Origin of the sequence: Methanolobus sp. WCC4, assembly GCF_038022665.1 — an archaeon.
In the GTDB taxonomy this organism is placed as follows: Archaea; Halobacteriota; Methanosarcinia; order Methanosarcinales; family Methanosarcinaceae; genus Methanolobus.
On sequence record NZ_CP150629.1, the window covers coordinates 2,767,113 to 2,851,899 of the forward strand.

Genomic DNA, 84,787 nt, shown 5'->3' on the forward strand with positions numbered 1-84,787 from the left:
CTTTGCCAGCTGTCATTTCGCCATATGTCCATACAGCATAACAATTGTCAGTGGCGGCAAACCCATATGGAAGAGTTGGCTGGCAATCGTTTTCGCTGAACACCGCATCGGCATTAGGCAAAGGTGTCTTAGCGTTTCCAATTCCGGCCACACACATAAATACAACTAATAGATAGATGAGAAGAACATGCTGTAAGCTCTTAGATGTGTTACTCATATTTTGCCCCCCACACGGACAAATATTGTATAATAATATCATTCCACCTGATCTTAATTAAAAATAACCCCGATCATTTGCAGAAAATAATGGAAAGGGATGTGGCAATGATCCCTGAACAGATCTAGGCCTTCCCGGATCATAGCTGAAACCAGGTGATCAGGTTTGAACTTGAATATTCTGTTTTATGGAGCCTGTGGGTGCACTCACTGATAGTCAGATAACCCCAAGCAGCCTTGAGACCTTTAGACCAATGTTTGCCACAAAGAAAGTAATGTTATTAACAAAGCCCACAGGTTCTATCACAATGTCTCCAGTTTCATAGGCATCCAGGAATGTATCGGCAGGCTGTTTCGATCCCATTATACCCCTAATGGTATCTTCATCTGAGTATACAATGACCGTCGGATCGATCTCAGAGCTCAGGCCCACCACTGACTGGAGAATTATCCTTGCATCCAGGGACGTGATAGCTCCGTTATCGTCAACATCGACATTTGAATCCTCTGCCATCTTTCCGGTAGACATCTGCAGGGCACACAGGGAATCCACAGCGCTCAGGTAACCATCACCGTTACAGTCTCCTTTTTCGGCTTTTATCTCGATCGCCAGCTTCTGGAATACCACGACCGTAGAATCCTCTGTCACTACTTTCAGTTCCAGCACATCCCCGTCATTCAGTTCTATTATACCGTAGATCTCCTCATTTCCAAGAAGACTGTTCACAATACCAGGGACCTTATCCACGTTCTGATTGTAAGCTGTAACCTTCTTGTTCATATCAGTGAACAGGCCTGCAGATGCTGTGTTTGCCAGAAGGATAAAAAGTAGAAATGAGAGCAGTATCATCTTCTTCATTTCCACCCCACCTTATCTTCTTTTGACAAATAACAGGGCTACGGCGATCGCACCAATTGTCATCAGCAGCATGCCTGCGTAACCTGCGCTTTCCGAAGCTTCCTCGGTAACACTGAGAGTTCCGTCAATGGTGGGAGAGATAACCTCTACAAGGTCGGTATTGTGTACTGCCACATCACCCAGTGTCAGAGTACTGGATGAACCTACATCACCAAGAACCTTGAATGATACGACTGCAACAGAACCATCACCGTTTATGCCGGAAGAGTCAGCCAATGCGATCATAACCTTCCCCTCACTGGCCGTATTGGACTCAATGTAAGCATTTCCGCCAAGTTCACCAGCTTCCACTCCCACAGCCTGCAGGACTGCCGGATCATACATAAGGGAAATATCCATACTTCCCACATCTTCAGCTCCCTCAAGGTTGATAGGAACCTCCACTATACTTTCGGCTGCGCCTGTGGTATCACTTACACTTATGACCATATCCTGTGCCGATGCAAGAGATACAAGACACAACAGACTAACTAACAACATCATTCTTTTCATATTATAACCCCCATTTCACTCCAATTTAGCAGAACTTCTCAGTATTTGTCTTGCATCGATCGATGTTACACTTCCATCTCCATTCATATCCATAGCCAGGTCCTCCGGTATCTTTCCCACAGCCATCTGGAGTGCATACAGGGCATCCAGAGCAGTAAGTTCACCACCGTCACCCTCTGCATCCCCCCTGCTTTCATCCAGACCTACCACCGTGAACACTCCATCCTTAGTAGCAATACTCACTGACGTCAGGTCTGCTCTGTTGGCAGAAAGGGATACGATGTCAAGGTCAGAGGATGAACCTTCAGCTCCTATCACGTCAAATCTCACCTGGACAACAGAACCATCACCTGAGAATCCAGCCTTATCAGCTAAACTGACCTTGATCGTACCATCAATGATATTGTAATCATAGAGTGAATCGCCTGTAAGGCTGCCTTTTACAACTTCAGTGGCTTCAAGGACGGAAGAATCATATCTCAGGGTCATATCCATATTCCCGATATTCTCCCGTACCCCGTACAATGTCAGAGGGATCTGTACACTGCTTCCCGTTGCCTTGCTGCGGGATTCAAAGGTCAGCCCGGTGAACTTGTCAGCAACAGGGTCTTGAGTAGTAGGTGTTTGAGTTGGAACTGCTGCTCCCTGACGAATTGCGTTGATCTCGCTTTGTGAAAGAGCAACACTGTAGATCCTCACCTCATCAATGACACCATCAAAATTGCCCCCATAGGAAGGATTGGAACCAATGTTGGTGTAATCCCATCCACCACTGAGTACTCCTTTTTCAGTATACACCTTATCGTTCACGTACAATGTTATTGTCTGGGTATCCTGATCATAGACCGTCGCTATGAAAGTCCATTCCCCTATCGTGGCAGGATGGAAACCCAGTACTCCGCCAGAACCGGTAAATGCGGACCATCCAAGTCCTCCTCCACGATTATCGATGGCTATCGTTCGGTCGTAACCCCCATTATCATGTGAGATGACGGTTCTCGATTCAAGGTCGGACTTGACCCAGGCAACTATGGTCAGTTGTGGAAGAGTGTCCGGATTGATATTGACCGGAGAACGTACATAATCGTCAGTTCCATCAAAACTCAATGCCTGACCCTTTGTTCCGGAAACAAAGGTAGCACCATTGTTTGTTCCATGGTTGTTGTTACCGGAATAGTCTCTGGCATCACCATCAAATGGATAGTAAGCAACAAGACCATTCTTAGAGACGGAGGTTGTACCTGTGGTCGGAGTAGATGTCGGAGTGGATGTTGGGACCGATGCACCCTGATAGATAGCACTTATCTCACTTTGTGAAAGGGCAATATTGTAGATCCGAAGATCATCCATCGAGCCTTTGAAGTATTCGGTGACTCCCGGGGGATCGATGCCTATGAGAAGCTTAGTATCTGATCTCGGGATAGAAACTGCTGTTGTTTTAGTGTCCTTGAGTTCCCCATTGATATAGAACTTCAGCTCACTTCCATCTTTTGTGACGGCAACGAAATACCACTCGTTGAAATCCGTTTCAGCATTTGACACGATATTCTGGCCGGCAATACGAACGCCAGAGTTCACTCCATTGGAACTGTGGAACAGAGCATATGGGCTACTTGAACCAAGTTGAGAGGACGTATCACCCTTTGAGAACACGACAGCCCATCCCCCTACACCTGCATCTTCCTTATTGAGCCATCCGGTGAAAGTGAAATCCTCTGTCAGGTCAAGAGAATCACTATCTTGAACCTCAATATGGCTCTTCCCATCAAAAGTCGCTGCAGAACTTCCTACTACACCAGAGCTGAAAACCATATTTCCCATAGGGGTTCCATGATTGTCATTGCCTGAATAGTCCTTTACATCACCATCAAAAGGATAGTAGGCAACAAGACCACTAACCGGAGCAGAGGTTGTACCCACTGCAGATGGGTCCATGAGGGCGAAGAAAAAGATGGTCACATGATCGCTGCCACCCGGACCATCGATCCCCATGCTCTCCACCCTTATGGTGTGGGTCTCTTTATCCAGACCGGATACTTCCAGATACTTTACAAATGCCCCTCCAGGATAGGTCGCATCACTTCCATAAGTATCCCCTGACCATACCTCCACGCCATCAACAAGAACACGTGCCCAGCCATCATTGGTATCACCCCAGAACTGGATACCTACCGTAGTTGTTGCTACGGTTGTCTCTGCTTCGACCCAATTACCTTCACTCATCAATGCGATCCACTGATTATAGCGCCAGATGGTCCCGTCTGTCGTGATCTGGAACTCGGACGGTGGTATGACATATACTGTATTTGCATATGCCACAACATCCAGAGGACTTGAGAATTCAAGGGCATTTCCGTCATACAATATAACATTCGCTTCTGCAGAAGCAACTGTTACGGACAAAATTAAAACTAACATAGATAATAAAAGAGCATGCAGTAAGCTCTTCGATATGAGATTCATACTTAATTCCCCCATTTGTTCCCCACGAACAAATTAGTTTACAATAGATATATCTGCTGTTAATATTAGTTAAGAATATCCCCCTTCATTTAAAGAAAAATACTATGCTGCTACCGAATATTCCATCTGTATATCCGAATCTGGCAATTGGGTCCTTCTTTGAATTTTCACTTACCTTGTTCGCAAATCCAATCAAAAATAAGTCGCATTTGAAGGAATAATATGTAAACTCATAAAAGCAATTTACCGATCATTCAGCCCATCGCTTTGAACATCGTAAGAGCCACATTCCGTTCCATCGAATGGTCCACCACTGGATGTGGATAATCAACTCTCTGAAGCTCCTGTCCTTTTTCAAGGGAATGGATTGCCTTTGGATCGATATCTGCAAGTTCAGGTATCCACTCCCTGACATACAGGCAGTCTGAGTCAAACCTCTTCTGTTGAGTCCAGGGATTGAAGATACGGAAATATGGTTGTGAGTCTGCACCTGTTGATGCGGACCATTGCCAGTTACCGTTGTTGACGCAGGGGTCGTAGTCCACAAGCTTACTGGCAAAGTAGCGTTCACCCCATTTCCAGTCAATATGCAGGTCCTTCACAAGGAAGGATGCGACTATCATCCTCACACGGTTGTGCATGTATCCGGTAGTGTTCAGTTCCCTCATCCCTGCATCGACGATAGGGAAGCCCGTCCTTCCTGAACACCATGCCTCAAAAAGGCGTTTGTCATTCATCCATGGAAGGTCCTCGAACTTCTTTTTGAAAGCATGTTCGAACACATCAGGAAAAGCAACAGCAAGATGAGTGAAGAAATCACGCCAGTGGAGTTCATTTATCAGTGTGTGTCCGGCACCAAGCTCATCCTTTACATAATAATAGAACTCCCGTATGGAGATGGTACCCAGTTTGTTATGAGCGGAAAGTCCTGTTGTCCCATTGATCGAGGGAAAGTCACGTTCATTGTCATAGTTCACGAAACTGCCAATATCCTGCAGGGTCTCCAGAGCATGGGTTCTGCCACCTTTTGTGAATAGATGATCGTTCCTTTCGAAAGACCAGATATCAGTGATCCCACAAAGTTCGATTCTGGAACCGTGGTCGATATCGCCTGAAAAGAATCTGCCTTCACCCTTCATTTCCGGAAGTGGGAACTCCATCTGTGAAGCCTTCCTGAAGAACTGGGAGAATACCTTATAGGGCTTCCCTTCGTTGGTCAGCACAGTTCCCGGTTCATGAAGGAGCGCATCATGATAGCTGAATACCTTGATGCCAGCATCATTACATACATTTTCTATTACTTCATCCCGCTTCCTGCTGAAAGGTGTGTAATCCCGGTTGAAGAAGACGGCATCTATTTCGTGATTTTTGGCAAGTTCCTTGATTATATCATCAGGCATGCCGGAGAAAAGGAAAAGTTCACCATCCCTTGATCGTAATTGTTCTTTCAGGTCCTCAAGGGATCCCAGCAGGAACTGGAACGCATTGTGATTGAAATGTTCTCGTTCCCTGTCCGCAAGTCTCGGGTCGAAGATAAAACATGGGACCACCTCATCGGACAGTTCCAGTGCCCGGTTCAAGGCTGTATTGTCATCAAGGCGAAGGTCACGCCTGAATATGAACAGGGATGTTCTGTATTCCTTTGTCATTCATTCCACCTCGATAGCGACCTCGTTGTGCATAAGGGCAGGCGGCACCCACGGAGGATCATAACGCATCAGGAAATAGTCTCCCTTTGTGGAGACATCACTGGCAGCAAGTCTTTGATCGAGGATAGAACGATACTTCTCAATGACATCATCATTTGCGTAGCCTGAGAATCCGATAACTGCAAGCTTTCTGGCAGGGATCGCATGAACCGAGACCCCGGAGTCATCAGGGATTGGGGCATTGTCCAGACCATAAGCATCAGGAAGTACGAAGGACATATTGACAAAGTCCCCTTCCTCTGAAGAGAGAACAGGAGCTGTCATATCGATCTTTGCATCCTTATCATTTCCTCCATAAATATAAGATGCAAGTGAAGAGAACGCATCACCGGAGTCTTTTGCAACTGTTGAGATGACTGTCATTTCCCCATACTGCCTGATCTCAACACCATCCCCTATATCATCAAGGACCTCATAAGCAACCCGTTCCGTTGTCATTGATACATACACCCCCGCAAAGAACCATGAGCCTGCTGTTACGGCTGCCACTGTCAATAAAGCGAAGATCACCCCTGCTTTATCCATAATTATAGATTACTTTGAAAATTAAAAGAGCCTTGTGGTCTGAGAATATCAGGCTTTTAGACCTTCCATCATACCTATATAGATAGTATAGTCCTATGTTATATTCCCAGATCAATTAGATATATTAACCAGACAAGTTCCTTAATGTGATAGAAGCTCTGATATTTGATATGGACGGCGTGCTCATCGACTCGATGCATCTGCATTCAAAAGCCTGGAAGACTGCTTTCATGGAAGTCGGGATAGATATCGATGAAAGAGATATATTCAGTCTTGAAGGGGAGAATGACCCGGGAATCGTGAAGATGGTACTGGACAGTAGCGGAAGTGATGCTGGCAGGTTCGATGAACTCATGAATTTGGTCCCGCATAGGAAGCATGAACTCTTTGACAGGGATGCTGTTACCATGTTCAGCGGTATCGATGAATGCCTGAAAGCATTGAAGGACAGATTCAGACTTGCTGTTGTTTCAGGTTCTGACAGAACTGTGGTCAAGGTGATGATGGACAGGTTCTTCCCCGGAGTTTTCGATGCCATTGTCAGCGGAGATGACACTGAGAAAGGAAAGCCAGAGCCAGACCCCTATAACAAAGCTGTGGAATTGCTGGGAGTTGAGAAGCAGAACTGCATCGTCGTGGAAAATGCAAGACTTGGGGTCATGTCTGCGAAGAATGCAGGGATATTCACAGTTGGAATACCAACCTACCTTGAAAGGAAAGAGCTTGAACATGCAGACATAGTACTGCATGACCACGAAGAGCTATTCAGGTTCTCAGGACTATTGCTTCGTACATGAGAAAGCATATTTCTCAATTCTTTTTCTTATATATGCAGGTCCATCCAGGACCTGTGCCTGTTCTTTAAGTTCGGATGTCCTTGACCTGAATGACTCATCGTCTATCAATTGACGGATGGAATCAAGCAACTCCCCAGGGGTGGCAGAGTAAGTGAAGAAAAATCCGTACCCGTTCTTTTCCAGAAGGCGGGCATTGTTCTCCTGTTCATTATGACCCTGATCAGGGAAGGAGATGACAGGCAGACCGAAGCTTAATGACTCTGTGAGAGTACCGTGGCCTCCGGTACATATCACAAGGTCACTGGACCGATAGTAAGGAAATGGGTCAGGGATGAGTTTCTTTATGTCCACATTATCAGGTACGTTATCCAGCAGGCCATAGTCAAGGTCAGGGCCTCCTATCAAAGTATAATTGATGTTCAGGTCCATTTCCGCTGCCTTGAGGATCATCCTGAATATCTGGAGCCGGTATCCGAATCCCCCTATACTGCAGAGTACATGAGGTCTTTTGACATCGTCCTTCGGGACAACTTCATCGAACCTTTTCCTGAGGACAGGACCTGTGAACTCCACTTTGTGCTCCACTCCTTTTGGAAATGACAGATTGGAGCCACATATGGTGGATGGTGGTTTGAAGTCCGGGACGAATATGATATCTATATTATTATAGATCCATGTGTAGAACATCCTCACGGCCGAACCTGCAAGAGCCACAGCTGGTCCTTTGCCTTTGAAGAACTCCTCCATGCTGGACTGGTTGACTATCATACCCCGGTTTATGCCCCTCCTTTTAGCTGCGAGAATGCCGAGATAATAACCATCCGATATCACAAAATGCGGGTTTACCTTTTTGACAAGGTCTGTGACATTTTTGATATTTCCGATAGAGATGGCGCCTGCTGTTGCCATTATGGAATTCCTGAGGTCCAGTGAACCGTTCTTTCCGTTGAGTTTCAGTTCCTGCGGGACCTCCATTACACTGAGACCTGACCTTTCGATGAGTTCCTTTGAGTATCCATAGGCTCCGATGGTCACATCATGACCTGCAGAGATCAGTTCATTTGCAAGGGAGATGCAGCGTCCGGTATGACCCAGACCTTCACCACAGACGAAGATAAGGAACCTCATGATATCACCATAAGATCACATGGACCACATGGATCACATAAATCATAAAAAGAAGCGTCATTCAGGGCTGCAGCAGATAAAGAAGAGAGCATAAGAACAATTGCAGGTATTTTGTATATAGAAGTTACTAATATAGAGTACAGTGATATATAGAGATATCAGATACGAATATAGATAATAGTGATAAAGTATTTATTTTAAACTTCCGACCTGCATATATAAAGAAAAAAATCAATGCGGGTGTGAGAAGTTGTTCTGTAATAAGATTAATTCGAAGCATAGGATACTTCCTTCAGAAAAGGCAGCAGAACTTATCGGGAAAGGATGGAATAAAGCAGACCTGCACGTACATACATCCTGCTCTTACGACGTACCCGCCAGCAAGTTCACCAGACCGGCCAACCTTATGCAAAAAGGGCTCAATGAAGGACTTGATCACATAACTTTTACAGATCATGATACAGTGAAGGCCTATGATATCATGGGATGGGACAGGGAAAGACTCACAACAGGGGTGGAGATATCCATCACGGACATGGAGAATGTGGGTCACACTATACACATCAATGCATTTGACTTCGACAGGAGACACTATGCAGAGATAGAACCTATAGTTCAGAAGGAACAGGACATCTACAGTCTGCTGGACTACTTTAGAAGCAATGACATACTTCACATGTATAACCACCCATTCTGGTTCAAACCGGGTGAAAAACCCAACCTTTTTGCAGTGCCGGAACTTGCGAAACAGTTCCCTGTGATAGAGTATAATATGCAGGACCTGACGCAGAAGAACTTCTTCTCAATGGTGCTGGCACAGCGTTACAGGAAAGGGCTGGCTGTGACCACCGACAGCCACACAGGAAGGATCGGGAGGGTCTACACTGTGGCAAAAGGTGACACTTTCAGAGAGTATTTCAGGAACATCGAGAGGGGCAGGTCCTTCATGATGATAGACGAACCTATCTGGAAGCATATCAGCCATGAACTGAATGCATGGGTGGAGCTTATCTTCAATATGGAGAAACGCATGACAGAAGAGGGTGGCTACTCTACGGGTGTGGAGGTATTCGATAGGGTTGTCAGCCTCTTTGTCGATGAGAACAGGAAGAAACACCCGCACATCAGCAATGCAACCATGCATCTAGCACAGCATTTCTTCGGCTCCGGGCTGCCTTTCCTGTTATACAGGATATCGAAACAGCCACAGGTTTCCAGGATCGGTCGTGTCGTGAAAAATTGAATATAGGAACTGGCCGGAACTGAGTGAAAGTATTTTTAAGAGATGCATACATATTTGCACCGTTGGTTCTTAGAGCCGGATGTTTTTTGGTGTTAAGATGAAAGTTATGATCTTTGTTTGTGGTGAAGGGTTAGGACACACCAGCAGATGCATCTCTATTGGCAGGGAACTTGTGAATGCAGGCCATGATGTCCATTTTGGTGCTTACGGTTATTCCAGGGAACTTATCGAACGTAAGGGATTCATCACCCATGAAGTACCCTCGGAGATCACACTTGTAGGCAAGGCCGGTTCCCTGAATATGAAGAGGTCCATTCTTGCAACATTCAAGAGAGGGCAGTTCCTCAGCCTGATAAAGATCCGCAGGTTGCTCAAGAGGAACAGACCCGATGTTGTTATATCTGACAGTTATTTCATGGGAATGATAAGCGCCAGAACACGCAACATCCCCTGCCACATGATAGTCAACCAGTCTAACATGGAGGAGTTCTTCAAGGGCAAGGGCGTGTCCAGCAAGATACTGGCAGAGATCGTGAAGAAGTCATACACCGGCATGTTCAAAGTGCCCGATAAGGTGATCATCCCGGATTATCCCCTGCCGCATACGGTGTGCAGGAAGAATCTGGAATTTAAGAAAAAGACATGGAAAAAGGTATTCTTCAGTGGTCCGCTCATCGGAAAGACATATGATGAGACTACTGCACAGGAACTGGGACGCCCGCATGTACTCTGCACTGTTGGTGGTTTCGGTTACAGGGAACCTATCTTCAGGAAGGTGATAGAGGCGGCAGGCATGGATAGTTCCATCAATTATACCCTGCTCTCAGGTCCAAGCGTTGATCCCGAAAGTCTCGGGACCCTGCCGGAGAATGTGACCATCCTGAAGTTCATCGATGACCAGTTCCCATACATGAAGGCCTCGGATGTGGTTATCGCACCCGGAGGCCACAGTACCATGATGGAAGCCCTGAGCTTCGGAGTTCCCATGATAAGCATCCCGGACCAGAAACACAGCGAGCAGCAGAACAATGCCCTTGTTATCGAAGAGGACGGCCTCGGGAAGAGACTGGACTATTCCGCATCTCCCGAAGATATACTCCGAAATGTCAGGCTGCTGATCGATGATGAGAAATACGGGAACAAGCTTGCTGAGATGCGGGATATGGCCTCGGAGCTGAACGGACCGAAGGCTGTGAGATTGATGCTGGAAAGCTGCATCAGAACGTAAATAATAAAGAAATCACTAAATCTTTTTACTCCTTTGTTTGGTAATTTATATAATAATCATATAATATATTTTTTTAAATAGAAATCCATATAAATAGTGAACAATATACATTGTCTGCTTAGTGTAGAAATTAGCAGCTATACTAACTGTTCACTTTACTTTTGTGAAAAACATCATACAATGGGCAGATCAATACCAAATGGTGGCCTGAATGATATATGGAGAAATGGAATTTTTAGGGATCATTGATATTCCACGCATCAATACGATGTTCTATATAGATACCTCACGGTGGGATCAATGGAAAGTAACCCTTTACGATGACAACCTGGAGATCCAGACCTCATGTAGTGTGCTATCTATTAATTTTAAAGATATATTGATCGTCGATCGGCCTTTACCGCAGGCTATTGTCAGTAAGATCCAGAACTCCAGCAGGCATGGTTCTGTGATGGCTATTGACTATAAGAAAAATGCAACCTTTGGTACTGGTGAAGTGGTAAATTCAATGATGCTTGCCGGTAAAAAGTCGGACATTTCCAATCTTAAATACATGCTGATGAGCCTTTTAGGATTGAAAGCTGACCCGCTGATCGGAGAGATGAAACCACAGGAGATCCATTTGTTGTTCCTTCTGGCTTCCGGAGTAAATAGTTCGGACATGCTGCTACCTATTTTTGATGGCGATGAAGAACTGATCAGAAGAACTTTTGTGTCTCTTAAAACAAAGAAACTTGTTGACGAATATGCAAGTATCACCCCCCAGGGAGCCGAGTTAATAGAACGGATGAAAGAATTACAAGTTGATCCGCTAATTGAGAACCTTGGTCCAAAAGATGCGCGCTTGCTGTTTCTTTTAGCTTCGGGAGTAAAAAGCAAAGAAATGCTGCTACCTATTTTTGACGGAGACGAAGAGCTGATAAGCAAGATATACACATCCCTCAAAGCAAAGAAGTTAGTTGATGAATATGCCAATATCACTCCTCATGGAGCCGAAATTATAGCGAAGATGAAAGGTATCGATAAAAAGAAGCTTGGTTCCAGTGCCCAGAGAGAATTTGAAAAATTGTCTACTACATGGAACTATCTGGATACAATGGCTGCAGGCAGTGAAGACCTGATCAGGATAATATGGAAATGTGGCGATTCATCATTGTGTGGAAACCTGGTGGTAACTGAAATTAAAAGGTTTATTAGTAGCAGCAACATCAGACAGATCAAAATTGAAAATCCTGAAAATACGCATTATATAGATATCATTGTGAATGCTACAGATGATTCTAAAATGTTAATGAGGTCAAGGGACTACTCAACCCTTATTGCACTTTATGGGATGCTTAACAGAGAGGAAGATGCCCAGATCCGTATTCTCTTCTGCTTTTATCTTGGTTATACGATGGAACCGGATATACTGAAAATTCTGAATATACCCCGTTCCCACTATGAAAGACATTTCGCCATACTTGTATCAAGTAGCCTGGTCGACATGGATAGTAAAGAACTGACAAACGCAGGTGTAAAACTTATTTCAAGGAAGATCATTGGCGATGTTTCTGTCCTCTTTGAATGGAACTCTTCTGACCTTAAAGATGAGAACTTTAAAAGAATGGAGGACAGTAAAAAGGCATGTGCAAAAAAGAAGGTTCTTGATATACTGCAAAGTAAATACGATAAAAGAAATAATCCCGAGGCAGAAGCCCGGGTTTCAAGATAGACAGTTCCTACAAATGTCTGTCTGATCTGTCGGTCAGATCTGTTTTTCAATGTATTACAAGCATCCGATGCTCTTTTTCGACCCCATAACCGCATAATAAAAGAAAAGGAGCCACCGGCATCTACCGGCGGCTTGTGGTGGTTGGTTGGTATATAGATAAAGAACCTACAGACCGATATCAAATGGCCTGTAATTCCCCATCTTCTTCATCTTCAATTCCCGGATGTTATGCCAGATAGCCTTATCCAATGTAGTAGGTGACCTGCACTGACATCGAGACAGTGGACTCTCCCGGCTGGATAGGTGTGGAGACTCCTGCTTCCTCCATCTCCATTGCAGCATCCATTGCATAGTAGACCCTGTTGTTCCCGCCTTCGTTTATGGATGCGGTCTGCACGCCTTTTATCTTAAGACCAAGGCTGTCGGCAAGTATCTCGGCCTTTGAGGATGCATCGGCTACTGCTTCATCCATGAGATCCTCACGAAGCTCTTCCTGCTGCTCGTCGGATACGGAGAAGGAGATGCTTCCTATCTGGTTTGCTCCGGCTGCGGCTGACCTGTCGATCACATCACTGAGGATGTCGAGGTCGGTGGTTGTGACCTCCACGCTGTTGGATGCGGAGTAACCTGTGATGGTCCTGCCTTCATCATAGTTGTAGATAGGATACACGGACACATAGGAGGTCTGTATCTCTTTGTCCTCAAGCCCGAGTGCCTTCAGTTCTTCTATGACCGCGCTCATGATTGCCGCGTTCTCACTGGCAGCCTCTTCCGAGGTGTCAGCCTGTACCACGGCACCTATGCTTATCTGCGCCGTGTCAGGAGTTACCTTCTGTTCTGCATACCCGCTCATGCTTATGGTGTCTGCTGTTCCTGTACCTGTTCCCGTTCCGCTCTGCGAGATGCCGTATATCGTCAACGACATCACCACCAGTACGACCGATAGTGCAATTATAGCGAAATAGGATCTATCGCTTTTGTTATCAGATGACATATTCACTTCCTCTTGTTCTTTGATCTCTAACCGGGGATTCTGACCGGTTATTGTGTAATATATAGAAGGCGTTGTACATATTAAAGAATTGTCTAAACTGCGAGTTGAGTTGTAGTTATAGATGGAAGGAGAGGGAGGGAGATGTTAGAAAGAATTAGATAATAAGGTTAGTTAATGAGAAAAAAATTGTTGGTAAACGAATTAACATATAAACTAAAAATATACTCATAAATATCAGACCCTGTTGCAAGAGAAACACCAGAATGAAGTTGTGACACAAAATAAACCATAGAATAATTTAATTCAGGCATCAATTGTTTCCTTTATCAGGAAAGTGGTTCTTTTGCTGTAAGTTAGAACATCAAACTTTAATGCATAATATCCTACATTCATTTCTGTACTGTTTATGTAAAATTCATATTCCCCATTTCCAAGGTAAATACCACGCAAAATATTGTTTTCTACTGTATCATATTCTTCTTTGCTACCAAATTTTAGACTTGAAACCGGCACAAAAGATGGTTCGTTCTCTTTATACAAATACACAGTTAGATTGCCATTTAACCCATTAATTTTAACGTTTATGGGAATAGGAGATTCATCCAATTCGTAAACGGACTTCATATCCAAGTCAATACTTGATACTGGGATATTAAAATTTAAAAGTATAAACAATGAAAAAAGAAGAATTAGGTTAATCAGCGATATGGTAACTTTTTTATTATTTACATCATCACTGTTTTCATTGCTATCAATGTAAGCTTTTGAAAGAAATTCAACTAATAACAGAATAGATAAAGATAATAGTGAGGAAATTATTGCGATGGTGATGATTCTATCAGGAGTACATGTGATACTACCATACACAACAAATAAAAAAACAGTGGAAAAAATAAATGTTAATAGATGAAATATTTGGTCAAACTCCTCATTCATAGAGTCAAGTCGAAGTTTGAATTCAATCCTAGCACTAGAAATAATAACTAAAGATATTGTCAAAAGCATAGAAAATATAGAAAAATCATCATCATTTAGTAAAGAAAGACAATAAACAAACAATACCATAATTAATGCTACATAAATAAAAAAGAAAGATGCATCATATAATGAAGAGCAAAACAAATTCATTTTCCTTTTGAGAGGAGATCCCATTTGATAAGAAAGTGCATACCCTTGAAGAAGAATAAACACTAGCAATGTGAAAATAATGACATATATACAAAGGTGAAGATAATATAAAACTAACCAAGTAGAACCTACTTTTTCAACAAAAAATTTAGGAATTACTGTATATAAAATTACAACAAATAGTCCTATTAAACTAATTGCAAAAGATAATCTTTCCTTGTATTCGCCTGAACTAGGGGAATTGACATTATTTGAAGAATCTAATTCATCCATTCACTTACATTCCTTATTAACACAAAACAATCCAAATTATTTATGATAATCATTAAAGGGTTCATCTAATATTAGTATTATTCTTTTGCATAATAGAGCCTCACACCCCTTTACTTATGGAAAACAGCAGAAAAATCATAAGAGTTTTAACTCTTTATCACAAAATTAAGCAAAAGAAAAGTTAAGTGCGCCGACCGGGATGTGATGTCTGAGAATCATCATAATGACTCCCAGAAATCCCGCGCACCTTTCCGATTATAGCAATCTTGGAACCGTCCTGGTTCGATAGAAAAGACGGTTCATTTTTCATCCTGTTGGCGCAGGCTTGCCACATTAGAAGGTATTTGCTAATATCTATTGTGTCTATATATAAGTTTCATTCGTGTTTTTTTGGTACTATATACAACTGATTTGTTTTTTATATAGTGTTGCTGAAATCCAAATGTTTAAATATAGGTCATTCTAATTTTTTTCTATTCAGGGTGTGGCAACTCTGATATAAACTTAAATGGTTCGATTGAAATGAAATTCATCAATATTGTTAGCATTAGCTTTAGCTGTGCGCGCGCTTCCATGAAGGAGGCCTGACACTTGGCTAGAACACATTATTCTGTACGTCAGAATGATAGAGGTTTGTCTGTCTGCATTCCCAAAGAGGCAGCTGTTGCTTTAGGTATTGTCGGCCTTGATGGTACTTTATTGCAGTCTGTTGTTAAAGTTGATCTCTCTCCTGATAGGTCATCTCTGACAATCAAGCCCTATTCATGCTGACATATGCAGCCCGAATTAAGGTCTCCTACTCCTGATTGGGAAAATATCAATCAGGACAGAGCAAAACAAACAAAACGACATAATCGAAAGATCTCTAAACTGCACTATCCTGCAGAGTCCATAGAGGACTTTGAACCCCCTGAAGAGCGATTCGATCCTCTTACTACTCCCATGAATAAAGGTAACTTTACAATACCTGGTGAGGGGCAAAAGCCTTGTTATTGTCATACAAGGTCGTTAACCCACATGCATAAATCTGGTAACGGTGCCGCTTCAACCTTCAAGACATGTAAACTATTGCGCTGTCCTTGTTGTGGTCAATTCAAAACCGATTCTCTCACTTTTAAAAACTCTGTTCTTGTAGAATGTTATGCCCTGGTAACTGGTGACCGTCCATTTCGTTACATCGGTTCGATGCACACTGATGTTCAGGATAACGTCACCTTAAAAGATATCCGCAATTTCAAACGTAACGTAAAAGATCGTGTAAAACGCCAGGGTGTAACAGCTGGTATCCAAATATTCCACCCATTCAGGTTAAAAAAGCATGTACAAGATGCAATACGTGTTCTCAATGGCGAAAATACAACATCCGGAGGCTTCTGGAGCTATGTCAGGAACCCTTCTAATATTGAAAAAATAAATGCTTATCTTGGTACTGAATATCGAAACTGGCGTGATTGTTCCAACCTTTCAATACATGTTCATGGTCTTGGATTTCCCTCTCATCAAAAGATCACCGGTGACAAAAAAGTAGTCATTCGCAAACTGCAGAAAAAAGACGGTACTTACACACTTGAAACAACAACTGACCTTGTAAAACATATCCGTTATCTGATGACCCATGCCGGCGCGTTAACAAATGTTGATGATGAATCCCGGATGCAGGCATGTACACCCTTTGGTGATCTCCACAACTGGAAACCTGAAGAATATCTTACACAAGAAGAGATCCAGGGAATACAGGCCGACGTCTTGCAGGTCCTGAACGAGAACAGGACAAAACCCTATACATTCAATGCAAAAGGCGAACTCTGTTATCTTGGAGATGAGGCCACATCTGACGAAAAACTAAAAGATCAGGGATATTATCCCTTACATGAATTATTTGATGCTTATGATGAATTCACTGCAGAGTGTCGACAAGGCTGGTTAAGCTCGATAACCAATGAGGCTAATCTTGAATATGTGCTGTATCTGATGAGCGAACGCTCTCGAATTCTGGATGATAAAACAATACCGCAAAAACTGCGGTGTCTTTTCCTGCAGGATCTTAAAGATCCCCCTGATAGTTTTGAGATCATCGAATTAGATTGGTGAGGCTGGCATATGATAGAAGAAAATAAGATATGTGAATGTGGAGCACCTGCTCGACATACAAGTAAGTCCTGGGATAGGACCGTGTATAGATGTGACGAATGTTATGAGAAATATCTATCTAAACATGGGGTAAAGTGGCATTGAGTTAATCCTAATAAAAATATTAACTTTTGAGCAGGCATGTTTCTTCTTACTACTTGGCAATCAATGATTTTTTCAGACATATCATCTTTTTCCATAGGTTCAAAATCACAATTTTTCTTTTGATATTTCCTTGTACTTGCCATATGCCTGTAATGCTTCTTCCTTTCTACCAAGTTCATCAAGAACAAGACCTTTATTGTACCAGGCTAAAGCAAAATCAGGATTTGCAGTTGTTGCTTTCTCATATGCCATTAATGCCTCTTCCTTTCTGTTAAGGTCCTCAAGAACAAGACCTTTATTGTACCAGGCTGAAGCATTATTAGGATCAATTGTTGTTGCTTTTTCATATGCCTGCAGTGCTTCTTCCTTTCTGCCAAGGCCCTCAAGAACAAGACCTTTATTGTACCAGGCTAAAGCAAAATCAGGATTTGCAGTTGTTGCTTTCTCATATGCCATTAATGCCTCTTCCTTTCTGTTAAGGTCTTCAAGAACAAGACCTTTATTGTACCAGGCTGAAGCATTATTAGGATCAATTGTTGTTGCTTTTTCATATGCCTGCAGCGCTTCTTCCTTTCTGCCAAGATCCTCAAAAACAACACCTTTATTGTGCCAAGCTGAAGCTCCATTAGGATCGATAGTTATTGCTTTGTCATATGCTTGCAGTGCTTCTTCCTTTCTGCCAAGGTCATTGAGAACATTGCCTTTATAGTGCCAGGCTGAAACATAATCCGGGTCGATGGTTATTGCTTTGTCATATGCTTGCAGTGCTTCTTCCTTTCTGCCAAGGTCATCAAGAACAAGACCTTTATTGTACCAGGCTAAAACATAATCCGGGTCGATAGTTATTGCTTTGTCATATGCCTGCAGTGCTTCTTCCTTTCTGCCAAGTTCAGCAAGAACAAGACCTTTATTGTGCCAGGCTGAAACACCATTAGGATCAATCGTTATTGCTTTTTCATATGCCTGCAGTGCTTCTTCTTTTCTATCAAGGTCATCAAGAACAATACCTTTATTGTGCCAAGCTGAAGCATCATTAGGATCAATCGTTATTGCTTTATCATATGCCTGCAGTGCTTCTTCCTTTCTGCCAAGTTCATTGAGAATATTGCCTTTATTGTACCAAGCTTTGCCAAAATAAGGGTCAATAGATATTGCTTTGTTATTTGCTTTTAATGATTCCTCTATTCTTCCAAGAGCACTAAGGACAACACTTTTACTGGACCAAACTGCAGCATTGGCATCATTAATTTTTAAAGCCTCTTCTATACAATAGAGTGCATCTTCAAAATTGTTTTTATAAAATTTACTTGAAGCAAGATTTAGGTAATCTGTAAAATCGAGTTCATGTCCAAATGTTTTTAACAAATCCAGTGCAGGTATTGCCGAATCAAATTTATCAATTTTAGATATTATTTCTTTAGATGGCTTATCTTCAAGGGGAATCAGACCAACTACAGATTTTATTTTTTCAATGTAATCATCTGCAAAATTTAACTTGCTTTCTAATAATTCAGATAGTTTTTCAGTTTTTGTTTCTAGTTTTTTCCATTTCCTGTATTCAAAACCAAGAATAGCTCCACCGATAGTGAATAATATTGCAATTAATGCTATCAAAGCTGTTATTGCAGTAAGGATTGCGTTCAGTATTGACAAAGAACGATCCAGGTTTTGATTTGCTAATAACAAATATTGATTTTCATTAGTACTTTGTAGCCCTATATTATCTGAAGATGAAAATGAAATATTGCTGATATTTGAAGATAGATTTTCCTTATACGATGAATTATTATATGCTAGTGCAGAATTCATGATAATTGATATAATTAAACATAAGATTACTGTCTTACATAAGGAAAATCTCATACCGACTAATAAACTTTGTATAATATATAAGTTATGAACTCTTATACTATCGAATACATCAATCCAAGTATTTCCAAAGTATCTAAAATCCTGTGGCTAGAAGCAGCTCATCATGTACCAATACATTAGCCACCTATCCCGTAACAATAGCAAGGGTGTGAGCGGAGAGGGGCCGACTGGCCGAGCCCCTCGGGAGCGGAACCCTGCCCGAAGTTTTTGCTAGCCCTGACCTTGCTTTAAACTAAAATTCCTATTCAAAATTTAATCGTATATCCGTTCAGTTCATCATCCTTACAGTCCTTACTTTAATCGAACTCCCTTTACGCTTCTGTTTCTCATTCCTTCTAAACTCGTTTTGTGTGTGTAACTATACTCACATAAAAATTCATGTTTAAATATCCCTTCTCTCAAACTCGTGATTACCCGAAGGAGGGTGACATGATGAAAGACAAAGAAGTTAAAACACTAGTTTTCATGGGCGGTTCCATTGACATAAAAGCCCAGGGTGAGTTCACCAACGATAAAAATGAGGTCGTTAAATATGCTCCAAAAATAGACGTGAGCACCATTGTAGACCATAAAGGCATAATCAAGCCTGAGATCTTCAACAACATGCTCGATGCATTGAGCAAGGATACCGATGCAAAACAGGCCATAAAAGAGCTTGCTTCCTGGAAACCCAACTAACTCCACCGATGAGAGGGCCACCGTATGCCAACCATCAAACCTATACTCTTTTTTCTGGCCCTCTTACTCTTCATAGTTCCTGCATCTGCCAACGTTTTCCATAATGCTGATTTTAGTGCCGGAACATTGACTAATTGGTCTTCTTCAAGCTCAGGTTACACTGGGGGTTCTGTTGGTGTTATTTCTGGTTCAGCATACATTAACCACTATGCTGAAAGAACAGGAAGTTCTTCTAAATCAGGATATCATGAAATATACCAACCTGTTGATTTTTCCAAAGTGACCGGAGATACATTAAGTTTTGATTTTAAATGTTCTGAGATCACATATGGCGGATACGGTAAATTCTATGTTTATGTTGGTACCACTTTAGTTTACTCTTATAGTTCTACTGTTTCGTGGACTCATGTAGATGTTGATCTAAGTCCTTATTCTTTCACAGGAACACAAAACATTAGATTCCAGTCTTATGGTTATTCTTCCTCATTATATGAGTCAGGAGGCATGAACAGTAATGTTGATAATGTTAATTTAGAAGGTACTCCATACGATGAGGAAGTACCTAATAACAACCTTGTAGAATTCGCCTATGATGAAGAACAGCCTGATACCTGGATAGATGTATCCTATTACATCGATGACCTGCAGGAAAGTACATCAGAATTTGATGGTTATGTAACTCTTGATCACGACTATTCCTATTATCTTGAATTCGACTATGACACCGAGCCTGTTCAGGTAACTTTACCTTTTACCCTTAACTCTGCATCCGGTACGAAGCAGTTCCTGACCCCTGCATTTCCATCTTACCCTGACACAGTCGAGGTATCCCTGGTAGAGCTATACAGAGTAACACAAACATGGTCCGGCCTCTCAACTGTCATAGAGGAAACTGAAACTACCCTGGCAACCGATACCCTGACCGTTACAACATCGGCAAACAACACGAACAACGAGACATTACCCGAAGAACCTGAAGAACCAGAGGAACCTGAAGACCCTATACTTGATCCTCCGGAAATGCCTGATGATCCTTTCCAGGACGGAACAGAAGAGAACAACGAAACAGGGTCCTACAACTCCACATTCCTGAGCGGATATTATGGTTCTGTAGATTCCGTTGCTAACTACCTGTTCCAACCTACCGAGAACGGATTCACCTTTCTTATGTATCCGGTGAATGCCATTAACGATTCCATCAATAGTGCAAACACATACCTTCTATCCTCAACTGCTGAAATGCAGGGATACAACCCTATTGTAGCCACCATATTTGCACCTGTAGTTAATTCAATGCCTCCAAAGGTTCAGGCTTTGATAACTTATAATCTGGTCTGGCTGATGGTTCTGATGATCTTCAAGAGGAAATGACCATGAGCTTACTTGATATTGACTTTGAACAGTTCCTCAGTGAACTTCTGTATGCTCTCCTTTATCCCCTTAAGGTCATATTCAGCCATTTGACAAACATAATTCAGATCATAATAGGTTCTTTCGTTGGCCTCATAGATTCCCTCTTCACCTTCTTTGATTCCCTGTACTCTCTGGTCAGTACCTTTGTCAGTCTCTGGATGCCTTCTCCCTGGATCCTTCTAATCCTGTTAATGCTCACTATTGTCTTTTTATTGCGTATCTACTGGTTCTTTAAGGACGTTGAGATACTGGGGAACAAGATATGAGCGACTTTCTGCTAGCATTTGGATTTTTCCTCAATGTTATTGTAATGCTCTTCCAGATGCTTGACAATGTCATCATCTTTGATACTCATACAGTCCTTGACCTCTTACTCGCTTTTGAATTTGTAGGTGTCACCCTGTGGGGTATCTTTGAACTTATCGATGACAACTCGAAACATTCGGAGGACTCTTAATGACCTTTCAACTCGCTGACAATCTCTTCAATTCAACTATTGCAACCTCATCCTATCCATGGGGTCAGGATGTGATCATCGCTTTACTGTTAGTGATAGCATTCTGTGAATTATTACAAACCTTCTACATGCTCTACAGGAGGACTTCTAACAATGACTAGTAACGTAATGCCGCTTATCTATGATTTCCTTGGTACTCCTACATCAGATGTGACTTACATCATCTGCATGCTTGTAGCTGGCTGCTTCCTTGTTCTCGTCTTTGTAGGCGTAATTGATCTTTTCAAGCTCATTGGTTCACACATAGGAAATGGGGGGAGGTGAGAAAGTAGAATGGGAACCCAAGAAATGCTCGATAACCTGTCAATAGTGATCATCTGGTTCATCGGTATTGCAACCGATGTAATGATGCTATTCCTTGAAATGCCTCTTGTCATTTTCACAGCTGCTGCAGTTGTTGGTATGGCATTTGCTCTTGTGCGTAAGTTCTTCAGAGCTAAGAAATAACGTCGGGTCATGTGGAACTCTTGAACCTTACTGATCATTTGGTTCTCGGGGTCTGCATGACCGACGTCAAAAGTCCAGGGCAATGTAAGCATTGCCCTAGACGTACTTAATATCCAATTTTAGGTGATGTTATGATCTATATTTATTGGGCTCCTCCCAGGAAAGGTAAGACCTTTACCTGTACTGCAGAAGCACTGCAGAGAATGGAAGAGGTCCACAAGAAGAGATTGAAAGACCCTGATTTTAAAGGTAGGGTATTCTCCAATTATCCCATTGAGCACTCTAAACTCGGCTTCTGTGATGTCTGGAAGCCTGAATATGTATATCTCCCTATCTATGATAGCTACATTTTCATAGACGAAGCATACAGGGACTTTAACAGCAGGAAACATAAGAGTTTCACAGATGATGAACACCTGTTCTTTTCCACCAATGGCCATAACGGAAATGACATAAACCTGATAGCTCAGAATCCTGCAAGGATCGATCTGGTCATACGTGAAATGACTGATACCTTCTTCTATGTAAAAAAGACCGAGATCCCCTTAATTGGTCGTCCTCTCTGGTTCACTATCGATGCATACCTTACAGAAGATGACTTCAAACGCAGACACCAGGATAAAGAGGCCATGTATAACAGGTCTCGTTTAAGGTTCTCCGTCAAGGTTGCAAGGGCATATGATACTCACTATTTCCGTAAAGAGTGCGATGAAGAACCAACCTTCCTTAATTGGTCTGAAGAATTGGGAATCGATCCAGGTAACAGGAAACCTGAAAGACCATTTTTGCAAAATGCTATCGGCAGAATAAAAGACAGGTTCTCTTCTCCGGAGCTGGTGACAGATGAATGAGGATCTTATGTTCTTACAAGGCCTCTGGCATCTCCTGTCTTTGACCTTTTCCGAGATATCGTTTAAAATTCGTTCTTACTGGAAGCGATGAAATGTATAATGCTACACTGAACACTACACTCGTACAATATGGGAATGATTTCCTGATATCAAATGATCAGGTCTTTCTTTCCCATGCTTTTACTATGGAATACCTGAAGGTAATAATCTTCATGTTCCTGGTAGGTTTTGTCATGGGGTTAGGCCTGACTTCTATACTCCTGATCTATTCAGATGAGATAAAAGGAAAGATCAGTCATGTTAGAATGAAGTATGTTAATGTGTAATTGTCCTTGTTGCACAGCTACACCATTTAATCATGAAGCTCTAGAACAGATTGATAAATATGTGATTCTTTGGCTAGGTGAAAATGTAAATAAATGAATTACAGTAGATTATATGATACTATAACAAATAGTTATATATTAACAGCAACTTTTTTTATGAAAATAGATAGGGATCATCAATGGAATCGGATATCAAAAATGCACTTAGTAATCATTTTCAACAACTACCATCCTCTCCTTTTTTGTTTGTAGGTTCTGGTTTTTCCAGACGATATATAGGTTTAGAAGGATGGGAAGAGCTTTTGAGGCTTTTTTGTAAAAAACTAGATAAGCCTTATAAATATTACGTTTCAATTTCTGATGGTACATTACAAGATGTTGCGACACAAATGTCCCCAGACTTTAATAATATGTGGTGGTCATCTCCTGATTTTAAAGAGGAAAGAGAACTATATACGAATCATATTTCTGGTCAATCTTCTGCTCTCAAAATCTCAATTGCAAACTATATTAAAACGCTTACTGTGGATGAGATATCAGATTCTATGCTAAAAACTGAGATTGATTTACTGACAAACTCTAACATAGATGGTATTATAACTACAAATTGGGATATCTTTCTAGAGCATCTCTTCCCAGAATATAAGGTTTATGTTGGACAAGAGGAACTCATAAGTTCATCTCCCCTTTCAATAGCTGAAATATATAAAATCCATGGATGTGTTTCTAGTCCTAATAGCTTGGTTTTGAATAGTTCAGATTACGAAGAGTTTAACAAAAAAAATGCATATCTTGCAGCTAAATTAATCACATTATTTATTGAACATCCAATTATTTTCATAGGCTATTCATTAAGTGATTCTAATATTGTTGACTTATTAAACTCTATAGTAAATTGTCTTACAGAAAGTGGGCTTGAAAAACTTAAAAATAACCTAATATTTGTTCAACGTCTAAAACCAGGAAGAGTTGAAGGTATTTCAGATACTATAATGGCATTAGATGGTGTCAATCTTCCAATAAAGAGTGTAACTACAAGCAGTTTTGTTCCTGTGTACGAAGCAATTGGAACTATTGAAAGAAAAATACCTGCAAATATTTTGCGTCATTGTAAAGACCAATTTTATACTTTGATAAAAGATAATGATCCTAATGGACAATTATCTGTTATTGACTATGACAATATTGAAAATTATGATGATATTCAGTTTTTTGCAGGAATTGGTGTTTCAGATATAGTCTCTAACTTGGGTTATAGATCTATAAAAGCAGATGATATGTTCTTTGATTGGTTTGATGGTTCTGGTAATTTTGATTCCGACCAAATAATTGCAAATACTATTCCACAATTAAAGCCCGGTAGGTCATACCTACCAATCTATAAGTATTTGCATGATAGTGGTATTTGTTCTTATTCCGATTATGTGGCTTCAGATTTAGATTTTGAAAGTCTCCTAGCTCAAAATCATGAAAAATATCAAACTTCCCAAAAGAAGAGAAGTTATGAATTACATGCTCAAAATAAAACATTAGCACAAATCATTGATGAATTCGACGCAGATAAAGCATGTACCTATATTCCATTCTTGCCTACAGATCAGATTAATATTGATGTTCTTGTAGAATTCCTTGATGCAAACAGGCATCTAATAGAGCATAACACTCATAAAACTTATTATAGAAAGATGATCTGCTTGGCAGATTACCTTAAATATGGGTGGCCAACAACTGCAGCATGAATTTACTATAAAAGTAACATATTTTTATTTTTTATAATGTTGTCGCAAGAAAAATAGTTCAGTGCTCATGAGGGAGCCAGGCTTCAGCCTGGCTCCCCTATGCTCCTTATACCGAAGGATAATGCGACGTATAGATGATTGGTTATTTCAATTAAATAACAAGTTTTTTATTTGTTGTGTATGTTGATTTAAATATAGAAGTTTTTAAAACGTTATGGCATAGAAAATGATTAAATGGTTTTGTTCTTTTAGGAAAATAATAGCTATTTTGACTATACTATTAATTTTTACTTTGTTTTGTTTTTCTGCAAATGCAAATAATTCTACGCCTATTAATGAATCAAAAACTGTGAGTGGAGTATTAAATGAATCCATAGTTGATTCAATAGATAATAATACTGATTCTGCAAATAATTCTTCAATTTTACAACCTGATACATCTGAATCTCAGGGCAATATTGAAAATAGCAATTTTTGGACAGAAAATACTATTAATATGGCTACTTTTCTAACATCTATTGTTTCTCTTTTTACTTTGTATGAATTAAGAAAACAACGCAACTTATCAAGTACTCCAAATATTCATGCTATATCAGAAAAAATGGTTGTTGAAGCAACATCTACTCCGCTAGGATCTTTTGATGGAGAACTCGTTCTTGATTTAAAATGCAATTTATTCAAAATTCCTGAATATGAATTCATACCTATTTACAAAATTCCACTGAAAATAATCAATACTGGTTCAAGTCCTGCCATAGATGTAAAAATAACCTGGAACTATGATTATGAAACTTTAAAGAAAACAGCATCTGACTTCAATAAATTAAGACCTAATTTTAAATGTAGACTTGCAAGGAAATTTATAGATATTAGTTCAATTGATGGAAAATATAATTCAACTTACTTGACAGAATATAATTTTTCAGAACTTGGATATTTACTTCCTTTTTCAAGCGAGCATGAGGAAATTACAGTAAACATGCCTAGAATTATTTCTGTATATCTTATTTTGAACTTAAATGCGATAACAAAATCAAATCTTGATCAGGATATTATTATTCACCCTTTGGACATAGTTATTGAATATTACGATAATCTAAACATATTCCATAAAGAAAACTATATTATGAAATTTAATCCCATGTTAGTAACTTCTAATATTATAAAAGGTAAAAATGGGGAAAATATTGAAAATTTTAATAATATTAAATTCCTTATAGAATTGCAGAAAGTTAAAAAAAGCAAAATTTGGAAGAAAAAGATTGAACAAGTATTTAACATAAATTGATATAATCATTGATTAACATGTCAGCAATTACATATTGCTATCTTGTTAATTCCGGAACACAAGACAGATATTCTTTCCTCACAAGTTCCGGGTCAAATTCCAGGTAATTATTAGCCCAGGTCTTTTTCTTTAATGAATCTCCCCTGAGCCATTTGATATAAACTTCCTGCATCCCTGCTCTCTGCATCTGAGTGGTGAAAAAACCACGCAGACAATGAGAAGTTAAACGAGTGTGTAAAGGTCCGTGATGATCGTGTAAGCCTAAAGGTTTAGCATAGTGTTGGATAACTGCATTAACGTAGTCCTTGTGTATCCTGTAACCTGTTGTTGAGATCCACAAATAATCTGATCTTGGTTTCTGTTCTTCTCTCCAGATCAAGTACTGTTCGAGCAGATCATGTAATTCTTGATCAATAAAACCTATCCTTACCTTACGTTTCTTTTTAGATGGCCAGTATATCATATCTTTTCTAAGATCGATATCATCCTTCTTGAGTGCCAGGAACTCACCCTTTCGACCTGCAGTTTTAGCCAGGAACGTTACAATAGTTCTTTCTAATACGGATTCGTGTTCTATACTCGCTATCAATTGCCTCATTTCACGTAGTTCTGGTATTTGCCTGGACTCTGGCATTTCAGGCTGATTAAGATATCTTTTCCTGATCTGGCCTACTGGGTTCACTCGTATCTTTTCGCAGAACAGCAAATAATCAAATAAGCCCGATATAGCTGCAAAATCACGTTTGATAGTACCTACTGTAATATCCTTAGTTTGCAGATGGCCTAAATAATCAAGTATCTCGTGTTTCGTGCATTTTGTCGGGTCTGGATACTCATCAAGGAACCTTTTTACACTGCCTCTGTAAGTTTGAACTGTGCGCAACTCTAGTCCTCTGAGCTCACAATCCCTTACAAATTCATTAATTAGATCAATTTGCACCATCTAAATGAAAATTAAAAAGAATTAACATATAAAAATTGACTTTCTATAGATTCTATATAGGTAAATAAAGTACTTTCAACTACATAAAATTATAAAAAGTGTAAACTGCTTAGATTAACAGTGTAAGAAAAAAAGGAAAGATGCGCCGACCGGGATTCGAACCCGGGTTTAAGGCTTGGAAGGCCTCAGTCATAGCCACTAAACCACCAGCGCACGATGGACAATCCAATACACTGCTTTTACAAATATAATCTTTTCGCTTGATAATGAATCTTGCAAGGCATCCTATATAAATCGGGACGACATTCAACAATATCTAATGAGCCAGGGAACAGATATTGCCATACGGACAGAGAGCATCAACAAGACTTTCGAGCAGGTAACTGCCGTGAAGGATATCAGCATCACGGTTGAGAAAGGCGAGCTTTTCGGGTTGCTCGGACCCAATGGAGCAGGGAAATCCACACTCATAGGCATGCTGTCCACCATGATAAGACCCACCGGCGGGAATGCGGAGGTCTGGGGATATGACATACGTTCGCAGTCCACAGAGGTGCGCATGTCCATCGGGGTCGTGTTCCAGGGCACCACCCTTGACCAGAAGCTTACAGGGCGCGAGAACCTTGACATCCATGGAAGACTCTACGGACTCGGGAAAAAAGAACGCCATGAGCGCATCCATGAAGTGCTGGAACTCGTGGAGCTCAGCGACTGGGCTGACGAGATCGTACAGAAGTACTCAGGCGGAATGATGCGCAGGCTTGAGATCGCAAGGGGACTCATGCATCATCCTGACGTGCTCTTCCTTGACGAACCCACACTGGGACTCGACCCCCAGACAAGGAACCACATCTGGGAATACATCAAAAAGCTCAATCAGGAAAAGAACATCACAATGGTGCTCACCACACACTACATGGAAGAGGCCGACATGCTCTGCAACCGAATCGCCATCATCGACCACGGCATGATAATCGCAGAAGGCACCCCCGCAGAGCTCAAGGCCGAACTCGGCGGGGACATCATCACCCTGAACTTCAAGAGCGAGAACGAGGCTGCAAAGATGCTGGAACACTACAGCGACCGCGACTCTAGCACAAAGGAGATAACGACCGATGGCACATCAATCCGCATAACCGCCACCGACGGCGAGCGGACCATACCCGAGCTCATAAGGATTAGCACCGAACTCGACCTTCACATCGAATCCGTCAACCTGAGAAAACCAACCCTCGATGACGTATTCCTTCACCACACCGGCAAGAACATAAGATACTCCGGCCCCGAGGACCGGAAAAGAAAACGTGGTATCCGGCGCATGGGCCGCCACCCTAGAAAATAAAGCTGATTCAAAGAGAATACTGTTCCCGGAGTTCCTTTATCCTGTCACGAAGCTCCGCCGCCCTCTCGAATTCAAGATTCTTCGCCGCAAGGTGCATATCAGCCTCAAGGTCGATGATGATATCCGCAACCTCACGCACCGATGCATCCTCGGCAATGGCCATGACACCTGAAGCAGCCTGATACTTCTCACCCTCGATAAGTTCCTTCTGCAAAGCCTTTTGGATGGTGGTCGGCGTGATTCCGTGCTCCTCGTTGAACTCCATCTGAAGCTTCCTACGCCTCTCTGTCTCACCGATGGCTCGCTCCATGGAACCCGTCATATTATCCGCATACAGGATGACACGCCCCTCTGAATTTCTCGAGGCACGCCCGATGGTCTGGATGAGCGACCTCTCCGAACGCAGGAAACCCTCCTTGTCCGCATCCAGTATAGCCACGAAGGCAACCTCCGGGATATCAAGTCCCTCTCGCAGCAGGTTGATACCCACAAGCACATCGAAATCCCCCTTCCTCAGACCCCTGACAATCTGCGCCCTTTCAAGCGTATCGATATCCGAGTGCATATACCGTACCTTGATACCGAGTTCCAGCAGATAGTCCGTAAGGTCCTCTGCCATCCTCTTGGTCAGCGTGGTCACAAGCGTCCTGAAACCCTCAGCCGTCACCTTGCGTATCTCACCCATAAGGTCATCCACCTGATTCTCTACAGGCCTGATCTGCACCTCAGGATCCACAAGACCTGTAGGACGAATGATCTGCTCCACCACAGCCCTGCTTTTCTCAAGCTCATACTCCGCAGGAGTCGCCGATACATAGATCACATCATTTATCCGGCGCTCGAACTCATCATAGCGAAGCGGCCTGTTGTCCAGTGCTGAAGGCAACCTGAAACCATACTCCACCAGCGACTGTTTCCTTGCCCTGTCACCATTGTGCATTCCCCTGACCTGTGGGATCGTCACATGGGACTCATCTATAACAAGTAAATAATCATCAGGGAAGAAATCCAGCAGTGACGAAGGAGGCTCGCCGGGACGGCGGCCGTCAAAATGTCTGGAATAGTTCTCGATACCACTGCAATAACCAAGCTCCCTTACCATTTCCATATCGAACTTGACCCTCTGTTCAAGCCTCTGTGCCTCCAGAAGCCTGTTCTCAGACCTCAGTTCAGCCAGCCTGTCAACAAGCTCTGCCTCAATGGTCTTGAGCGCACCCTCGATATACTCATCAGGCATGACGAAATGCTTTGCAGGATATATACCGATACTCTCACCCGCAAGCACCTCTTCCAGCACCTTACCAGTCACCGGGTCGAAGTACGCGATCCTGTCAACCTCATCCCCGAACAGCTCGATACGAATCCCGTTGTTCTCCTGCGCCGGGAAGATCTCTATGGTATCCCCACGCAAGCGGAACGTACCCTGTGTGAAATCAATGTCGTTCCTCTCATACTGTATGTTGATAAGTGACTCAAGGAACTCCGACCGGTCGATCTCCATGCCCGGTGTCAGCATAACTGACATAGCCCTCCACTCATCAGGTGAACCCAGGTTGTAGATACATGATACACTGGAGACCACAATGACATCCTTGCGTTCCAGCAGGGATTTTGTAGCCGAAAGCCTCAGACGGTCGATCTCCTCATTGACGGATGCATCCTTCTCAATGTAAGTGTCCGTTGTCGGCAGGTATGCCTCAGGCTGATAGTAATCATAATAACTGACGAAATATTCCACCGCATTGTCAGGGAAGAACTCACGGAACTCCGAGAAGAGCTGTGCTGCAAGAGTCTTATTGTGAGCTATCACAAGGGTCGGCTTCTGCACGTTCTGTATCACATTGGCTATGGTGAACGTCTTCCCCGAACCTGTCACACCAAGCAATGTCTGGTGTTTCTTCCCCGCCAGCATGCCTTCGGTAAGTTGGGCGATCGCCTTGGGCTGGTCACCCTTCGGACTGTATTCAGAGACTAGTTTGAACGGACGCATCAATACCTTATTGGACCAAACGTGTATAAACGTATTCACAACCCCGATGCATGCGTATTACAGTCTTCGCGACAGCCATGCACATAGTCACAGGATCACAGCTTAACCACAGTGTTTCAGACGATATGAAAAGCTCATGACATCAGAACAGCAGGAAATACAACAACATAAGGATAATAGCCAGAATGATAAGGGTCTGAGCACTCTTGTTGTCCGACCCAATGATAATAGGGATCGGACCAAGCATTATGATGCCACCACCCCTGACATCCGTCCTGTTGTTCATCTGATTGGGTTCTGCCCCGGGGCCCGCAGCCTGCGAAGAGACACCAGAACCCTCAGATGATGAACGATATCCACGACCATCACGATCTTCCGAGCCGCCTGTTCCGAAGAAACCGGATGCAAATATCAGCAAAATACCTGTGAATATCATGAGTATGCCGACGGTAACAAGAAAAATACCGACCATCAGAGCCGCCTCCTTACAAGAAGATATATCACAGCAATAAGTGCACCTGCCCAGAACATCGATGATGTGATCTCAGGAGACGAACCGAAAGCTATCGGGATAGGACCTATGAGAATAACCCCTCCAAAGTCGCCACTACCGGAGAAGGACGAGCTGACCATCCCCATAATAACAAAGATGAATCCCAGAAATATAAGGATAAAACCTGATTTGAGGAAATCCTGCTGGCGCATAGGGAATGGTATAGAAAAGATAGGTAAAAAGCCTGTTCACCTGTTCAGTACTGGAGCCTGTGATAAACAGGTGCTTCAGAAGCCTCTTCCATTCTGTATGTTGACTCAGGCTCATCAGCTATGTAGCGGTATTCACGCTGGGTCCTGTTACCCCTGCGCTCAAGAAGGTTCTTGCGATACATACGGGACAGGTAGGTTGATACCGTGCTCTGTTTAATAGTGCCGTAAACCCTTTCATAGTGCTGCTGGACATCCTGGGAAGAGAACCACACACGAGGATACTCATACCTGAGGAATAGCTCCAGTCTCTCGTTTATAGTGAGAGACTCGTTCATCCTTTCCTGCAGTCTTGGCGTCCTGCGCTGCATCGGCTGCTCAGGATAGGAGGCAGCCGGCTGGGTTTGCATGTTAGGATTTACAGGTTGGTGGACCGTAGATGGAGTTTGTTGTACCGGCTGCCCATATCCATATTGTTGCTGTCCTACTGGAGGTAGGTTTGGTTGCACTAATTGTGATTGTTGATAATTCTGTTGTACAGGCTGCGGAACATAGTTCTGCGGATATTGCAGCATTTGTTGTTGCTGCAATGGTGCCTGCTGGAACTGCTGTTGCTGATACACTGGTTGGACCTGTTGCTGCGGCGGTTGTACAGGCTGGACCTGTTGTACCGGAGCGGTCTGCTGAACCGGTTGTTGTATATCCTGTTGAATAGATGGTACCGGCTGCTGAACGACCGGAACTTGATGTCCACTCTGTTCAGCTATCGGAACCTCAGAATTAGATGAAATGGACGAAGGTTCGGTCATGGTTGCGTTCTCGTCCTCGACATCGTCCAGAACTCCCAGAAGGCGCTTTTTCCAGTGCCTGCCGGAGAATTCGGAACTTTCAATGATCTTGCCATCGTCATCGATGATCTCAAGCCGAACCTTCATCCTTTTTGCCTCTTTGCGGATCCATTTACATCCCCTCAGATATTGATGGATTCACAAAACCATTCAATCCCCTCAGATCTATGGTGTTGCTCTGTTTAATCGTGATCCGTTGTTTTGTGAACACATCTGGAACACAATGTTTCTGTGTGCTTCACAATTACATACATGTTTTTAATATTATATAAATATTTGCTCTAATAATAGTCTGCAAATGTAGGAACCAGAATCTAAACCTTCTAAGAGCTTATTTTCCAGTATTAACACATAGATACAGACCATGTATGTTGTGATATGTTGCTGGAACACACCTGCAATGTAAGAATTGTAATTATGGTTAATAAATATTTCGTTATTTGACGATTTTTACAGATTTTAAACTGCAATTGTCGAATAAATACAGAATTTAAGCCTACTATATACAAAATAAGACTTAAAAACAGTTATTTTTTAATTTAAAGGATTTATAATACAGAAAATTACAGTTTTCAGTGATCAGGGCAAAAATGTAAAAACACCCACATTCAGGTAAACGAGTGAAGAAAAAAGACATGCAGCAAACAAATACGTCACCTGTCAACGCAGTGGGTTTTATATCCAATGATAGCCATACTAAGTCCCTATGTCAAATAGCAGTGCTGAATCACCAATTGACACAATTAGTTCAAAGATCAAGACGCAGATCGAGTCTGACAGTCTTGACGAAAAAGATGTAGAATCATTACTTCACGAGATAGAATTACTTAAAGTCAATAACGAGAACATGCGCGCCAAGCTGCTTGAAGCTAGCATGCTGGCGAACAATTACCTTGAAGAGACGAGCAAGCTCAAGAGACAGATAGAGCAACTTACCACCCCACCACTATTCATCGCCACGGTCATGGAAGTAGACAATGGCCAGGCACTTATCAGACAGCATGGAAACAACCAGGAGGTTGTGACGAAGATACCCACCAACATCAATGTTGAGGCAGGAATGAGGGTCTGCGTGAATGCCGCATTCTCTATTATATCTATAATATCCAGAGCTGCGGACGTGCGCGCGCAGATCATGGAACTCATCAACTCCCCGGGAGTGGACTATGATATGATAGGCGGCCTTGACGATGTGCTGAAAGAGGTCATCGAATCCGTGGAACTACCACTTATCGAGCCCGAGCTCTTTGAGAAGATAGGCATCGAACCACCTACTGGCGTACTGATGTACGGCGCGCCGGGAACTGGTAAGACACTTATCGCAAAGGCTGTTGCCTCAAGGGCGAATGCCACGTTCATCAGGATGTCCGGTTCCGACCTTGTGCAGAAGTTCGTAGGAGAGGGCGCGCGCCTTGTGAAGGACGTGTTCCAGATGGCCCGCGACAAGTCACCATCCATCCTTTTCATAGATGAGATAGATGCAGTGGGCGGCATGCGTACCCACGACGGCACCACAGGTTCCGCAGAAGTGAACCGTACCATGCTCCAGTTACTCGCCGAGATGGACGGTTTTGACGCAACCCAGAATGTGAAGGTCATTGCGGCAACCAACAGGATAGACCTGCTGGATCCTGCCCTTCTCCGTCCGGGACGTTTCGACCGTGTGATAGAGGTCCCACTCCCCGATGAGAAGGGACGCACGGAGATCTTCAAGATCCACACCCGCAAGATGAACCTTGCCGATGATGTTGACTTCGAGAAGCTGGCAACCATGACCAACGGCCTCAGTGGCGCAGATATCAAGGTCATCACAAAGGAAGCCGGTATGTTCGTCCTGAGAAGACGCGGCGAGCACATCACCATGAAGGACCTCATGGACGCCTACGACAAGGTAGTCTCAGAGGAAGAGGAAACAACTTTACCACATAGTATGTTTGTTTAAAACAACAAACATACACTTTTTCACCCGGACGAAAGCTTTATATTCTTTAAGTGACTTTCAAGGGTGCTGTTAGGCAATTCAGAATGCTCCGATAGTGTAGCACGGCCAATCATGCAGGACTCTCACTCCTGCGACTGGGGTTCGAATCCCCATCGGAGCATACGACCCTTTTCTTTTTACTCAATGCGAATATCATTTTGATACTACACAAGTTACCCCAGTCACGTCAATATATAAAATTTTATATAATATCATGACGGATTTTTATGTATGGGAATACTCAACGATCTTACTATCAAAATGGTGAACGACCCACTAAATGAATACTTCAGTGTACAAATCGCCGGAATAATAGCTACATTTTTACTGGCAATCTATATTCTTATTTTGTTGTATGAAAAAGCGGTCGAAGTACACGAAAAAGACAAAGCCAAGAAAGAAAACAATAATTAAAACATTTGTATATATAAGCAACATATACACACTTTTATACTATTGGATATATTTATACAAGTCATGAAGTGTCAGTATAGCAAAGAACAAAAAACTGTATTAGAAGAGTTCTGGCTAGACTGCGAATGTCGAGATTTCCACCAGCGTACTAGAGAAACTTACCGATCGAATGTCAGATACTTTCTTAATTTCACGAAGGTAGACATCAATTCTATTTTTGAAAATTTCTATATTGAAACAAATTTCGATGAACTGAAGAAGTTCCTGCTGCATCTGAGAAGAAGAAAACTTTCCCAAAGTACAATCAATGGTTATTTTGCTGCATTATCGACCTTCTTTGGATTCCTTCATGAATATGATAAAACGAACAAGAACATTATCCCGGATTTTCGAAAAAGATACGTGAGGATGAAGAAGAAGTTCAATCACCAGAGTGAAAGACAGATAATTGATGTCCCTACAATGGTACGTTTAATCGACGAACCATTGAGAACAAAAGCAGGACAAGTGATAAAAGATTATTGTCGAACGGTTCCAGAGAGGGACCGTGCTATAATGACCCTGCTTGCAAAGACAGGACTTAGAAGAGAAGAACTTCGACTTTTAGAGATCAATGATATTGACATAGAAAATGGGATTATCTACATCAACCCTGAATTCTCAAAGAGAACCAACTGTATGGGATTCTTTGACCAAGAAGCCAAGATGATACTTAAGGAATATCTCCGGTGGAGAAGCAGCATTGTGAGAAGTGATAACAGAAAACTGTTTGTGACTCACACAGGTGCAAAGCTAAGAAAGGATGATATCTACTACATTGTTACCTATTACGCTAAAAGAATTGGAATCCATGACCCACATGGACCTACGATGAAGAAATACACTCCAATATGCTTCAGACATTGGTTCACTACCTGGCTTAGAAGGAACGGGATGTCAAGGGAGTTCAGGAAATGGTTGCGTGGAGATGCACCTGAAGGAGCAGACGATTGGTATGACCATGTATTTGCTGAGAATGTCAAACCTGCATATCTTAAACTTATTCCAAAATTTGATGAGTTCAGGACTAAAGCATGTGAAACACCTGTTCAATGTTGCATATAAACAAAACGTCTATTGATATCGATTTTGTATTTATTGCTCATATGCGAAGAATTAAATATAGTTTTGTGAAAACGCTTATATAATAGTATTTTCATAAAAGAATTTACAACGTTGCTACTGATATCTTATAATAAAAATCTTATAAAAATACCCCATACGAACAAATATTTTTAAAAAAACGATATCCAGAGATACTGATTAAAAAAATGTAAAATACGAACAATCTCGGCAAACGGACATGTCTATTTTCAATGTCCCCATAGCGAAAAGCGTTGTTTTTAGCGCAAAAAAATGTCCATATTCAATCTTATCTACAAGATAGGGACATTTTTTGAACGCTCGGTCGTTCCTCCTCGCTCCGCCTGGTCGTCACTTCCCTCGCGAGCCATGGATGAAGACCGGGAAGCTAGCCACCTGCTACGTGAGCCGATCGTTCAGTTGTCGCCAGTACCGGATAGCTGCGCTACTTTCCCCGCACACCGTTTTTTGCTTAATCGCTTCGCTGACAAAAAACGATATGCAGGATAAAGCATCCGGCACAAACGACTGCCCTCTCTAAGCTGTTGAGGGAGTGCCTCTATGGGTGGGTGGTTCCCTGGATCGCACCGGCCAAGTTAGCCAAGTTAGCCAACTGCGCACATTAATTTATTTCAACAGTTATTTAATAAAAACGATATCAGTAGCCACACACACCTTTATATAGTAGTAGATACTAGTATATACTAGTAAGCAATTATAACTTACTAGGATGTTGGCACATCATGAAAGAAGATCTAATAACAATAGGAAGAAAGAACGAAGTTTATAGACCATGTTATATAAAAATAAATAACAAGGAATACCAAATCGAAAAAATACACATTTTCAATAAAGAAGGAATTCTTTATTCTACATATTCCGGCTGGTTTGAAAAGTACATCGGAATTTATCTATCTGAAGATATTACAGAATTCACACTTAATGATGTAGTACTTAAAAGAAAGATAAATTACAACCTAGAAACAAATTTCATTATTTCACTAGGTAAAGATGATTACAGTAATGAAAAACTATGTGAATTGTATATTCACGATGCAACAGTACAAACAATAAAAAAACAGGTTGTCAAACTGGAAACCAACACAACAACCACATACCACGATATTAAAAAAATAACATTGAATGAACTTGAATTTAATGTAAGTGATAATATCACAATACAAGATACTGACTTTGGTATCAAGGTTAAACAGTTTGAAAAGATGTTCAAAGATGATAATATTGATATCAATAGATACCATATTCAAAAAATATTGGAATTGTACAATATAGAAAAAAAAGAAGGTGGTAACTAATGCCACTTTCAACCGCTATTGAGATAATCAACGACCTTAAAGAGCACTTCAAAGCAATTGATAACAATTTTGTTAAGATCATCGATGAGAAAGAGACCGAGATGATCAGAACAGGCATGCATAAGACACAGATAGCTTATGCACTGGCCGACAGCAGCCTGCAGATAGTCAACGCAATGACCACAGATACAACTCACAGACTGCTTCTTGAAATGGGAATTCTTGATAATGTCGACATGACAGACGAAGAAACGGAAATATGGGGAGAAACTGTCACAAAGGCAGAAGAGACATTTAAAAAGTGGGAAATACTCCACTTAAAAAATGATGCTGAGAAGCTACTTTTCAAAACCTGTAAAGAATGGATGCATGATAATAATAAAAGATTGATCAAGGCCGGAAAAAGTAAGGATGAACTGGAATTGGTCAATAAGCTCTTTGACTCGATACACGAACATCCCAGGCACGTTAAGAGCCTTGTGAGCATTTGCATGAAAGTAGATATGTGCGAGGTGGAAAATTGAACACCTCCAACAAGCAACTTTTTAAAATTAATCAACTGGTATGGTACAAAAACCAAGTATGGAAAATAGCGGACCATTGGAAACCTGAAAACAGCGACATGCACCTTTATGCACTATGGTCTCAAGACGAAAAAACCGAGGTTGATGGATGGATACCACAGCCAGAATTAAAAAAATATCAAATACACGCATTAGGATTTAGCAGAGCAGATTATTAATTTTTCAGGTGATAAAATGACAGACGGAAATGATCTTTTATTGAATGGAACAGAGAAAACCGACATAATAAAAGAATGGAATGATACTGTAAATCTGCATGTAAATGATGTATGGATTGGATTAGTAGACCTTGAAACAACAAGAGAGAAAGGCAACTATGCTTTTTTTAAATATGTCAAGGAAATAAAGCAAACCAGCGGATCACTTGATATATTTATAGAGATACCCGAGTGGATAGCAGAGATGGACCAGGAAGAAAAGGACAAGGCAGGAGTGGGAAGATGATAACATTAGGCCAAACTCCCAGAATAACCCTTTTAAAACTTGTCTTTGAAATGCCTTCGGAAGAAATCAAACGATATCTTTTAGACTATCTCAGCCAGGAAGAACAAACCGAAATAAAAAGAATAGCAAGAGAAGCAAGAACCAATGAAAAAAACAAGCTATTCCAAGATATCAAAGGATTCCAGGACATACCTGAAGAAAGACAAATTGAATTTGTAAAGGCAGCTGTCAGTTATGCAATTGCTCAAGGTGGTGCAAGTGCTGCCAATCAGAAAATAATCAGTGTGGAACAATGCCAGGAAGATATTAGAAAATACGGTCCAACTGCATTAAGAATGCATTTGATGCATGGATTTACACCAGGATATCAATTAATCATCAATGGTAGATACGGATACTGATATATACCAGTGTGCAAAGGTGATACTATGGCATCATGGAAAGGATCCGTATCTCTACCCAAAGAACTGAGAGAAAGAGTAGACAAGTACAACAAAGAAAACCCTGCAAGGAAACTTAATTTAAGTGCGATACTTCAGGCAGGAGTTGAAGAAATCTTAACAGAAGAAGGTTATTGAAATATGGTTAATCGTCGTGTACAATGCCCGGATAGTTTTAAAAGCGGTACTTGCAGATTCATGAACACTGCATATATACAGAAAAGAAATGATGAAGGCAAGCTATCACTTATCAAAATAGGATATTATTGTACTGAATGTGGTAAGTTTACACCATTGTAATAGACTACAGATATCCACAGTCTTAGACCTCTCTGCAGGGAAGTAATAGACTAACCTGCAGATTTTTTCCTCGGTCCCATTCGGGAAACTGGGTCTACCTGAAGATAGACCGAATTACTTTTTTACCTTTAACACTTTGTTGGCATTGCTGCCTGCCGATGTGCCAACGTCCGAGACAGTTATTTTAATTAACTGTTGGCAGGTAGCCAATTATCCTTTTTGTTTTTCATCGGGATCAGTGGTGGAGTTCTTATCACCCCCTGTAACTTCACACAACCGCATAATTTCAACAAATTCATCAATCAGGCATCAATGTATGTCACGTTCTCTTTTGATGTCTCAACGACCGTCTGAGCAGCCACGGAGACAGTATCTATCGTACCGTCCAGGTCAGATACTGCGTTGTACAACATCTGGACCATGAAGAGTCTGCCATCGCCCAGGGTGTAAGCATATGCAATGTCTATAGCTGAGAGCAGACCAAGTATAATGATGACAGCAGCCAACAAAGTTGTGATATTTGACCGGATAGCCATCTCATACAGGGTCTTCATCTTCTCGGATATCGCCTGACACAGGTAAACTAATACGACATAGGTGTAGATCTTCCAAATTGACAACTGAATAACTGTGAGGTCAACAGATGTTCCCAGAACATCAACTAAAAAGGGAATCAGGTCATGCCTGACGATGACAGCCAGGACGACCCATGAAGCAAAGAATATCTGCCGGAAAGTGACCATATAATCATCTCTTGCTGGAAGCAAGGTTCTTCATGGTATTGTATGCACCCTGCTTGCTATAGCCTCTATTCATGAGTTTTGCCATACCAAGTCTGAAGCCACGGAGAGAAATTCTTTTACTGGATTTCTTACCGGAAGAACCGAAAAATTCGTTAATGCTGCGATTCTTGCCATATCCCGGCTTTTTGTTAGGTGCCTTCTTTTCTTTCTTTTTCAAATATTGCAACCGCCTGTGATAAGTGGCCTTAGTTATGTTACCTTCTTTCCAGTCCTCTTTTAGCTGGTTCATCTGAACACGATAATCGTCTTTTGAACCAGGAACAGGTCGATAGACCCTTTTACCTTTTACCATCAATATCAACTCACTTTATTTGCCGTGCTCCGGCAGTAACAATAATTCCACCAACGATGAGGACCGCAGGTCCTACGTCTTCAGGCAAGAAGGTCACAAGTCCCGTTGAAACCATAATCGCACCAAATACCATGACAGTATCTCTCATGACCTTCTTGCTGTTCTTTTCGATGTCAGTCCTATCAAGGTTCATTCCTTTTTCCTCCGGGCTAGCACAATACCCACGAGCAGGACCAACACGAGAGATATAACAGCCGAGCCGGTAAGAACGGCTGCGTTAAAGTCAATTTCATCGACAGGACTTTCGCTGTCATCAGGTTCATCGTAATCAGCAGGGTCGATAACCGTTATGGACAATTCAAAGGTGTTCGGGCTGTCACGGATGGAGTCATAACGTCCATCTGCTTCTTTGACCTCCATTGTTATCTCGACTTCGTACTGTTCACCGACATCACCATAGACAGTCAGAGGGAACGTTCCTTCGACAGTTTCATCGGCTGAGATGGAAAACGGTGTCAGGTATTTATCATCCCTGTCTCGCTGGGAACCGTCCCAGTCTATCGCGATCCTGGCACTGGTGTCTTCAGGTATGTAGGGTTCCCAGTAGTCATCATAGGTATATTTGTACGGTATCTGCACAGTTTCACCGGCAGGCAGTTCTACTGACTGATCACCGGTAAGCATGGTGAACTCTGTTGATGTGAGCAGCATGAACAGTGCCACAAGCAGAAAACCGACCATGACCGGATTGAATTTACTTGTCATCTTTCTCACCTTTCTTGTAGAATATCAACAGGACTATCAGTAAGAGTATCAGGAACAATGGCAGGCCGAAGGCAACAACAGCAACCAGACCAAGTGAAACTGCCAATTCAACCAGTAATTCTGCTATACTCTTACCATCCTCGTCATCACCATCAAGGATATCCTCAATGATATCTTCAGGATCAGGGACAGAAGGAATATCATTATCCGGGTCATCATAGCCACTGGAACCATCCTCTTTTGTTTCATCGGTGATACCATAGATAATGTAGTTGCAGGTATTGATGTCAGAATCAAGTTCTACCTCGCCGTCATCATAGTCATAGCCGAACTGTGCCGGATAAGCATCATTGAAAAATGTTTCATAGTCATCAGCAAGTACCTTTACAGAATATCGGCCAAATGGGAGGTTTTCAAAGGTCTTCGTACCGTCACTGCCGAGATAAACGGACTGTTGATACACCTGACCATCTTTGAGCAATTGAACGGAACAGGGTAAAGCCTTCAGGTTGTCAAGGACCGTTACGGTCAGGGTTGCAGTGGTAGCACCTGGATCAGGTATAGTGACATGAACAAAAGCCCTGTCAGTATCATAGAACACCTGATCGGTTGGTATCGGAGAATCTATACCGAGTGATTCCTGAACAGTATAATCATACGTGTTACCAGCCTCGATACCCCACCCACTTGGATAATATCTCAGTGTGGTGGTCCACGTTTCCCCATAGTCCCAGTTTCCAGAAACTGTCTGTTTCGTCTTGTAGGAATCAAGTAGACCGAAATCAGTATCATCGGATTCAGGCAGGCCATTGTACATCACAAGTCTTGCCTTTGTGACCTCCGGGTATTTGTTCCAAATACTATCAGGGAAATACAGGTCATTCTGCTGTTTGAAGGTTATTTCCTTATATTCAGATAGATAGTCAATGGTAAAACTGATGTCGTTGGATTGAGAGGAACCTTCTATACCATAGATGTTCATTGCAGAGCCGGTATCCTTGAAATAATACCATGGATAGTCAATGACGTGCATCCTGACACCCTGCTCATCCGTGACCATCTTGTGAATAGGACCAAAAAGGCCATCACGATAAACTATGTCTACCTCGGTATCGCCTGAAGGAACATAAGACTGTACAGAAAGAGAAGGCAGCACAATGGATGCCACTAAAAGGACAAGTAGTAATTTTACAATTCCCTGACGCTTTTTTGCATCCATGTTAATTCTCCAGTGCGAATTTACCGGCAATGAGCAATTCGACCGAATTAAGGACGGAATCACCAAGGAGATTAGCCATATCGCCCACAATTGGGACATTGGCAACTGTACTATCGGCAGCCAGTTCAAGCAGGACGGCTACAATGAAAACACCAAGCAAGAATTTTTCCTGCCGGTCTATCTTACCTTCACTTTTCTTCTTATCTGTCATCATATGACCCCCAGAATGGTAAGGGAACCAGCTATCACTACTACATTCCATGAAGTGTGAAGACCGGCTGAAGCAAGGGGATATCCTTTGTCCCAGATGTACTGCATGGCAAGTGCAAAGAAGAATGCAGTTATCAGGAAAGTTATGTTAAAATCGGAAACCCAGACATGGAACAGGGAAAAGGCAATTGCTGAGAACAATCGAGCGTTGCCTTCGGTCATCTTCATCTTGCCTGTCTGGAAGGCTTTAACGATGGCACCCCTGAAGGTGAGTTCTTCGTTCAGGCCGATGATCGTCTCAGCGATTATGAGAAGGCCAAGTGTACCAAAACCTGCAAGATTGCTTGACCCACTTATACCAAATTCGGAGAATATGAAAAGACCGGCAACGAAACCGACACCCCACTGTATCAGGCCATCTAAAAGGCTGATATCATAGAGTGGGTTCTTCTGGTCGAGTACGCTGAACGAGAATGACATCATCAGGAAGTAAACCATGAACATCATGGTTATAGAATCATCGTGCCAGAGATGGTCAGCAGAGACAAGGAAGAAGAGCATACCCACTACCAGAAAAGCGGCTATGCTTACCCTGTCAAGTCTCTTCAGGGAGAATACTTCACGATAGTAGGATGTGATACTCATGCAGCAAGACCCTCGATTACTATGCCGATGACCAGCCAGAGAATGAAACTCAAGACGACGAATTCGACGGGTTTGACATGCTCTTCTTTAAAACCAATTTCTAAGATCAGGTCTTCTACTGGATTCTTAGAGGTTTTATTTTTAGTAACAGTTCTTTTCTTACTCAACGACGATCGCCCCCGACCAATCTACTATGTCAAAACCGATCATATCAGATAATCCAAGGTGGATACCTGAAGCGATTGGAATACGGAGCCAGCCACGAGTTGCCATCTTGAAGATACCAGGAACATGTTCCGCTTCATAGGACTCTTCGACCCCATCGACAACCTTCTCGACATCCTCGGATATCTGCTCGAGGTCTTCGGTTATCTTCTCGACAAGCTCATCAATTGTATTGATAGGACCATCAGAAGGAGATGACGAATCATTATCGTCATCATCGTTTTCATCGGATGGAGATGAATAGGAACCACCTGAAGAACTATCGTCGCCACTATCAGAAGGTGGTATATAAGGATTGTAAATTGTTGATCCAAAAGGTGCTGCTTCGATTATTCCACCAGAATCAATACAAAGGAATCCACCACCCTTACATGTTGCATATACCAAACCATCGTCAGCAACCACAACGTCTAAAAACCAATTTCTATAATCATTATATGGTTCTGCACCGGCACCCGAATATGTCAATAAATTCGTGATAGAAGTAGTTGACGAATTACGATACTCAACTACACTTAAAGGGGATGAACTGAACGATTTTGCCATCTCATAAACATAATCACCATTAGTCAATTGAATAGCATGAGCGGTATCGTCTGGATAAGTAGATGTATATGTTTTCAAAGTATCAGCAACAGATGAAGATGTTAGATTATATTCAATTAAACTAATATCTGAATTAGAAGTAGAAAACATACCAGCAAGAATCAAACCATCTTGGTATAGTGACAAACGATAACTTGGCTCACTTGAATACAAAGCAGGCAAACCAGCAGTTATCTGAGAAGATGTATAATAAGGAGATGACAATTTGAATATTTTTTTATTAGAACCCGATGCATATATATTATCGTTGGCATCAACAACAATATCGACAACACCGGCATCAAGAGTATAAAGTGTTTCAAAGTATGAACTGTCGGTATAATAATCAAGTTCAGATGTGAAACGATCAACCATCGTAACATTACCATTAGAAAAACCCAAAACAATGTTACCATCCATCGTCAATCCAACGTCTACCAAACCGGTCATGTTAGTTATCAGCAATTCCTTCGTGGCATCTTCAACCGGTAACGCTGGATAAAAAGCCCATACCTCATCTGTGCCCTCATTTGTATAGATGATTCTAGAATCATCATAATCATAGACCATATCAACAGCAGCTTCCCCGCTAAAATATGTCAAATATGATACTCCACCGCCTGTCGAATAACCGGCTGATGCAACCGGAACAAGCATCGTCAACAAAACTAAAAACATGACATTCTTCAAATCACCAGCTCCTATCTTCCAGTAATTGAATCAACAAAAAAATGGAAGGGAGAGGGGATAATCCTCTCAGATAGCTTCTATCCTGATAAGGTTCACAGTGAACTTTTCTTCATCAGCACCTTCGACATTTACAGTGACCGGGATGCTGCTGAGGTCATCCATCTTGATGACACCACCAGTTGAAACATTCCAGGACACTTCTATGCTTCTGGTACCGGTTGAAGTTGTCCATTCGTACTTCTCACTGTCTTCCTCGCCATCGACATAGACCACCGGATTGTCGGTGTCGGTTGTCCTGACGACGATTGGATAGTATTCATCGCCGGATGCATCGGCAAGACCAGATGCAGCGGCTGTGATAAGTGAATGACCGACATCCTGGGTGGATGAGAAACTACCGTCGTCCTCGGCTGTGATGGTCATGACGAACTCAATGGATTCGTCGTCAGATGGTGTTGTCAGTACACCGGTATTGGTGAAGTTGAGAAGTTCGACAGAGTTACCTGCTGTATCCTTTGTCTTCAGGAGGAAGGTGGATGTTGAACCATCGTCGGATACTTCAGCATCGACAGGAATTGATATCACACCATCGTCCTTATCGAAGTTATTATCAGCATCCGCAAGGGTGTTATTATCTGCGACGACACTAACGAAAGCACTGTCAAGTGCCATATCTACGCTCATTACCGATCCCGCTTCGGTTGCCTTTGACAGGTCGATATGTCCTGTATAGACACCGGCAGCAAATAGACCAACAACGATTATTACCAGCCATGCCTTACCAGACAGGCCAAAATAAACTGTTTCTTCATCTTTGTTTCCTTTAGGTGACATAAGTACACTCCTTTTAGAGTTCTTACACCTAATTGAACATGAGATAATAAATACTAGAAGTGTGACAGAATGGTGCCAAACTGTCACAGCATAGCGATTTTAAGAAGAAGATTTAAACTGACTATCTATCAAAGGGAACAGTTCTTCGAACAGTCCTCGAGGTATCCTTGCACGTTCTACGGATCCTGGCAAACCCTGCGTACCAGTCTTGCTACCTCTTGGAGCACGTTCATGATGACAATCAGGATTGCCATTTCTACATGACTTTGAATTCCAGTCTCGTAGGTTGGTCCAGACCCATGTAGGTTTAGCTCGGGTATCCCCATACTGGCAATACCAGACATTGTGTCTGATGGCTTCGTAAGAGGAAAGGAACCACGAAAGGCGACCGTGTGGATTCTCAATGAAGTAGATAGCTTCTGGATGGTCAGCTATCACACGCTTGCAGACATCGACTATCTGCAAGGAGATATGAGCATCAAGGGTCTTAGGTCTGCGGTGGCAGTCCCAGTGAGTATTCCCTGAACCCATGCTGAAGCACCGGCATTCAGGAGACATCCATATGATATCGGCTTCGGCAAGTTTCCGTTCCAGAATATCAGGGAACGGCTTTGTGAGGTCGTGGACCAGATCGGGATGATGGATAGGGTCATTATCCACTGTGAACGTGGAATGACCAAGTATCCTGGCATATCCGAGAAGGATTCATCCCCGGAGAACAATTCAACGGTATTCATTATTCATCCACCAGTTCAAAATCTGATTCATTCTCAATAGGACAAACAAGGTCAGGATCATCCAATCTGACGAACTGCGTATAGCAACAATATTTAGACCTATCACCAGTATCACGATTCACATAAGTTGCAGTATGTCTGCAATGAGGACAATGTTTATTCATCTTTCACTACCCCAATTCCCGATATATTGACGTCTGGCAAAGGACAATGCGAAGGAATAACATGTGGCAAACAACAACCACTCGCTCCAAGTTCCCTATCATTTTTCGTACAATAAGGAACCCTCACTGACATATACCGTCCAAATGGACAAGAAACACAACTTCTAATCTCAAGAACTCTTACCATATTTCACACCTTTACCTTCATTTTGTTCTTCATGGAGATATCATCAAAGACCTTGATAGCGAGGTTAGGACCTATCAAGGCGGTGATGGTATCCATTCCGGCAGTTTCCACATCGTCGATGTTCTGGAAACCGGATTCGTAGAGGACACGGGCACGTGAGCGACCGATTCCCCGGATATCTACGAGGTCCTTGAGTTCTGGGCGTATTCCGTACTGTAGTCGCTTCTCAAGAAGTGGTGTGACATCTGGCCATTTGATGTCAGGGAGGGTCGAGAGGACTGATATAGCGTGCATGAGCCAGCAGGCTATTCCTGCAAAGACATGGACATCACCTTCGCCTACGTTGTATTTGCGAGTGATGTATTCGACCGAGCGTTCGTTTATCCAGTCAAGGACGAGCACGGCAGTCTTTACTTCGGCAAGGAAGAACTCATAGTCAGTGGCCTTGAAGGGACTGGGGATATCGACAAGCTCATCTTTGTGCTCGATCACAAAATCATTGAGTCCTTCATAGTCCTTTGAGCGCAGGTAGAGAAGTCTCATATCGGGCGTACGGCAGACAAGATGCAGTAATGTGAGGTCGGTGACGTATCGGGCTTTTTCAAGACCTTCGACGATGAGAGCAGCCGACAGAGGGTCGATATAGAGGGTAGTTACCATCTTACCGAGTGAGGTAGGAACAAATCCTTTATCGCCCTGGTCGTCGAGCATTCGGTGTTCTACAAGGAAATCAAGGCATTCATCAACTATTGCCTTCAGGTCATCAGTACCGTTCTGATGAGCGAAGAAGGTCGAACCCATGAAAGACATGAGTCCGTCACGAGTACCGGCTATACCGTGTACTATCGTGGATAACACATGAGTACGCAGGGCGTTCTCGGTGCCGAGCTTGGAGGTTATGTCTTCGGCATCTGCATGTATATAGTTGGCAAAGAGTGACTTGACCTCATCTTCTGACCTTGCCATGATCACGGATTCACCATAGGGGTCAAGATGAGGACGACCGGCACGGCCTGCCATCTGTTTATAATCGAGTACCGGTATGGGTTCCATACCGAAGTTAGGGTCATATCTTTTGTAGTTCCTGACAATAACCCTTCTGGCAGGCAGGTTAAGACCGGCTGCAAGGGTAGGGGTACTACATATGACCTTGATGAGGTTGTCCTTGAAACCGTTCTCGACTATCCGTCGATGTTTGACGTTAAGACCGGCATGATGGAAGGCTACGCCGTTCCTGACACACTCGGCAAGACTATATGTGATATCGGACTCGCCAAATTCTATTATCTGAAGTACAAGGTCCTCAAGTGCTTTACTGGTTTCAGGATCAAGGGTTTCAGCTACCACAGGTCCGGCTTTTTTAGCAAAGCCCACACAGTTACGACGGCTGCTTTCAAAGACAAGGCACTGACCATCGTCTGACAGAGTATCGAGCAGGACGTTGAGAGAGCTATCGTCTGTCCTGGCTTCTATTGCCTTGAAGGAGTTACGAAAATCGATACCACTGCCATAGAACACACCTTCGTGCAGTGTTGTGGGTCGCCATTCACTGATAACAAGGCCAGCATCGAGCCAGTCAGCTATATCACCGGCATTACCTACTGTTGCAGAGAGAGCTATTATCTGGCATTCAGGGTTAAGTTCCATGAGCTTTGTGAGTGTGATCTCAAGGGTAGGACCACGGTTAGCAGAATTGAGCAAATGGACCTCATCGACGACAATTGTTGTGATATCCGACATCCATGATGTCCGATTGCGTAGGAGAGAGTCGGTTTTTTCTGACGTAGCTACTATGATATCGTTGGAACCCAACCATTCATCACGATAATCGAAGTCACCTGTTGATATGCCTACCCGGATACCATTCTCTTTTATCCCTATAGAGGAAAATTCCCGGAACCTGTTATACTTCTCGCTTGCCAGTGCCCGAAGCGGTACTATGTAGAGAGCTTTGCCACCTTTTGAGATAGACTTGAGCATTGCCAGTTCTGCAAGCAAGGTCTTCCCGGATGCAGTGGGTATGGCTGCAAGTACGTTCCAGCCATTAAGAAGGCCGCTTTCTATGGCTTCAGACTGTGGAGGATAGAGTTCTTCTATACCAGAATCTATGTAGAAGTTCCTGACATCTGCAGGAAGGTCTAGAGACTTAATCAGCATTGGAATCACCACAATTGAAATATCCACGAATATCATCCAATATACGAGAAACCCTAGCAAGTTCATCTATACGTCTACGGAGATCCCCGGCACGTTCGAAATCACCGTCTTCACATGCAACAATTAATAGAAACAACAATCTTTTCCTTTCACGACCAACAGACTGCAGAACACTATTATAATCATCTAGAGTTACACTATCAAAGATAGAATCCGTTAGAGGAGAACCATCATAAACTATAGCAGATTCAGAATCATAATCACATTCCATGATAACCACCTAAAAGATATTCTGTTCCATGACGAGACATATTGTTCGAAGATTGCTGAAGGTTGCCAGCAGACCTATCATCATTACGGAGTTCTTTGTGAATCGCCAGTATCCAGGATAGTTCCTACACATCCGATAAACGATGTAGAACAATACCATGAACAGTGCTTTCAGGAATACCAATGCGATATACCCGAAATGGTCGAAGATGCAGCAAAGGACCGGATTGCCTTCATAGAACATACCTGTCCACAGGGCAGTGATTGTGGTTGCAGTATCACCGTAAATGAATAATACAAATATGAACCATATCTCACTGAGGAAATCACTGTTTTTGATTTGTGCCAGCAGGTACATCTTCACCACCATTACCGAATATCATTTTTTTGAACTCTTCCACTGCTTCAAGACCTAGGTCCCTCTTCTCACGGTGTCGGGGAGGTATTTCACCAAGCTCTACGAGATGATTAGTGTAGAATTCCACAGACCTGATTATTGCATCAGTACCGGTTATGTTCTTAGATACAGCTATCCTGTCAATATCCTCGTGTGTGCCGTCTGGAAGACGGACATGTTTTCTATCATTCGCCATCGTCAGACCACCCATCGAAATTTTCATCATATTTTGGATTATTAACTTGCTTAATTACCGGAGCAACTGACTCAATGCGCTTCAAAGATTCAACGGCAACATCGATCTTATTGTGCAGGCTGTTAAAACCGGCATGAGAGTGTACAAGGTCAACCATACGATTGAATCCGTTCTGATACGAATTCGAGAGTACTGTGTAATACTCGACCTGGGCAGAATTTATGGCAGACTCCTTATCAAGACCATTTTTAAAGCAGGAACTGACCTGATCACCGAGCAGCACGAGCTTAGTACCGGGTCTGAATATCATACCGTGTGGAATTGAACGTGGTTTGAACTCTGTACGAATCAAGCGGTCCTGACCGACCTCTACTACATGGTCCTTCGGACAGACAATTGCGATATTTCCTTCATAGACCAGACCATCATGATTACAGCCGTTCCCATAGTAGATATTGAAAGAAAGAACTCCGGCATGTGTGCTGTGGGTGATGCCTGACCAGGAGAAGGTACCTTTCTCGGTCAGTAGCTGGGGTGACATCCTTCTGCAATAGTCCTCTATATCCTCTTCATCCTCATGAAAATGAAGGAAGAGAAGCCAGAAGCATGAACCTATGGTAGCCCATGTGATGAGCTTGTCAGTGAGTATGAGAGGAAGGTCAGCACGGAACAGACCTATCAGACCCCAGTAGTAGGCAAGGACTGCTAATGAGATGTTCTTTCCACTGAACTCAGGTAGTTGCAGGGACATCCGGTATCACCACTCCGGTATCAAGTATGAGTTCGTCAGGAACGTTAGCAAAGATGACACAGCCTTTTGGCATCTTGAAAGGTACTGTCCTGGGCAACGGTATTACATCACCGATAACCCATCCGTAAAGTCCGGGTCGGAAGTGTCTGACATCAAGACAGTGTTCCAACTGGTAGGACATGAATATCTCAAGGGTATCGAGCTTGATACAGTCCTTTATCTCAATGAGGGATGTGATCTCACCGAAGACAAGGTCATCGACAGATACATCGAACCCGAGTTCGTACCTGAAATAATCATATTCGTCAGGATCAGGCTTACTAAGACTATTATACAAACCAAGATAACCACGGAAACCTGTAGGAGTGCTCCGCACTTCAATGGTTTTGTGATTACCATCGATGAGATAAGGCCATGGACGACGGACAGCGAGGATTTTCATTCAGAATCCTCCACTTCACGACCAGGACAATTAAACAATGAATCATAAAATGAACATGCGAAAAATCCAATTGAAAAACCAATCAGAAATATACCGACATAAGGATATCTAGCTGCATGAAAAACACCAAACATGAAAATACCCACATTAAAGAGCAAAACAATATCATAACGGTCCATAAAATCAGACACGCTCCGGGTAAGCATTAGCATATTCACTTTTCAACGATTCTAAATCGGAAATTATCAAATCGACTTTGCCATTGAAGCGACCTTTAGGAAGGTCCTTAGAATAAGAATGGTGGATATACCCAAGGTCATCCATATCATTCAATATCATGGTTATCTTAATCAATATCTGACTGTCAGATTCATCAATACCCCTCAACCGATATCTGATATTGAAATAAGTGTTCCTAACAGGTTCAACAAGAACAATGGCAAACAAAGCAGTAGCCACGACAAGGGCAACAAAACTAAGGTCTATCATGATATCAATCCCTCAAATCATCGTTCATGACAGGGATATCCATGCTAAGGTCGGATGGTCCCATTGGTGGATATGGTGAAGGAGGATGTTGTGGATAGTCACCGTCATCGTCTTTATCCTTGACAATACCCCAATCATACCTCTTATGATAAGCAACACCAAGACCAACTACAACCCAAATACCCCAGAAACGGATGTACCAAGGTTCTTCATCTTCTTCATCTTCTTCTTCGTCATCATCTGCTTTTTTATACACGACTTCTTCTTCAGGCTGCTCATTATCATCTGACTTCAGTTCAGACACTGCAACCTGAAGGTCTGTGACGGAATCTGTTAAAGTGTTGATATCTTCCTGTAATGCATCCACATCTGCGATACCTGGATCGGAGGAAACTTTCAGGCCGTTGAGTTCTGCGAACTCTACCAGATAGGCAGGCATTTCTTCAGGATCGGATGTTGTGTAGGTGGTGTCTTCTGATGCAAGAACCACTTCAAAGGTCAGGTCCTTTGAATCGATGACATCACGAGTATCCCAGTCGATAAGGTCTATGGTGACACGGTTTGTACCAAGCTGGAAGTAGACACCGCTTATCCACTGTTCGACCTCAGATGAGCGACCGGCTTTAACAAGGACATCATCATCGAAGTCAAGGACATTGTTAGATATTTCCCATCTGAATTTATGGGAAACGGTGTCATCGTTCTCTATATCAAATACAACCTTGACATCCTTATCAAGTTCGACCGTTTTAATGTTCATGACATCTGACGTAGTTTCTATGTGTACATCCTCCAGGCTGACATACCATGATATGTCTTCAGAATCGGATGTGTCATCATATTCAGGCTGAGTGAAGCCAAGATAAAGTATTTCAGAGGGATTGTTAGAATAGTCGAATGCACGAAACCCGGCAACGTGATAACCGGCTTCAAGGTCTGTTGCAGTGTAGTTAAAAGAAGTTGTTCCAGTGGCAGTTACCCATGACCTTTGGTCAATTTTGACCTCTACTCTGGATATCCCGGCTGATACATTGGCATCGTTGGAGGAATCCCACGCAGTACCGGAGAGCTTTGCAGTGTCATCATCAAAATTGTTGATGTTTCCGAGAATATTAGGTGACACTGTGTCGGATGCTGAAGCTACTGGAAGTGTAAGGGTCAGAAGCACAAAGAGACTTGTGTAGATGACAGCCAGAAAAACGATGTTTCTAGCGAAGGTATCACGTGAATTATTTGTGAGGTCTATCATGCTTCAACCTCACCGAGATTACATTCAGGAGCATAGTCGCTGCATCGGCAGGAGTTCTGCCAGAGACTGAGTGAGCCATCAGGTGATATCTTGCAATCATAGGCAGCACCACATTCACAGGTGACAGTTCCAGCCCGGAAGGGTACACTTAATTCCCCTTTGCAGATAACACATTCAAGAGTACGGATATCACCGAAGTAAGATATCTTCGATTCTGAAGATGGACGTTCTCGATGCCAGGGTGTTCTGCGAAGGGATACATTATCATCTTCACGAATGACGTTGTATTCAGCACCACAGTCACATTCTACTACTTCATCACCGGGGAAGACATCCACTGAGCGACGGCAATCATGACAGAGCAATTTAATGCTGATCAGGATACCAACCCCATAGCTGCAAGGGCTTTTTCATTTGTGCTCAATTGAGCGTTAATCTGTCGATACTCAATGAGATCATCAGCATCTTCAAGACGCTTGACAAGTCGGTCGTGCTCTTCTAAGAGGTTGACCTTGTATTGGGTCATGCCTGGAATCATGAGTCAGCGCCCCTTAGAATATTTCTTGAAACAGGAGAGATAATCCTCTTCATCCCTGACATCATCACCGATACCACAATGGAACTTTCCATTTACAAAGAGATTCCATCCGATGTGCTGGAATTTCATACCACCGTGTTCGAACTCATAAGTAACAGGAATCTCATCTAAAGAAGGACACCCGACATCCATATCAAAGTCATCAGGCATGTCGGCCTCACAGACATTAATTGAAAGAATATTTCTATTGAAACACTTCAAGCAAATATCATTAAAGTATTTACACATAACACCACCATCCGAGAAAAAAGGAGGAAATTAGGCTTAGTAGCCTACGTCCTCATCGAGTTCACGCTGCTCTATCTCCTTCTGAAGAGCTACGTAATAGCTGACGGCTGTCCTGTTGGCTTCGAGCACTTTCGTGATGTAATTGTTCAGCTTGATAAGCTGAAGGATATTGATAGAAATGCTCTTCTTCCAGTCATTTGGGTCGGTGAAGGTAATGTTTGCAGGAAGTGCTACATGTGGTTTGTAGATATCCTTACCCTCTTTATCCTTCTCACCGGTCTTGAAGTTACCAGCTCTCATGTTCAGGCCGATACCGAGCTTTGGTGGTGCATATGGGAAGAATGAACCATCGTTCTTCTCACTACCAAAAGAGTCGAGATTCCTGTCAATACTGCCGAGCATGACATCAAGTTTGTCTCGGGTAGCCTGTCCCATTAGGGCAAGGTTCTGAACTGCAGTGCTGTGAGCATCGAATGTTACTTCAGGTCCATCGACCTTTTCAGTCTCTTCGAGTTTCCTGTTGTTCACTGGCTGTTCTGTTGTCTTGTTTCCTGTCTTATCCACCGTTTCAGTTTCCTTATTTACCATTTTATTTACTCCTTAATTGTTGCATAGATCACACTATGATTGTAACAATTCGTCTGTGGTCGGTTTGCTGCTGCAAGCAAGCGACTGACGAGCTAAAAGATATGCAGGGACGGCATCATGTATGAGGCGATATCGTCCATGAGATATCTTTTTGAAAATAGGGTCCTCACGTACCCTGCTGCGATACTTACGTTCGCTGAGATTCTGGAAGAATGCCTTTGTGAGATATTCCTGATCAACAAGGGAATCAAACAGGTCAACGTCCTTCAGCCATTGTGGAAGGTCATCAAATGAATCGAGTACACCCTGTAAGACCTCACGTTTGAGTTCATCATCGATGAGATGGTCATCATTGAGCCAGTTGTAGTATCCGTGGTCGAGTAAGCCGTTTATCTGGTCATATCTGCGATGCAGTTTGAAGAAGAGATATTTCTTGATGAGGTCAAGGTCCTCAAGGAAATAATCTGAAAGAGAAGGCATTGAAAGTGTGAACTGGATGTCACGGATACCGAGTATGTCTATTCTGTTCTTCAGTTCGCCTTTTAGAATTATTTCAGAACGCAGTATTTTCTTTGATTTGCGATATTCCTTATGAATATACCTTAATCTGGTAGCATCGACATCTGACCGGAACTCAGTTACCAAGAGAGGGGTATCTGCATCTATCTGGGGATTCAGGCCAACGGACCTTAACCGGTCATATTTGAGCCATAGGTGAGTACCTGGATCAACTGGCATAGGTTGATTCCAGCATACTTCACACTGGAGTATCCTGAACTGCTTCTTTACGTGAGCAACACCGGTGAAGCCGTTATGCTCCATCATTTTAATGAAGACCTGATTAGCCTTCATGACAGCAGCATCGAATACTCTTTTTTCATATTCCTTGTAAAGATGAACGCATTCAGTAGGAATGAAGTTGCTTTCCTTCAGGAATTCCGCATCATAGAGGTCAGCATATTCCGGGTGGTCCTTTACTATTTCCAGCCAGACACTGCGTTGCATGTTGACATGCATCATAAGCGAGACTGGACGACCTTTAGGTGGACGATAGTTGTAACGGTATATCGCACCCTCTTCACGCCATACATAGGACCAGCCGGAGCCGTCACGGGTCTTCTTAGGTTTTGATGTGAGAGAACAAAGGGAAAGTACTGACCTGTTCTTAACGAAGTCGAACTGTTCGTCAAGATTGACAGGACAGTACATGTCTACCTCTTCAGGAGAGTAACCAGCATCGAGATAATCACGCCTTGTGTATTCGGCACGGTCGATATCGATACTGAAAGAGAATTTAGAGTCTTCGATTATCTTCTGTACATCCTTTTTGAAGGTGAAGTACTCTTCAGAGAATACCATTATTTCAACACGGTCGAGCATGAGGTCAGGGAAGTCGAATTCTTTCCAGACACTTTGAAATGCAAGGGCTGTCCTGGCTTCCTCATATTCAATATAATTCGTCCTGATAATATCCCTGCGTTTCATTGCAAGACGTTGACGATGATTGCGCCTGATGTTATCGATCTCGATGCCAAGGCCGTTATCTTCAAGGAACTTCTCAAGACGATAGTTCAGGGAACCTATATCGTATTGGTCAAAGTTCTGTTTTTCAAGGAATGGTACTACATCTTCAAGCTCAAGGTTAAGATGTTGGGATATTTCCCTCTTGAGAGGGTCATAGAAGTCGTATTCGTTTGCCAAGGTTGCCAAGCGAAGTAGAGTAGTGTACTGTAATTCGGTGGTACTGAACTGAAGGATGTCGTTCTCTATGCGCTTCCAGAACTCTACTGGCAGAGAGTAAGCCATCCTGTCGTACACTGGTATCCTGTCAGCATCTTTGAAGAGCCTGCCAATGATAGTCTCTACTTCGCTGGATGACATGCTTAATTACCAGATGTAGAAGAGTAAGCACGTCCACAACTGAGGGGAGGTATCGGTTCATAGGAAGCGTTGAATTCCCGGAACTGACCCATAGAACATATCAGACAACCGTAGTTGTCATGATTGCAATCTGTACAGGTACTCAGCATCCTGCACCCCCGGATGGCATGATGAACTTTATAGACGGTCTACCGGTGTTACTCATGTAGAATATCTTCATAGTTCAATGCCTCCGAGGTCACAGGGAAAGGAGGGTTCGTCTGTACAGTCGAGAATGTCAGCAGCCATCTCCCTGAATGAGAGAGGTTCGACATCATCAAAATTAAAGCGTTCAAAGATATTGCCAATCGTGATATTGGCATTTGCACTGCTGTCTGGTAAATCAGCAGAGCTACTGCTATGGTTTGTTATAGGGTTCATGTTACGATTATCCAAATTGTTTTATCTGAACTTCTGGTAAAATTCAGACAAATTCAAAAAGACATAGCAAGTATATAAACTTTGCTAAATTATGTTACTAAACTGCGCTGACACGGTAACTGTTATATAAGTATATCGCATTTTAACAATTGCGCCAAAATGACAGTGTACGTGCTGGTAACACGTCATAACTGAACTGTGTAAATGATTTTCAAATCGGTTATCCAAAACACAGTTCGGAAATCACTATCAGTGGTCGTATGTGAGGATGGGACCCCATTAAAACTGGGGTTCGAATCCCCATCGGAGCACCATTCTACTTTTCTACAAAATAATTAAGCGGTTCACTTAAAGTACCGTATGACTTTTTGATATGGTTAGTAAAACCATCTTTGATGTCTATTTCTGGTCCAAAATGAGATACGTAGAGGTCCAGAGGTTATACCCTCATCCGGAATGGTGGTGGAAAGTCAGAAGGACAATAATCTTCCAGAGGAAGCTCAGAAGAAAGCTAAGAGGAAGCAACTTGAGAGATATGTGCATCCTACTCCTGCACAGCTGGAGAATGTCCTGGACTATTTTTTTAAGAATAAAAGGCCACCTTCACGATCTGCCTGGAACGAGAACCTTTTGAGATGGGCTGAGAGAGCTGACCTAGACCCATTGGGGATGAGTAGTAAGACCACCAGGAAAAGTATAGAATCCTGGATGATTACTGCAGATATTCCTCTTAATGTGATTTGTCTTCGCCAGGGACATGATAGTTTGACTTCAATGATGCATTACCAAAGCCTGCCTTTCACGGTATTGTGCCCATTTTTGTCTATTAACAAATTTCCAATTCAAATTGTTTTTTAGTACCCAATCCAATTGAGAATGGTAAGCTAATTTTTTCTTCCAGTACCAACAAGATCCAAAAAAATGGTATTATGATTCCTCCAGTTTCAAAAAAGGATTATCACAATACCTCTACCTGATTAAATAATTTACTTCGCATCAGCATCCTCCTCAGCAGCAGCCATCCCAGCAACAACCTCCTCAGCAGCAGCCATCCCAGCAGCCATCCCAGCAGCCATCTCTGTAGCTTTCTCCTCATCAGCAGCCTTCTTAGCAGCATCAGCAGCATCATCAGCAGCCTTCTTAGCATCCTTAGCAGCATCAGCAGCATCAGCAGCAGCCTTCTTAGCATCCTTAGCAGCATCAGCAGCATCAGCATCATCAGCAGCCTTCATAGCAGCTTCGGCAGCATCAGCAGCCTTCGCAGCAGCTTCAGCAGCAGCTTTCGCATCAGCAGCTTTCTCAGCAGCCGACTTAGCATCATCAGCAACCTTCTTAGCAGCTTCGGCAGCAGCTTTCGCATCAGCAGCCTCCTTAGCAGCATTCACAGCAACATCCTTCGCAGCTATCCCCACATTATAAGCCATCACAGCAGCTTCCTTCTTGAACAATTCATGATGCATCTTGCTACTCAACTTCCTTGATTGCAGTTCATTATCCACATGTCCCAGCTTTGTCAAGGTATTGGCAGCTATTATCTTTCCTTCATTTGCATCTGCAAGGATGTAACTGACCACACTACCACCAAAGTAAGTCATATGGGGTGACTTGAACCAACGTTTACTCCTGAGCTTTTCACCACTATTGGAAACAATTGTTGCATAAAGCAAATGACTTATCCCCAACTCCAAAATTTTCTCACGCAAAACAGCGAGATGTAGTGGAGAAGCAGTTTGACCATCGGCGACGGTACATAGTGTTTTATTGAATTCGTCAAAGCCAGTTATCAGGGATTTTGACTGCGCAACAAATCCTTCTGCAGCTACTTTATCGATTTTCAAGTTCTTTAATTCTATATTCTGATCTTGAATTTGAGAAGGACCATCAGTCTGCACATTGGCAGAATCAGCTTTCTGCGCATTGGAAGATTCACTTTCCATTTTCTTGATTTCCTCTTCTAACGTAGTTATTTTTTTGTCAAGACCAACAATAAGATTGTTAAATAAATATACCTGACTTTGTAAGTTCCATCGTTTGGCAAACAGTTTACTAAGTTTAGTGATAATAGAATCTTTTGAAGCTTCTGAATCTTTTAGAAAGTAGAAATCAGGTAAATAGACTGATAAGCCTACCTTTTCGATTTTCCCTGCAATCAAGGCCCGCAATGCTGTATCTGATAACGAGATATCTTTGCTTTCAAGGATGTACTCTGATTTGAATAGCTTCGCAAGGTCTGTCACAGCTCCGACAGCACTTGTTACGGTTTCCAGTGGTGAACCGATAATGGTGCCTATAATTTGTTCTATGACGGTTTTTTCTTTTTCCTCCTTAGGTACTTCTTCTTCTTCTTCTTCCTCCTTAGGTTCTTCTTCCTTGGTTTTTCCTTTCTCCGTTGCCGGAGTTAAATGCTCTTCAAGGTATTTGTTATTCTCTTTAATTTGATTATCCAGTGCTAAATGCACTTCACCCAGCTGCTTTATTACTTGCAGTCGGGGAATATCTTTAGCCGCCATGTTCAGGTCATCTACCAAAAGAATTTTACTGCTCGTCCCAAAACCCTCTTTACCAATCTGAGATACTACCGTAGTCACCAATTCACTTACCTGATAGGGTAAAGTATTGTAGGCTACCAGCCCTGTCATGGAACCAGACTTATTATCGGTAGTAGTGGTGGTTTCTTCTTCACTGGTGGTTTCTTCTTCTTCGTTGGTGGCTTCTTCATCACTCATTTTCATCACTCCACATTCTAAAGAAAAATATACAAGCTTAGATATCTTCTAAATTATGTTCCTATGCAAACAGTTGGATTTTTATTTCATCAGTCTAGCAGATACATATAATAGTTAACACAAAAAACAATGTCAACCAACATAGATTCGTCTATTCAATCTAATCTCATTAAATACACTCAACCAAACAACGAATAAATCTGAGCAAACACTCCCTTTATCCAGATTTATTCATAATATTATATTTAGTTTCGAACTATTTAACTATGGCGTAATATATATTCATAGATTTACGAATTTATAAAAATTAGTATGTAGTTTAATTAATATTGAACAATAAAAATTAAAAAAGAAAATATTTTTTCGCACCTTCTAATGCTAACGCAATAATCTCACTAATCAAAAGGTGCTGCTATTGCCCCATACTTGCCCACATAGCAAATATATTTTACTTTATATATGCATGTGTATTTAAACTTAGAAATAAATGAAATAAATGTTATCATACCTCTCTGGAGGAGAGATACAATCTTCTTGCGGTTCAATAAACAAGACTTCCATCATGTCCGTGACTACAACGTTAATTGCATGACCATATGTTTCCTCATTTTCATCAAGACCTTCTCCCCAGAGAATTCCTAAACAGTGAGGATATCTTCTTGCTCCATCTAAATATGCATCCTTAATAAATTCATATTTAAGCGATAAAGCAAAGTCATCACAATCATATTTTTCAATGACCCAGTCTAATTTATCAGTTCTGTTATGAACCAATCTATCAATATCACTTATTGGACTGCAATAATAAGTATCATCAGCAAACAGGAATTTGCACCCTTCGTTCAGTTTATTACCTAACTTGTCTCTCAGAAGACTTTTTACTTCATTACTATTCAGAAGTTTATATTTATCTAGATTCGAAATTGTTCCGAAACTTACAGTTCCATCTTTATACCAGGCATAACAATGATTGTTAGTTTCAGCAATTCCCATACCTACAATATCACTAGGACATTTTCCGGCAGGTAATGAATATTCAGACCTATTTATGCATTTACCTAAATTCGAACTTGTTCCGGAACTTACAGTTCCATCTTTATACCAGGCATAACAATAATCCTCAGATCCGGCAATTCCCATATCTACGATGTCAGTAGGAGATTTTCCATCAGGTAATGCGTATTTAGACCTTCCGTCTATATCTAAATCCGAAATTGTTCCGGAGCTTACAGTTCCATCTTTATACCAAGCATAACAATAATCGTTAGTTTCAGCAATTCCCATACCTACAATGTCAGTAGGACGTTTTCCGGCAGGTAATGAATATTCAGACCTTCCGTCTTTATCTCTATCCCAAATTGTTCCAGAACTTACAGTTCCATCTTTATGCCAGGCATAACAACGATCATCTCGTCCAGCAATTCCCATACCAACAATTTCACTATCCAATTTTATACCCCCTTTAATTACCTCATAATATTTTCTCCACGAAAATAATTATGAGCGGTTATTTATATGTTTTTTTAGGAGATATTTCTTTTGAAAACTAAGTTACTGAAAAGATTTAATGCTCAAAAATATTATTTCAAAGTTGGAAACTGTATTTTGTTATTTAAAAACACAACTGTTTACATAATTACAATAGTATGTATGACCCAAAAGACTTAAACACTCACGGATGGGTGGAAGGTCGAGATTAGAAGAAGATTGACAGAGTGGAACTGACACAGGACAAATAGTTTAGAGATGAATCTCTTGGTATTCTGGAAGGTTTTATGATAATACTGAAGAGAATCTTCAATTGAAGTTATAAAAAGAAAAACAATACAGCCCTTCAAAAGAGCTGCATCAACACATCGATTTTAAGGACCCTACAACATCAGACCAATGCATTCTTCGGAAACTCTGAATCCGTCTCTTCCGTTTCTGAAGAGAATGAACACTCCACATCCCCATCGAACGTATCTTTAGATACTACTGAGCCACCGGCCACAGAATCCAGCTTGAACTTGGACACCACCAGCTGCATATTGGCTGCCACATCTGCGAGTTCCTGAGCAGATCTTGATAGTTCCTGCATGGAAGCGGTCTGTTCCTGAACCGAGGCGGAAGCCTGCTGGGCACCGGCTGCGGACTCTTCTGATATCGTAGATACTTCCTCCACAGAGGAGGTTACCTCTTCTATTGAAGCGGATTGTTCTTCCGCGGCTGCAGCGATCTCCTGAACCATCTTCACAATGGTATTTCCGGCCACTACCACATCATCCACTGCAAGGACGGACTTCTCAAGGGATATCGCACCGGCATCAACCTCATCTGCACCCTTCCTCATAGAGGAAACCGCATCCCGGGTTCCGTTCTGTATCTGAGCTATAAGATCGGCGATCTGCTGGGCAGCATCACCTGATTCCTCAGCAAGTTTTCTGACCTCGTCCGCTACAACAGCAAATCCACGTCCGTGTTCACCTGCCCTTGCAGCCTCAATAGCCGCGTTAAGGGCAAGCAGGTTGGTCTGGTCCGCAATGTTTGTGATAAGATTGACAATCTCACCTATCTGAGCTGACTTCGCATCCAGATCATTGATCACATCCGAAGACTCATTGACAGCAGATCTTATACCATCCATCATCACCTTGAGGTCCTTTGACATCTCACCAAGTCCCTGTATCAGAGTATTGGATTCCACAGCATTCTGCGCTGCATTCTCTGAGTTGGCAGCCACTTCCTGCACCGTACGACCCATATCGGCCATTGCACTTGCCACATCCTCAGCCTTGCCGGACTGGAGCTGTGTACCGTCCGATATCTCGGCCACAGTGCTGGTTATCTCCTCAGCAGTAGCTGTCAGCTCCTCGGTTGATGATGACATTTCCTGAGCAGTGGATGCAATAGCCTCGGAATTCTCCATCACAAGAGATACCACATCGTTCAAAGAACGTCTGCAGTTCTCCACACCTTCAGTGAGCTGTATGAAATCCCCAACACCATGAACGCGTACTTCCCGCGTCAGGTCATTGGATGATATCGAACTAAGAACCTCACAGGAATCACCAATGATACCCTGCAGAGTATCTCCAAAGCCATCCAGGGTATCACCCAGTACCTTGAAGTCACCCCTGGCATCAATAGCGACCCTGGCATCAAGATCACCCTCTGAATAGGCGGTGATGATCCTTGAAGCCTCGTTCACCGGACCTACAACTGCATCCAGACAGTTGTTCACACCTTCAACGATCCTGAGATAATCTCCCTGATGCTTTGAAGCATCTGCACGAGTGGAAAGTTCACCACTGACACCGGCCTGTGCAAGCATATCTGCATCTGCCACCAGATTATTAATGGCATCGATACAGGTGTTAAGATTGTCTTTGATAGCATTGAAATCACCATTGTAGCTATCTGTGATCTTTTCAGGAATATCACCCTTTGATATCCTGTCCATATGTTCCGCAGCTACATTCAGTGGACCAATGACCGCATCAAGAGTATTGTTGACCCCTTCCACCACCTTACGATAGTCGCCTTCATGCCTTGAAGCATCGGCACGGGTATCGAGCCTGCCTTCAACAGCTGCAACAGCAAGCATATCCGCATCAGTTATCAAACTGGAGATCGCTGCTGCCACACCATCCAGTGATGAATATATCTGTGAGAAATTACCGTGTTGGACAGCAGTGTACTCATTGGCATCTGCGATGTTCGAGTCAATATCCAGATTACCGGATGCAATGTTCTCAAGGTTACCAACAAGACGCTTGATCTCATTTTCAGTATACACTGCATTTACCCTGGAAGCTGAGATATTCTGAACTACCTCGATATGACCTATCTTCTCGCCCTGGGCGTCATAGATGTACGAGTTGTCAGCCTGGAAGTACCTATCCTCTCCATCCTTTCCGGGCTGGTCGAACAATGTGATAGGTTCCCCGGCATTCAGCCTGCATACACCACAGTTCTCCGTGCCACATATACTGGCCCCCCATTGACTGCACTGGGTGCCAAGAATATCCGCACGTTTCAGACCTATAGCCTTCTCGGCGGACCTGTTAATGAATGTCCAGTTCAGATCATTATCAGTTACTGATACAGGGAACGGGATGTTATCAAGAATGGAATTATACCAGTAGACCTTGTTGACGACCGAGTCCAGTGTACGGTTCACACCATCGACGATATCACGGAATTTACCGTCGTGTTTAGATACATCGGCACGAGTATCGAACTCTTCGTTAGTGGCTGCAATGGCCAGCATCTCCGAATCGGAGATCAGTTCATTCACGGCATCTACACACTGATTCAAATTGTTCTTGATAAGGTTGAAATCACCCTGATACTCATCAGTGATCGCTTCAGGCATATCGCCTTTGGAAATGCGGTCAATATATTCTGCAGCCACATTTAGTGGACCAATGACAGCATCAAGAGTATCATTAACACCTTCAACGATAGCCTTATAGTCACCGTGATGCTTTGACGCATCTGCGCGAGTATCAAGTTTACCCTCGACTGCTGCAACTGAAAGCATATTGGCATCAGAAACTAACGTATTGATAGCATCGATACACTGGTTAAGGTTGTTCTTGATCTCATTGAAATCACCACTGTAATCATCAGTGATATGCTGAGGGATATCACCATGGGCGATACGGTCAACATATTCAGCAGCAACGTTCAGCGGGCCGATAACAGCATCAAGAGTTCCATTGACACCCTCAACGATAGCGCGATAATCACCAAAGTGCTTTGAAGCATCGGCACGAGTGTCAAGCCTGCCCTCAACAGCAGCCACAGACAGCATATTGGCATCAGAAACTAAAGCACCGATGGCATCGATACACCGATTAAGGTTATCCTTGATCTCATTGAAGTCACCACTATAATCATCAGTGATATGCTGAGGAATATCACCATGGGCAATACGGTCAACATATTCAGCTGCAACGTTCAGAGGACCGATGACAGCATCGAGAGTATCATTCACGCCTTCAACGATAGCCCTGTAGTCACCATTATGCCGGGAAGCATCAGCACGAGTATCAAGTTTACCATCAACAGCAGCAATAGACAGCATATTGGCATCGTCAACAAGAGCGTTTATTGAAGCGATACAGGTATTGAGATTGTTCTTGATCTCATTGAAATCACCACTGTAATCATCTGTGATCGCAGGCGGGATGTCCCCATGAGCGATACGGTCAACATATTCGGCAGCGACATTCAACGGACCGATGACAGCATCAAGAGTGTCATTAACACCTTCAACAATAGCCCTATAGTCACCACTATGCCTGGAAGCATCGGCACGAGTATCAAGCTTTCCTTCGACTGCTGCAACTGAAAGCATATTAGCATCAGCAACCAGTGCATTGATCGAACCGATACACTGGTTAAGGTTGTTCTTGATAGTATTGAAATCACCGTGATACTCATCCGTGATCACAGGCGGGATGTCACCCTTAGAGATACGGTCAACGTAGTCAGCAGCCACATTCAAAGGACTGATAACTGCATCCAGCACCTGATTGAAACCTCTGGGGATCGCCTCGAAATCGATTGCCACATCAGTGTTTGCCCTTTTGTCGAGCTTACCCTGAAGAGTAGCATTTGAAATATCATCGAAATCATCAACGATCTTTCGTATACCTCCGGAAATAGACCTGCTTATCAGTAATGAGATAATACACCCAAGTATCACAAAGATAAGAACAGCACCTACTATACTATTCCTGATAGCCATCAAAGGACCTTCGAACTCTTCTGAATAACTACTTGATACAATGATCCAGTCATTTGGTTCGTAGTAAGTGAAACCCGCTATCTTATCCCGGCCTTCCCAATCATAATGTATAACGCCCTCTTTTGTGTTGATGATATCTTTTACAAAATCATTCTCATAGATATTCTCACCTTCCATATTGGGATGGAGTACCAGGTTACCCTCGGAATCCATTACGTAGATGTATCCGGTCTCACCTACGACTATCTCAGCCATATGATCCCTTATTGTATTGATGAATGGGTCCTCTAATACACCCACATAGAGAATACCTATGACATCTCCTGAACTGTCTTTTATAGGCTCGTATGCGGTCAGGTACCATGCATTGACCACCCATGCCTGTCCATAGAAGGTCTCTCCTTTGTTGACAACCGCATCATAGACCGGCTGTGACACAGTAGTACCTATTGCCCTGTCCCCGTCATCTTTGATCACATTCGTGGAAATACGCACAGCTTCGCCATCGATGACCTGGAACACAGTGGCAGTTCCCCCCACCATGGACTGGATGTTGTCAACGATCTCATAATTATAATTTACAACGTGTCCGCCTTCAATGGAAAACTTTCCGTCGACTATCTCAAGATGACCATTTGTTATGGATTCATCTCCAAGGACCATCTTACCATCAACGATAGCAGGGTCACCATTTCCATAAAATAGTGATCTTGCAACCCCAAGGTCACTATTGACCTTATCCTGTGCAAGAGAAAAAGTAGAATCAACATAATCCTTCTCGATGAAAACCTGGTCCTCCAGATTATCTTCTAACTGGCTTCTGATACCGACCGCGGTCTGCTCATAAGCATAGAATCCAACAATAGCAACCGGTAAGATAGTAAGCAGTAAACATACTGCAATTAATTTTTGACTTATAGTTATCTTATTAAGATCCATTCGAACACGTCCCATGCACACATATTGACCAGGGAATTCATCATGAGAACTATACTCGTCCAGCAGAAAACCCGATCGTGTAACATACTTAATTGAACTTGACAATAATAGCGATATTTTGTAAACCTCATTTTAATGGAGAAACTTTTTACTCAGAAGCCATCAGAGAATAGCCATTATCCATAAATGCACCATTGAACGACAAATTTTGCAGGAATTGTGAAAGATATCAGATCTAAGAGAGATAGTGAAGAGGATACGACAATACCCAATGCCTACAGTTTACATGTAAAAACTTTACATCCCGCAAATATAATTAGCCTCCATTCTCATTAATATACTACTGTGAAAGCACTCACTTTAATAAGAAATATGTAATAGTATATAATTGTATTTATGCAGAAATATAAATTAGACTTACATATAATATGCAGATGCCAGCATTTCAAATTGACCTAAATACATAATGCAATATCCTCGTACTGATACTTGGAACATATATCCTGAAAAGTCCAATGTTGACCAGACATACACTAATGAACACAAAAAATATTGATCGTATTACTTTATTTTACAACCAGTGATTACCATGATAAACATATCACCGAGAGAGACCACAACAAGAAAGATCCCTACATTTGAAGAGGCTGCAAAATTCCACGGGCATGTCTGCCCGGGACTCACTATCGGCTACATCGCTGCAAAAGCAGGTATCGAAAAACTCGAAGCTGAAAGGGACGTTGATGAAGAACTTGTGACTATTGTGGAAAATGATGCATGTGGAGTAGATGCAGTACAGGTACTTACCGGATGTACCATAGGAAAAGGTAACCTGATCTACAGGGATCATGCTAAACAGGTTTTCACATTCATATGCAGAAACAGTGGCAAGGCAGTAAGGGTTGCACTAAGGGCAAGTTTCAGCATCGATGCCATCGACCCCGAAGTAAACAAACTGCGTCCTAAGGTAATGTCAGGAACAGCCAGTGAAGAAGAGGAAAAGGAATTCAGGGAACGAATGGACGGAATATCAAAAACTATGAGAGAGACACCTGTTGATGATATGTTCAAGGTCGAATTCGTTGATGTAGAGATTCCACGTAAAGCAAGGATATTCAACTCGCTCAAGTGTGTCAAATGCGGAGAGATGATGGCAGAATCACGGGCAAGAGTACAGAACGGAGAATATGTCTGTATCCCCTGCTACGAGGAATAACAAGAGAATGAAAAATACATCCATGACCCATGTTCCACAAAGGTGAAGAGCTAGCAAGATTTAAAAAAAGCTTACCGGCATTAAACAATCATCAAATATCCACTTCATGATCAGGGAAGACACTTTCCATGATCCTTTTGGCGACATGGACCACTTTATCCTTCCTGCCAACTTTGATAGTATGGTCTGCGAATGACCGGTAAAGTACAGTCCTTTCTTCATACAGGCCATTCAATCCTTTTTCCTTTAAACCCACAACACCCCTCGTTGAAAGATTTGACAAACGAGATACTATGGTCCCAAATGGAACATCCAGATAAACTATGGTCGATCGTTCCTTAAAGAACTGCATCGCCTTTTCAGAATAGACCACACTTCCACCCGTTGCAATAATACAGTCGTCTTTCAGGTCAAGTCCGAGTATGCTCTGCTCCTCCGCCCGGACAAGGGCCATGTCACCCAGGTCATTGACAATGTTCTGTAACCCGGTACCAGACCCATCTATAACAAGCTTATCCGTATCGATGAACTCATAACCAAGCATAGATGCAAGTTTCTGTCCGGCAGAACTCTTGCCTGCCCCGGGCATACCGATAAGAGTGATTATCATACGGCCACTTCCTTCCTGTATAATATAGTAGTCAGCTATTGTTTACTCATGATCAGTTAGTAAGGGACTGTATCGGAGCAGGTATCCTTCCACCCCTTGAGATGAACTGCTCAGAGCTGAATTCATGTACCGGCATCACCGGTGCACTTCCAAGAAGACCGCCGAACTCGATCATATCCCCTACCCTGGTTCCCGGAGCAGGAATAACTCTCACAGCAGTTGTCTTCTTGTTTATCATACCTATTGCCATCTCATCTGCAATGATAGCAGCCAGGGTCGATGATGAAGTGGCACCCGGAACAGCTATCATGTCCAGACCAACAGAGCAAACGCTGGTCATCGCCTCGAGCTTATCAAGTGAAAGTGAACCTCTTTGTACAGCCTTGATCATACCCTCATCCTCACTTACAGGGATGAAAGCGCCGCTTAAGCCTCCGACTGAAGATGAAGCCATAGCACCTCCTTTCTTGACCGCATCGTTGAGTAATGCGAGTGCAGCGGTAGTTCCATGAGTACCACAACTTTCCAGACCCATGGCTTCCAGAATAGCCGCAACACTATCACCTATTGCAGGGGTTGGGGCAAGGGACAGGTCGAGCACACCGAATTGCGCATGAAGCCTGCGTGCAACCTCATTACCCACCATCTCACCCATTCTGGTGATCTTGAAAGCAGTCTTCTTTATGCATTCCGAGATATCACCAAGTGTAGGTTCTTTGAGAGCGCGCACCGCAGAATTGACAACACCGGGACCACTGACACCTACATTGATAACGCAATCCGGCTCACCTACACCGTGGAAAGCACCCGCCATAAATGGATTATCCTCAGGTGCATTGGCAAAGACAACAAGTTTGGCACAGCCGATACCTGAATTATCCTTTGTCAACTCGGCAGTCTCTTTGATCACCTTGCCCATCAGGGCAACAGCATCCATATTAATTCCGGCTTTGGTGGTTGCCACATTGACAGATGAACAGACCTTCTGTGTGCTTGCAAGTGCCCGGGGGATCGAGTTGATAAGCTTGAGATCACCTGGGGTCATTCCCTTCTGAACAAGAGCACTGAAACCACCTATAAAGTCAACACCTGCATCCTCGGCGGCCCTGTCAAGTGTCTGAGCAACGGATGTCAGGTCCGTAGCATCACAACTCTCGGCAACGATAGCAATTGGCGTAACTGATATCCTCTTATTGATCACAGGGATGCCATAGAGGTTCTGAATATCATTGGTGGTCTTTACAAGGTCCTTAGCATAATACATGATCCTGTCATAGACATTCTCATTGAAAGTATCTATATCAGGATGGCTGCAACCTCGCAGGCTGATACCCATGGTGACGGTCCTTATGTCAAGGTTCTCATTACTCACCATATTGATGGTTTCAAGGATCTCTTCAGGATGGATCATCATGGACATACACCTCATATCCTGTGCATGAAGCGGAACACATCTTCGTGCTGGACCTTTACCTCGACTCCCAGCTCAGAACCTTTTTCCGACATAGCCTGCTGGAAAGCCGAATGATCGAAGCTCTCATCTTTCACCTGTGCAAGCATTATCATGGTGAACAGGTCATCCATAATGGTCTGGCTGATGTCTACAATATTAACGTTGTATTGCGCCATGACCTGAGTGATACCTGCAACAATACCAACTTTATCAATACCAATAACAGTGATCATAAAACGATTGGATGACATGGATATTTCCTTCATATATAGATGATTTAGAGATAATAAGATAGCATAATAGAAGAGATACTATTTTGACTTTGCCGGTGATAATTTCTGTTGAATGAACAACATGATACATATAGATATATTACATAGGCAATTATAAAATAATAGCAGAAGCCTCATAAGCAAATGGCACAGGCATAGAGTAATATAATACTAATTTAACACTATATGTGAAAAATAGAGTATTAAGAGAAGTATGCAAGAATAAATATCCACAATCCATCACAATAATATACAATTTGGAAAATATTGATGCAAATATATATTAACCTCGGAAAATGTTAGAGGGTTACCAAGTCCAAGGAACTCAAGAGCAACAAGGTTTATATAGAATTTTCATAATCATTATTATGATGATGGTTTGAACGGCTAAGTTCAGATGATTCAAACAATCAGGAGATACAATGGTTAAAATTGTACATGCACAAACCGTACTCACGGAAGATGAACTTGCGGCTTTAAAGAAGAAATGTAATGAGTCGTCAACGAAAGAAGCCCTGAGCATGGCGGTGCAACATTATCTCGAGTGTGAGTATACTGACCTCGATGATAAAATGTGGACCAAGAAGCTTGAAAAAGTGGTCCAGAAAAAAAAGCAAAAGAAATTATAGCTTTTGAACAAGAGAGGAACAACTATGAGCAAAGCAAACCAATTCTTAGATGAGGATGCAGTATCCCCGGTCATCGGTGTAATCCTGATGGTCGCAATCACTGTGATCCTTGCTGCAGTAATCGCAGCATTCGTATTCGGCATGGGACCACCAGAACAGGCACCACAGGCAAGTATCAGAGCAAGTGCAACTGAAGATAGTACAGGCACATTTAGCATCGTTATGCTTGAGCATCAGGGCGGAGATGAAGTCACACTTACATCATCAGCCACAAAATTCGCTGTTGAAGGAACAACTGTAGAATATGGAACTGTACAAGACTACTTCACTGCAGGAGACCGTCTCTACATTGGTTATAACACATCAGGCGATTATACAATTGGAAACTCAACAACTGCTGCAGACATTGGAGGGGCTAATGCAAACATTGCCAACTCTACCGAAACCATTGATGTAACAATCATTGATGTCGGAAGCCAGCAGATGATTGGTGACCTTAGCGTAAGATTCTAAACACATTAAAATGACGTATCTTGCGTCATCTTTTCTTTCTTTTTTGATTCAAGTAATTCAGATAAACTTAAATACTTTCCAAATCCACATCTTTCTGTAGATATTTATAATCAGGAAGTGGTTTGTTGGATTACGAAGTCTTACTGAAGAATTCATGGAACATTGTTAAAGATAATATTGTGACATTTATCGTTGGTCTGTTAATAGCCGTCATAGGATCTATCCTTATAGTGACCATTGCACCTCTTGCCTATGGATACACATTCATGGCAATAAAAGGAGTACGCGGAGAGATTCCAGAGATAGGAGATGTCTTTGAAGGTTTTAAGAAGGACAACTTCATCAGAAGCTGGACCTACATGCTGATAGCTATTGTTGCCAGCGTGATAATAGGGCAGATACCTTACCTCTCATCAATACTTTCCCTGATAATGGGAGTACTGTTGATGTACACCATGCCATTGCTCATAATCAGAGGATACGGAGGTATCGACGGCATAACAGAGAGTATAGAGATGGTGCAGGCAGTCCCGATTGAGAGCGTAATAATCTATGTGATCATAAATGTGCTCATATTCATTGGCATGCTACTTATTGGAATAGGTGTGCTCATCACAGCACCGATCGCAGCGGTTTTCATTGCAGGTGCAACTACTGAGCTTGCCGGAGAACGATAAAGACTAAATTTATATTAAAATGCTGTAAACACGAGTTTACAGCCCATTTTTTTAATAATATGCATCTATCTGGTTCAGATACCATATATCTCTGAACCTTTCTTGACCTTCTCGACATCCCTTTCAATTACTGAAAGCCTGTTCTTATCGACTTTCATACCTGCAAGACTCTCGATGAACCATATGGATTTTACATGATCATCAGGAGTGAGCTTCCAGTCGGGTTTCTCCATGTAGAAGTCAATTCCGTCTGCATAGTGAAGAAGTTCCATCCTGACCTTCTCAGTGATCCATCCGAGTTCCTCATAGTATGAAAGGATGTCCGGGAGGTTGTTGCGACCCACCAGCCCCATCAGGAACTCAAGCCATTCCATGCAGAGTTTCATGTTCCCTGAATTCTTAACGATATTTGAGAGGTGGACATTCTGCCCAAAGCCTTTGTAACTTTTAGCACCCAGCTTCTTCAGCTCGCTCTCGACATACTCAGTGACCGAATCAACCTTCTCAAGCATTTCAGCGTTCTTTGTCTCGGATTCCTGCTTGAACTCAGAGAATGCTGAAGATGTCGTTCCAAGGTTGTCAACTATGGAAGATATCGACCTTGATAGTTCCACAGACGTGGATCTGGCATCTTCCTGGATCTTCTCAATGGAACCGATCTTTGTACCTATCTCATCAAGTTTGACAGTAATAACATCTATACGTGAAAAGTTGGATTCGTTCTCCTGAAGGGATTCATGCAACTGCCCCAGAAGAGCGGTATATGAATTGACGAGTTCTGAGACACTGTCCTCTATTCTGGAAAGGTCTGACCTGATAGTCATATTGTCAGACTGGAGTACAGAAAGGTTGGATTCAAAATCACCCATCTTCACTTCAACGGAACTTATCTTTTCTTCAATTCCACTGAACTGAGATTCATTACGAGAGAGAGCTTCATCATTTGACTTCACAAAAGATGAGAATGAACTATCGATCTCCAAAAGTTTGTCCGAGAAACTTTCTACATCACCTTTAAGTGAACCGAACCGGACGTCGATGTTGCTCAGGTCATCCTTGAAATCGAATATATTATCCTCAAGCCTGTTGAATTTCTCATCGGACCTCTTCTTCATAACCTGCAACTCGGAAGATATTTCTGCAGACATATCATGCATTTCTGAAAGAACCGGAGCATCAGCTTTCACCTCTTCTCCACTTTCACCATCTATAGCAATGCCATATCCCTCTGGAAGCTCATCAGCCTCATCCCGAGAGATATCCAAATCTTTTACAGGATCAACAGGAACTATTTCTGCAATATCTGAAAGTTCAGGCATTGGATCAGTCAGGCACTCTTGATTCGGCTCTGACGCTAAGGCACCAGTATCTTCCTCAAAAGAGGGGAGATCTTCTGCTGCCATTACTGGAGCTTCTATGGGCGTGATCTTCCTGATATCATCCTCTGTCCCTGCGCCCATATCCATCTCAAATGGATCAGACTGCCCGGGAAGCACTGCTCCTTCTTTGAATACAGGTGCTTTCTGGAAAGGGTCTGCAGACGGTGTCTCGAATGGAGATGAATGCTCATCTTCAAATGGAGAAGAAGACATTGATGAAGCAATATCGTCTTCCTGACCGGAAGCATCCAGGGATGGAACATCTTTCATATCCTCCATCCTCTCGATAAGGCTTTTTCCCTTTGTCAGGTTCTTCAAAAATCCCTTAGCAACAAAAGAAAGGTCCTGAATATTCTTTTTCAGAGCATCTATGTTAATGTTTGTTTTCCCACCCAAGGACCCAGGAATATTATTAGAGGATGATTTTTCCTGACCAGGTACAGATGAAGCAAAAGGATTATAATCAACAGACGGAGGAGCTTCAAAAGGATTTACACTACCGGATGCAGGAGCATTAAAGGGATTACCATCAGCAGAAGGAGAAGCATCAAAAGGATTAACACTACCGGATGCAGGAGCATTAAAAGGATTAGCATCAGCAGATACAGGAACATCAAAAGGATTCACATTATCAGATGCAGGTGGATTAAAGAGGTTAGCATCAGCAGGTACAGGAGAATCAAAGGGATTCACACTATCAGATGCAGGGGGATTAAAGGGGTTAGCATCAGCAGATACAGGAGAATCAAAAGGATTCACATTATCAGATGCAGGGGGATTGAAGGAGTTAGTATCAGCAGATACAGGAACATCAAAAGGATTCACATTATCAGATGCAGGGGGATTAAAGGGGTTAGCATCAGCAGATACAGGAGAATCAAAGGGATTAACAACATCAGATGCAGGGGGATTAAAGGGGTTAGCATCAGCAGATACAGGAGAATCAAAAGGATTCACATTATCAGATGCAGGGGGATTGAAGGAGTTAGCATCAGCAGATACTGGAGAATCAAAGGGATTGACAACATCGGATGCAGGGGCATTAAAAGGATTAGCAGCATCTAATGCAGGAATCGACGACTCTACACTATGATCTGTTTCTGTATTTTCATCAGATGGAAGGAACGGTTCGAACAAAGGTGGTGGAGATGAGCGTTTCTTAGGTTCTGCCGGAACAGTACCAGCATTAACTCCGCCAGGAACCAATGAATCCGGGTCAAAAAGTGGTTTTGTGACCTGATCGATGATATCACTATTAGATGAAGAGGATCGAACAAAAGTATCGCCCATTAAAGGCGGAAGACCTGCTGATGGAGAATCCACCTCAGGGACCTGAACATCAGGTGTTTCATCCTCATTGTTACTTAGCATTGACAGATCAGGCAGGTCTCCGAATGCAGGTGCGGCCATTTCAGGCATCTGTACATCCAGAACATCAGGATCAGAACCGGAATCTGGAGCCTCTATTTTAGCCTCCTCCATTGGCATATCTGCAAATGCATTTGCCAGTATATCAGGAATAGGTGGATTGGAACCATTTTCCAGTCCAGGAGCGGGGCTGTCTGTTATCTTAGACTCCTCGCCTGCTGAAGACATGATCTCTGCTATTTTTTTATTCTCCCATGGAAGCTCGCTCATAGAAACCAACTATTGATCAAAAAGGATTATTATAAATTCAAGATTATTATATGCGCGATATTTATATAAGAGTTACCATCGATGACAAAAGATACTCTGGATGTGTCTGACAATATAATAACTATCAAAATAATCTTAAAAGGGTTTAGGCGCACGGGAATAATTGAGGGAATGGACGAGAGATAAAGGATGAAATTTGTGCTAAAAATTCATTTTGCTGTGTGTTTGTGCGCCTAACTGTGCATTGTAGATGATAGTATATAACAGTTTGGTACTACTTCCTAAAAATGACATTATTATGAGCACATGATGGAATCATTATCTGTAAACATTAAAGGGGATTATGGAATAAAAATAAAAAGAGAATATAAAAATATACAAATGTGCATTGTATGTGCACATTTAACACAAATGATACTGGTCAATCTTCAGCATATAATATCCGTGCATTCTCAACTGATGCTTTCACAAGTCCATCGATATCGATCTTCTTTTCTTCCGCAAGCAGGGAATCACATGCAGCTTTTACTTCCGGATGAACCGGTACAGCCTCACATCCACCGGTCTGGCGGATAGATATATCGTAAGTGCCTATCTTCCTGGCAATATCAATTATCTCATTCTTGTCCATACCGATCAACGGGTGGAAAAGAGGAACTGAAAGACCGTATAATTCCGCATACATATTGTAGGTCGTCTGTGAAGCAACCTGACCCAGTGAAGAACCGGTGATTATACCTGAAGCTCCTTCCTTCTTCATGATCTCAAGAGCTACCCTGTACATGGTCCTCTTACACATAAGGCACGTTTTATTCTTGGAACATTTACCTATGAACTCCTCAAGGTTGGGACCATGAGGGATCTCATATAATTTCAATGGGTGACCCGGACACCACTCCTGAAGTGCCTTAACACAATCCACAGTGCGCTTGTGGGCACGGTCATCACTATAAGGAGAATTATTACAGTAAACAGGGATCACTTCGACCCCCCTCTTCATCATCAACCAGGTAGAAACAGGAGAATCTATACCACCTGATACAAGGGATACCATCTTTCCCTGGGTGCCCAGCGGAAGACCACCTACACCTTCTACAGTCTCTGTGAAAACGTATGCCCTGTTCTGCCTCATCTCTACAAAGACCTCTTTGTCGGGGTTTGAAAGGTCCACTGAAGGAGTGATGCCTCTTGATTCAAGCATCTGCCACACTGCATCCCCACATCCCATGCCAACATCACGTGAAGAAAAGCTATGATTTCCGGTACGCCTTGCCCTTATAGCAAATGACTGACCTTCGGCCACAAACCCATCAGCAAGCTTTGCACACAGGGCACCTGCTGCCTCAATTGTGGCATCTGCCACCTGGGCAAAAGAGGTGGACACAACACCGAACACATCCGCAGCAGCCTTTGCAGCCCTGACATCATCTGTTTCAATGAATATCCTGCCCCATTCACGGTTTATACGGGAATAGGGTATACCACGATATTCCAGCATCGCAGATATGTTCTTTACAAGGGTTTTCTCATACCAGTTGCGAACACCTGTACTCTTCAAAGCGAGTTCGCCATATCTCACAATAATAACGTTTTCCATTGTTAGAAATCGGTCATAGGACTATTAAAGTTGATCGGAAGAGGCAAATAATAATTTTCCTATGAAACCTACCGGTAAAACGTCGGTAACAAGGAACGGCATCTATTCCATGACACTGAAATCGGAGTACTTGCCTGAATAGGAAGACCAGGAAACCATTACATCCTCCACTGCTATAGTATCCACTTTATCAAAGGCCCTGTTCATCTCAAGATAGCCGATAAATGCACTTATATCTGACTTCTCACCTTCAAGATGTACTTTATACAGGCCTTCTGGTAACTCCTGAGAATAACCTGTCAATGATCGTTGATAAGCATTATCAGAAGCATATTTGTGAAAATCCCCTTTTGAATTCCTGAGCGTGACCAGTATTGTTGCAGATGATAAGTTCTCTGAGCCTGTTTCACTGTCCTGCATGAGCATCTATATGTGCGACACAAATATAAGACCTTGGAAATGGTTCGAGAAGAAGGAAAAACAGGAAATTAACAGGAATCAGCGCCTTATAGAGAAATCAGAATATTCTGATGTTGCTTCGGTCCACTCGACACTGACATCTTCCACATCTGCCAGAGCAGGACCAATATTCAAAAAATCAATGAGCTTCTGGATAGATGATGCCTTACCTTCTGCAACGACCCTGACCCTCCCATCGGGCAGGTTCTGTGCAAAACCGGTGAGAGACAATTTTTGGGCATTTTCCACAGTGAACCTGCGGAAATATACGCCCTGAACCCTTCCCCTTACAAGTATCGTTGCAGAGGACAGTTCCTCTGCATTTGACATTTCATCCTGCATACTGTTAGATGTGCAGAGAAACCTTATAAGAATTTTGGCCTCTGAGAGAGCATCTTTGCAAGACAGAGTCCCTTGTAAGGCATACCTTCTGTCTCGGAAGCTATCCTTGAGTTAAGTTCCTCAGGGGTCATCTCTACCTTCATCGGCTTCTTGGGTTCGGATTCTGCACGAATGGTCACATTGATAGTGCCTTTTTCTACCTCACTGTCACCTACGACAACTACATATGGGACCCACTCGCGGCCTGCCTCGCGAATCCTCTTACCAATGGTATCCTCGCGATCATCGATATCAACACGGCAGTTGAGCTGGTCTGCCACCTTCATGGCATATTCCATATGTGCATCTGCTATCGGGATGACCCTTACCTGTGTAGGGGAGAGCCATAGTGGGAGTATTGGAACACCGCCCTCCTCTGCCTTCATTGCCTCCTTCTCAAGGAGACCATAGATACAGCGTTCTATGGCACCGCTTGGTGAGCAGTGAAGGATGACTGGCCTGTTTGCGGTTCCATTTGAATCGATGTAGTTGATATCATACCTTTCTGCATTCTCAACATCGATCTGTACGGTTGAGAGAGCGCTTGCCTTTGCAAGAGCATCAACGAAGTTGAACTCGAACTTGAGTACGAAATAGAAGAAACGGGTATCCCACATCTCAATAAGTACCGGCTTGTTCACGGTCTTTGCGAGGTTTGTGATGAAATCCTTGTTCTCATTATAGAAATCCCTGGTAAACCTGATAGCTACCTCGAAGTCATCCACCTTGATACCTACCTTATCAAGGACGGAGATACACATATTATACTGCTGATCGAACTGGTCAATAGCCTGATTCATATCAGCACACAGACTGTGCATATCGGGCATTGTGAAAGCCCTCAGGCGTCTCAGACCCACCAGTTCTCCACGCTGTTCCTTCCTGAAACTGTATCTGGTCATCTCTACCATCTTGAGTGGCAGGTTCTTGTAGGAGATCGTCATGTCGTGGTTCATCAGGAACTGACCGAAACATGCGGCAAACCTGAGGAACATCTGCCTCTTGTCAGATTCAATGGAATACTGACGTGCAGGGAACCTGTCGAGGTATTTCTTAAGGGTAGGATGGTTCATATCATACATGAGAGGTGTCTCGACCTCCATTGCATCCACCTTTGAGGTTTCCTCAAGCACGAAGTTCTCAAGAAGTGATTTCATCAGGCGGCCCTTTGGATAGTAACGCATATTACCTGAATCCGATCCCGGCTCGTAGTCAGCGATCTCCAGCCTGCGCATGAGCTCGACATGTGGTGGTGCCCTCTCTACAGCTCTCTTCTTGGAGATCTCATAGTCCACGAACTTCCCGAGGTTGTCATGTCCTGTGAAATCAAAGGTTGTTGCATCATGAAGGGTTCCGTCAGGTGTCAGGACATGCCAGTATGACTTTGCTGTACTCTCGGCTTTAAGGGCTTCTGATACGACTTCCTCCTTGTCGGATACCACACATGGAGGCACTGATGAACCCACATCCTCATCAGGAACTATAGAACGTGAGAGTTCTGAGAGCGGGTGCCCTTTACAGCTGATCTTGAATGCCTTGTACCAGCCGAATGGTGCCCTCTTAACAGTGAAATCACCGGATAGTGCTGCTTCTATTCCTTTTAGGACAGCGACACCTGCTTTAGGAGAAGAAAGGTCTGAGCTCAGGTGAGCATATGGATATACCATGACATTTTCTGCCTTCACCTGTGTGGCTACGCTTTTTATCTCTTCCACTGCTTTTGAAATGGCACCTTCGACATTCGCCTCATCGACCTTTTCCACTGCAATGAAAGCTGTGAGAGCCTCCTCAAGTCTCCCCTGCTTAAAGGAATCTTCTATCTTCTCAGCAACCGGAGTGCTCTTCTTCACTTCATATTCGATATAGTCAGAATGGATAAGTAATAACTGCATAGATTCACCTGTAGATCTTGCTACCTTAATTAGAGCAATCCTTATTAACCTTTTTCAACTCGGCTGAAGCAAAATAGAAAGGGTACGAATTACATGGCCTCTTCATGAGCTGTTCCTTCATCACAGAGAGAGGCATCCACCTGGGAACAGATAACTCCATTGTCCCCGGTATGGACCCTGTATGCCGCAACTATGGCACCAAGTACTATTGGAGCCAGGAAGAATCCGGCAACCCCACCTACAAAGGCACCGCCAAGGAATGCAATGAGGATAAGGAAGGGATGTATCTGGGATTTGATACTCGCAAGGTAAGGGCGCAGGACGAGTTCGGGCGGAGCATAGATTACTATCGAGGACACAACGAAGAACACTACTGCACTTTCAAGTCCCTGATCGATGTAGCGGTATATTGACAATACGACCAGCACCATATATCCGGCGAACATGGGTATGACAGATGCCACGAATATCAGGGCTGCCAGTGCAAGGATATGTGTGAAACCGAATGCATAGAATACTATCAGTGAAAGGACACTTACTATTAACGCAGCTGAAGCATTGCCCACGAAAACACCCTGCAGTATAACGTCAAGATTTAACAGGAAGCGTTTGAACGCACATTCGTACTCCTCAGGAACAATCCTTATCACAGCATTGTAAAGGTGCTCACCGTCCGCCAGCAGGAAATAGCAAAGGAAGACAGCCAGCAGCAGGTTAATACCGAACATCATGAAATTGCGGGCATATGATACCACACCGATCTGGCTCAGTATAGGGAAGAAGGATGTGGATACATTCCATATCATCTGCTGTACATCAGCACTATATCTTGCAGGAATATCTATGGACCTGAAAATATCGAAAGCTGAATTGAGTACATATGCCTGGTTCTCAATGACCCAGACTATCTGTCGGAGTATCTCCACCATTCCAGATCCTATGATAAAGATAACAGGGACAACGATACACATTGTGGCTATTACCGACCCCAGACGGCCCAAACGGGCCAGTTTTCTGGAGATAGGGCGGGCAATGTATGCAAAAACAAGTCCCAGAACCACGCCATCAGCAAGCGGGAAAAGTATGTAGACGAACAATATGAAAAGGAGAGAGATCGCAGCAAAGGATGCTATTTGCCATTTTGCATCGATAATGCGTGATATACCATCTTTTCCTGTAGTGACCATTTATACCCTTCAGATAATCTTTTGTGAATATATTATATATTAAGCTATTAATAATTAGTGCGATATTGATGCATTTAGATCATGCCAGCTTGTCCTTATATTTCAGGACCACACAGGCATCATCGCATTTTCCGCAACCTATACAGCTGTCGCTGACATGCACATAGCCATCCCTTACATCAATTGCATTGACAGGACAGGCCTTGATACATATACCACAACCAGTACACCGATGTGCCTTCAACAACTGCCGGGAGACATCATTGAACAGCTGATCAGCAGACTCTTTGCCTTCAGAATTCACAACAAGACTGCCTGATGAGAATATCTTGACCGTGGATGTATCCGACCTCACCATCAGAAGACCAAGTTCCTCTGAGAGGACCATCTTTCCGATGATGTTCATCACACCCATGGTCCTCTTCATTGAGAATCCGTGTATCGAGGCCTCGATGCTGTAACCTCCTGCCTTGCAGGGAGATATACCTGATGTGATATTGATACTGAACGATGAAGTACCGGCCTTTGCAGAAGTACGGATCCCTATTTCCTCACTTAGCTTCAGCATCTTTGGAGGAAGCTCTTTCCACCTCCACAGACCATGTCTGATGAACTCCTCTGAAAGACCGTTCTCTTCTGCCCATTGTAAAAGGAACGATTCCCATCTTTCGTACAGTTCAGGATGCAGGACCCTGAGCCTCTGGTATTCCGCTGAAAGGGCAGCAGGACACAGATAGCAACCAACCCTTTCAAATCCCATATCATAGAGAGGATTGTACTCCAGTTCTCTCCAGTAGATATACAGCCAGACCTCTATTGCTTTCCAGTCCTTGATAGGGAATATATTGAGCTGCCCCGGAACGAATGGGTTCTTCTCACTTGTGGATATGTTCGCCCTTGAGAATGATTCATATCGCCTTTTGCCGTCAACTGTTATGCACGTAGGAGCTTTTTCAAGACACTCCTCTATTGCAGTATTTGCAGGTGCAAGCTTGCATATCTTGCAGCACCAGCGGAAATCCTTCGCCGGGGGACCGAATGTGTCCACATTGTCCCAGAAATCCGAGACCGCCTTTTTCTCGATAAGTTCAACGCCATTATCCCTGCAGTATTTACGGGCAAATTCCACTGTTTCCGGGAATTCGATACCTGTATTGAGGAAGAATGCCCTGACCTCCCTGTTCTTAAGAGCACTGAGGGTAAGGTCAAGCACCACAAGACTGTCCTTCCCGCCACTGAACGATACGTTTACAGGGAGCTTTTTGTACTCCTTCTGGTTAGCTATCCCTTTTATCGTGTTGATAGCATTCTTCCCCATGGTACGTATGTATGGCAGATTGGCAGCTATCACATCATCCATAGCAGGAACCTTCCGGTTAAGTGAAGCATGCCGGGAATCGGTCCTTCTGACCCTCAGCACCGGACCTTCCACAGAGGATGCATCCTTCGCATCGCAATAAGATATCCCGAAGCCTGTGAGATTACCGGACCTTACAAGGATCACATCCCCTTCCAGAATATCGGAGGAAATAGACTCCACAAGGTCGTAGTTCACCTTTTTACCATTGAGATGCCTGGAATTCCTTTTCAGAATAAGGGTTTTATGAACGGTGTGTCCAAGAAGGATATTTGCACCATCTACAGAAGGTTCAAAAACATAGTCCATATTTTGAATATCAAAACGAAGGGTTCCAAAGAGAAGACCATCAACTATCACCTCATCGGTCTTATCATCACCCGGGATCTTGTTAAGGAGAACTATCCTTTCACCTAACGGGTCGCAGCCAAATGTGCCTGTCAGAAGGTCATAGAGGACACTTCTCTCGTAAGGCGAACAGAACCTTACATCAGCCGGTTGCGACAGGTCGATCCTTTTGCCCTCCCTGCCGCAGGTATTGCAGTCTTTTTCAAGAAGAGGTACATTACATTCCTCACACCAGAAGATATAGTCCTTCTCGTTGCTGGCATACCGTTGAACAGACTTTTTTGGAGCGTGACCTTTCCCGGCCATCCTGCTCATAGGTTTCTTTTGACCTGATGATGGCCTGTTAACACTTTTAAGATGTGACGCACCAGACCGAGGAGATCTTTGTTGTCGAGATGAAGAAGAACTGCCTTTTTTCATTGAGACCATTTAGAGCATACCAGCTTAAAAACGTGTTCTATCAACAAACTAAGAAAAAAGAAAAAGAAAGGATACCCGGACAGAGCCGGACATGTTCACTTAGAAAGATATTCATTTATTGCCTGTGCGGCGACCTTTCCGGCACCCATGGCACTGATAACTGTTGCGGCACCTGTGACGGCATCACCGCCTGCATAGACATTATCGATAGAGGTCTTTCCTGAATCATCAACTACAATGGTTCCCCTTGAGTTGGTCTCAAGTCCCTCTGAACCGGAGAAGATCATGGGGTTTGGGGAAGTTCCTATGGCAATGATGACTATGTCAGCATCCACTACATACTCGGAACCTGCAACTTCAACTGGTCTCCTGCGTCCGGAATAATCAGGTTCACCAAGTTCCATCCTGATGCATTCGACACCATTGACGGTCATGTTCTCACCTTCAAGTATGCGCACTGGGTTGCTAAGGAGCCTGAAGATGATGCCTTCTTCCTTTGCATTCTCAACTTCTTCCCTCCTTGCAGGAAGTTCTTCTTCGCCACGACGGTAGACTATGCTTACCTCATCGGCACCAAGTCGAAGTGCACTGCGCGCGGCATCCATTGCAACGTTACCGCCACCTACAACAACGACCTTTTTACCTCTCTTGATAGGAGTATCATAGCTCGGGAACTGGTAGGCTTTCATCAGGTTTACCCTTGTAAGGAACTCGTTTGCGGAGTAGACACCATTGAGGTTCTCACCTTCGATTCCCATGAACTTGGGCAGTCCTGCACCAGTTCCGAGGAATACCGCATCGAACTCGTTCCTGAGCTCATCAAGGGTCTTGATCTTCCCTATTACATAGTCAACTTTTACATCAACACCAAGCTGCTTGATGTACTCTACCTCTTCCTTTACGATCGCCTTTGGAAGCCTGAACTCAGGAATACCGTAGGTCAATACACCACCGGTGTCATGGAGTGATTCGAATATCGTGACCGCATGGCCTGCCTTTGCGAGGTCTGCTGCTGCTGTAAGACCTGCAGGTCCGGCACCTATGACAGCTACCGTCTTGCCTGTTGGTTCTGAACGTACCGGAGAGGTCACGCCCTTCTTCCTTTCATAGTCTGCACAGAAGCGCTCAAGCCTGCCGATAGCCACAGGTTCCCCCTTCTTTCCAAGAACACATTGCAGTTCACACTGCTCTTCCTGAGGACACACACGTCCGCAGACCGCAGGAAGCGTGTTGGTCAATTTGATGAGATCGATAGCGCCGTCAAGATCACTTTCCTTTATGCGGGAAATAAAACCAGGGATATCGATATTTACCGGGCAGCCTTCTACACATTTCGGGTTCTTGCATTCGATACACCTTGAAGCTTCGGCAAGTGCCTGCTCGTCGGTATAACCAAGAGCCACCTCATCGAAGTTCTGTGCTCTTACCTTAGGGTCCTGCAGTGGCATAGCCTGTCTGTCAGCCATCAGTTCTCCCCCTTGCAGGTACATTTGTGGTTATTATTGTGATTCTCAATACACTTTGATTCCTCGTCCCTGTAAAGAGCAAGACGACTCATCAAAAGATTGAAGTCCACTTTGTGGGCATCGAACTCAGGACCATCCACACAGGCGAACTTTGTCTCCCCACCTACGGACACCCTGCACCCACCACACATACCGGTACCATCGATCATTATAGGATTAAGACTTACAAGTGTTTCCACACCATAAGGCTCCAGCATACCTGCTGCAACCTTCATCAGAATAGGAGGACCTATAACAACTACCCTTGCGACCTTCTCGCCACTGTCAAGGATACCTTTCACCACATCAGTGACAAAACCATGGTGACCTTTGGAGCCATCATCTGTTGCAACATGAAGTTCATCTGAAGCTTCTCTCATCTCATCCTCGAGGATAAGGAGACTCTCGTTCCTTGCGCCGATAACTGAAATGACCTTGTTACCTGCCTCACGGTATGCCCTGACCTGAGGATAAACAGGGGCGATGCCTACTCCACCACCTACAAGGATGACGGTACCGAGCTCCCTGACGTCTGCAGGTGTTCCAAGTGGACCCACAAAGTCCTGAAGCTCATCTGATGATGACATCTTTGCAAGCTGTTTTGTAGTCTTGCCCATTTCCTGGAAAATGATTGTGACGGTACCTTCTGATGTGTCAAAATCAGCAATTGTCAGAGGTACCCTTTCACTGGTCTCGTCAATGCGTAATATGATGAACTGACCGGCCTTTGCGGCTGTTGCTACATCGGGTGCTTTGATCTTCATCAGGTGGACTGATGGTGCAATCTCTTTTTTTTCTACGATCTGGTATGACATGTGATCACATAATGTGTTAAATTAGAAATAATGGGAGTTTTGGGGATATGATTAAGTTAATAGTACTTAAGAATTGAGATGGAACGTAGTTTTAACATGGAGATTATCAAATTAGCTCATCTTTTTCTCCATTCTAATTTGACAAGCTTTTTCTCACACATAATTTGCAAATGAATTTGGATTTTTGACCTTGTTTTGCAAATTTGCAATCAGCATCAATTGATAAACAACAAAGTTCATGGTAACATAGAGTTCTCTGCTTCCTTTTCTGATTGATCTAACATCAAATTTGAGAATATGCTTCACATGCTTGTGAAACCTTTCACAATCTTGTCTTGTCCCTTTTTTCTTCTGGAATTCTGCATCCTCCATGTTCTGATTTCTTAGATACATTCCAACTTGCTTTGACCTTCCATGTTTGTAGAGGAACTTCAATTTTCTGTTAAGTGGAAAGTGGGGGTCTCCCCCACTTTTCCACATCTTGTTCATCCAATGATTGATTCTCTCTATTCTTCCTTCCTCACTGACAACAGCATCAGAAGGAAGGGATATTGTAGGATTCACATTAAGATCATTCCAGATATCTGCGTAGTTAGTGAATGAATCATATGCACCATCCAAAGCATATGAATCAACTTCAGGATTCAATCTTTTCAAGAACTCAATATGCTGTTCCAGTTGTGGAGAATCATGTGCCAGTCCCTTTGTATACGTCATGTACAATGGACAAGTTCCGATTAATGTGATATGCGCTTTATCCATTTTACAGTTATAATGCGGATTATAATCACTATGCTTGTCGTACCTAGAAGCTTCAATAGGTGTTGAATCTGTTTTTAGGTCCTTTGAAGATGTTAGATCTAGTATTCTCGAAGCTACTTTTTGCATTATTTCCCGGAATCCATTTTCTCCTAACCTGTATTTCACAAAGTGGTGAAGTGTTGCTCCAGTTGGCATTGAAATATCATCGTTCGTATTAACAAAACGAAGAAGCAGAGCTTCTTCATCTGTTAGCGATGAGATAGTTTTGTCAAATGAGAGTTTTCTGAAACACATGACAATGGTGAGTTTTATCATAGAAGAAACACGATACTTGAAATGCCAGTCTTTATTGGAATAGTAGTTGTTTTCAACATGCTGTGCGATATCATCGATATTAAGAGAATGTAGCAACCGGCAAATTGACACATTATCTTTACCAACGTAGTTTCGAATGGAGTCCTCAAAGAGGACTCCTTTATACACAGTACAAATATCCTCCATGAGACTGGCCAAATTTATACTATATGAATCTATTGACCTAGCTACTGTTTTTTTTTTGGGGGGGGGGGGGGGGCGAGGTCTTAAAGAAAAAAGAGGTAAGCTTTTAAGTCAAAATTCTAATTTGATGGACT

88 protein-coding genes and 2 tRNA genes (1 of these 90 running past the window's edge) are annotated in these 84,787 nt (G+C 42.8%); 32 read left to right on the forward strand and 58 right to left on the reverse strand.

What is annotated here, in order from left to right:
• From V7O63_RS13125 to V7O63_RS13150, 6 genes are all read right to left on the reverse strand, one after another.
• Positions 1 to 217, reverse strand: the start of a protein-coding gene (locus V7O63_RS13125) for a cohesin domain-containing protein (protein WP_340818995.1). The gene continues 2,477 nt to the left of window position 1, outside the view; 217 of the gene's 2,694 nt are visible here — the first part of the coding sequence; its start codon is at positions 215 to 217; the stop codon falls past the left edge of the window.
• A 216-nt stretch (positions 218 to 433) separates the two neighbouring features.
• Positions 434 to 1,075 (reverse strand): hypothetical protein, encoded by a 642-nt coding sequence (locus tag V7O63_RS13130; protein ID WP_340818996.1) that lies wholly within the window; start codon positions 1,073 to 1,075, stop codon positions 434 to 436.
• A gap of 12 nt (positions 1,076 to 1,087) precedes the next feature.
• Positions 1,088 to 1,627 (reverse strand): cohesin domain-containing protein, encoded by a 540-nt coding sequence (locus V7O63_RS13135; RefSeq protein WP_340818997.1) that lies wholly within the window; start codon positions 1,625 to 1,627, stop codon positions 1,088 to 1,090.
• 15 nt (positions 1,628 to 1,642) lie between these two features.
• Positions 1,643 to 4,030, reverse strand: a complete 2,388-nt coding sequence (locus V7O63_RS13140; protein ID WP_340818998.1) for a LamG-like jellyroll fold domain-containing protein — start codon at positions 4,028 to 4,030, stop codon at positions 1,643 to 1,645.
• Positions 4,031 to 4,344: 314 nt separating this feature from the next.
• Positions 4,345 to 5,739 (reverse strand): deoxyribodipyrimidine photo-lyase, encoded by a 1,395-nt coding sequence (locus tag V7O63_RS13145; protein WP_340818999.1) that lies wholly within the window; start codon positions 5,737 to 5,739, stop codon positions 4,345 to 4,347.
• A complete protein-coding gene (locus tag V7O63_RS13150; protein ID WP_340819000.1) occupies positions 5,740 to 6,324 on the reverse strand; it encodes a heme-binding protein in 585 nt (194 codons plus the stop codon).
• Positions 6,325 to 6,470: 146 nt separating this feature from the next.
• On the opposite strand from V7O63_RS13150, the gene V7O63_RS13155 reads away from it, so the two are divergent.
• Entirely contained in the window at positions 6,471 to 7,121 is a 651-nt protein-coding gene (locus tag V7O63_RS13155; protein WP_340819001.1) for an HAD family phosphatase, read from the forward strand.
• On the opposite strand, the gene V7O63_RS13160 is transcribed toward V7O63_RS13155, so the two are convergent.
• Positions 7,104 to 8,249 (reverse strand): glycosyltransferase, encoded by a 1,146-nt coding sequence (locus tag V7O63_RS13160; protein WP_340819002.1) that lies wholly within the window; start codon positions 8,247 to 8,249, stop codon positions 7,104 to 7,106. The two genes, V7O63_RS13155 and V7O63_RS13160, sit on opposite strands and share 18 nt — an antisense overlap.
• Positions 8,250 to 8,499: 250 nt before the next feature.
• On the opposite strand from V7O63_RS13160, the gene V7O63_RS13165 reads away from it, so the two are divergent.
• From V7O63_RS13165 to V7O63_RS13175, 3 genes are all read left to right on the forward strand, one after another.
• On the forward strand, positions 8,500 to 9,492 hold the full coding sequence (locus V7O63_RS13165; protein ID WP_340819003.1) for a PHP domain-containing protein: 993 nt from the start codon (positions 8,500 to 8,502) through the stop codon (positions 9,490 to 9,492).
• A gap of 97 nt (positions 9,493 to 9,589) precedes the next feature.
• Complete coding sequence (locus V7O63_RS13170; RefSeq protein WP_340819004.1) at positions 9,590 to 10,720, forward strand: glycosyltransferase; 1,131 nt, start codon at positions 9,590 to 9,592, stop codon at positions 10,718 to 10,720.
• 211 nt (positions 10,721 to 10,931) lie between these two features.
• On the forward strand, positions 10,932 to 12,434 hold the full coding sequence (locus V7O63_RS13175) for a hypothetical protein (RefSeq protein ID WP_340819005.1): 1,503 nt from the start codon (positions 10,932 to 10,934) through the stop codon (positions 12,432 to 12,434).
• Between the two features lie 241 nt (positions 12,435 to 12,675).
• On the opposite strand, the gene V7O63_RS13180 is transcribed toward V7O63_RS13175, so the two are convergent.
• Together V7O63_RS13180 and V7O63_RS13185 are read right to left on the reverse strand one after the other, a co-directional pair.
• Positions 12,676 to 13,428 carry an SIMPL domain-containing protein gene (locus V7O63_RS13180; RefSeq protein WP_340819006.1) on the reverse strand — a complete coding sequence of 251 codons (753 nt, stop codon included), beginning with the start codon at positions 13,426 to 13,428 and terminating at the stop codon, positions 12,676 to 12,678.
• Positions 13,429 to 13,731: 303 nt separating this feature from the next.
• Positions 13,732 to 14,829 carry a hypothetical protein gene (locus V7O63_RS13185; protein ID WP_340819007.1) on the reverse strand — a complete coding sequence of 366 codons (1,098 nt, stop codon included), beginning with the start codon at positions 14,827 to 14,829 and terminating at the stop codon, positions 13,732 to 13,734.
• Between the two features lie 591 nt (positions 14,830 to 15,420).
• Between V7O63_RS13185 and V7O63_RS13190 the strand changes: the two genes are divergently transcribed.
• Together V7O63_RS13190 and V7O63_RS13195 are read left to right on the forward strand one after the other, a co-directional pair.
• Positions 15,421 to 15,600, forward strand: a complete 180-nt coding sequence (locus V7O63_RS13190) for a hypothetical protein (protein WP_340819008.1) — start codon at positions 15,421 to 15,423, stop codon at positions 15,598 to 15,600.
• Positions 15,601 to 15,603: 3 nt separating this feature from the next.
• Positions 15,604 to 16,920 carry a hypothetical protein gene (locus tag V7O63_RS13195; RefSeq protein WP_340819009.1) on the forward strand — a complete coding sequence of 439 codons (1,317 nt, stop codon included), beginning with the start codon at positions 15,604 to 15,606 and terminating at the stop codon, positions 16,918 to 16,920.
• Between the two features lie 249 nt (positions 16,921 to 17,169).
• Here V7O63_RS13195 and V7O63_RS13200 read toward each other — a convergent pair whose 3' ends face one another.
• Positions 17,170 to 18,873 (reverse strand): tetratricopeptide repeat protein, encoded by a 1,704-nt coding sequence (locus V7O63_RS13200; protein WP_340819010.1) that lies wholly within the window; start codon positions 18,871 to 18,873, stop codon positions 17,170 to 17,172.
• Between the two features lie 495 nt (positions 18,874 to 19,368).
• Between V7O63_RS13200 and V7O63_RS13205 the strand changes: the two genes are divergently transcribed.
• From V7O63_RS13205 to V7O63_RS13255, 11 genes are all read left to right on the forward strand, one after another.
• A complete protein-coding gene (locus tag V7O63_RS13205) occupies positions 19,369 to 19,614 on the forward strand; it encodes a hypothetical protein (RefSeq protein ID WP_340819011.1) in 246 nt (81 codons plus the stop codon).
• Positions 19,615 to 20,118: 504 nt separating this feature from the next.
• Positions 20,119 to 20,985: a hypothetical protein gene (locus V7O63_RS13210; protein ID WP_340819012.1), complete on the forward strand. Its 867-nt coding sequence runs from the start codon at positions 20,119 to 20,121 to the stop codon at positions 20,983 to 20,985.
• A 2-nt stretch (positions 20,986 to 20,987) separates the two neighbouring features.
• Positions 20,988 to 21,293, forward strand: a complete 306-nt coding sequence (locus V7O63_RS13215; protein WP_340819013.1) for a hypothetical protein — start codon at positions 20,988 to 20,990, stop codon at positions 21,291 to 21,293.
• Positions 21,290 to 21,484: a hypothetical protein gene (locus V7O63_RS13220; protein ID WP_340819014.1), complete on the forward strand. Its 195-nt coding sequence runs from the start codon at positions 21,290 to 21,292 to the stop codon at positions 21,482 to 21,484. Before V7O63_RS13215 ends, V7O63_RS13220 begins: the two co-directional genes overlap by 4 nt.
• Entirely contained in the window at positions 21,484 to 21,645 is a 162-nt protein-coding gene (locus V7O63_RS13225; RefSeq protein WP_340819015.1) for a hypothetical protein, read from the forward strand. Before V7O63_RS13220 ends, V7O63_RS13225 begins: the two co-directional genes overlap by 1 nt.
• Positions 21,638 to 21,808: a hypothetical protein gene (locus tag V7O63_RS13230; protein WP_340819016.1), complete on the forward strand. Its 171-nt coding sequence runs from the start codon at positions 21,638 to 21,640 to the stop codon at positions 21,806 to 21,808. Before V7O63_RS13225 ends, V7O63_RS13230 begins: the two co-directional genes overlap by 8 nt.
• Positions 21,809 to 21,817: 9 nt before the next feature.
• Complete coding sequence (locus tag V7O63_RS13235; protein WP_177188091.1) at positions 21,818 to 21,991, forward strand: hypothetical protein; 174 nt, start codon at positions 21,818 to 21,820, stop codon at positions 21,989 to 21,991.
• Between the two features lie 131 nt (positions 21,992 to 22,122).
• On the forward strand, positions 22,123 to 22,842 hold the full coding sequence (locus V7O63_RS13240) for a zonular occludens toxin domain-containing protein (RefSeq protein WP_340819017.1): 720 nt from the start codon (positions 22,123 to 22,125) through the stop codon (positions 22,840 to 22,842).
• A gap of 92 nt (positions 22,843 to 22,934) precedes the next feature.
• The gene (locus V7O63_RS13245; RefSeq protein ID WP_340819018.1) at positions 22,935 to 23,168 is read left to right on the forward strand and encodes a hypothetical protein; all 234 of its coding nucleotides are present in this window, start codon (positions 22,935 to 22,937) and stop codon (positions 23,166 to 23,168) included.
• A gap of 179 nt (positions 23,169 to 23,347) precedes the next feature.
• Complete coding sequence (locus V7O63_RS13250) at positions 23,348 to 24,907, forward strand: SIR2 family protein (RefSeq protein ID WP_340819019.1); 1,560 nt, start codon at positions 23,348 to 23,350, stop codon at positions 24,905 to 24,907.
• 349 nt (positions 24,908 to 25,256) lie between these two features.
• The gene (locus V7O63_RS13255) at positions 25,257 to 26,195 is read left to right on the forward strand and encodes a hypothetical protein (RefSeq protein WP_340819020.1); all 939 of its coding nucleotides are present in this window, start codon (positions 25,257 to 25,259) and stop codon (positions 26,193 to 26,195) included.
• 37 nt (positions 26,196 to 26,232) lie between these two features.
• Here the strand turns inward: V7O63_RS13255 and V7O63_RS13260 are convergent, their stop codons facing one another.
• Positions 26,233 to 27,138, reverse strand: a complete 906-nt coding sequence (locus tag V7O63_RS13260; protein ID WP_340819021.1) for a site-specific integrase — start codon at positions 27,136 to 27,138, stop codon at positions 26,233 to 26,235.
• A gap of 141 nt (positions 27,139 to 27,279) precedes the next feature.
• Positions 27,280 to 27,351, reverse strand: a tRNA-Gly gene (locus V7O63_RS13265).
• A 106-nt stretch (positions 27,352 to 27,457) separates the two neighbouring features.
• Between V7O63_RS13265 and V7O63_RS13270 the strand changes: the two genes are divergently transcribed.
• Entirely contained in the window at positions 27,458 to 28,480 is a 1,023-nt protein-coding gene (locus tag V7O63_RS13270; protein WP_340819022.1) for an ATP-binding cassette domain-containing protein, read from the forward strand.
• A gap of 7 nt (positions 28,481 to 28,487) precedes the next feature.
• Here the strand turns inward: V7O63_RS13270 and uvrB are convergent, their stop codons facing one another.
• The 4 genes from uvrB to V7O63_RS13290 all read right to left on the reverse strand — a co-directional run bounded on the left by uvrB (position 28,488) and on the right by V7O63_RS13290 (position 32,107).
• Positions 28,488 to 30,470 (reverse strand): excinuclease ABC subunit UvrB, encoded by a 1,983-nt coding sequence (uvrB, locus tag V7O63_RS13275; protein ID WP_340819023.1) that lies wholly within the window; start codon positions 30,468 to 30,470, stop codon positions 28,488 to 28,490.
• Positions 30,471 to 30,612: 142 nt separating this feature from the next.
• Entirely contained in the window at positions 30,613 to 30,942 is a 330-nt protein-coding gene (locus V7O63_RS13280) for a DUF131 domain-containing protein (protein ID WP_340819024.1), read from the reverse strand.
• Positions 30,942 to 31,109 (reverse strand): DUF131 domain-containing protein, encoded by a 168-nt coding sequence (locus tag V7O63_RS13285; RefSeq protein ID WP_340819025.1) that lies wholly within the window; start codon positions 31,107 to 31,109, stop codon positions 30,942 to 30,944. Before V7O63_RS13285 ends, V7O63_RS13280 begins: the two co-directional genes overlap by 1 nt.
• A gap of 110 nt (positions 31,110 to 31,219) precedes the next feature.
• Entirely contained in the window at positions 31,220 to 32,107 is an 888-nt protein-coding gene (locus V7O63_RS13290) for a hypothetical protein (RefSeq protein ID WP_340819026.1), read from the reverse strand.
• A 619-nt stretch (positions 32,108 to 32,726) separates the two neighbouring features.
• On the opposite strand from V7O63_RS13290, the gene V7O63_RS13295 reads away from it, so the two are divergent.
• From V7O63_RS13295 to V7O63_RS13335, 9 genes are all read left to right on the forward strand, one after another.
• Positions 32,727 to 33,962 carry a proteasome-activating nucleotidase gene (locus V7O63_RS13295; protein WP_340819027.1) on the forward strand — a complete coding sequence of 412 codons (1,236 nt, stop codon included), beginning with the start codon at positions 32,727 to 32,729 and terminating at the stop codon, positions 33,960 to 33,962.
• Positions 33,963 to 34,047: 85 nt separating this feature from the next.
• Positions 34,048 to 34,122, forward strand: a tRNA-Glu gene (locus tag V7O63_RS13300).
• A 335-nt stretch (positions 34,123 to 34,457) separates the two neighbouring features.
• Positions 34,458 to 35,519, forward strand: a complete 1,062-nt coding sequence (locus V7O63_RS13305) for a tyrosine-type recombinase/integrase (RefSeq protein ID WP_340819028.1) — start codon at positions 34,458 to 34,460, stop codon at positions 35,517 to 35,519.
• A 761-nt stretch (positions 35,520 to 36,280) separates the two neighbouring features.
• Positions 36,281 to 36,853 (forward strand): hypothetical protein, encoded by a 573-nt coding sequence (locus V7O63_RS13310; protein WP_340819029.1) that lies wholly within the window; start codon positions 36,281 to 36,283, stop codon positions 36,851 to 36,853.
• Entirely contained in the window at positions 36,853 to 37,377 is a 525-nt protein-coding gene (locus V7O63_RS13315) for a hypothetical protein (protein ID WP_340819030.1), read from the forward strand. Before V7O63_RS13310 ends, V7O63_RS13315 begins: the two co-directional genes overlap by 1 nt.
• Positions 37,374 to 37,595 carry a hypothetical protein gene (locus tag V7O63_RS13320; protein ID WP_340819031.1) on the forward strand — a complete coding sequence of 74 codons (222 nt, stop codon included), beginning with the start codon at positions 37,374 to 37,376 and terminating at the stop codon, positions 37,593 to 37,595. Before V7O63_RS13315 ends, V7O63_RS13320 begins: the two co-directional genes overlap by 4 nt.
• A 16-nt stretch (positions 37,596 to 37,611) precedes the next feature.
• Positions 37,612 to 37,881 (forward strand): hypothetical protein, encoded by a 270-nt coding sequence (locus tag V7O63_RS13325; RefSeq protein WP_340819032.1) that lies wholly within the window; start codon positions 37,612 to 37,614, stop codon positions 37,879 to 37,881.
• Positions 37,878 to 38,282: a hypothetical protein gene (locus V7O63_RS13330; protein ID WP_340819033.1), complete on the forward strand. Its 405-nt coding sequence runs from the start codon at positions 37,878 to 37,880 to the stop codon at positions 38,280 to 38,282. Before V7O63_RS13325 ends, V7O63_RS13330 begins: the two co-directional genes overlap by 4 nt.
• A 27-nt stretch (positions 38,283 to 38,309) precedes the next feature.
• Positions 38,310 to 38,459 carry a hypothetical protein gene (locus tag V7O63_RS13335; protein ID WP_340819034.1) on the forward strand — a complete coding sequence of 50 codons (150 nt, stop codon included), beginning with the start codon at positions 38,310 to 38,312 and terminating at the stop codon, positions 38,457 to 38,459.
• A 464-nt stretch (positions 38,460 to 38,923) separates the two neighbouring features.
• Here the strand turns inward: V7O63_RS13335 and V7O63_RS13340 are convergent, their stop codons facing one another.
• The 26 genes from V7O63_RS13340 to V7O63_RS13465 all read right to left on the reverse strand — a co-directional run bounded on the left by V7O63_RS13340 (position 38,924) and on the right by V7O63_RS13465 (position 55,643).
• Entirely contained in the window at positions 38,924 to 39,364 is a 441-nt protein-coding gene (locus V7O63_RS13340; RefSeq protein ID WP_340819035.1) for a hypothetical protein, read from the reverse strand.
• A 4-nt stretch (positions 39,365 to 39,368) separates the two neighbouring features.
• Positions 39,369 to 39,716, reverse strand: coding sequence for a hypothetical protein (locus V7O63_RS13345; RefSeq protein ID WP_340819036.1), 348 nt, complete (start codon positions 39,714 to 39,716; stop codon positions 39,369 to 39,371).
• 10 nt (positions 39,717 to 39,726) lie between these two features.
• A complete protein-coding gene (locus V7O63_RS13350) occupies positions 39,727 to 39,909 on the reverse strand; it encodes a hypothetical protein (RefSeq protein ID WP_340819037.1) in 183 nt (60 codons plus the stop codon).
• Positions 39,906 to 40,481 carry a hypothetical protein gene (locus V7O63_RS13355; protein WP_340819038.1) on the reverse strand — a complete coding sequence of 192 codons (576 nt, stop codon included), beginning with the start codon at positions 40,479 to 40,481 and terminating at the stop codon, positions 39,906 to 39,908. Before V7O63_RS13355 ends, V7O63_RS13350 begins: the two co-directional genes overlap by 4 nt.
• A complete protein-coding gene (locus V7O63_RS13360; RefSeq protein ID WP_340819039.1) occupies positions 40,471 to 41,700 on the reverse strand; it encodes a hypothetical protein in 1,230 nt (409 codons plus the stop codon). Before V7O63_RS13360 ends, V7O63_RS13355 begins: the two co-directional genes overlap by 11 nt.
• A gap of 1 nt (position 41,701) precedes the next feature.
• The gene (locus V7O63_RS13365) at positions 41,702 to 41,911 is read right to left on the reverse strand and encodes a hypothetical protein (protein ID WP_340819040.1); all 210 of its coding nucleotides are present in this window, start codon (positions 41,909 to 41,911) and stop codon (positions 41,702 to 41,704) included.
• Complete coding sequence (locus V7O63_RS13370; RefSeq protein ID WP_340819041.1) at positions 41,911 to 42,555, reverse strand: CPBP family glutamic-type intramembrane protease; 645 nt, start codon at positions 42,553 to 42,555, stop codon at positions 41,911 to 41,913. The genes V7O63_RS13365 and V7O63_RS13370 overlap by 1 nt, the downstream gene beginning before the upstream one ends.
• Positions 42,552 to 42,722, reverse strand: coding sequence for a hypothetical protein (locus V7O63_RS13375; RefSeq protein WP_340819042.1), 171 nt, complete (start codon positions 42,720 to 42,722; stop codon positions 42,552 to 42,554). Before V7O63_RS13375 ends, V7O63_RS13370 begins: the two co-directional genes overlap by 4 nt.
• On the reverse strand, positions 42,715 to 44,055 hold the full coding sequence (locus V7O63_RS13380) for a hypothetical protein (RefSeq protein WP_340819043.1): 1,341 nt from the start codon (positions 44,053 to 44,055) through the stop codon (positions 42,715 to 42,717). Before V7O63_RS13380 ends, V7O63_RS13375 begins: the two co-directional genes overlap by 8 nt.
• A 66-nt stretch (positions 44,056 to 44,121) precedes the next feature.
• Positions 44,122 to 44,889: a hypothetical protein gene (locus tag V7O63_RS13385; RefSeq protein ID WP_340819044.1), complete on the reverse strand. Its 768-nt coding sequence runs from the start codon at positions 44,887 to 44,889 to the stop codon at positions 44,122 to 44,124.
• 99 nt (positions 44,890 to 44,988) lie between these two features.
• Positions 44,989 to 45,549, reverse strand: a complete 561-nt coding sequence (locus V7O63_RS13390; protein ID WP_340819045.1) for a hypothetical protein — start codon at positions 45,547 to 45,549, stop codon at positions 44,989 to 44,991.
• 431 nt (positions 45,550 to 45,980) lie between these two features.
• On the reverse strand, positions 45,981 to 48,134 hold the full coding sequence (locus V7O63_RS13395; RefSeq protein WP_340819046.1) for an ATP-dependent DNA helicase: 2,154 nt from the start codon (positions 48,132 to 48,134) through the stop codon (positions 45,981 to 45,983).
• Positions 48,124 to 48,405 carry a hypothetical protein gene (locus V7O63_RS13400; RefSeq protein WP_340819047.1) on the reverse strand — a complete coding sequence of 94 codons (282 nt, stop codon included), beginning with the start codon at positions 48,403 to 48,405 and terminating at the stop codon, positions 48,124 to 48,126. Before V7O63_RS13400 ends, V7O63_RS13395 begins: the two co-directional genes overlap by 11 nt.
• A gap of 9 nt (positions 48,406 to 48,414) precedes the next feature.
• Positions 48,415 to 48,774, reverse strand: coding sequence for a DUF5658 family protein (locus V7O63_RS13405; RefSeq protein ID WP_340819048.1), 360 nt, complete (start codon positions 48,772 to 48,774; stop codon positions 48,415 to 48,417).
• The gene (locus V7O63_RS13410) at positions 48,731 to 48,997 is read right to left on the reverse strand and encodes a hypothetical protein (RefSeq protein WP_340819049.1); all 267 of its coding nucleotides are present in this window, start codon (positions 48,995 to 48,997) and stop codon (positions 48,731 to 48,733) included. Before V7O63_RS13410 ends, V7O63_RS13405 begins: the two co-directional genes overlap by 44 nt.
• Complete coding sequence (locus V7O63_RS13415) at positions 48,987 to 49,748, reverse strand: hypothetical protein (RefSeq protein WP_340819050.1); 762 nt, start codon at positions 49,746 to 49,748, stop codon at positions 48,987 to 48,989. Before V7O63_RS13415 ends, V7O63_RS13410 begins: the two co-directional genes overlap by 11 nt.
• A complete protein-coding gene (locus V7O63_RS13420; RefSeq protein ID WP_340819051.1) occupies positions 49,729 to 50,190 on the reverse strand; it encodes a hypothetical protein in 462 nt (153 codons plus the stop codon). The genes V7O63_RS13415 and V7O63_RS13420 overlap by 20 nt, the downstream gene beginning before the upstream one ends.
• On the reverse strand, positions 50,187 to 50,369 hold the full coding sequence (locus V7O63_RS13425) for a hypothetical protein (protein ID WP_340819052.1): 183 nt from the start codon (positions 50,367 to 50,369) through the stop codon (positions 50,187 to 50,189). The genes V7O63_RS13420 and V7O63_RS13425 overlap by 4 nt, the downstream gene beginning before the upstream one ends.
• A 4-nt stretch (positions 50,370 to 50,373) precedes the next feature.
• Positions 50,374 to 50,679: a hypothetical protein gene (locus V7O63_RS13430; protein WP_340819053.1), complete on the reverse strand. Its 306-nt coding sequence runs from the start codon at positions 50,677 to 50,679 to the stop codon at positions 50,374 to 50,376.
• Positions 50,680 to 50,683: 4 nt separating this feature from the next.
• The gene (locus V7O63_RS13435) at positions 50,684 to 51,928 is read right to left on the reverse strand and encodes a hypothetical protein (protein ID WP_340819054.1); all 1,245 of its coding nucleotides are present in this window, start codon (positions 51,926 to 51,928) and stop codon (positions 50,684 to 50,686) included.
• On the reverse strand, positions 51,925 to 52,293 hold the full coding sequence (locus tag V7O63_RS13440) for a hypothetical protein (protein WP_340819055.1): 369 nt from the start codon (positions 52,291 to 52,293) through the stop codon (positions 51,925 to 51,927). Before V7O63_RS13440 ends, V7O63_RS13435 begins: the two co-directional genes overlap by 4 nt.
• Positions 52,294 to 52,304: 11 nt before the next feature.
• Entirely contained in the window at positions 52,305 to 52,454 is a 150-nt protein-coding gene (locus V7O63_RS13445; protein ID WP_340819056.1) for a hypothetical protein, read from the reverse strand.
• 15 nt (positions 52,455 to 52,469) lie between these two features.
• Positions 52,470 to 52,676 (reverse strand): hypothetical protein, encoded by a 207-nt coding sequence (locus tag V7O63_RS13450; protein WP_340819057.1) that lies wholly within the window; start codon positions 52,674 to 52,676, stop codon positions 52,470 to 52,472.
• Positions 52,677 to 52,790: 114 nt separating this feature from the next.
• Complete coding sequence (locus V7O63_RS13455; RefSeq protein ID WP_340819058.1) at positions 52,791 to 53,342, reverse strand: hypothetical protein; 552 nt, start codon at positions 53,340 to 53,342, stop codon at positions 52,791 to 52,793.
• Between the two features lie 33 nt (positions 53,343 to 53,375).
• Entirely contained in the window at positions 53,376 to 55,223 is a 1,848-nt protein-coding gene (locus tag V7O63_RS13460; protein ID WP_340819059.1) for a hypothetical protein, read from the reverse strand.
• Positions 55,224 to 55,439: 216 nt separating this feature from the next.
• Positions 55,440 to 55,643 carry a hypothetical protein gene (locus V7O63_RS13465; protein WP_340819060.1) on the reverse strand — a complete coding sequence of 68 codons (204 nt, stop codon included), beginning with the start codon at positions 55,641 to 55,643 and terminating at the stop codon, positions 55,440 to 55,442.
• Positions 55,644 to 56,099: 456 nt separating this feature from the next.
• Here V7O63_RS13465 and V7O63_RS13470 point away from each other — a divergent pair, with 456 nt between their 5' ends.
• Positions 56,100 to 56,501: a tyrosine-type recombinase/integrase gene (locus tag V7O63_RS13470; RefSeq protein WP_340819061.1), complete on the forward strand. Its 402-nt coding sequence runs from the start codon at positions 56,100 to 56,102 to the stop codon at positions 56,499 to 56,501.
• A 128-nt stretch (positions 56,502 to 56,629) separates the two neighbouring features.
• On the opposite strand, the gene V7O63_RS13475 is transcribed toward V7O63_RS13470, so the two are convergent.
• The 3 genes from V7O63_RS13475 to V7O63_RS13485 all read right to left on the reverse strand — a co-directional run bounded on the left by V7O63_RS13475 (position 56,630) and on the right by V7O63_RS13485 (position 65,045).
• Positions 56,630 to 58,369, reverse strand: a complete 1,740-nt coding sequence (locus V7O63_RS13475) for a hypothetical protein (RefSeq protein WP_340819062.1) — start codon at positions 58,367 to 58,369, stop codon at positions 56,630 to 56,632.
• 477 nt (positions 58,370 to 58,846) lie between these two features.
• A complete protein-coding gene (locus V7O63_RS13480; RefSeq protein ID WP_340819063.1) occupies positions 58,847 to 59,818 on the reverse strand; it encodes a lectin MOA-related protein in 972 nt (323 codons plus the stop codon).
• Between the two features lie 430 nt (positions 59,819 to 60,248).
• Positions 60,249 to 65,045: a Cache 3/Cache 2 fusion domain-containing protein gene (locus tag V7O63_RS13485; protein ID WP_340819064.1), complete on the reverse strand. Its 4,797-nt coding sequence runs from the start codon at positions 65,043 to 65,045 to the stop codon at positions 60,249 to 60,251.
• A gap of 589 nt (positions 65,046 to 65,634) precedes the next feature.
• Between V7O63_RS13485 and V7O63_RS13490 the strand changes: the two genes are divergently transcribed.
• Positions 65,635 to 66,261 (forward strand): FmdE family protein, encoded by a 627-nt coding sequence (locus tag V7O63_RS13490; RefSeq protein ID WP_340819065.1) that lies wholly within the window; start codon positions 65,635 to 65,637, stop codon positions 66,259 to 66,261.
• 91 nt (positions 66,262 to 66,352) lie between these two features.
• On the opposite strand, the gene V7O63_RS13495 is transcribed toward V7O63_RS13490, so the two are convergent.
• Genes V7O63_RS13495 through V7O63_RS13505 form a run of 3 tightly spaced genes read right to left on the reverse strand, consistent with a single transcriptional unit; the run spans position 66,353 to position 68,575 of the window.
• Positions 66,353 to 66,871, reverse strand: coding sequence for a shikimate kinase (locus V7O63_RS13495; protein ID WP_340819066.1), 519 nt, complete (start codon positions 66,869 to 66,871; stop codon positions 66,353 to 66,355).
• Positions 66,872 to 66,923: 52 nt separating this feature from the next.
• Entirely contained in the window at positions 66,924 to 68,285 is a 1,362-nt protein-coding gene (locus V7O63_RS13500) for a PFL family protein (RefSeq protein ID WP_340819067.1), read from the reverse strand.
• A gap of 11 nt (positions 68,286 to 68,296) precedes the next feature.
• A complete protein-coding gene (locus tag V7O63_RS13505) occupies positions 68,297 to 68,575 on the reverse strand; it encodes an ACT domain-containing protein (RefSeq protein ID WP_340819068.1) in 279 nt (92 codons plus the stop codon).
• Positions 68,576 to 69,018: 443 nt separating this feature from the next.
• On the opposite strand from V7O63_RS13505, the gene V7O63_RS13510 reads away from it, so the two are divergent.
• The 3 genes from V7O63_RS13510 (at position 69,019) to V7O63_RS13520 (ending at position 70,415) form a co-directional block, all read left to right on the forward strand.
• A complete protein-coding gene (locus V7O63_RS13510) occupies positions 69,019 to 69,225 on the forward strand; it encodes a DUF5371 family protein (protein ID WP_091937948.1) in 207 nt (68 codons plus the stop codon).
• Positions 69,226 to 69,249: 24 nt separating this feature from the next.
• Positions 69,250 to 69,738, forward strand: a complete 489-nt coding sequence (locus V7O63_RS13515) for a type IV pilin N-terminal domain-containing protein (protein ID WP_340819069.1) — start codon at positions 69,250 to 69,252, stop codon at positions 69,736 to 69,738.
• A 125-nt stretch (positions 69,739 to 69,863) separates the two neighbouring features.
• Entirely contained in the window at positions 69,864 to 70,415 is a 552-nt protein-coding gene (locus V7O63_RS13520; RefSeq protein ID WP_340819070.1) for a hypothetical protein, read from the forward strand.
• Positions 70,416 to 70,489: 74 nt separating this feature from the next.
• Here the strand turns inward: V7O63_RS13520 and V7O63_RS13525 are convergent, their stop codons facing one another.
• The 10 genes from V7O63_RS13525 to V7O63_RS13570 form a co-directional block, all read right to left on the reverse strand.
• On the reverse strand, positions 70,490 to 73,432 hold the full coding sequence (locus V7O63_RS13525; protein WP_340819071.1) for a FlaD/FlaE family flagellar protein: 2,943 nt from the start codon (positions 73,430 to 73,432) through the stop codon (positions 70,490 to 70,492).
• A gap of 421 nt (positions 73,433 to 73,853) precedes the next feature.
• A complete protein-coding gene (gene thiI, locus V7O63_RS13530; protein WP_340819072.1) occupies positions 73,854 to 75,029 on the reverse strand; it encodes a tRNA uracil 4-sulfurtransferase ThiI in 1,176 nt (391 codons plus the stop codon).
• A gap of 102 nt (positions 75,030 to 75,131) precedes the next feature.
• Positions 75,132 to 75,449 carry an acylphosphatase gene (locus V7O63_RS13535; RefSeq protein ID WP_340819073.1) on the reverse strand — a complete coding sequence of 106 codons (318 nt, stop codon included), beginning with the start codon at positions 75,447 to 75,449 and terminating at the stop codon, positions 75,132 to 75,134.
• Between the two features lie 78 nt (positions 75,450 to 75,527).
• Positions 75,528 to 75,830 carry an acylphosphatase gene (locus tag V7O63_RS13540; RefSeq protein ID WP_340819074.1) on the reverse strand — a complete coding sequence of 101 codons (303 nt, stop codon included), beginning with the start codon at positions 75,828 to 75,830 and terminating at the stop codon, positions 75,528 to 75,530.
• A 23-nt stretch (positions 75,831 to 75,853) separates the two neighbouring features.
• Positions 75,854 to 77,761: a threonine--tRNA ligase gene (locus V7O63_RS13545; RefSeq protein ID WP_340819075.1), complete on the reverse strand. Its 1,908-nt coding sequence runs from the start codon at positions 77,759 to 77,761 to the stop codon at positions 75,854 to 75,856.
• 89 nt (positions 77,762 to 77,850) lie between these two features.
• The gene (locus tag V7O63_RS13550) at positions 77,851 to 78,948 is read right to left on the reverse strand and encodes an AI-2E family transporter (protein ID WP_340819076.1); all 1,098 of its coding nucleotides are present in this window, start codon (positions 78,946 to 78,948) and stop codon (positions 77,851 to 77,853) included.
• Positions 78,949 to 79,027: 79 nt separating this feature from the next.
• Positions 79,028 to 80,968 carry a phosphoadenosine phosphosulfate reductase family protein gene (locus V7O63_RS13555; RefSeq protein ID WP_340819077.1) on the reverse strand — a complete coding sequence of 647 codons (1,941 nt, stop codon included), beginning with the start codon at positions 80,966 to 80,968 and terminating at the stop codon, positions 79,028 to 79,030.
• Positions 80,969 to 81,168: 200 nt separating this feature from the next.
• Positions 81,169 to 82,539, reverse strand: a complete 1,371-nt coding sequence (gene gltA, locus V7O63_RS13560) for an NADPH-dependent glutamate synthase (RefSeq protein ID WP_340819078.1) — start codon at positions 82,537 to 82,539, stop codon at positions 81,169 to 81,171.
• Complete coding sequence (locus V7O63_RS13565; protein WP_340819079.1) at positions 82,539 to 83,393, reverse strand: sulfide/dihydroorotate dehydrogenase-like FAD/NAD-binding protein; 855 nt, start codon at positions 83,391 to 83,393, stop codon at positions 82,539 to 82,541. Before V7O63_RS13565 ends, gltA begins: the two co-directional genes overlap by 1 nt.
• A 153-nt stretch (positions 83,394 to 83,546) precedes the next feature.
• Complete coding sequence (locus V7O63_RS13570) at positions 83,547 to 84,656, reverse strand: transposase (protein ID WP_340817689.1); 1,110 nt, start codon at positions 84,654 to 84,656, stop codon at positions 83,547 to 83,549.
• Between the last annotated feature and the right edge of the window lie 131 nt (positions 84,657 to 84,787).

What these genes read in the sequence shown, in the direction of transcription:
- V7O63_RS13130 (WP_340818996.1), bottom strand. Translation starts at nt 1,075, where the DNA reads ATGAAGAAGATGATACTGCTCTCATTTCTACTTTTTATCCTTCTGGCA.
- V7O63_RS13135 (WP_340818997.1), bottom strand. Translation starts at nt 1,627, where the DNA reads ATGAAAAGAATGATGTTGTTAGTTAGTCTGTTGTGTCTTGTATCTCTT.
- V7O63_RS13145 (WP_340818999.1), bottom strand. Translation starts at nt 5,739, where the DNA reads ATGACAAAGGAATACAGAACATCCCTGTTCATATTCAGGCGTGACCTT.
- V7O63_RS13150 (WP_340819000.1), bottom strand. Translation starts at nt 6,324, where the DNA reads ATGGATAAAGCAGGGGTGATCTTCGCTTTATTGACAGTGGCAGCCGTA.
- V7O63_RS13160 (WP_340819002.1), bottom strand. Translation starts at nt 8,249, where the DNA reads ATGAGGTTCCTTATCTTCGTCTGTGGTGAAGGTCTGGGTCATACCGGA.
- V7O63_RS13170 (WP_340819004.1), top strand. Translation starts at nt 9,590, where the DNA reads ATGAAAGTTATGATCTTTGTTTGTGGTGAAGGGTTAGGACACACCAGC.
- V7O63_RS13175 (WP_340819005.1), top strand. Translation starts at nt 10,932, where the DNA reads ATGATATATGGAGAAATGGAATTTTTAGGGATCATTGATATTCCACGC.
- V7O63_RS13180 (WP_340819006.1), bottom strand. Translation starts at nt 13,428, where the DNA reads ATGTCATCTGATAACAAAAGCGATAGATCCTATTTCGCTATAATTGCA.
- V7O63_RS13185 (WP_340819007.1), bottom strand. Translation starts at nt 14,829, where the DNA reads ATGGATGAATTAGATTCTTCAAATAATGTCAATTCCCCTAGTTCAGGC.
- V7O63_RS13195 (WP_340819009.1), top strand. Translation starts at nt 15,604, where the DNA reads ATGCAGCCCGAATTAAGGTCTCCTACTCCTGATTGGGAAAATATCAAT.
- V7O63_RS13200 (WP_340819010.1), bottom strand. Translation starts at nt 18,873, where the DNA reads ATGAATTCTGCACTAGCATATAATAATTCATCGTATAAGGAAAATCTA.
- V7O63_RS13205 (WP_340819011.1), top strand. Translation starts at nt 19,369, where the DNA reads ATGAAAGACAAAGAAGTTAAAACACTAGTTTTCATGGGCGGTTCCATT.
- V7O63_RS13210 (WP_340819012.1), top strand. Translation starts at nt 20,119, where the DNA reads ATGAACAGTAATGTTGATAATGTTAATTTAGAAGGTACTCCATACGAT.
- V7O63_RS13215 (WP_340819013.1), top strand. Translation starts at nt 20,988, where the DNA reads ATGAGCTTACTTGATATTGACTTTGAACAGTTCCTCAGTGAACTTCTG.
- V7O63_RS13220 (WP_340819014.1), top strand. Translation starts at nt 21,290, where the DNA reads ATGAGCGACTTTCTGCTAGCATTTGGATTTTTCCTCAATGTTATTGTA.
- V7O63_RS13225 (WP_340819015.1), top strand. Translation starts at nt 21,484, where the DNA reads ATGACCTTTCAACTCGCTGACAATCTCTTCAATTCAACTATTGCAACC.
- V7O63_RS13230 (WP_340819016.1), top strand. Translation starts at nt 21,638, where the DNA reads ATGACTAGTAACGTAATGCCGCTTATCTATGATTTCCTTGGTACTCCT.
- V7O63_RS13235 (WP_177188091.1), top strand. Translation starts at nt 21,818, where the DNA reads ATGGGAACCCAAGAAATGCTCGATAACCTGTCAATAGTGATCATCTGG.
- V7O63_RS13240 (WP_340819017.1), top strand. Translation starts at nt 22,123, where the DNA reads ATGATCTATATTTATTGGGCTCCTCCCAGGAAAGGTAAGACCTTTACC.
- V7O63_RS13245 (WP_340819018.1), top strand. Translation starts at nt 22,935, where the DNA reads ATGTATAATGCTACACTGAACACTACACTCGTACAATATGGGAATGAT.
- V7O63_RS13250 (WP_340819019.1), top strand. Translation starts at nt 23,348, where the DNA reads ATGGAATCGGATATCAAAAATGCACTTAGTAATCATTTTCAACAACTA.
- V7O63_RS13260 (WP_340819021.1), bottom strand. Translation starts at nt 27,138, where the DNA reads ATGGTGCAAATTGATCTAATTAATGAATTTGTAAGGGATTGTGAGCTC.
- V7O63_RS13270 (WP_340819022.1), top strand. Translation starts at nt 27,458, where the DNA reads ATGAGCCAGGGAACAGATATTGCCATACGGACAGAGAGCATCAACAAG.
- uvrB (WP_340819023.1), bottom strand. Translation starts at nt 30,470, where the DNA reads ATGCGTCCGTTCAAACTAGTCTCTGAATACAGTCCGAAGGGTGACCAG.
- V7O63_RS13280 (WP_340819024.1), bottom strand. Translation starts at nt 30,942, where the DNA reads ATGGTCGGTATTTTTCTTGTTACCGTCGGCATACTCATGATATTCACA.
- V7O63_RS13285 (WP_340819025.1), bottom strand. Translation starts at nt 31,109, where the DNA reads ATGGGGATGGTCAGCTCGTCCTTCTCCGGTAGTGGCGACTTTGGAGGG.
- V7O63_RS13290 (WP_340819026.1), bottom strand. Translation starts at nt 32,107, where the DNA reads ATGAAGGTTCGGCTTGAGATCATCGATGACGATGGCAAGATCATTGAA.
- V7O63_RS13295 (WP_340819027.1), top strand. Translation starts at nt 32,727, where the DNA reads ATGTCAAATAGCAGTGCTGAATCACCAATTGACACAATTAGTTCAAAG.
- V7O63_RS13310 (WP_340819029.1), top strand. Translation starts at nt 36,281, where the DNA reads ATGAAAGAAGATCTAATAACAATAGGAAGAAAGAACGAAGTTTATAGA.
- V7O63_RS13315 (WP_340819030.1), top strand. Translation starts at nt 36,853, where the DNA reads ATGCCACTTTCAACCGCTATTGAGATAATCAACGACCTTAAAGAGCAC.
- V7O63_RS13325 (WP_340819032.1), top strand. Translation starts at nt 37,612, where the DNA reads ATGACAGACGGAAATGATCTTTTATTGAATGGAACAGAGAAAACCGAC.
- V7O63_RS13330 (WP_340819033.1), top strand. Translation starts at nt 37,878, where the DNA reads ATGATAACATTAGGCCAAACTCCCAGAATAACCCTTTTAAAACTTGTC.
- V7O63_RS13335 (WP_340819034.1), top strand. Translation starts at nt 38,310, where the DNA reads ATGGCATCATGGAAAGGATCCGTATCTCTACCCAAAGAACTGAGAGAA.
- V7O63_RS13340 (WP_340819035.1), bottom strand. Translation starts at nt 39,364, where the DNA reads ATGGTCACTTTCCGGCAGATATTCTTTGCTTCATGGGTCGTCCTGGCT.
- V7O63_RS13345 (WP_340819036.1), bottom strand. Translation starts at nt 39,716, where the DNA reads ATGGTAAAAGGTAAAAGGGTCTATCGACCTGTTCCTGGTTCAAAAGAC.
- V7O63_RS13350 (WP_340819037.1), bottom strand. Translation starts at nt 39,909, where the DNA reads ATGAACCTTGATAGGACTGACATCGAAAAGAACAGCAAGAAGGTCATG.
- V7O63_RS13355 (WP_340819038.1), bottom strand. Translation starts at nt 40,481, where the DNA reads ATGACAAGTAAATTCAATCCGGTCATGGTCGGTTTTCTGCTTGTGGCA.
- V7O63_RS13360 (WP_340819039.1), bottom strand. Translation starts at nt 41,700, where the DNA reads ATGGATGCAAAAAAGCGTCAGGGAATTGTAAAATTACTACTTGTCCTT.
- V7O63_RS13365 (WP_340819040.1), bottom strand. Translation starts at nt 41,911, where the DNA reads ATGACAGATAAGAAGAAAAGTGAAGGTAAGATAGACCGGCAGGAAAAA.
- V7O63_RS13370 (WP_340819041.1), bottom strand. Translation starts at nt 42,555, where the DNA reads ATGAGTATCACATCCTACTATCGTGAAGTATTCTCCCTGAAGAGACTT.
- V7O63_RS13385 (WP_340819044.1), bottom strand. Translation starts at nt 44,889, where the DNA reads ATGTCACCTAAAGGAAACAAAGATGAAGAAACAGTTTATTTTGGCCTG.
- V7O63_RS13395 (WP_340819046.1), bottom strand. Translation starts at nt 48,134, where the DNA reads ATGCTGATTAAGTCTCTAGACCTTCCTGCAGATGTCAGGAACTTCTAC.
- V7O63_RS13400 (WP_340819047.1), bottom strand. Translation starts at nt 48,405, where the DNA reads ATGGAATGTGATTATGATTCTGAATCTGCTATAGTTTATGATGGTTCT.
- V7O63_RS13405 (WP_340819048.1), bottom strand. Translation starts at nt 48,774, where the DNA reads ATGGTGGTGAAGATGTACCTGCTGGCACAAATCAAAAACAGTGATTTC.
- V7O63_RS13410 (WP_340819049.1), bottom strand. Translation starts at nt 48,997, where the DNA reads ATGGCGAATGATAGAAAACATGTCCGTCTTCCAGACGGCACACACGAG.
- V7O63_RS13415 (WP_340819050.1), bottom strand. Translation starts at nt 49,748, where the DNA reads ATGTCCCTGCAACTACCTGAGTTCAGTGGAAAGAACATCTCATTAGCA.
- V7O63_RS13420 (WP_340819051.1), bottom strand. Translation starts at nt 50,190, where the DNA reads ATGAAAATCCTCGCTGTCCGTCGTCCATGGCCTTATCTCATCGATGGT.
- V7O63_RS13425 (WP_340819052.1), bottom strand. Translation starts at nt 50,369, where the DNA reads ATGGACCGTTATGATATTGTTTTGCTCTTTAATGTGGGTATTTTCATG.
- V7O63_RS13430 (WP_340819053.1), bottom strand. Translation starts at nt 50,679, where the DNA reads ATGATAGACCTTAGTTTTGTTGCCCTTGTCGTGGCTACTGCTTTGTTT.
- V7O63_RS13435 (WP_340819054.1), bottom strand. Translation starts at nt 51,928, where the DNA reads ATGATAGACCTCACAAATAATTCACGTGATACCTTCGCTAGAAACATC.
- V7O63_RS13445 (WP_340819056.1), bottom strand. Translation starts at nt 52,454, where the DNA reads ATGACCCAATACAAGGTCAACCTCTTAGAAGAGCACGACCGACTTGTC.
- V7O63_RS13450 (WP_340819057.1), bottom strand. Translation starts at nt 52,676, where the DNA reads ATGCCTGATGACTTTGATATGGATGTCGGGTGTCCTTCTTTAGATGAG.
- V7O63_RS13455 (WP_340819058.1), bottom strand. Translation starts at nt 53,342, where the DNA reads ATGGTAAATAAGGAAACTGAAACGGTGGATAAGACAGGAAACAAGACA.
- V7O63_RS13460 (WP_340819059.1), bottom strand. Translation starts at nt 55,223, where the DNA reads ATGTCATCCAGCGAAGTAGAGACTATCATTGGCAGGCTCTTCAAAGAT.
- V7O63_RS13465 (WP_340819060.1), bottom strand. Translation starts at nt 55,643, where the DNA reads ATGAACCCTATAACAAACCATAGCAGTAGCTCTGCTGATTTACCAGAC.
- V7O63_RS13470 (WP_340819061.1), top strand. Translation starts at nt 56,100, where the DNA reads ATGGTGGTGGAAAGTCAGAAGGACAATAATCTTCCAGAGGAAGCTCAG.
- V7O63_RS13475 (WP_340819062.1), bottom strand. Translation starts at nt 58,369, where the DNA reads ATGAGTGATGAAGAAGCCACCAACGAAGAAGAAGAAACCACCAGTGAA.
- V7O63_RS13485 (WP_340819064.1), bottom strand. Translation starts at nt 65,045, where the DNA reads ATGGATCTTAATAAGATAACTATAAGTCAAAAATTAATTGCAGTATGT.
- V7O63_RS13490 (WP_340819065.1), top strand. Translation starts at nt 65,635, where the DNA reads ATGATAAACATATCACCGAGAGAGACCACAACAAGAAAGATCCCTACA.
- V7O63_RS13495 (WP_340819066.1), bottom strand. Translation starts at nt 66,871, where the DNA reads ATGATAATCACTCTTATCGGTATGCCCGGGGCAGGCAAGAGTTCTGCC.
- V7O63_RS13500 (WP_340819067.1), bottom strand. Translation starts at nt 68,285, where the DNA reads ATGATGATCCATCCTGAAGAGATCCTTGAAACCATCAATATGGTGAGT.
- V7O63_RS13505 (WP_340819068.1), bottom strand. Translation starts at nt 68,575, where the DNA reads ATGTCATCCAATCGTTTTATGATCACTGTTATTGGTATTGATAAAGTT.
- V7O63_RS13510 (WP_091937948.1), top strand. Translation starts at nt 69,019, where the DNA reads ATGGTTAAAATTGTACATGCACAAACCGTACTCACGGAAGATGAACTT.
- V7O63_RS13515 (WP_340819069.1), top strand. Translation starts at nt 69,250, where the DNA reads ATGAGCAAAGCAAACCAATTCTTAGATGAGGATGCAGTATCCCCGGTC.
- V7O63_RS13525 (WP_340819071.1), bottom strand. Translation starts at nt 73,432, where the DNA reads ATGAGCGAGCTTCCATGGGAGAATAAAAAAATAGCAGAGATCATGTCT.
- thiI (WP_340819072.1), bottom strand. Translation starts at nt 75,029, where the DNA reads ATGGAAAACGTTATTATTGTGAGATATGGCGAACTCGCTTTGAAGAGT.
- V7O63_RS13535 (WP_340819073.1), bottom strand. Translation starts at nt 75,449, where the DNA reads ATGCAGGACAGTGAAACAGGCTCAGAGAACTTATCATCTGCAACAATA.
- V7O63_RS13540 (WP_340819074.1), bottom strand. Translation starts at nt 75,830, where the DNA reads ATGCAGGATGAAATGTCAAATGCAGAGGAACTGTCCTCTGCAACGATA.
- V7O63_RS13545 (WP_340819075.1), bottom strand. Translation starts at nt 77,761, where the DNA reads ATGCAGTTATTACTTATCCATTCTGACTATATCGAATATGAAGTGAAG.
- V7O63_RS13550 (WP_340819076.1), bottom strand. Translation starts at nt 78,948, where the DNA reads ATGGTCACTACAGGAAAAGATGGTATATCACGCATTATCGATGCAAAA.
- V7O63_RS13555 (WP_340819077.1), bottom strand. Translation starts at nt 80,968, where the DNA reads ATGAGCAGGATGGCCGGGAAAGGTCACGCTCCAAAAAAGTCTGTTCAA.
- gltA (WP_340819078.1), bottom strand. Translation starts at nt 82,539, where the DNA reads ATGGCTGACAGACAGGCTATGCCACTGCAGGACCCTAAGGTAAGAGCA.
- V7O63_RS13565 (WP_340819079.1), bottom strand. Translation starts at nt 83,393, where the DNA reads ATGTCATACCAGATCGTAGAAAAAAAAGAGATTGCACCATCAGTCCAC.
- V7O63_RS13570 (WP_340817689.1), bottom strand. Translation starts at nt 84,656, where the DNA reads ATGGAGGATATTTGTACTGTGTATAAAGGAGTCCTCTTTGAGGACTCC.